We start from the raw sequence: 111,608 nt of genomic DNA on the forward strand, positions 1-111,608 counted from the left end.
CCCGGCCTTAGAACTGTGACATGCATGTCACAGTTTTCAGCCTCAGTCGTTGAGCAAGGTCTCCGCCTCGGCCAGCCTCTCCTTCAGGTCCTTGACGTAGTCCCTGGCCGAGTCCTTGTCGAACTCGGCCAGCTCCTTTAGGAGGCCCAGGTCGATCTTCCCGGCGGCACGCGCCTCCTTCAGGCGATCAGCGACAGGACGGGGCTGGCGCGCACCGATGGCCTTCGGCGCCTGTGCGGCAGCGGCGCTGGCATCCAAGAGGCGGCGCAGACTGCGAACAGCCGAGACGGTCACTGGCCCCTCGGCAGCCATCTCGGTGTACTTCTCCCGAAGGAGCTTCGGGTCGTCCTTGCCTAGCGAGTAGAGCTGCTCGACCACCAGCTGCGCCAGGGGCTTTTCGATCAGACCGTCGAGCGCCGTGTAAACGACGTGATGCCGGATCGCGCGGTAGTAGGTGTGCCGCTCGATGCCGACAGCCTTGGCGAACTTCTCGACCGACTTGTGGCCACCCGCTTTGTAGCTGCCCTTCTCCTGGACCTCCGAGAGCCAGCGTCCCGTGAGAGCCCAGTAGGTGTACTCGACCGAGGCGAACGCTTCGCCTGCGGCGTCTCCGACCTTGCGGAGTTGACGCTCTGCGTGTGCCAGGTGTTGCAGATCGCTGGCGCCTTCCGGTGCTGCCACGTACTCGAAGGGGTTCGTCGACTCGGCAGGGTAGACGGTTCCTTCAAGAGGTTCCCTGGAGCGGTCGGGGGCCTGGTCGGCCTGATGCGGCACCTGGGGAGGCTCGGCCGGAGTGCTGGCTGCAGCCGTGGCGGCCTCGGTCAGCTCCTCGTCCTCGCCGCGCCGGGCGACGGGCTTTCCTGCTGATGCCCCCGCCTTCCGGGCGGCTGCGGCCTTAGCTCCCCTGCCGCCGAATTTGGCGGGGCGTCGCGGGGCGGGATCGACGTCGCTGGTGGTGCTGGGGGTGCTCATGCGGCTTCGTCCTCCTCGATGATGCCCTTCATGGCGTGGCGGATCAGGAGGCCCCACTCCTCCAGGTCACCCCTCTTGGGGATGGCGTTCCAGGACCTGATGTGGTGGGGCGCCTTGCTGATGTCGAAGTAGGGGTGGAGGAACGGGGGCTGGATGAAGTCCTCGTCTTCTTCGCTGAGGTCGAGGGCCATGGCCTCGCGTTCCTCCTCAGCCAGGGTGGAACCGAAGTCGCACTTAACGAAGAAGTTGTAGACGTCGAGTCCGTCCAGGTTGATCCGTGCGGCGCTGGCAGCGGTTTGCAGAGTCGCCTGGATTCGGTCCGTCTCCCAGCCCGACGGGGCGCTGGGCATGAACAGTAGGCGCGCCTTCTCGCACAGGTCGATGAAGGTCTCCTTGTCGCCTCCGCCGAGGTCGACGATGACGACGTCGTACTGCCCCCGGATGGACTTCAGACGCTTCTTCAGGGGGATGGCGTCCTTGCCCTTGGTGGGGTGCTCGATCAGGGTGAAGGGGATCTTGTCACCCATCGCCAGGTGCATGGCGTACCAGCGAGAGAGGGACTGTGAGTTGTCGTCGGTGTCGACGATCGCTACGTCGAGGTTCAGCACCAGGGCGCAGTAGAGGGCGAGGTAGAGCGAGGTGGTGCTCTTTCCAGTGCCACCCTTCAGGATGCCGACTCCGATGATGAAGCCTCTGCGGGTCTTGAGCCACCGGATGACCTGGTTGACGGGTGCGACGAGCTGGTTCAGCTCTCGATCCGTGCGCGGTTTGTGTCGCCAGTTGGACATTTTTTCACTCCTAGGCGGGATGTCGGTCCTCATCTTGCCGCAAGATCTCGTGCCGCAGGGGCACCCCCTCATGTCTCGCTCCTCCGTGGCGTCCTTGAAGGGGCGAGGAGGTGGGGCTGTGAAGACTCTCGCGCTCGTGGGCGGGGACCTGGCGCTGGCGGAGGGCGGCTACCGGCTGCTGACCGGTGCGCCGCGTATCCGCCAGGACCTGGCGCTCGCGCTGGCTGAGCCGTACGGGCACGACTCGTACCACCCGGAGTACGGATCGGTCCTGAGCTCCTACATCGGTGAGCCCTTGACCGCCGAGCTGGAGCTGCTGGTGCGTTCGGAGGTGGTGCGGGTGATGCAGCAGTACGTAGGTGCCCAGCAGGCGAGCATCGCGGCCGACGCGTTGTCGGGGTCCCGGTCGCGCTACAGCCATCAGGACGTCGTGAAGCAGATTCAGTCGATCACCACGGACATCGCGTACGACGTGCTGAAGGTGACGGTCGCGGTGCGCACCGAGTCCGGGGCCACCATCAAGATCCTGAGGACGGTGGACCTGTAATGGGCGTTTCCCGCGAGGACATCGTCACCCAGATGCGTGATGCGCTGATGGTGTCAGAGCCGGAGCTCGACACGTCGATCGGGACGCCGCTCCGCAAGATCCTGGACGCGGTCGGCGGGAGCCTGGCCGATGCGTACGTCGAGAACCACCTGCTCTCCTACGCCTACGACATCGACAGTAAGACGGACGCGGACCTCGACGCGTTCACGCAGCTCTTCGGCATCGCGCGCATCCCGGCGCGTCGGTCAATCGGCCGGGTGACGTTCAGCCGGACCGGCGATCTGAGCCCGAGCGTCTTCATCCCCGTGGGCACGGAGATTGTGTCGTCAACGGACTCCGCGATCGTGGTTCAGACGGTCACCGGCGGGACAATGATGCCCGGGACCGCGTCGGTGACCGTGGCGGTGCAGGCGGTTGTGGCGGGCCCGGAAGGGAACCTGGGCGCCGGTATGGCGACGCAGATCACGTCCCCGATCCAGGGGGTCAATACGGTGGTCAACACGGCCGCGTTGACCGGCGGAACGTCGCGCGAGACCGACACCGAGCTTCGCGAGCGTTGGAAGCGGACGGCCTTTCGGTCTCTCGCCGGAACGGAGCAGATGTACCTGGGGGTCGCCCTGGACGACACCGACTGCTACGCGGCCTCGGTGGTCGGGTCGACGCGTACTCGGTCGGAGATCCTCCAAGTCCCGGTCAGTGGTGACGTGGTCACGCAGATCACCGACGCCCAGTTCATCTACTCCGCGCCGGTGCAGGTAGCGAAGGCGGACGGTTCCCCGCTGGTGAAGGACTACGACTACACCTGGGTTCCGACGAACCCGCCGAAGGTCGTCAAACTGTCGGGGTCCTTCCCGGCGCCGGGCGAGCTCCTGACCGTGGACTACCAGTACCTGCCGACGGTGTCGCGGAATCAGCCGGTGAACGGCATTACGAACCGGGTCGACGTCTTCACCGGAGGTACGCGTACGCAGGCGGCGCAGGCGAGCCTCGTGTTCCGGCAAGCCAAGAAGTGGCAGACGGTCTCTACGATCGATCTGTTCACTGGCCACTGGCTGCGGGCTGACCAGACGCGGCCGGAGGCGCTCAACGTCTTCGTGCCGCTTCCGTTCGGCCCCATCCTCACGGTGCCTGCCACGCTGACCATCGGATCGGTGACATACGGGCTGGCCAGCAAGACGAACCCTCTCGGGACGGTCTCGGGCGGCATCACCTACGCCTACCAGATCGTCCACGAGGACACGGTCGACGGCTGGACGCCCACAAGCCGTTTCGGGCTGGAGTGGCACCGGACATACCTGCCTGCCGACGGCTCGACGTTCAGCGTGGGCAACGCCGGGGACTACACGTTCAACGAGGTTCCCGCGTCGGTCCAGGACGCAGTCAACCGCTGGCGCCTGGTCGGCATTGACGCTCAAGTCCACCAGGCGAAACAGCGGTGGCTCCGGTTCAGTCTGGGCGTGATGTACACGGCCTCGTCAACGGGCTCGGTCAACTCGGTCCAGGACGCGATCCGAACGTCGTTGAGTGACTACCTGAACCGGATGGGCTTCAACTCGAACGTCCAGATCTCGGATGTGCTGGCCGTCATCCACCAGGTTCCGGGCGTGGACAACGTTCGGCTGCTGCACGGTGGCGACGTGGTCGGCTACAGCTCAGCCAACCCGAATGCCTCGATCGTCGGGGTGCAGCAGATCGCACCGAATTCGGCGCCGGACTCGGCTGCGCTGAGTTCGTACGTCGAGGCGGCGTCCGGCCGCGCCCAGGACATCTACTTCAGGGACGACGAGCTACCGGTCCTGGGCGCGGTGGTCTTCAAGACGCTGGCCCGCAACTCCTTCGGGGTGCTCTGATGGCTGACGGGATCCATCAGGGCGAGAGCATCTACAGCGGGGGCGTCATCCCGGGCGGCCTGATGCCGCTGCAGGCCGACATCACGGTGCCTCAGTCTACGTCGCTGGCCTCTGGCACGGGCATGCTCGTTGCCGACACGTCGGTGATGGAGCAGCTGCGGCATTTTCCCGAAGAGGTCTACGACCTGCGGCCGACGTCGCACCTGGTGCGGCTGATGCAGGCGCTGCTGGGTGATGCGGGTGTGGGGCAGCTCCGGAAGCGGCTGCTGCTCTCTCAGCTCCAGTCGTTGTCTGCTTCTGGCGCGAGATTCTTTGACCTTGACCGGTTCTACGGAGCGTTGTTCGGTGCCACCCGGAACGATGCGGAGCAGCTTCCGCTCAACCCGATGGAGACGGCCACAGCAACCGCTGCGGAGTGGGAGTCAATTGAGTCTGCTGACTCCTCTTTCCGGGACAGGATGACTGCCCTTGCTCAGTCAATCGCCCAGGGCGGGACGGTCCCTGGACTCAAGGCGGCAGCGGAGGCGATCACGGGCTGCGAGGTGGATGTCTTCGAGTCGTGGGCTCTGCTGGACGCCGTGGAGGATCCGGAGGAGGCCGGTCACACCTGGGGGTGGATGGAGGGTGGGCTGTGGAGTGAGTACGAGGGACAGATCTGGGGGGCGCTGGAGGGCGGCGCGTTCTTCGGCCGGTCGGGGAGCCTGACTCGCAGCGAGCTGCTGGTGCGGGTGAACCGTGACTACCCGTCCACAGTGGAGGGCCGGGCTCAGCGCACCAGCGATGAATGGGCGCTGGTGCGGGTTCTGGAGCGCCTGCGGCCTGCCCACATCCTCCTCACTCTCGACACGCAGGGGTCCTCTGCGCTCCTGCCGAGAGCTATCTCTGCGGTGCGCGCGGACAGCGAGCACTGGGAGATCGCCAGCCGGGTGACTCCTGGGCAGATTCCTCAGGGGTCAACCTTGTATCCGTTGTCGGTCTCTCAGGAGCGGGAGGGTGTTGCCCAGGGCGATGCGCGCATCCTTCCCCGGCCGCCGCTGGTAACGCGGATCGGAGACGAGTGGTCGTACGACTCCCAGATGCCGACGTGCCGGTCCTATGCGTCCATGCCGACCGACGACGTCGATTTCACCGAGCCTGGACCGGTCAATGACCTGGTCAACGACCAGCTTGACCAGGTCATTGTGTGGCGTGATGGCACCTCCACCTTGTACGGGGCATCGCTCGGGTCCATGGATCCGATGCTGGCGCAGTCGGCGCGCGCGGGCTCTGACGGCGTCCTCGTCGCCAATCCGTACAGCGGCGACCGCCGGACTGTCCTGACCACCGACTGACGTCAGCGAAGGGGATTCGTTCATGGCTGACACCTATCCGAACTATGCGGCGCTGGCCGCAGCTCGTCAGATCGGTGTGGACTACCGGCTGCTCTTGCGGACGCCGCCTGGCTCCCGTCTGGCGCACATCGCAATCCATGGCGGCGACATCGAACCCGGGACGCAGGAGGTCGCCGACTACTTGGCGGCTTCGGCCAGCCGGTACTACGCGTTCGACGGGATGCTGAGCAGCGGGAACGACGTGCTCAGCCTGGGACCGCTGACCTTCGACGAGCCGCAGGCTGTGGCCATCGTGGCCAGCAGCGACTTCGTCCTGTCCTGGCTGGGTACGGCTGGCACCGACCCCATCACGTACGTGGGAGGTCTGGACACCGAGACGCGGGCCCGGGTTCAGAGCGCCCTGGACGCGGCCGGATTCACCGTGGCCGTGGCCGACCCTTCCCTGTCGGGCGACAGTACGGTCAACATCTGCAACGAGGGCGCCCGGTCCAAGGGTGTCCAGCTGCATCTGACCCTGGCACTGCGGCAGTCGTTCTTCGAGGATTTCAGCCGGGTCGGCCGGGACAGCGGTACACGTACGTCTCTGTTCTACGCGTACATGGCGGCCGTCCAGAAGGCCCTCAACGGACTGGATGTGCCAGGCAAGGCGATCGGCTCCGTGGGGCGAGGCAACGTGGCCCGCCCGGTCCAGGGTGTTGGTTCCGCGTCCGGCGACTTCGGAATCCCGGCACTCGCGCCGTTGACTGTCGGCGGCATGCCGATGGACGCGGTCAAAACCGCGCTGCGGATGAAGTCAACGGGGCAAGGCGTCAGTCGCAGTGGTGAGCGGTTCTGGTCAAGCCCGCCGCGTGACAACGGTGACCGACTGCGGGAGGTGTTCGAGTTCTCTCTTGCCTCGGACCGGCCGGTCAACAGGCTCTCGTTCGCGCTGGCGCGCTTCCCTCAGCGGGCCTGGCTTCAGTGGCGTGACCGTGACGGGGTGTGGCATCCCCTGCACCAGGCGGGAACGGGCACGCCGGTCCAGATCAGCGTGATGGACTCGCTGCCTGCGATCATTCCGACGGGGGTCCCCAGCGATCTGAAGGCTCATCCGCAGCACTTTGGGGCGGGTCACTGGATGCAGCAGATGGTGGACGTCGCGCCGGTTACGGCGTCCCGGTTCCGCATCGTGATGACGCGCCTGCCGTCGGGTTCGGCGCCGCGCGGTATCGACGGCCAGCCTGTGCCCTACTCGCTGGGCGTCAAGGACGCGATGGTTTCCTATCGTGCAGCGTCGCTCGGCGACCTGCCGTGGTTGCCGCAGGCCGACAGGGAGCACAGCGTCCCGATCGCCGGGTCTACGGATCTTCTGGGCTCGCAGATCGAGTACGTGCTGCGGACGAACCGCGCCGACAGCTTGGTGCCTCCGGCAAAGGGGGTATGGCGGTGCGCTCCGCAGCCGGTACCGAATGCCGTGGTCAGCTTGTACCTGGATCTGCGGACGTCCAGCGGCCAGCCTCAGGTCATTGACCGGCTGTATGTGGACCCGTTGACGTCCGGCCCTCGGGTCAACCTCTACTACTCCGAGGAGACGGCTCTCCCTGACCGGTTCGCCGCCGCCGATATGGCGCTGTCGCTGCCCTTGGTGCGGGCGGCATCGGAGCTTCCGGTGGCCGACAGTGAGGGGCTCCTCTTCGAGGGTGCACGGGCGTACCTCGACGTCGACAACCGGGCAATCCAGTTCGATCCAGGGCAGCCTTTCCTGCTGTCCATGCTGGTCCACCCCCAGGTTGACTCGGCCGACACGACCCGGTTGACCGTGATTGACAGCGGTGCACTGACCGTCTCCATCCAGGCAGGTTCGATCATTGTCCGGCTCGGTGAGCGCGAGGCGGTCCTGGAGCCGTTCAACTTCGGAGTCAATGCCCAGCTGCCGCTGGCGGTTGCCTACGACGGCGAGTCCTTGACTGTCCGCACCCCGGCCGAGAGCCGTGTGGCCCAGAACGTGCATGTGCAGGACCAGTTGCCTCCTGACACGATCCGGCTCGGTGGTCCGCTGCAGGGCGAGGGTGGTGCGATCCGGATACGGGCGCTGTTCCTGGCTGTGGGGCGGGCTTCCGACGTCGACACGATCGAGGGGCATTGGGAGGATCCGCATGGCTACGCGCTCACGCCGGGCCTCGGGATCGACCCGGCCACGCACACGAGCGCCAGCGCGATCCTGCGGCTGGACACCACGCTCATCACCAGCGGCACGGATTCTGTCTGCCCCTGGGGGCTGATCGGCGGCCCGGCAGTGGCGCACGCCAACGTCGTATGGACGCCGATCAGCGGGGACTTCACCCTGCGGAAGGGGCTAATGAAGTTCCGGCCGGTGAAGGCCCGGCACCTGAAGATGGAGTTCACCAACCTCTCTCCGATCCTGCTGACGCCGTCGGCCACCACCCCTGTCGTTGCTACGAATCTGTTCCCGGCCGACTCCGGGCGGGCTGGCGACAGCACCACGGCCTCGTCGGGGGCGGATGCCTCGGGCGCCGCGCCGACCGGGGCCCGGGTGGCCACGGAGCAGGGGGCGGTCTACCAGTACATCGACGCGAACCGGATTTCTACGAGCCCGGCCAGCCCGGCTCCGTACCTGCCGACGGAGTCGTTGTACGCGCCTGACCCGCTGGAGGCACAGGTGCTGCGGCGGTCGGGGCAGCGGTTCCCGTATATGCCGTTGCCCTCGACGCGGGCGCCCCGGTTCACGAGCACCGGGGTGCATCGCTATCACGTGGCGCACCTGGCGATGGACTCCAAGCTCGGGTACACCGTCGCGCTCAGCGAGGTCCTCGTCTACCTGGCGGATCCGGTGGCCGAGCGGGATACCGAGCAGTACGTCGAGCTGTTCCACGACACGGCGTTCCTGTCCGGGTACACGGGCGACGAGCCGGGCGGGTGGACTCATTCGGGCCGGGCCATGGTGACGACACAACCGCCGCCGTGGACGGGTTCCCGGATCACGTCGAAGACGTTCGTGTCCAAGCGCAGGGTGCTGGCGGTGCAGTTCGCCGCACAGGCGTCGGATCCCCAGCAGCTGGTGGCCGACCCCGACTTCGACGACCCGAGCCTGCACTTCTGGCGGCCTGTCGGTGACGCGACGGTCACGTCTTCCTCGGAGTACGCGGCCACGATCGGCAGGATGGCCGAGGTGGTACGCGGCCATGCGGTGTCCTCTTGGGGGGCTCTGGAGTCTCAGTACCCGACCTGGGGTGACTTCGAGGACTCCAACCCGCTGCCCAACCGGCCGCTGTGGTGGGAGGTCGAGAACTCGACGAGCGCCGCCAGCAACGGCGGTATCGAGTCTCTGCGGCCGGTCACTCCGGCGCCGGGCGGGCGCCTGTACGCGGCGGCGCGGGTCTACACGGAGGGGCCGCTGGCTCAGCCTCTGAGGTTGCAGCTCGTCAACGGGAACGGGCGGATCCTGGCCGAGTCGGTGCAGTCCATCAACGCGGCGCAGGTCGTGGAGTGGTACGCGGATGCGACCGTGCGCACGACGGCGCCGACAGGGCGGCCGACGTGGGACGCCGTGAGCGCGGGTGGAACTCTGACCTGGTCCCAGATGGAGGCCCTCGGGTCGTGGGGGGAGATCGCGCAGGACTGGGACATCGACGATGTTCATGACGTCCGCGTCCGCATCACGCAGGAAGGTGACGCGGGGACGGGGCGGTGGATGGTCGACAGTCTGGCGATCTTCAACGACCCGCTGATCTGGGAGGTGTCCCGGGACGGCGGAGTGTCCTGGCACGAGATGGTCGGCATCCGGAACAACCCGCGTGGCGCGTTCCTCTTCCCTGACCTCCCGCCCGCTGACCGAACTGGTGGGACTCAGCTTCGCTGGCGTGTGACCGGCTACGCGCCCAACCTGTCCGTCTCCTCCATGGTCCTGCGGCCCTGGTACTCCACGCTGTCGGGCGCTGTGCCGTATCTCGACACGCTGCAGGCGTCGGGGGCGGCGACGTCCCTGGCCGACTACTACCCGCCGGTGGATGCCGATCCGCTGTTCCAGGGATGGCAGCACCCCATTCCGCAGGAGTGGTGGCTGGCGTCTCGTCAGTGGGCCCAGCAGAACACGCCGAAGACGGAGCCTCTGCCGTCGATCACGCTGCCTGAGGCCGTGGCCGTCGGAACGGACGAGGGTAATCCGCCGTCGGCGGACCAGCACGTCCTGCCCAACGCGTTCGTCGTCAACCGATAGGAGCCTCTCGTGCGCGCCCACTTCAACCGCCCGATCGCCGATCGTATGGGCAACCAGATCGACACGGCCTCCATCCGGCTCCTCGCCCCGCAGAGTACGGAGCTGATCGCCGAAACCATCTACGCTCAGACCACGGGCGGTCTCACCCGGGCCAACCCCTGGACCACGGTCAACGGCGAGATCGACTTCTACCTCGACAGCCCGTCCAGGGTCCAGATCGGAATCACCGTTGCGGGCGGCGTCGAGGAATTCTGGGACGACGTCGATGTCCTCGCCGTTGCCGCCGACTCCACGCACCAGGGGCTGGGCGCCGACTCCACCCAGGTCGGTACCGGGTCTTCGTCCGCCGGGAACGGGGCCACTGCGCTGGGCACAGGGGCGTCGGCGGCGGCCCCCTTGTCGATCGCTATCGGGCGACAGGCGGCGGCCTCCGCCGATGGTGGCATCTCGATGGGAGCTCAGGCCGCCGCTTCCCAGGTCGGTGCACTCGCCATTGGCGGTTCCTCGGTCGCGGACGGAGCTCAGGCCATCGCTCTGGGGGACGCGGCTCGCTCCTCGTACGACCACAGCACGGCGATCGGCGCTGGAGCGGAGACGACCCGGCCGAACCAGGTCGCGGTAGGCACTGAAGACGACCTGGTTGAGGTGCCCGGGACCGCTGTGCTGCACAGCCCCAACGGCACGCCCTTCATCGTCAAGGTCACCAACGACGGCCTGCTGTACACCCAGCAGCTCGCCGACTACCCGACCCCGCCGGGCTAAGTCGGCCGCCGCGTTGCTGTGAGGGCCTGTCCGCTCGACCTGAAGGGGTGACTGGAGGAGGAGAGCGGTGGCCCGAGCACACGTAATGCGGCCGATCACTGGAGAGAACGGCGACCTGCTGTACGGGGCGCGGGTTCTGGTGCGTGAGGCTGGTTTGTCGGTCAAGCTGAGCCAGCCTCTGTACGCCGGACCGACCGGAAGCGAGCAGCTGCAGAACCCCTACACCACCTCGAACGGTGTGATCGACTTCTGGTTGGACGAGCCGCAGCGGGTTTCGGTACTCGTCCAGAGCCAGCTCCACTCCGACATCCTCGTCTACCTGGATGCGGCGCCTCCGCCCGAGGAGACGGCGCGTACGGATCTGCCGCTGTTGGTCACAGGAGAGCAGACTCCTGGTTATGTCCTGACAGCTGGGGACAAGAGGGGCGAGGCGGTGTGGGCCACGGCGCCCACGTCCCTGGGCCTCACGCCGCAGGTCACGGTCGTTCGCGAATCGTTCTCCCGCGCGACGGATCCGGCAGGCTGGTCGTTCACACAGGCGGCCACGACCACGCGGGACTACAATACGTCGGTGCCGGACGGGCAGGGCCTCGCTGTGTCTGTGCACTCGGTGCATACCGGCAACGCTGGAAGCCTCATCGTCGCCTCTCCCGGCTTCACCCTGCTCGAATCAGGCTACGTGTCCTTGTGGATGCGCAGCGGCATCATCAGCACGGAGAAGATCGTCTTCGTCGCGGTGGCACTCGACGGCACCCGAAACGTGCTGCAGACGCTGACTACGAGCAGGAAGTGGGGCTTCTACCGGTTCCCGCTTGCGGCGGGAACCTACCAGTCGTTCAAGGTCGAGTTCACTGGGGCGGCCGTCTTCTCGGGCAGCACAGGGCACGAGATGTGGATGACGGACGTCCGGATCTCGTACGGCGGGCTGGTTCCCGAGCACACGCACGCGGGTGAGGGCACGGGATCCGTCCGTCTGGGGACGAGCAGCGTGGCCACCGGCGCTGGCGCCATCGCGGTCGGAACCGAAGCCGTCGCATCCGGCACGAACTCGGCCGCCTTCGGTTATCAGAGCACGGCCAACGGTGTTGACGCCCTCGCGGTCGGCTCGCAGGCGTCGGCCCCTTCGGCCAACAGCGTCGCCGTGGGCTCGCACACCTCCGGATCACCGACGAACACCGGCTGGACGGCGATCGGCAGAGATGCCTACGTCGACTCGGCGAACGGCGCGGCGATCGGGAAGGGCGCAAAGACGTACGGAAGTTCCGGCACCGCAATCGGAGCGTCCTCGTACGTCGGTCCTGAGGGAGTGAACGCCGTCGCGGTGGGCAGCGGCGCTCAGGCGCTGAGCTCGGGGAGCCTGGCCATCGGCAACAACGCAATCGTCGCGGCGGCCCACACGAACTCGGTGGCGATCGGGAATGGTGCAGCAACGTCCGCACCGGATCAGATCATGCTCGGCGACCCGACCCAGCCTCAGCGGACCGTGGTTGTGGCCAACACACTGCGCACCCTGTCTGCGGTGACTCTGGGCAGCAGCGCTTCCTCGACGCTCGGGTTCTTCGGATCCACCGGAGGGGCCAAGCCGGTGGTATCCGGGGCCGACGGAGGCGTCCTGGCCCTGCGAAGTCTCATCACAGGGCTGGCCTCGCTCGGCCTCATCACCAACAACACCACGCCGTAGGGGTATTCGATGGAGCGCTGCCACCTGTACCTGCCGCTGGTCGACTCGTCCGGTGCGCCGTACGAGTACGCGGAAATCACGCTGACCGACCCAAGCACTGACCGGCCGATCGACGAGCCGGTCTACCTTGAGCCGTACGGTGGGGCTCCGCAGCGCTGGCCGTTGCTGATCGATCCAGCTGTCGTGAACGTCTGGACGGACCGGCCGCTGCAGGTGACCCTGCAGGCGTCTCTCCCCGGAGGTGCGACGTTTACTCGCGCCGGGGTGGACATCGCTCCGGCACCTTCCGCAGTGATGCGGACTCATGCCCCGTTGCACCTTGGTTCCACCGACGGCCTCGATGGGCTTGCGGTCCTGGCCGTCTCGCCGGGCGGCACGGCGAACTGGCAGCTCCTGGACGGGCTGCTTACGCACCGGCACAGGGGTGACGCTCCGAGTTCGACGTCCATCGGAACGACGGACTACGACGACATCTACCCGCAGCAGACGTGGCTCGGCGTGCGCGCCGGAGGCATCCAGGGCGAGCGTGCCAGCATGCTCGGGTCAGCCGGTCTGCCCAACGGAGTCGATGCCACCCTCATCGGCCGTGCCACCTCTTCGGATCAGGCTGTGGCCATCGGTGCCAGCTCCAGCGCCAGCACGGACACCGTGGCTGTGGGACCGGGCACCATCACGGGGAAAGCCAACCAGGTTGCCCTCGGCAGTGGTGCCAGCGCGACGGCGGGTGCAGCAGGAGCCGTGGTGGCCGGGGCCGCGACGACCGCAGTCGCTTTGGACAGCATCCGCCTGAAGGATTCCCTGCGGCTGACGGATGGCACAGCCGGGCCTGTCGTCATCGGGAAGGGAACGCTGCCCAACCTCAGCTGGCTGCCGTCCCAGAACTACGTCGCTCTGCTCAACGCCCTGACCGCGTCGGGCAATTTCGCCGCTCCGGCGGACAGCGCTGTGATGGCGGGGCCTGTGAGCGCTCTGGGTTTCTTCGGGAACGCTGCAGGAACCGGCCAGCCGATGCTCACGACGAACACGATCCCGGCCGCCGCCCCAGGGCGGTCTGCGCTTCTCTCGCTGTCGGCCGCGCTCGACCGGCTCGGGCTGGTCAAGATCATGGACAGCGCGGTCGACGATGAACTGAACGACTGGACGAAGACGTCCGCGCACAGCGCGAACATGGTCCTGGAGACCGGGGACACTGACGGGTCCAAGGCAGGAGACCTGAGCCGGGCCAAGCGGAACGCCACCGGCCTTGGGACCTTCACGTACAGGATGACCACCGACATCCGGGACTTCACGTTCCGGGCGTTCGTCTTGCTTCCGGCACCGAACCCTCCCACCCACGAGGCCGAAATTACTGCGTTCGTCTCTCCTGACAACGTGACGTGGACCCCAGTACCCCTTGCGTGGCAGCCTCTCCAGGCGACGGCGGCCGACTGGCATCAGACATGGGCCGCAAACGGGCGCGCCGTACCGGCAGGCATGAGGTATGTGCAGTTCCGAATCGATCTGAATGCGCAGGCTGGGACCCCGCAGATCGGTCGCGTGATCGTACGGCAGTGGCCGATCAGGAACCTGGCTCTGAACCCCAGCATGACTGTCGACCTCTCCAACACGCAGCTCTTCGGAGCGTCGGCCACCAGCCTCGTCCGGTCGCGGGTCACCAGCGAGTACGCGTCAGGTGGATCCAGCATCCAGCACGTCGCGAACGTTGCCAACGACCTCGGTGGCACGGCCTGGACGATCGAACCGGTCACGGCGGGGAACCGAGTTCAGGTCAGTGTGCGCATCAAGCTCGCACCCGGCACGGTGATGAACCGTGGCCTGATCGTCTGGCGCACCGAGGACATGGTCACCACCCTGGACTTCAAGGAGCTGCTGCCGCTCGGTGTGCCGGATTCCAACGGGTGGCTTCTCGTCTCGGGGAGCACCGTCGTGCCGGAGGGGTTCGTCTGCGCCCGGGTGGGTCTCAGCTTCAGGTGCACCACCCCCGGGGGAATCTGGTACGCGGACTCGATGATGGTGGAACAGAGCGAGACGTTGCATACCTACACGGACGGAACCATGGCGGGATCCAGCTGGGAAGGCGTTCCCCACGCTTCCGTCTCTCGCCACCCCTGAGGATCAATGGGTCACCATTTCAATGTCAGAAGGTGAAAAAATCTCTCCCTCGGCCTCCGTGTCGGTCGCACCTACGGTGAACGGCATGCGCCAGCCGCTCTTCAGTAGCCCTCACGGCCTCTTCCCATGCCAGCAGGAGGGAACGGCTTTCGCTTACGAGAAGCGGTCGGGCCTCCTGGTGGCAGACACCGGCATCGGCAAGTCTGTTATTGCCATGGCCATGTCAGCTTTGCTGGCAGAGGACGGCGCTGAGGACCTGGTACTCCTGGTGTGCAAGCAGAACAAGACGACCGAATGGGCTGAGGACATCGCCGCCTTCACGCCACTGCCCCATCGGATCCACCACGGTCCCACCCGGCTTCGGCGGCTCGCTGCCGACGGACTCCCGCACGTCCTCATCTCCACGTTCGAGACTCTCCGGGCAGACCTTGCGCACTTCGCCGTCCCGCCGGGCAAGCGCGCCCAGGCGCCGTCGGCCGGACCTCTGCTCACCGCGCTGACAGGTGCTCAGGCCGACGGCCGTCGCGTGCTCGTGGTCTACGACGAGATCTCCGACAAGCTCCGCAACCGCTCCAGCCGCATGTACAAGGCGCACCAGTACGCCCTCCAGCAGCTCCGCAGGGCCCAGCCGGACCTGAGGGTCATTGGGCTCACCGCAACGCCTCTCAGCAGCTCCTGGGAGGACGGCTTCAACCTCCTGCGTCTCCTCGTCCCGGCCGCCATGCCGTCGATCACCGAGTTCGACCGCGCGGTGATCAAGAGCCGTGACGACTTCGGGCGGCCGCGCTACGACGATGACGGTGTCGACCGGTTCGTCGCGCTGGCCCGGCCGCACATGTGGCGCAAGCGGAAAACGGACCCGGACGTGCGCGACATGTTCCCGGCCCGGATCGAGGAGTTCCGCAAGGTCGCTATGCGCAAGGAGCAGGCCGACCTCTACAACGCGGTTGCCGCGCTGCAGGACGACCAGGAAGACCCCGTCCCGGGGCTCTACACGGCCCTGCGGCAGATCGCGGGCCACCCGGCGGCCCTGATTCACTCCGCGCTCCACGGAGAGTCTCAGATCGCGCGCCAGCTCCTCGCCCGGCTCGGGGAGGACTACCTGCGGTCGGTGCCGTCGGCGAAGACCGAAGAGCTCGTCGCGTACATTTCACCGATCGTCCACGGCCAGGGCGACAAGGTCGTCGTCTTCAGCCAGTTCGGCCCGTCCGTCCTGCCGCTGCTGGCCCAGGCCCTGCTCAAGGAGGGCATCCGCAGCTACCTCTACACCGGCGAGATGACCGGGCCGGAGCGCGAACAGGCCCGCCGCAACTTCCGTACGGACACCGACGCCTGCGTGTTCCTCTCCTCGGACGCGGGCAAGGACGGCATCAACCTGCCCGAGGCCACCTACCTGGTCGAGTACGAATCCGCCCTGACCTACGAGACCAGGACACAGCGCCTCGGCCGGATCGACCGGATCACGTCCACCGCGCCCTCGATCACCTGCACCACCCTGGTCCTGGAGCGCACCGTCGAGGACCGCATCGTCGAAACCATGCTGCAGCGCAACGAGATGGCCGACCGCTTCCTGGGAGACACAGGTGCGGTCGGCCACGTTGGTGCTGCTCAGCGCCGGAGCGCGCTCGTTCTTCGGTGATCAGTGCTGGGTGAGCTTGAGGTCCTGCACCAGGGTCCACGTCTTGTCGTCCGACGTCTTGATCAGGCAGCGGTAGTCGTTGCGCACCGACGCTCCGAACGAGTTCTGGCTGTCGACGTACCCGTTGACCAGGTACGTCCAGGGAGCCTTCTCGGTCGTGGGAGTGATCTTGGTTTCCGTGACCCCGGAGAAGTCGGCGCTGCCCGGCGACTTCAGGCGCTCCTTGACGAACTTCTCGCACATGATCGCTGCGCTCTGGTCGAGCGGCTTCCCGTCGCCCCCGCCGCAGGCAGTGAGCGTGAACAGCAGTCCGGCCCCGGTGAACGAAGCCAGCATCGTGCGAATACGCATGATCCCCCCTGGGATGTGTGCGAGATGTGAAGGGACTCATCATCGCGTATCCCTGGACCGGATCTGACTCTTCGGCACTTTCTCAGCAACGACCCACCTCCATGGGGGCGCAGCCTGAGGGGGGCACTTGAATGTGTCATCCCTGAGAAAGCCCAGGTCATCACCGCTATTCGTGGACAAGAGGCAGTAGGGCAGGGCCAACAACACTGCGCAGGAAGCACATCCGATGCCAGGGTTGCAGGCTGGCCTGGCCCTCGATCGTGGCGAGAGGGATGAGGAGCCCCTGATCGCCCACCTGAATGGGTACGGAGCAACCAAGGCAGGGCGTACCCACGGGTGTTCCGGCTACGTCGGCTTCCTCGCACACCGGCGCGTCCCACGGTTCACCGAAGATGATGCTCATGATGGTGTCCTCCACCTGCTGACAGGTAAGAAATAGGACCCTGACCTGGGAAAACAGGGCTACTGTCAACCTGCTGCCAAGGTCAGGCGGCCAGGTACATCATCTGCGACTCGCGAGCCCGGCGGGTGAGCTCGTCGTAGTCCAAATCGTCATCGAGGAGCATGAACCGGCCGTCGTCGGCGACCACCAGCCCGTCGATGATCTCGCCGGTCATCGGGTCGACGACCATGCCGTCCACGACGTAGCCGGGCTTGACCTCGTCCCCACGGATCGGAATGACGTTGGACGCGCGACGCTCCCGCATCCGGGGAATGACCATGCCGCGCCACACCGCGCGCTCGTCCTGGTGACGCTGCTGACGGCGCCAGGACGTTCCGTACGTGCCGACCTCGGCCGCCACCTGGTCCCAGCCTTCCCAGACCCCCTGGAGGGCCGCACGGGTCGTCTGAGTGAGTTCCCAGATGCCGTTGATGCAGAAGGCCAGGCCGTGCTCTGCAAGGCGGTTGAGGTGCCGGTAGGCCGTGGCCTGGCTGACCGTGGCGGCCTCGATCAGCTCGGACACGGACTGCTGGTCACGCAGATGCAGAGCGGCCACGAGCTTCAGGGAGGACGAGCCCAGACCTCGGTGGGCGAACGCGTCAAGGCCCATGAGGCGGCCAACGACAGCACCGTCCAGCTCACCGTTTCTCAGCTCTGACACACTCGATGTGCCCCCCTCAGGCTGCGCCCCCATGGAGGTGGGTCGTTGCTGAGAAGGGCCGTCCAGCAGGATCCAGGTCGAGCCCTTGTCACCGGATCCGACCTCCGTGCACTGCAACCAGCGGGGCAGACGCTTCGTTGCACAGAGGTAAGCGGTGCGCGCGGTGCATCCGGCGATCTCTGCGGCCTCGCGGTGGGAGAGCGTGTACTTGCGGCCTCCGGCGCGGTAGGCGGCGTGCCAGTGGGCCATCATCACCCGCATGGCGCTGGAGCCAGCGGTGCCTTTCCAGTGTGCGGAGGCGATGCGGTCGCGCAGGGCGAGAAGATCGAAGTGGGCGTCGGGCCGGGAGGCGATGATGCGAGTGTCGCCGACGAGGTCCTGGGCGCGTTCCCAGACGCGTTCGAGGTAAGTGACGCCGTGCTGACGGCCCTTGCGGTGGACCATGTTCCGGGCGTTGTTCCCGGCCTTCGCGGGCGTGTCGAGCATCGCTTCCACGAACTGGGACTGGCCCCACCCGAACCGGACGCACGCGGTGGCCACGGCAGCCGTGACGGCGTGACGGTGGTCGGACTTCTTGTGCTTACTGCTGCTGCGGTCGGTGGTTCCGTAGCGCTGTTCCTCGTCACCCTCGATCATCAGCGCGGTCATGCGCTGAGAGAGAGCGGGGAAGCGCCGGAACCAGTGATGCGGGTGCAGTTCAGAGTGTTCGGAGACAGCAGTGGTTCCGAAAACATGGCCGAGATTTGTGTCACAGGTGGCGTGCGGCACGGGGCCGCGACCCGTAAAATGGTCGAGCACGGAAGTTGGTGCCTCTTTCTCAGGGAAGGTCCGACCACCGTGCAAGTGACGGTCAGACCGTAGGTCGCGTTGCTTGGGGGTTCGATCCCTGGCGGGTCAATCGAACTCCTCCACTGGAAGCGGTCTTGGCGGACGTACTTCCGGTGATGAGACCCCTTAGCGGGGTCGGCTTACCGCTTACGCGGCGAGGGGCGTCAGGGAGTGAATCAGACTCCGGGCGCCCCTCCAGCTTTTTCGTCTACGACCCATGCGAGCTCCCTTGGCGGTCGGGCACGCATACGCGCCCGGCAGTGTGGTGGTGGACCGTGAGTGGCGGGTACCGGCCCGAGGCCATTCAACAGCATGGAGACCCCGATTGGGGAGCCGGTGTCCTCAAGAGCCTGGTCGGCGGCCCGTAGCGGCGTGTCCTCAGGCCCGGAATTGGTGAAGATCATTTCGAGCTTTCAGGCAGACGAGCGGGCTAATCTCCAGCTACCGCCAAGACTTCACCCACCGCCAAGGGGTCCCGTTCATGCCCGCGTCAACACCTCCAACGACGTTCGCGTCAGCCCAGACCATCCTTGCCCAGCGCCTGCCGGGCTACCGCCGCCGCCCCCAGCAGGAGGCACTGGCCTCCGCAATCGAGCAGACCTTCAGCACCGGAACGCACCTTCTCGCGGAAGCAGGCACCGGCACCGGCAAGTCCCTCGGCGCGCTGATCCCGGCCATCCTGGCCGTGACGAGCTCGGACGAGAGGCGCCGCTACGTCGTTGCGACATCGACCAACGCGCTCCTCACGCAGTACGCCGGGAACGACCTCCCCTTCCTGGAGAAGGAGCTCGGCGATGCCGGAGTCCACTTCACCTGGGCCCCGCTCAAGGGCATCGGCAACTTCCTGTGCCTGTCGAAGATCAGCGAGAGCCCCCGGGTCGAGAACCTCCGCGAACTGTGCGAGGAGATCGCCCCGGACGACAACGGCCAGCGTTCGCACACCGGCGACCGCAACGATGTGAAGACGCCGCTGCGGCCGGGGGAGTGGAACCTGCTGGCCTCCACGTCCAGCGAATGCCCCGGCGCGTCGAAGTGCGCGATGGCCGCCGAATGCTTCGGCATGCTCCACAAGGCCGCCTCCAAGGAGGCCGACATCGTCATCACGAACACGGCGATCGTCATGACCGACGTCAAGCTCAACAGGCAGATCCGCGAGGGCAGCAAGAGCGGCGAGGGTGCCCACATCCTCCTCGACCAGTACGACGGCCTGATCATCGACGAGGCCCACGAACTGCAGGAGACCGCCACCCGCTTCCTCGGCTTCGAACTGCGCCAGGGCGGCATCACCACCTACCTCGACCAGGCCGCCAGCTTCATTGAGCTCCACAGCGATACCGGCACCACCGCGCCGGACAAGCAGGCAGCAGTCCTCGGCTACCTTGACTCGCTCGGCCAGATCATCACCACCGCCCTCGACGGCGAGAAGACCCTCCTCGTCGACTCGGCCTTCATCGAGGAGCACGCCCAGCTTCTGCTCCGCATCTACAGCGAGGTGGAGGAGGTCGCCCGACTCGTGCAGAAGACGCGGATCGAGCACGGATCGAACAAGAAGCAGAGCGACACCAAGGAACGCCTCGCCAAGGTCGGGCAGAACCTCCTTGCAGAGCTCAAGGAGATCCTGCTCGCCGACCCGGCAGAAATCGTCCGCTGGGCCGAGACCTACACGCTGGAGCGGACGAACACCCGCACCCCCGAGCAGACCCGATGGGTCATCAAGACCGCCCCGATCAACGTCGGCCCGTACCTGCGCGAGGAGCTCTGGGACACCGTCCCGGCCGTCCTCATGTCCGCCACCATGAGCGCGGGCAGCGGACCCAACCGCTTCGACTACATCGCCCGGACCCTCGGCCTCGAAGGCGCCCAGACACTTGACGTCGGCACCCCCTTCGACTACCCGAAGCAGTCCCTGCTCTACGTACCGGACTCCAGCAGCCCTTCCCCCAACAAGGCGACCCGCGAAGCCTGGGCAACCTGGGTCCCCGAGGCCACCATGGAACTGATCCGCGCCGCCGGTGGGGGAGCCATGCTGCTCTACACCAGCCGCACGTCCATGGAGACCGCACACCGCAACCTCGCCCCGCGCCTGGCCGCCAACGGCATCACCTCGTACATCCAGGGCGGCGACCTCACCAACAAGCAGATCGCCGAACGCTTCCGCGACAACGTCGACTCCGTGCTCTTCGGCCTGAAGTCCTTCATGGTCGGCGTCGACTTCCCCGGCCGCACCTGCCGCCTCGTCGTCATCGACAAGCTGCCGTTCGCCGTCCCCACCGACCCGATCAACGCAGCCCGGGTCGACGCCCTGGAAGCCCAGGGCGGCAACTCCTTCGCCGACCTGGCCATCCCCGAGATGACCCTCACCCTGCAGCAGGCATTCGGCCGCCTCATCCGCAGCGTCAACGACTACGGCGTCGTCGCCATCATGGACTCCCGGCTCAACAGCTGGTGGGGAAAGAACATCGTCCGGTCACTGCCCGACGCCCCGGTTCGAAGCTCTTTCGCCGACGTGCAGACCTTCTTCGACCTCCAGGCCGCCATCCCTGCCGCCGCGTAATCCGTTTCGCGGAACGCTGCGAGATTCCCCAACTTCGGGTAATGTGGATTCCACGCCAAGGCAAGACCCGCCAAAAATGCAGGAGAACACCCATGTCTGCTACCGCCGCACTCGTCCCCGTCTACGACGTCGACAAGGCCATCGTCCGTCTCCAGGGTGACCTCAACGGCAGCCTGAGCTCCCTGCTTGCAGAGCTCGCCACCATCCCCGTTCCGGAGACGCAGCCCTCCTCCAAGATGCCCGTCCCGGTCGCGGAGCGTCTCGGCGAGACCCTGATGCGCGCCGTCTCCCAGCTGCCCAAGGTCTTCGGAAGCGTCAAGCCTCCGGCCAGCCGCCGCAAGCTCTTCAAGTCCGAGCTGGCCAAGCTGGAAGCGGAAAAGATGATGATCGATCAGTCGATCAAGGCGCTCGGTGCCCGCAAGGACGAAATCCACGCAATGCTCAGCGTCCACTTCGATGTCGTCGCAGAGGAGGCCAAGATCGTCGACGAAAACGCGCCCAAGGATGCCAAGGGTCACTACCTCATCGCATCCCCCGGCAACCCGGAGAAGGCGCCGATCGATGGATCCTCCCAGGAATTCACCCGCGAGCGTACCGGCGACAAGGTCATCTTCAACGCCGCCCGCCTGGAGGTGCTCTACCGCGACGGTGAGATCAGCCGCGCCGACTACCTCGCCTGCACCCGCCCCAACACCGGCCGCGTCTTCGACGAAGAGAAGCTCAGCGCCATGCTCCTCACGAAGACCAAGCGCGCACGCGGGAAGCGCCTGATCGACCTCATCGGCGACTTCAAGCGGGGAACCAACTCCATCAACCTGCGCGCCGTGAAGTAGTAAGCCCATTCCACGCACACAATATGCACAGCCTCTACCTCCGCCCGGCCCCCCGGACGGAGGTAGAGGCATATGGAGAACCCATGCCGCAGACGATGGAGCCCATCATCATCGACCAGCCACCAGACCACCGGACCGCCAACCCGAGAACCGGCGACTACCTCCTGTACGACGACGACTTCGCGAAGGAGACCGACCCCAAGTACCAGCCCATCGATCCCACCCAGACGCTCTACGTCCCGCACTTCCCGGTCGGAGAGGTCAGCCGCTGGATCCTGGGCAAGAACCTCGACTGGCTGAAGTACCAGCTCAAGAAGACCCCCCTGCGATATGGCAACACCACCCTGGTCTTCCGCATGGTTCCCGGCCGGACGGGAACTGAACGCCGCCTGACCCTTGCCGACATCGAACGGCTCGCCTGGGCCCTCAACGAACGAGGAGCGATCGACGGATTCGAGCTCCGCCAGGCCAGCGACATCCTTGTCGCCGTCGCCCGACAGTACGGCGTCGGATCCCTCGACCCCGAGAAGAGCAACCACTCATGAGACCCGCCCTCCTCATCGACGGCAACAACGTTCTCGTCCGCGCCGTCGAAGCCACCCGCCGCGTCGCCATGCACAGCCCCGGCGGAGTCGACACCAGCGCCCTCGTCTCCACCGTCGCCACCCTCTCCAGGTACATCCGCGAGGAGACCCCCAGCCAGGTCGTCGTCCTGTGGGACACCGGCGTCGGCTGGCGCAACCGCATCTACCCCGAGTACAAGGCCAACCGCCCCCAGACGACCGACGACTACCGCAGCCACTCCCGCAAGCTCGTCACCGAGTTCCTCGACCTCGCAGGCATACCCCAGCAGAGCCTCCCCGACTACGAGGCCGACGACCTCATTGCCGCACACTGGAGAGCCTCCGACAGGCCCCTCATCATCCTGTCCAACGACAAGGACATGCTCCAGCTCACCGGATACACCCCCAAGGGCCAGCCCTGCGGACAGATCCGGCTCTCCAGCTCCGACACCCCCACCGACCGGTGGACCGCAGCCCGCGTCACCGAGCACTACGGCTGCACCCCGGAGCAGCTGCCGGTTGCGATGTCCCTGGCGGGGGACACCAGCGACAACATTCCCGGCGTCCCCCGCATCGGCATGAAAACCGCCGTCAAGCACCTCGCGGCCGCCGGATGGGACCTCGACGCCGTCACCCACCAAGGCATCCAGGATCACCGGGCCGAGATCGCCGTCTACCAACAACTCGTCGACCTCCGCTCCAACGGCATGCAGCCACAAGTCCAGCGCATCCCCTTCTTCATGCCCACCGTCCCCGGCCCCGACAGCGCATGGCGCAAGCTCCATGCCTTCTGCGAGCACCACGGACTGCGCCGGATCGGCGCGCAGCTGGCCTCCCGCCAACTCTGGTAGGCCAACGCTTGCTCTTGCCACACCCGGCCGGATAGCTTCAAGGAGCCCCACCGCCAAGGGGGCCTCACCAGCGGAACTCCGCCAGTTCCGCCCCAGCCACCGCCAGGTTGGAGCTCCTGCATGCTGCTCAACTTCTCCGCCGACGCCGCCTACGGCAAAACCGCCGTCCAGCCGGTCCGGATGCCCATCCCGCCCATGCCCTCCACCCAGCCGGTCCCGATGCCGTCCTACTCGGCGGCCGCCACAGACCTCATGGACACGCCCACCGACTGGACCTGGCGGCAGCTCCGCGACTACGTCATGCGCTCCGTCGCCGAACGCCACGGCCCCCAGCCCACCGGCGACGAGATCAAGACCACCGCGATCTTCCAGTCCTTCCACAAACGCTGGGGCGCCCTCGCCGGACCTATCGCCCGGTTCGCCTTCGAGCAGCAGGACGGCTACTGGCGCTCCGCTCCCGTCACCGCCACCCGCTTCACCAAGGGCTCCGACGAGTACTTTGCGGCGCCGATCGCAGAGAGACTCACCAGTGCCTGACACCCTCGACTTCAGCAAGACGCTCCGGCCGGTCGGAGATCCGACCTGCTGCCCCGACGCCTACCTCTGCGTCACAGAGGCCCGAGCCGAGATCGAATGCCCCCGCCACGGCGGCTTCACCGTCTGCTGCAGCGCACAGAACCACATCGGCCAGAACCGTGACGCCTGGCACAGGGAGATGGACCGCTGGGAGCAGGAACTGCTGAACAAGCACATCCTGCGCTTCAAGATTCTCAAAGCGTTCGAGCTGGAGTCCAGCCCCTTCGCTGAAACGCTCCGCACCAACATCTGACTCTCACGCCCGACCGCCAACGGGCCCTCATCAAGGACCGCCACCTTGACCGCACCACCTCCCCTCCCCACCGCGTGCATGCCGCTGTCCAACGCGGACCTGAACCGGCTCAAGAACGCCCGACCCCGCCTGTGGGACAGCCCCGACACGAGCTGCATCACCTGCCTGAAACAGAACGGCAACACCTACCGCTGGTTCGCCGACGACACCCGCGAGAGCGTCGCCACCTACGAGTGCGACTGCCGCGCGCAGTGGCTCCTGCACATGTGGCTCCTGAACGCGGGCATCGGCACCAACTACCAGAAGCTCAGCTGGAACGACGTCTCCGCCATCCCGGCCGCCGTCATTGGCCAGGTGATGGACTACGCCGAGAACGCCGCCCGCCGCGTCGCCGACGGCCGCAACCTCATCCTCTGGTCCGCGAGCCCCGGCACCGGCAAGACGCTCCTGCTGAGCCTGCTGTGCAAGTTCCTCATGATCCAGGGCATCCAGGTCCACTTCTCCCAGTTCAACGAGATCATCGACCTCTTCACCCAGTCCTGGCGCGACCAGAGCGAACGCGAGCAATGGAACCGGCGCGTACGAAATGTCGACGTCCTCGGCATTGACGACATGGGCAAGGAACACAAGGGCCGCCTGGAGATGGTCGAGGCGATGGTCGATCAGATCATCCGCGCCCGCGTCTCCGACTCCGCCCCCACGATCATCACCACCAACCTCACCCCCGACCAGATGCTGGCGGGCTACGGCGGCTACGTCATGAGCCTGCTCACCGAACAAGCCGACTTCGTCGAGGTCACCGGCAGCGACTTCCGCCCCCGGCGCCGCGAACTCTCCCGCCAGGAAGCCGACCTCGGCCTGGCCCGACCCATTACGGCGGTATGACCATGGATTTTGGCAAGCTGTCTTCTGATTCCCTGCCGATGGCCTGGCAGGCCACAGCTGACAACCAGGTAGATCGCCAGTACCCTTCCGTCCGCTCCTCCGATGAAGAGAAGCTGGCATCCGTCCGTGAGCGTGTGCGCACCGCCAGGACGGTCCTCAACGGTCTCGTTACCGCAGTGGACGAGGTCTCGAAGGTCCTTCAAGCCCCCGAGGCTGAGTTGGCAACAGCTCGGCAGGCGCTCATTGACCTTCAGCGCCGCAACGACGCCCTCATCCTGGAGGCTCGGCGGCAGAAGCAGCGCGCCACCGAGGCCGAGAAGGTCCAGACCCGTCTCGTTGCCGGGCAGAAGCCCGTCGAAGCTCTGCGCTACTCCAAGCGGAAGCTCCTCGGCCTCACGAACAGCGACGGAGAGATCGGCGGCATTGCCATGCTCATCGGCATGGTCGCCGACGACCTGGAACGCCTGGAATCCGACCCCGGCCCGGACCGATCCACCGAGGCGGTATGACGATGAGCAACGGCAACGAAATCAGCCATCTCAGCGACTCCAGCAACGATCTCTTCACCAGCCTGGACGAGACCGCGTCACTGGGAGAGCAGATCCGTGCTCACGGAACCCGCCTCCAGGACGCCTTGCTCGACTCGGTACGAATCGCGGAGACGAGCAGCGCAGCCCTGGATGCCGCCGACAAGCAGCTCAAGGAACTCAAGAGGACGGCCGACAGCCAGGCCCGTGAACTCAGGTCGTACCGAGAGCAGGGGCGCAGGCGGCAGGAGGCCGAGCAGGCGCGCCTCGCGGCCGAACAGGAGCAGGCGACGGCCGGGTTCCTGTCCGCGTACGCCGCAGGGGAGCAGAAACTCGACCCTGTGGCCAAGCCCCCGAGCGCCGTCTTCTCCGAGCGGACCCAAGGCTCATCCATCCGCTACCTCGCCCTCCAGGTAATGAAATACGCCGACGAGAACATCGAGCTCGCTGGCATAGCCATGGCCATGAACATGGTCGCCGAGGACGTCGACCGGCTGCCGCAGGGTGACCATGCACGCTGAGACAGTCCTCTACGCCTCCCTCACCGACGTCGAGGCCCTGGAACAGCTGTCCGACATCGGCCTCGCCCCCGAGTGCATCCCCCTCGCGGGCATGCGCGACGTCGTGGAGTACGCCGTCGGCTACTTCCGCCGCTCCGGCCGGGCCAAAGCACCCTCCCGCGAACTCCTCGTCGAGCAATGGGGCCACCGCCTCGAACAGTGCGGCGTCGAACTACCCGACGAAGACCTCCAGATCGACGAGGTCTACACCGCGATTGAGTACCTGCAGGCCCAGCACGCCCTGGTTGTCTCCCAGGCACTGCTGCGCGAGACCGCCGTCGACATGGCCCAGGCCGAGCCCCATGAACTCGTCGACCGGGTGCACGCCGCCGCCTCGCAATGGCACGGCCTGTCCATGACGCTCCGCGACCGCTCCGCCGAAGTCGAGGGCATCCAAGGACTGACCGACTCCGTCGCCCGCTACGAGCAGCGCGCCGCCGCGCCGAAGGTGCTCTCCGGCATGGCCCTCGGTATCCCCGCCGTCGACCGGCACACTCTCGGCATCCACGAGGGAGAGCTGGCCAGCTACGCGGCCGGAGCCAAGGCCGGGAAGTCCTGGTCAGCCTCGAACGTGGCCCGCGCCGAATGGCAGCGCCAGCGCGAGACCGTCCTCTACACGCTGGAGAACAGCGTCAAGATGACGTACGACCGCCTCGCCTGCCAGACCTGCGGCGTCGACTACCGCCGCTACCAGAAGGGCGAGTGCATCCCCGAAGAGATCGAGCGCGTCAAGGAGTGGCTCCACGAGAACGAAGCCGACCTGCGCGACGGCCTTCACGTCATCTCGCCCTCACCCGGCCGCCGCACCCCTGCCGCCCTCATCAACCAGGCCCACTCCTACAACGCCAAGAGCGTGATCATCGACCAGCTCAGCCACGTCGAGCACCCCGACCCCGGCCGCAAACCCCGCCACGAAGTCGTCCGGGACATCGTCGTCGAGCTCGCCAACCTCATCTCCACCGGCCGCCAGCTTCTGCCGCTCCTGCTCAACGTGCAGGTCAACCGTGAAGGCATCGCGGCCGCCAGCAAGGCCGGACGCCTGGAGATCACGCACCTTGCCGAATCCGCCGAGATCGAGCGCGGCAGCAGCTGGGTCTTCGGTCTCATGCGCTCCGACGCCGAAGTCACGGCCGGAATGGCCACCCTCCAGACCGTCGCCTCCCGCCGCATGGACCTCAAGCACTGGGCCTGCGCCTGGGAGCCCTGGTACGGAGTCCAGGAAGCCCTCCGCGAGGTGACCCTGTGATCTTTCCCTGCGTTGGGTCACCCCGCCTCTTCGACAGCTCCAGCGGACCCGAGGACGAGGACGTCGAGGCGGCGAAGGCGATATGCCACCGGTGCCCCGCCATGGCCAGGTGCCGCATCCAAGGACGCGAGGGCCGCGAATCCGGCGTCTGGGGAGGTGAGAGCGAACCCGAGCGCACGCAGGCTGGCTACGGCCCCCAGGTGCTCGTCGAGGACATCCCCTTCTGCGGCACAGGCGCGGCGATCAACCGGCACAAACTGCTCGGCGAAACCTGCGAAGTGTGCCTGGAAGCGGACCGAGCCCGGGAGCGCCGGTACGACGCGAAGCGCCGGACCAAGGTGAAGCTCAGCAAGCGCCCGCACATCGGCACCGCGCAGGGCTACAAAACACACGTCAAGGAGGGCGAATCCAGCCTGTCCGACGTGTGTGGATGCCGGACCGCGAACGCCGAGGCCCGCGCCGAGGAGCGTGCCAGAGGGCGGAAGAAGAAGGTCCAGAAGACCCGAGAGATGGTGGCAGCATGACAGACGGAACGATCGTGGCATTCGGGACCTTCGGTACCCCCGCTCCCGAGCCCGGTCCCGGTCTCTGGCTCCGGCCGTTCTCGGGACTCCCCAAGGTGTACTGCCCCAAGTGCCTCTCCGAAGCGGTGGCGAGCGAACACCACACCACCACCGTCGTCGGCATGTGCAAGGAGGCCCGAGACGCCGTCCTGGCCCTGACGGACACCCCTGAGCTTGTCCCCGACGAGATGACCGAACACCTCTGCCGAGGCTGCTTCACCTGCCACTTCAACTGGAGCGAACGCGTAGCCGGACCGGCCGAGATGCGACTCCTGAAGGAACTGACCAGTGGCACCAGCGAATGACCTGGACGAACTGACCGCCCTGCCGGACGGCCACAAGGAACAGCTCGCCCGCGACGTCCTCGAAGGACTCGGCGTCACCATCAAGCGCCTCCAGGGCGACGAGCTCATCCACGGCTGCCCCGTCACCGCCTACCACAGCGACCAGGACCGCAACCCGACCGCCGCCCTGAACATCTCCAACCTGCTCTTCCACTGCCTCGGCTGCGGCGCGGGCGGCACCCTGCTCTGGCTCATCGCCACCCTGCGCAACATCACCATCGAGCAGGCTCGGGACTGGCTCCACGGCGAAGCCGGACTCACCCGGGCCATGGAACTGCCCGACCTCCTCGCCTTCTTCGACAGCCTCTACACCGAGAAGAAGAAGGCCCCCATGCCGGTCTACAGCGACCGCATGCTGGACCGCTGGGAAGGCATCCCCGACTACATCCTCAACGAACGGGCCATCCCCATCACCACAGCCGTCCACTCAGGCATCTGCACCGACCCCGATGGCTTCATGGGCCCGCCTGAGGACCGCGTACGCACCGGCCCCCGCGCCGTCATCCCGCACTACTGGGAAGGCAAACTTGTCGGCTGGCAGTCCCGACGCCTCCCCGAAGCCGACCCGGCAGCGCCGAAGTACCTCTCCACCCCGGGCTTCCCCCGCGACGAGACGATCTACGGCCACCGCCCCTACAACACCTGCGCCGTCCCCGTCGAGTCACCCATGAGCGTCCTCCGGCACGAGGAACACCAGCCCCTGGAAGCAACCTTCGGTAACGTCGTCACCGACCTGCAGATCCGCCACCTGGTCCGGGGCCGGAAGAAGCTCATCTGGTGGATGGACAACGACGAGGCCGGATGGCGTACCACCGAAGGCCGTACCCACAACGGCCACTTCTACCCCGGCGCCCCGCAGCGAGCCTCCGCGTACTGCAAGAACTACGCCGTCCAGAGCCCCTTCGCGGCCGACCCCGCTGACCTTTCCGACGAGATCGTCGACATCCTCATTGAGCAGGCCGTGCCCTGGCCGGTCTGGCAACGCCCCGAGACCCTCTACTGCCACCGCTGCTTCAGAACCACTCACTCCGGCCGTTGCGCCGCTGCCGGATGACAGCGACAGGCCAGAACAGCAGGATGGTGAGGTATCCGACAAGCACGACTGACCAGTAGACCGGCGCGAAGGCGCTGTCCGCGAGCAAGCCCCATTCCGAGTCCTGGTCGAACTGCTCTCGCCAGACGGAGGGCCGGAGCTTCAGCCATCGGGTGACCACGGCCCAGCCCAGCACGAGCCAGAAGGAAGCGACTGAAAGGAAGAGAGCAGCATGGTGCCAGTATTCCTGTCGCCTCGGCCGCCGGGTGACGAATAGGTGACCCAGGAGGAGTTTCGTATGCTCAAGTTCGGCACCGGCCAGATCACCGCCCCCAACGACGCACAGGCGGACGGAGGCATCACCATCCAGGCGTCCAGGGCGCTCACCACGGACGAGGCCGCCGCCATCCTCGACGAGGACCCGGAGACCGAGAACGAGGAGTGAACCGTGACAGGGCAGCTGCAGCTCGTCGGCCGTCCCGAGCACGTCACTCTCTCCACGAGCACAGCCCTGCTGCCCTACCGGCGCAGGGCTCTCGTCATCTACGACGTCAACGGTTACTACCGGGCCCTGGGTGCCGACGTACGGGCCACCCGCCGCGAGCTCGCTGACGCCTACCGGGCCACCGGCGGCAACGACCCCTACGCCACCTACGCCTTCCGCCAGCTGCTGAACACCCGGACCCGGGCCGCCTACGACGAAGCCCCACCCGGTGAACTCTTCCCGGACCGCTACGTCTACGACGAAATCCTGCGCCGGGCCGCCCTACGCGCCCAGGTCGAGAACGCCCTCTACGGCACCGAGAAGACCGCGAACGACATTTTTGAATCTCTCGGAATCGGCGCTCAGAAGTCGAACCACGAATTTCTTGATTCCGTCGAGCCGGACGGCTTTGATAAGGGCAGAACGAGGGACCGCCAACCCTCAATCCGCCCCCCGGCCACATGGCTGTACTCCTACCTGCAACTGGCTACGACCTGCGACGACACCGTCAGGCTCACCCAGTGGCAGGAAGGGCTCAGCCGGACCCTGGCCAGCCAGGGAACCTGCCCGCAATTCGCGGTCGGATTCCATGCAGCGTCAGACCAGCCGTTCCTCGTATCGAAAGATCTCGGGATCCCCGTGTTCTTTCTCCATGAGCGCGTCAAGGTGACCGGGGAGCTGATCGCGGCAGCCGCCAATGCCGCGATCACATAGCGCACCTTCCCCGCCATCAACACATCAGGAGCAGTCGTGACCGCCAACACGACCCCCACCCTCGCCTTCCGTAAGGGCGGCAGCGCCGCCGAGGAAGCCGAGAAGGAAGCGAACGCCAACAACGGCGGCCGCAAGGGCCCGGACTACTTCAGCCTCAAGGAAGACAAGGCATCCGCCGTCATCCGCCTCCTCACGGACCACGACGACTGGCTGTACGTCGAGCAGCACAGCTTCGTCCCCACGAAGCCCGCCCCCAAGGGCTCCGAGAACTGGCCCAAGTCGATGACGTCGGTCTGCCGCAAGGATCCGGCGTTCGCCGGACACTACGGCGACTGCTACATCTGCGACAACAAGATCAAGAACAACTTCGGGAAGGTCGCCTCCTCCCGCATCCGCATCTGGGCCCTCGCCATCGAGCGCGAGCTGGTACGCGGCGACGGAACCGAAGCCCTCGGCGGCCCCACCAAGCAGGGAATCGTCATCGGCGTACGCGACAAGGTCGACGAAGTCGACGAGATCGGCCCGGACGACAAGCCCACCGGGAACAAGCTCCGCTACCCCCGCCTGCTCCTCATCAACCAGCCGATGAAGGGCTTCTTCTCCAACCTCAAGGCGCTCCACGGCCTCTACGGCACAGTCTGCGACCGGGACTTCGAGATCACCCGCGACGGCACCGGCACCGACACGAACTACAAGATCGTGCCGATCGACCCCATCCCCGAGATCAAGCCGGGCACCCCTGCATGGGTCAAGTACCTGGAGTCCGTGACCGAGCGAGAGGTCGTGCTCGAAGCGATCGTCGCCGAGAAGGCATCCGACGAGTACTACGCCCGCTTCTTCGACCCGGCCAAGGACGTCGACAAGGACGGCAACGTCGTCGCCGCAGGCACCGTGACCGCCAGCACCACAACCGGCGGCATGGCCAACCTCCCGGCCGCCAGCGCCCCCGACGACATCAGCCCGGACCTGCGCAGCCGCATCGCCGCCCTTGGCGTGCCTGACGCATCCGCCGCCTGACCCAGGCGCCCCCCTAGGACCCCGGTCCGCCCCGAGGTGCCGTCAGATACGGCCCCAGCGCCACGCGCTGAGAACTTCCCTCGGGGCGGCCCGGTCCAACCTCTCTCATCAGCCTCCCTCACGCGCGAGGACCACCACAGTGCTGCGCTTCATCACCTCGTACGCCTCTGAGCGCCTCCCCGGGGACGAACGCCGGGTCGACGGCCTCACCCTCCACCTTCCCGCCCTCGTTGAGCACGAGGGAGACGGCACTCGCTGGTTGGTTGTTCCGGCCGGGGACCCCACCACAACTCCCCTCACCGTCTGGTCCAAAGCTCTCAAGGGCGGCGCTGCCGGAATCATGGGAGCCCTGGGGGACGGCATCTTCGCCGTTCCGCTGCACCGGCTGACTGAACAGGATCTCGGCGACGGCACGATCGCCTTCGCGTACGGCGGCTATTCCGCGATCTTCGGTGACGACGAGGACATTCCCACCTATCACGAGGTTCTCGACCAGCTCGAAGCCAAGCTGAACCCGCCCCGCGCGGCCGCCGGATTCGTTCACCTCCATTCCCACAGTGAGTACAGCCCTCTCGACGGCCTGTCCCGTATGGACGAGATCACCCGCGAAGTCGTCCGCCACGGCCAGAGCGCCATCGGCATCACCGACCACGGCACCTGCGCCGGACACCCCGCCCTCCAGCGCGCCGCCGACGCCGCCGGGATCAAGCCCGTCTTCGGTATCGAAGCCAACCTCACCGACGACCGGCTGATGCGCGGCGAGACGATCCCCGACGACGACCCCCGCTTCTGCGGTCACACCAAGACCATCAGGAACGAAGAAGGGGAAGAGAAGGAAGTCCCGATCCCGCCGTCCCGGATGCTGCAGAACTACTACTGGCACCTCTGCCTCTTCGCAGAAAACGAGACGGGCCTCCGCAACATCTGGGCCGCCTCCACCGAGTCCTTCCGCGACGGCTTCTACGGCCGCGCCCGCATGGACTGGGACACCCTGCAGCGCCACTCCCAGGGCGTCATCGCCTCTACCGGCTGCCTGCGCGGCCCCGTCGCACGCGCGATCCTCGCCGACGACATGGAGCTGGCCCGCCAGCGCCTGACCCGCCTCATGGACATCTACCCCGACCGCCTGTACGTCGAGCTGCAGCCCAACGCCATGGACGACCAACTCCTGGTCAACACCGCGATGGTCCACCTCGCCCGCGAGTTCGACCTGCCACTCCTGGCCACCGTCGACTCCCACTTCCCGACAGCCGACGACGCCGACACCCACGACGTCTGGATCGCCTGCCAGACCCAGAAGGACGTCCAGGACGAAGGCGACCTCTTCAGCGAGCACCTCGACCTCTACATCACCGGAGAAGACCAGGTCCGCGCCGGGCTCATCTACCTCGGCCAGGACGTAGCCGACGAGGCCATCGCCAACACCACGGCGCTCGCCGACCGCTGCAACGCACGCATCGGAGGCGACACCGACCCACCCTCCTTCACCGGAGACCCCGTCGAAGACCGCCAGCGGCTGGAATCCCTGTGCGGCGCGAACTGGAACCGGCTCCCCCTCACCGACAAGAACCGCGAGACCTACGCCCAGCGTTATGCCACCGAGATGAGCCTCCTCATCGAGAAGGGCTTCTGCGGCTACTACCTCATGGTCGCGGACTACGTCGGCTGGGCGAAGGACAACGGCATCCTCGTCGGCCCCGGACGCGGCTCCGGCGGCGGCTCCCTCGTCGCCTACCTCGCCCGCATCACCAGCCTCGACCCGATCAAGCACGACCTGCTCTTCGAGCGCTTCCTGACCCGGGGCCGAGCCGGACTCCCCGACTTCGACGTCGACTTCCCCGCCAGCAAGAAGGCCGACATCCTCGGCTACCTCCGCCAGCGCTGGGGCGCCGAACACGTCGTCACCATCGGCTCCGAAGGCCGCCTGAAGAACAAGGCCGTCCTCGACAACCTCCTCCGGGCCATGAAATCCCGACTCCCCGAGCGCGCCGAAGCCGACCTGAAGCAGGTCAAGGAACTCATCAAGGCCGCCGAGCTCGGCACGGCAGGACTCGGCATGTCCTGGGAGGACCTCTGGGTCGAGCACGGCGACCGGCTCCAGCCCTACGCCGACCGCTACCCCGAACTCTTCGCCATGGCCGAGAAGCTCGTCGGCCGACTCAAGTCCTACGGCCGCCACGCCGCCGGAGTCGTCATCTCCACCGGCGCCCCCCTCACCAGCTGGCTGCCGATGCGAGCCATCGACGGCGAAGAACAGATGGTCACCCAGTGGGCCATGGACGACGTCGAAGCCGTCGGCCTGGTCAAGTTCGACATCCTCACCCTGCGCACCCTCGACACCGTCCAGCAGTGCATCGACCTCGCCCACGAACGCCGTGGCGTACGCATCGACCCCGAGGCGTGGACCGAAGAGTTCGACGACCCCATGATCTGGGAAGAGCTCCAGGCCGCACACACCCTCGGCGTGTTCCAGATCGAAACGTCATCCGGCACCGACCTGTGCAAGCGGATGCAGCCCCGCAACATCGGCGAACTCGCCGACATGATCACCATCGTCCGGCCCGGCCCGGCCAACTCCGGCCTGACCGACCTCTACCTCCGCCGCCGCGCAGGCGAACAAGCCGTCACCTACCCCGACGAGCGCCTGCGCCGCGTCCTGGAGCCGACCTACGGCGCCATGATCTACCAGGAGCAGGTCATGGCCGTCACCCGCCTGCTCGCTGGATACGACGAGTCCGAAGCCGACACGGTCCGCCGCATCCTCGGCAAGAAGAAGGTCTCCGCGATCCAGGCCGCCGGGCAAGAGTTCCTCAGCCGCGTCGACATGCCGCACGAGCAGGCCGAACACCTGTGGAACCAGATGGCCGAGTTCTCCAAGTACGGCTTCAACAAGTCCCACGCCTACGCGTACGCCTTCCTCGGCTACTGGACCGCCTTCCTCAAGGTCCACTACCCCCTGGAATTCCTCGTCGCGGCCATGAGCACCGTCGACAACGACAAGCTCCCCGCTTTCGTGAAGGAAGCCCGCCGCGTCGGTGCCGCCGTCCTCCCGCCCGACATCAATGCCTCCGGCACAGGCTTCAGCGCCGACCCCGCCCTCTACGCCGTCCGCTACGGTCTCGATTCGGTAAAGGGCGTGGGGGCGACAGCGGTCGCCGACCTGCAAGCGGGCCAGCCGTACAACCACTGGGACGACTTCGAGGCCCGCAAGGGCCCCAAGGCCAACGCCGGAGTCGTCGCACTCCTCGCACGTATCGGCGCCTTCGACTCCCTCGTGCCGAACCGGCGCGGCCTGGAAACCAAGCTCCTCGCCCGCAAGAGCGGCCTCGACGCCCGGTGCGTCCACAAGGACGAGAGCCTCGCCCAGGACAACCTCGGCGCACCTCTGCTGCCCTGCTCCTTCGACTGGGCCACCGAACCGGCCCCCGTTAACAAGCGGACCGGGAAGAAGCTCAAGCCCAAGGCGCCGCCCAAGCGCTGCACCAAGGCGTGCCGCCAGTACACCGCCCCTCCACCGCTGCAGATCGACGACGTCACCGGATACACCGACGAGGACATCCGGCAGATCGAATTCGAGATGCTCGGCACCTACCTCACCACCACCCCCTTCGACCGCCTGGAAACCACCCCGCGCGAGCGCTGCCTGGAGCAGGCCAACGCCGCCGATACCGGGCCGACCGGGATCTACGTCATCGCCGGGATCGTCACCCGCGCCCACCCCTACAAGGACATGGGATTCATCGACATAGAGACCGAAGGGCCCACCATCAGCGCGGCCGTCTACCGCGACACCTGGGCCATTGAGCAGCCCCGCCTGATCCCCGGCACCCTCTGCTTCGCCGAGATCCGCAAAACCGACCGGGGCCTCAGCCTCCTCACCTACCAGCCCGTCTAAGGAACCCCATGGACAAGTCGACACGCCGATTCATGCTCAGGTTCATCCCCTGCGCCATCCTCGGCGTCGCCCTCGCCTACGGAGCGGTCTACGCGCTCCTGTGGTTCACCGCCGACGCGCGCGGCGCCGCCGACAAGCGCGAGCAGACCGTGGCCAACGGCGCCTTCCGCCTCGCCACGTACGAGGAGTTCTTCGACCTCTGCGCCGCAGCCCAGACCTCCGAGCAGCAGCTGACAGCACTGCAGACGGAGCTCGACGGCAAGCCCTCAGCGGACCGGGAGGAACGCATCCGAGCCAGCATCACCGCCGTCACCGCATCCCGCGCGGAGTCGATCAACACCTACAACTCCAAGGCCACCCAGGAACACCGCACCGCGTTCCAGGACGCCCGCCTGCCCTACACCCTCGACATCAACGCCAAGGAGACCCAGTGCGCCGCCTGACCCGCCTCGCCGTCACCGCCCTCGCCGTCACCGGCCTCGCGCTCGGCGCGACCGCCTGCTCCGAGGAAGCCGATTCGAGCTCCCGCGCCAAGGAGAACACGGCTCGCCAGAGCAACTACGACAAGCTCGTCGCCCGCCAGCCCAGCCACACCCTCACCTACTCGCCGACCCGCGACACCAAGAACTTCTGGATCGACACCTGGGGCAAGACCCCGAACAAGCTGTCGTACGTCTACATCCAGAACGCCAACGGCGAGTACGGCTACTTCGTCCTCAAGGGCCTGCCCGTCACCTACTGCGTCAGCCTTCTGCCGCCCGAGCAGAAGTCCCGCGTCGATGTCGGCGAGTACGAGGGCGACGCCTACATCCAGGCCCCCTCCATGGACGGCACCTTCAGCAGCAACTCCAACTGCGACGCCTACTACGGCAAGGACGCCTCCACCGGCGCCTACGTCGAGTTCTCCGTCGGCCAGAACCAGTCGTACTTCCTCTACGACAAGCCCCTGGACCTCCCGCAGTTCAAGGACGCCAAGCCGCTCGGCCCCACCACCCTCAAGAAGTAACCGGAGGACGACCCCGTGACACGCATCATCAAGAACACGACGACCGAAGCCCAGCATGACTGGCCGGACGACGTCTTCATCCAGGGCGGCACCCACGGGGTTGCCTTCGGCGGCCCCGACGGCGCCTACCAGACCGCCTTCTTCGAGGCATTCCCCGGAGACACCTTCCTGCGCGGCGAAGGCAAGACCATCGCCGAGGCCGAGGAATCCTGCTGGGGCCAGTACCAGCGCTTCATCGTCTGTGACGGCTCCGGCGAACACGGCCCCTACGAACGTCGCGAGTACCGCAACGGCGCCGGATTCTGCACCAAATGCGGTACCTGGATGAGCAACGTGTTCGAGCCGCTGCCCGAGCAGCCCCGCCGCCGCCCCAGCCTCCTCAACCGCCTCTTCGTCGACCAGGACCCCGAGGCCGTGACCGAGGTCCTCGAAGCCGTCGCCCACGCCGACGAACTCCCCACCCCCTGACCGCCGGAAGGACCCCCCCATGCCCGCCATCGTCAGCAGCTTCACCCACCCCTCCTGGGGCAGCCTTGGTGACCGCGCGCACACCCGCCGCCAGGCACTGCACCTCTCCCAGGCCGCCGTCGCCAAGCACCTCGGCCTCACCGTGCGCGACTACGCCGCCCTGGAGTCCGGCTTCATTCCGCCGGACGTCAACGAGCGCCTCGGCAAGGTCAAGCTGCACCTCCTGGACGAGGTCCTGAACTGGGAGCCCGGCACCTCCCTGAACATGCTCACAGCTGTCCTGGAGCCCTCGCGGGAAGCCGCCAGCATCGCCTTCACCCCCGGCGACCGCTCCGAGTACAACCGGGCCGCCTGGGCACGCCTTGGCGCCGCAGTCCTCAAGGCGCGCCAGGCCCTCAAGATGAGCAAGCCCGTACTCGGCTACGCCATCAAGTCCACCGGCAAGTCCGTCCTGCGGATCGAGAACGGACAGATCTACGGCGACCCCCGCACCGCACCGCCCGGCGACTACAACTCCGAGCGCTACATCCTCAAGCGCCTCCCGCTCCTGGAGATGGCCCTGGAGTGGGAGGCCGGACAAGCCCGTCAGATCCTCGACGGGACGATTGTCAGCCCCACCACGTAAGCTGCATCACAGTTCGAGCCAACCGCCAAGTGGCCTGAACACGCCGACCGCCAACGGCACTCACTCCTACCGCCAGGGAGACCAATGCCCCCCGCCAAGGGCCTCGCAAAACTCCGCGCCAGCATGACCAAGGTCTACGGCGACAACGTCACCCGCCGCGACGCCATGGTCCGCCCCACCTTCATCCCCACCGGCTCCCTCACCCTCGACTACGCCCTCGGCGGCGGCTGGGCCCTCGGCCGTACCCACGAGCTCGTTGGCCCCGAGGGCATGTGCAAGACCTCCCTCGGAATCATGTCCATGGCCCAGGCCCAGCAGATGCTTCCCGACCGGGGCGTCGGCGTCATCGACATGGAGCAGTCCTTCGACTTCGACTGGGCCGCAGACCTCGGCCTCGACCTCAGCGAAGACCGCTTCATCCACGTCTACCCGGACCACTCCGAAGACGTCTCCGACCAGATCAAGATGATGCTGCGCGACGGCGACCTCTCCCTCCTCATCGTCGACTCCGTCGGCGGCATGGAGTCCAAGGCCGCCTTCGAGAAGAAGGCCGACGAATCCGCCATGGGCAAGAACGCCCAGGTCATCAGCCGCATGGTCAAGCAGGTCGCCAAGCTCTGCCGCGAACACCACGCTTCCGTCATCTTCGTGAACCAGTACCGGGCCGACATCGGCAACCCGCGCGGCGGCCAGAAGAGCGCCGGACCCAGCGCCCTGAAGTACTGCACCACCACCAAGGTCAAGCTCTCCCGAACCGGCGAGACCGCACGCAAGCGCGCCCTCGACGACGCCGTCTCCGACGTCGTCAAGGAGATGGAGATCGGCCGCCAGATCCGGGGCAAGGTCGAGCGCAACAAGCTCGCCCCCCAGGGCCGCGCCGCCGACTTCTGGTTCTACAACGAAGCCCAGCCCGATCAGCCCATCGGCATCGACGCCAGCGACGAAGCCATCAACCTCGGCCTGGCCACCGGCGCCATCAAGCGCCTCAACACCTCCACCTACGAACTCCCCAACGGAGTCAAGGTCTCCGGCCGCCCCAAGGCCAAGGCCGCCTGCGCCGCCGACCCCGCCCTCACCGAAATGGTCCGCCAGCGCGCGCTCGCCACCATCTCCGGCGAGATCAAGGCCGAGCACCAGGTCTCCTACGACGACGTCCCCGAAGGCGTCGACCCCACCACCGGCGAAATCACCGAGGACGCGGCATGAACTGGCTCAAGAAGCACCCCCTTCCCGTTCTCATTCTGATCCTTCTCGCAACGCTCGCGTGCGGCTGGCTGGTCATCCCCGGGAAGAACAACGATCTGCTCACAGGGGTATGGATCGGCATCACCTACCTGAGCATCCTGCTGGTTCTCGTGATGCTGCTCGCACACGCCACCGGCAAGCGCCGCGAGGGCGACGCACTTGCCAAGGCCCGCCCGGTCGACCCGGACAACCCGCCGTCCTACCAGACCATGATCTGCGTCCCCGGCGACATCGAAACCCCCTGCACCTGCCACGGCCGCCCCCTCGGCGACGGCGAGACCATCCTGCGCTGGCCCCACCCGGACGACCTGCTCTGCGAAGAAACGCACAAGAACGGCGAGCTGTAAGTGGCAACAGACATCCGCCGTCACCACCTCTGCGAGAACCTGCCCAACCCCGAATACCGGTCGTGGCGCGACATCATCCGCTGCGACGACTGCGACCGGTTCCTCCGGATCGAATCCACCTGGGGTGGCCCTCGCTGGCGCCGCGTCGGACGCTTTACCACCTGGCGCCTGCGCCGCCAGATCCGCCTGGAAGGCGAGAAACCATGAGCTTGAACAAGGACATGGGCGATGCGCACGAGAAGCACGTCGCCGAGAAGCTGAACATGCGCCAGCCCCGGGGGAGTGGCAACCAGTGGCGCGACCCGATGGACGGCCGCCACAACCGCCTCGACACCGAGTGGGCCTTCGCCAACGACGGCAAGTCCACCCTCAAGAAGTCCATCGGCGTCTCCCTGGACATGTGGAACAAAGCCGTCGAGCAGGCCGGGGGAGAGCGCCCCCTGCTCACCCTGCGCTTCTATAAGGACCAGCGGCTCACCGGCGTCCACGCCGACCTCGCCGCCCTCGACCTTGACGACTTCGCCGAGATGCGCGACGCCGCACTGCGATGGGAGCAGGCCCGCCCCCTCCTGGAGAGTCTCATCCGCGCGCGGCCCGCCTCAGCTCGCGAAACCACCATGGGCGCCCTCGCGCGAATCCTTGCCGTCGTTGACGAAATTCAGGACTTCGTCAACAAGGACGAGGGCGCGTCTCGTGCTGCCGGACCCGACCCGACCCTGAACGCGGCCGGACTCTGGGATGAGGCCAAAGCCGTTCTGATGGCGCTGACCGCAGTCCGTCCGCGCTGCGTACCGATCATCGTCGACCAGGCGCAACGCGTCCTCGACCAGGAGGGCGCGGCGTGAATCCGGCCTGGAGCTACGGGCTCACCTTCGTCGGCGTCATCGGCCTCCTCCTGGCCGGACGCAAGCAGCACATCGGCTGGCTCATCGGCCTCCTCGCACAGGGCCTGTGGGCCGCCTACGGCGCCGCCAGCCACCAGCACGGCTTCATCATCAGCGCCGCCTTCTACGGCTACGTCTACGCGACCAACTACTGGAGCTGGCGCCAGGGCGACCACGAGAACATCACCGAGCTTCGCGAGGCCGCCGAGATGTGGAAACAGGCACGCCCGCACATCAAGACCGTCGTCAACGCGCGCCCGGCCTCCCTGGACATCGCCCGCACCCAACTGGCCATCATGCGGTCCAAGAGCGCCCTGCAGGAACTCATCAAAACCCATCAGCGAGAAGAGACGAAGCCGTGAACGACTACTGGAACTACCTCCTCGGCGGCCTCGACATCGTCGGCCTCGTCGCCCTGCGCGCCGTCGGCCAGAAGAAGGCCGTCGGCTGGCTCTGGGCCATGCTCACCCAGGCCGTCTGGATCGTGTACTCCATTGCCACCTTCCAGTGGGGCTTCCTGGCCGTCGCCGTCATCAAGCTCGCCGTCTACAGCTGGAACTGGGTCTCCTGGGTCCGCAGCGACAAGGCGGAAGCCCAGAAGCCGGAGATACCCCTCTGGGACCAGGCCGAGGAGCTCGTCCGCAACAACTGTCCGAACGCCAGCATCGTGGACCGGGCGAAGTACACCGAAGTCATCTTTCGCCTCCTCACCACGGCCGACGTCCTCCACGGACAAGAGAAGGCGAAGCCCATCACATGACAGCCTTCGTCCCGAACTTCACGCGCATCGCCGCCCAGACACAGACCCTCCGCCTTGTCCCGCTCATCGAGAACGCGGTCCAAGCCTGCGCCTTCCCTGACCCGTTCACCGTCACCTTCCGCGCCTACTCCGCGAACCGGAAGCCGGACGGCTGGTTCCACCCCTCCAGCCACCCCACCATGGATGAGCGGAAGCTCTACTACTACCTCGCCGACCCCGACCGCTGGGTCGACAGTACTTTCGAGTACGGCCCCCGCATGTCCGTGCTCATGGGCTCCGCCAGCCACGACCTCATCCAGCACGTCATGACGAAGATGGGCCTGCTCCTCGCCCCCAAGGGCATCTGCGTCTGCTGCGCCCGCCCCCACGGCCACGGCATCGGCCAGTGCAACGAATGGGGCGTCCGCGACGACACCCTGAAACGGCGCGGCCACATCGACGGCTTCATCGACCTCCCCGACTTCGACGGCATCGAGGTCTGGGACCTGAAGACGTGCGCCCCTCCCGTCATCCGGAACATCGAGCACAACGACCTCGAAGCCTTCAAGAAGAAGTGGCCCAAGTACTACGGCCAGGCCCAGGAGTACATGGCCCTCACCGGCAAACTCCAGGCCGTCATCCTCTTCCTCGCCATGTCCGAGGGCTGGGTCATGCGCGAGTTCACCATCCCCCGCGACGACGCCTACATCGCCCGCACCGAAGCGAAGTACCGCACCGTCCTGCGCTACGTCGACCTCGGCACCCCACCGCCCGTCGCCTGCTGCTCCGGCGGAGCCCGCGCGCGCGACTGCGCCGCCGCCTCCTGCCCCGTCAAGATCGGACTCGCCGCATGAGCCGTACCCGCCTCGCCAAGGCTCCGTATGACCGCTACGGCGGCCTTGTCAGCTACATCGTCAGCAACGCCAGCAACGTCCACGAGTGGCGTGAGAACACCCCCTTCCCGGAGATGCTTCTCCTCACCGGCACGACACGCGGCATGTCCGCTGCCCGCTTCACGTGGAGCGCCTCCGGAGGCCGCACGTTCGAGATGTTCATGACGGACGCCGTCGACCTCCTCACCAACGCCACCAACATCTTCAAGGGCAGCGTCGACACCTGGTGGATCGCCCAGAAGCGCGGCAAGAACTACGGCATCCGCCTCGCCACTCAGAAGGACCTGAAGCACGCCGGACACACCAGCGGCCCCTACACCGACTGCCCGGCCTGCCAAGCCGCCCCGAAGCGCTGGTCCACCGGCTGGTGCCCCCTCGATCCCACCGACGATACCGAGCACCAGGCCCAGCCGAGTCCCTACCTGATGGACACCTGCCGCTGCGGCACCAAGGTCCATCACCACATTCACGGCACCGCGCCACGCCCCTCCGAGGAGACTCCGTGACCGTCAGCCAGCTCAGCTTCGACGCCGTCGACAGCCTGATCACCCGCAAGCGCTGGAGCCCGCCCCTCTACAGCGACTTCGCCACGGCCACCGTGCAGGTCTTCGACCAGTCCCTCAGCAACACCGGCGCCGTCCTGCTCCGCTCGTCCGGCACCGGCATCACTCTGCTGGCCACCGCGATGATCCGCCCCCCGGCCGACATCCAGGCCATCAAGAGCTACGAGGGCAACTGCGCCCGCGCCGACAGCCTCTACGCGGGCCTCAAGCGGGCCCGCACCGGCTATGCGGCCGCCGCCGACGTCGTCCTGTACGAGCGCCCGCCCGTGAAGGGGCAGCGCATGGAATCCATCATCATGGCCGGGCGCGAAGTCCACCGCGTCACCAACGGCAGCGCCATCCTCGTCGACAACCGGCATGCCAAGGCCGTCATCGTCGGCCGGGCCGGGAACCGAAGCAACCCGGTCACCAAGGCCCACGTGAAGGAAGCTGTCGAGCGGTACATCACGCCGCCCGAGCAGCAGGGCAAGATCATGCCGTGGAACGAGCACACCCGCGACGCCTGCCTGCTCGCCCTGGCCTGGCTCTACGACGAGAAGCGACGCCAGCTGCAGGAGCAGGTCCTGGAGGCGGCCGCGTGAGCGAAACCACCCTCGACGACCGGCAGGCCGAGGACCAAGCCGCCCGGGTCACCGCCGAGCTCGCACGCGAGGCCGACGAACCCGCAGACGTCGACATCGACCCCGACCGCACCCGCGAGACCGCAACCACCGGCTTCTCCCGCATGCGCACCGACTGGCGCGCGGGCGACGCCGCCGAGATCGACGGAATCGTCCAGCAGGCCCGAGGTGTCATCCACCGCGAGTTCCCCGGCATCTACCTCATCCTCAACGAGCTCTGGGGCCTGGTCCGCCAACCCGTCCTGAAGGACGAGAACACCGGCGAGTACGTCACCGACATATTCGGCTGGCCGGAATGGGTCCGCCTCCCCTCCGGCGCCTACAAGGAGGACTACTCCCGCCTCACCTACCGCGAGAAGGACGACTTCCTCCTCCGCATCACCACCGGCCTCCTGGAGTGGCACCAGGTCGCCACCGAGAAGTGGCTGGAGGCCATGCTCGCCAAGGTCCGCTGGGAGGAGACGATGGCCGAAGGCTTCATCGCCCCCGCAGGCCGGGTCACCGTCGAAGAACGCACCCAGCGCGGCCGCGCACACGCCACCCAGGACCGCTACCACGCCGTGTTCCGCACCGCCCTGTCCCGCTCCGCAGAGCAGCTCGTACGCAGCGTGGAACTCATCGGGCAGCGCCTGAAGGATTCCCTCACGGCCTGACTGCTGTCTCACAGCAATATTGCCGCAACGAAAAAGTGGAGTCGGCACCAGGTTCCGAATTATGCTGTGAAAATTCCAGCGATCTTCCCGCCGCCAAGGGGAGATGCACAGGAAGACGCGACCGCCACGCGTCAGCGTCATAAGGAACCCCGACTGCATGAACATTCCCGTACGCATACTGCGTGAACTGTTCCGCAACTTTCAGGCGTGGAACGCCCTCTACGAAGCCGAGGGCAAGGAAACCCTGAAGGGACCGGACGGAACCGAGTACTGCATCCACGACATCGCCCGCCTCTACAGCGAAGCCGTATCCGGCCGGGGAGAGAAAGGAAAATATCTCCTCTCTCCCCGGCAGCGAGAAGCGATCCAGCTGTTCCTCATCGAGAACCGGCCCGAACGCGAGGTCGCCCGGATCATGGGCGTCAGCGAGGACAACCCCGTGGCCTCCTACGCCACCCAAGGCATGGTGCGCCTCAACGACCTGATCGCCGCAGGCGTCATCCAGGGCATCACCTCAGCCGAAGAGTACGAGGGCGCCGCATGAGCGAGCGCGTACGCCACGGCGTCGACCCAGAGCTCGAAGAGCAGGCCGACGAACTCCTCAAGGCGTCCTTCCTTGACCACCCGGACCCCGAGGCCAAGAGCCTCATCCTCACCAAGTACATGCTCCAGAACCGGCTCAAGCGCGAGGTGTACACCACCGAAGGCACGCCGGACGGCGCCGTACGCCGGGGGAGCTTCCACCGCACCCTCAACCCTAAGCACCTGCACCTCAACGCCATCGAAGGCATCGCCCGCCCCCAGCACCGGGTCCCCCTCAAGGCCACAGACGAGTGAGTACCAACCTCCCCGTCCCGGCAGACGGCAGCACCGGCCCCACGAGCATGGTCCGAGTCCGGGTCGGCGGCCGAACGGTCGCCGCCAAGACCGGCGCCCGCTGCGCAGCATGCCAGTCACCCCACCGCGCGGACATCGACGGCTGGATCCTGCAGGGCTACACCCGCCCCACCATCCTCGGCTACCTCCAGGACCTCCCCGAAGGCCCCCTCGGCCACCCCACCGACAAGTCGCTGCGCCACCACACCGACAAGCACCTCCCCCTGGCCTCCCGCTCCCAGGCCGCGATCCTCGACCGCCGGGCCGAACAGCTCGGCGAAGAGATCGAAAAATATGGCGGCCGCGTCGCAGACCACCTCTCCGCACTCGATATCGTCGTACTACGAGGGTTCGACGCCCTCCAGAACGGTGACATCACGGTCGACTCCGCGACCCTGATGAAAGCCATCGACCTCAAGCACAAAATCGAGATGTCGGCCGACGGGGGAGTGGACGCCAACGTCTGGCGCGACGCGCTCATGGAGTACATGCGCATCGGTCTCAGCTTCATCCCCGCCGACAAGAAGAAAGAATTCGCCGCAGCCCTCACCGAGAGCCCCGTACTCGCCGCCCTCTCGAAGGCGCAGCAACAGACATACTAAAATCCGGCCCCGCCACCGGACCACCACTCCTTACCGCCAAGAGGAGAACAGCCCGTCATGCACCTGAACCCTGCCGACCAGACCCAAACCCTCGACGACATCGTCACCGCGTGGAAGACCCACGAGCGCACCTGGACGTCCGACGCCTGCGTCCCCGAGGTCAGCTTCGAGAACACCCCCAAGACGGAGCCGACCCTCAACCTCGGCGACCACAAGATCACGCTCGACGAAAAGGCCATCACGCAGCTCTGCCTCTTCTACAAGATCCCCAGCGCGTTCTTCGGCCGCCTCACCCCCGCCGAAAAGCACTTCGTCATGAACGCCCGGATCGACCACACCGGCGGCGAAGTCACCATCGCCTACACCCGCACCGGCATCACCGACGTCCGCAAGCCCAGCCAGCCCCGCCTGGACGTCGAAGAGTTCACCAACGTCGCCCGCCAGCTCTACCCGCTCTACTCCACCGTGCTGAACGCCGAACTCACCCCGGACCACCTCGTCCTGGACGTCCTCAGCAACCACGTCCCCATCCCCTCCAAGCGGGGACTCATCCACGGCGGCATCCGGCTCGCACAGAACCGCAAGCAGAACCTCGCACCGACGGTCAGCCCGATCCTCTACCACGAGGACACCACCACCACCGTCGAGATCATCGACCCCTCCCTGAAGATCGACGCACGAGGCGTCGCCCTGGAGAAAGTCGCCGAACGCCTTGCCGCAGAGGCCCTGCGCGCCGACGCCCGCCTCACCCACGACGTCGAAGCGCTCGACGACCTCACTAACGTCACCATCGAAGGCGACCGCATCACCCGCCTGCACCGCGTCGCCGCCGAGCACAACATGCCCGTGCGCCCCCTCGCCGACATCACCGTCGCCATGTCCCGCACCGACGAGCCGACGATGTTCGACCTCGTCATCGCCATCGCCAACTCGGCGAACAACCCCAAGCTCAGAGATCCCGCCAAGCGCACCACCCGCACCCGGCTGCAAACCATCGCCGGAGCCATCGTCAACGACCACGCCGAACGCTGCAGCAACTGCCACGCCCTCGTCGCTGCCTGACCCCGCCACAGGAGAGCCCGTGCCCGCACCCCTGAGGGACGGCGACCAGCCGCTCCCCACCCCCGGCCAGCAATCCGTGCAGGACGCCCTCATCGAGCGCATCCAGGACCGCCGCGCCCTGGGCATCCAGCGCTACGGCTCCCCGCTCATGACGTTCAACGGCCGCAACGCCGTCCAGGACGCCACCGAAGAAGCCCTGGACCTCGCCTCCTACCTCATGCAGATCGAGCTCGAAACCAACGCGACCCGCGACACCATCAGCGCCGCACTGAAGGAGCACCGGGCCGACAAGCACGGCGACTGCTTCACCTGCCAGACCGCAGCCCCCTGTACCACCCGCCAGATCCTCACCCGCCAGACGGCACCCGCCTCCGCCCCCGAGACCTGCGACGGCCTCATCAACGACCTCCGAAGCCTCAGCGCGGAACTGGCCGCCGGGTGCTACTGGACCGGCAGCGAACCCCACATCGGTGGGCGGATCGACGAGCTGCTCAAGAGGCACGCCGTCCGCGCCTTCCTCCCGACACCCGACCCCACCCCGAAGGAGCAGCCTTCCTCATGAGCGTCCCCATCATCGGCCAGAGCCAGAGCCAGCCCGACCGCTTCGACCGCGAGTACGGCGGCGTCCACCTGCGCTCCGAGACCGCCCAGGGCGACGTCCTGGACACCGAGATCCTCGAACTCGAAGCCGTCCTCAAGGACATGCAGGACCGCTACTCCGCCAAGGCATTCGAGCTGACGTCCTTCACCCGCGAGGTCAAGGAGCGCTGCCACACCCTCGGCTTCGCAGTCGACGTTCGCTGGATGACCGTGGCCGACGGCACCGGCCGCATCCTCGAAGGTGTCCGCAGCCCCGAGATCGAGATCGTCGGCCGCGTCGAGAAGAAGGCATTCGACCACGACCAGAAGGTCCACGAGGTCACCCACAACATCCTCGACCTCGATGAGGCCCCGGGCATCATCAAGTCCGAAGGCGCGCGCGGAGGACACCCCCACTGATGAGCTACCTGCGTGCCTACCTCATCAAGGTCGACCGGCTCGACCCCTCTGTGGCCTCCGCCTTTTCCACCAGCCAGCTGTGGCAATGGCACGTGGAGGAAAACCGGTGAGTCGTCTCTACGAGTACGACGAGGACAGCGTCCTGGTCGGCATCGTTCCCCAGAACTGCGCCAACTGCGGCGGCCGCGTCGACCGGGTCCGCATGGGGCTGCAGGCCGTGATCTCCAGCTCGGGCGACTTCATCGGCATCCAGTCCGTGGCCACCACGCCCTGCTGCAACGGCCAGCGCAACGCGAACTACCCGGTTGAGAACCTGGCCCAGCTCCTCGACCACCTGCAGCACTGCTCAAACCACTGAGGCATCGAACCATCAAAACGTCGATACGGTGAGGCCCTTCTCATCCGAGGAGGGCCTCTTGCTGTACCCGGGCCCGTCCGCCACCCCAAGGGGCGAGGAGGACGCCCGCCATGACCAGCCCTACCGAGGACCGCTCACCGCTCGCCACGTTCGACCCCGCCAGCATCCACCAGCTCTACCTGGGGCTCGACGTACCGGACCCGATCACGTTCGTTGTCTCACCCCAGTACCTGAACCGGCCCAACCTCTACCCCCGCCAGGCCACCCTCCTGAAGTGCTTCTTCCTGCGCGAGGACCTGTTCACCGACTACGACTACCAGGTCGTCGCCGAGTGGGACGAGCAGTACCGCACCGCGAAGAACACCAACGAGCAGCGCGCGGCCGCGCGAGCCCTCCTGGAACAGGACGCGACTTTCAGCGCCCTCGAACTGGCCACCGAGCTGGAGCAGAACGAAGACGCCCCGAAGATGCCGATCGGCGGCACCCCCGACCTCCTCGGCCGGATGCGGGCCGCCAAGGCCGCCGGATACCAGTGGTTCCGCGAAATCCTCCTCGTCATGGGCCGCCGCGCAGGCAAGGGCCACATCAGCGGCCTCGCCATGGCCTACGTCCTATGGACGTACATGGCCAAGTCCGACCCCCAGGAGTTCTACGGCGTCGACCGCGACAAGAAACTCGCCTGCCTGATCTTCGCGGGCAAGCGCGACCAGGCCAAGCAGAACCTGTGGCGCGACCTCGTCAACGTCGTCACCGGCAGCCCCTGCTTCGCCCCGTACATCGCCAGCTCCCTCGGGGAACGCCTGACCGTCTACGCACCTCACGACTTCATCCGCATGGACGAAATGGCCAAGCGCGGCATCAAGACCGCCCTCGACATGGCCACCTTCGAGATCCTTCCGAAGGAGTCCACGCTCATGGCAGGCCGTGGCCCGGCCTCCTTCATCATGGGCTTCGACGAGATGGCCCACGTCGTCGCGAGCGGCGCCAACCGCTCCGCCGGTGAGGTCTACGACTCCGCCACCCCCTCCCTCGACCAGTTCGGCAAGGACGGCTTCCTCATCGAGCCCAGCTCACCCTGGGCCATGACCGGCAAGTTCTTCGAGAACTACGAACGCGCCGTCGAACTCGAACCGGACGGCACCCCCGCCTACCCCGCGATCATGATGATCCAGCTCGCCTCCTGGGACATCTACCTCGACTGGCAGATCGCCGACACCCTGCCCCTGTTCCCCGAAAACTTCACCGGCGACAACGGCGAATACGACGACACCCCACCGCCGACGTTCAAGCCCCTGCGCAACGCCATCCAGACCTACGACGACCAGATGCGGAAGCTGGAAAAAGCCGACCCCGACACCTTCGCCGTCGAGCGCCGTGCCCAGTGGGCCACCGTCATGGACGCCTACCTCGACAAGGACAAAGTCGAGGCCGTCTTCTCACCCTGGTACGACCGCCCCGCCCACTACGGCGGCCAGATCATCCTCCCCACCACCCAGGGCATCCTCGCCTACGGCTACAAGGGCCACGCCGACCCCTCCAGCGTCAACTGCCGTTTCGGCATCGCCGTCGCACACACCGAAACCGACGCCCAGGGCCGCCCCCACGTCATCTTCGACAAGATCCACCACTTCGACCCCGCCGACTTCCCCAACCACACCATCGACTACGAAGAGGTCGAGGACTGGATCTGGGACGAGATCATCGCCCCCTACCAGCCCGAAGAATTCACCTTCGACCAGTACCAGAGCGTCGGCAGCATCCAGAAGCTCGTCAAGAAGGTCGCCCGCAACCGCCTCCCGAAGAAGGTCAGCGTCTTCGAGCGCACCGCGACCAACGCTCTCAACTGGAAGTACGCCGAAACGTTCAAGGCAGCAATCAACATGGGCCTCGTCCACGCTCCCGACTACCCCGAAGGGAAACTGGAACTCCAGTTCCTCCAGAAGCCCCCCAACCAGAACCGCGTCGACCACCCCACCATCGGCCCCGTCCAGACCAAGGACATCGCCGACGCCATCATGATCACCACCTGGTCCCTCATCGGCGACTGGATCACCGGCTACATTGACCAGCTCAAACAGGCCGGACCCATCGGAGCCATGCAAGGCGGCATGCACGGCTTCAGCCCCCGCTCCAACGACACAGCTCAGCCCGACTACGACAGCCAGGCACGCATCGACGCGCTCCGCAGCTTCACCCGCACCCGCACCGGCCGAGACACCTGGGACCGAGGCCCCGGACGCGGCCGACCCGGGTACGGGCGCCGCTGACCAGCAATAGCGTCCTTGCCGCACCGGCCCAGACATGGCACGATGGCACCGTCTCGTGTAAGGGCCGCATCACGGTGCGGTTGGCGCGTAGGAGAGCGACAGACCGTACGGTCGGCTCTCTCTCTGGATGGGTCTACCTTGGCGGGGCCCCGCTGCAAAGCGGGGTTAAACACACATCCTGTAGTGACGCACACGAGACACGCGGAGCCCCCCGGGCAGGTACCACCGGGGGGCTCCCCTCATGTTCGGAGCCGCACCCCAGCCCTGAAGGACTGGAGGTGCAGGGATGACGGACATCAGCGCGACAGACTTCTTCCGACGGCAGGCAGGTGCCACCGCCGCACAGGCGGCCGAACCCAGCTTCGAGCACGAAGAGATCGACACCGGCGGCACGAAACGCCCGACAAAGATCCACCTCCATGCCCACGACCCCGCCACCGGCGACCGCATGGGCACCCTTACCTACCACGTCCCCCGCCGCAAGGCCGACAAGATCCTCGTAGAGGAACTCGCCACCAAGGAGACGCACCAGCGCAAGGGCGTCGGCTCAGCCCTCATGGACGAAATGCAGCGCCGCCACCCCGGCACCCCCATCGACCACGGCGACCGCACCCCTGCAGGAAAAGCCTGGTGGAATGGCTACACCAGGGACAAGAAGGTCACCCGAGGCCGCACCATGGCGTCCGCCTCCAAGCCCTGCCCCTGCTGTGGCGGCACCGGTGAACACGGCATTGGCTCCGAGTGCTACCACTGCGACGGCGGCCGCACCGTACCCCCCGACAGCCCTGACGACGCCACCTGCGACGGGACCCTTCCCGACGGTGGCCACAGCAGGACAGCGTTGATCCGGACCGCAGAACTGGGCGTCTACGGCCCGCCCGATCGCTGGTACCACTCCTCCCCCCACAACCTCGAAGAGACCGGCTTCGAGGAAGGCCACACCAAGGCGGGTGCCGACCAGGAGTACGGCAAGCACTGGAACAGCCACCTCGGCATCCACCTCACCTCCCACCACCTCACCGCCATAGAACTGGCCGAAGGCGTCTATGGGACGGTGCACCACGTCTCCTGGAGCGCACAGAACCCGAAGCACTACACCTCCGAACACGACCTGACCCACGAGGCCCACGACTGGGCTGCGACGCACCCCTCGTTCAAACAGGACATGCCGCAGGTGAACGACCCCTACATGGGAGAGACCGAGACCAAAGAAACAGCCCTCCGGCAGCACCCCCGGATAGATCAGGTTGCCCACGGCTTCCGCGACCACCTCAAGGCCCAGGGCCACGACGGCATCACCTACGGCAACGAGCACGAAGGCCCGCGAGGCCACGTCTCCGCCATCGCCTTCAGCCCACACGAAGCCTCGATCGACGGCGCACACACCTGGGACGACGACGACGACGACCACCTCAATCACCTCCCGGCCCGCCAGGCCACCACGACCCCCGTCCCGGACAACACCCAGCCCTACCAGCACCACCACGACTGGCTGCCCCGCGACCACTTCTTCGCCCCCGGGAAGAAGGGGCTCGACCCCCGCCTCTTCGACGGCGACCGCATGCACCCCGCCGTCCGCCAGCACCTGCTCGGCATGCTGCAGGGCTTCTGGTCCCCGAAGTACGGCGACTCCTGGCAGTCCTGGGCCCGGGTCTACCTCGCCGGATCCGAAGCCAGCCACTTCTACGGCAACGACGACCTCGACATCCTCATCGGCATCGACTACGACGCCGCCCGCCACCACGTCGATGCCTTCACCGGCGAACCCGACGGCGCCCTCGACAAGAAGCTCACCGACGAACTTCGCGAGGGCATGAACAACGACCACTGCATGCTCCCGGGCCCCGATGGCGATGCCACCGGTCCGTACGAGAACACCTGGTACGTCAATCCCGGCAGCTACGACATCCGCGCCATCAAGCCGTACGCCGCCTACGACATCACCCGCGACGAATGGGCCGTCCGCCCCGTCGAGGTCCCCGACGACTTCGGTCCCGAGAAACTCCCCGAATCCACCTGGGACGTCTTCGACGCACTGAAGACCCTCATCAAGGCCGTCGGCGAGCTTCCCGCAGGAGTCCGCGAACGCGAGGGCGCGGCGTTGTACGATTACCTCCACACTGACCGCCACAGTGCATTCGGGCCCGACGGAACGGGCCTCTACGACCCCGCCAACGCCACCTGGAAGGCCCTCGACAAGGCCCCCGGTGCACCCCTGCAGCAGCTCATTGACTGGAAGCACGCCCACGACGGCGTGGCCGCCGCCACGGACCAGGAGAACGCAGCATGACCGACCTCAGCGCGACCGCGTTCTTTCGGCAGACTGGAGGAGTGGAGCAGTCCTACTTCCATGGCACTCGGTACCCGTTCAAGCCGGGCGACCTGATCGAGCCTGGACGGAAGTCGAATCAGGGGTACGGCGAGCCGAACGACCGGGTTTTCTTCACCCATCGCTCCGACATCGCCCACCACTTTGCCGAGTCAGCAGACGACCCTGAAGGCCACGAGGGCGCCCGCCCCCGCGTCTACCAGGTGGAACCCACCGGCCCCCACGAGATGGATACGGACGAACTGCCTGAAGATGCCAAGGCTGCCGGGTCCCGCCAGAGTCGACACCCTCTTCGCGTGGTTCAGGAGCACGACTCCACCTACGTTCCCGAGCACGACAACGAATTTGAGCACGACGGGTGCGAGGAGTGCGGCGAGGCCATGACCAAGGAGCCTCACTGTGCGCACTGCGGCTACGGACACCACACCGCCTGCTGCGAGGAAGAGGGCAGCGGACACCGCACTGCCTCCACACGGGGGGTGACCGCGTTCTTCCAGCGTGCGGCAGCCAAGGGCAAGGACTTCGACTGGCCCACGGCTCAGCACTACCTCGCCGAGACCACCTTCACGAAGAACCACAAGCACCAGCCCTACGCCCACATCGGCGAAGCGCAGGACCACGCTGACCGGATCGCGGAGGCCGAGGGGATCTCCTCTCCAAGGATCGTTGACCGGCGAGGCGGCGGCGGAAGCGTGTACTGGCACAGCGGTCAGTACGGCGACAGTGGACCGGAGATCGGCCTCACCCCGGGCCACATGCACGAGGCCGCGCTCATCCACGAGATGACCCACCACTTCCGGCACGAGACCGGACAGTCCGAAGGCCACGACGCCGCCTTCAGCCGGAACTACGGCGCCATGCTCTGGGACCATCACTCCCGTGGAGGCGACGCGCGCGCGGAGTTCAGCCACTACCACCAGGCCGCCGACAAGCACATGCGAGCCAATCCGGAGCACTACCAGGCCCCGCCGGACGCCGGGCCGGACAAGACCACCGCTGCACTCCTCCAGCAGGCGGCCGAGCAGCCGCAGGAGTGGTACCACGGCTCTGGAGCGTCCTTCGACCGCTTTGACCTGGACAAGAACAAGACGGTTCAGGATGACGACGACGCCAAGCATTGGAACAGCCACCTTGGTGCCCACTTCACCAGCGACCACCGTGTTGCTCAGGAGTTCGCGCAGCGCCAGGGCGGAGGCCACGTCTACCACGCTCAGCTCAACCTGAAGAACCCCAAGCACTACGATTCCGAGCACGACCTGGACAAGGAAGCCGTTCACTGGGCCCATGACAATGGCCACGACATGGGCCCGTCCTTCCGCAACCCGGCCTACCGGGCACAGACGGAGCCGGACGAGTGGCAGTTCCACATCAAGTACGGCGACGACGGCAACCCCCGGCCCGATGCCCGCGAGATCGCCCACGGCTTCCGCGACCACCTCAAGAGCCAGGGCCACGACGGCATCACCTACGGCAACGAGTTCGAGGGTGCCCACAACGGCTTCCATGCCGACGAGAAGCACACCAGTGCTATCGCCTTTCATCCCGACCAAGTGAAGATCACGCAGAGGCACGGAGGGAACGATGACCACGGAAGCCCCCGAACCGCAGGACGAGGGAAACCACGGAGTCAGCCCCGAGCTGACCAGGGAGCTGCAGGAGAGGGCAAAGACGCCGACGGAGCAGCACGTGCCGTGGGAGCAGCTGAAGGTGGAACTGGGGCTGTAGCCCCCCGGGCGGTCTCCTTCCATCCGGCCGCGCACAAGGAGATGAGCAAGCTCGACGCCGCGTCCCGCAAGCGCGTGGCCGCAACCGTCGACACCCTCGCTCAGGGCGGCGAGGGACTGCAGACCCACGCCCTGACCGGGCCGCTCAAGGGCTGGCGCTCGACCAAGGCCACGCGCGGCCACCGAGTCCTGCACCGCGACCTTGACGACGGCACCCTCCACATCGGCTACGTCGGCCTCCACAACTACGACAAGGCCATCAACCGCCTCACCGGCTTCTTCCGCCAGGCCGCCGACGGAGACACTCCGCAAGGCACCCTCGTGCGCGGCATGAACGTTTCCCTCGACCCGGCCAAGCACGACTTCATCCACGACACCAGACAGCCTCTGCCCTCCCGCGCACACCTCCTGCTGTCCGAGCTCCACAAGCAGACCCCGGACATCGACAACGAGACGCTGAAGGGCGGCACGGGCGGCCTGGGAGAGTTCTGGACCCGCAACAAGGGCGTCTCCGACGACGCCGCCGCCTACCAGCACGAGAACCGCGCACCGGGCGAGAAGTCCACCACCGTGACGCTCCACGCCCACGAGCCCAGCGGCGAGCACTTCTGGCACGAGATGGCCGAAGGCCCCGACTACCCCGGCAACTACCGCGTACCGCTCCGCCCCGGCGCCCCCGTCGGCGTCCATGCCATCACCTGGGGCGAGCCCGGCGGCCACCAGCACCACTACGACTTCTCCCACACCGTCGACAAGCACGCGGCCCTCAGTGCCACGGCGCACTTCCGGAACCCGGTCCCCAAGCGCGCCGCCTTTCAGCAGGCACTCTTCGCTGAGGCGGCGGCCGTCGACAACTCCTCCGGCGTGATGGTGGCCCTCTCACCGCCGCCGGAGATTGCCGCACAGCTTGTTTACGAGGGTGGCCAGAGCGCCGACGACCTCCACGTCACGCTTGCCTACCTCGGCAAGAAGTCCGACTACACCAAGGAGCAGCTGGCCGCGCTGCCCGAGATCGTCAGCTCGTGGGCGGCCCGCCAGAAGCCCGTCACCGTCCGTACGGGTGGTGTTCTGAAGTTCTCCAACGCAGCCGAGGACCAGCACGTGCTCTGTGCGTCCATCGACATGCCCGGCGGCGCACAGTTGCACTCCGATCTCGCCCGCTACCTGGAGGGACACGGCTACAACCTCCCCTCCGAGCACGGGTGGAACCCCCACATGACGCTCAAGTACGTGGACAAGCACTTCCGTTTCATGCCGCATGTACCTGAACTTCAGTGGCAGGCTGTGATGGTGGAAACCCACATCGGAGGAACCTGCCACCAGACACGCCTTGGCACCATCCCTAACGGCAGGACCTCCTTCTAGCACCTGCCGACCACCACACAGCCAGGAGACATCACCACATGGTCACCACCACACCGAAGGCCGCGCCGGAGATTCCCGAGCACATCCAGGAGGCTCTGGCCTCGGCAGAGAAGGCGGGATGGGACGTCGAGCGCCGGTCCCTGAGCGTCGTCATTATCCCGCCGAAGGGCAGCAGGCAGACGTTCTCGCTGACGACGCCGATGGCCCCGCCGCAGCTGAAGAAGAAGCTGGCCGATATGGGGCTGCTCAGCGCGGTGAAGAAGCAGGACGAGGCCGCCTCGGACGCCCCCGACACCGACCAGAAGGAACCGGCCGGGCTCGTTTGTCCCGAGTGCCAGAAACCGTTCCGCAATGGTGCCGGGCTGGGGTCTCACCGCCGCAAGTCGCATGGTGTCCTCGGAACGAAGCGCAACAGGCCGACCGGGCGCCCTGCCGCCAAAGTGCCTACTCAGCGTAAGAAGGCTGCCCCCGTCGCCAATGCAGCCACCGCGCCGGTCGAGTCCGCCACCGAGCCCGGAATCGGGGCACTGGCCACCAGGCTCATCACAGAGATCCAGACGGCGGCCAGGGCCGAGTTTTCCGCCGAGCTGAAGGCGAAGGGTGATGAGATCGCCCTTCTGAAGGCGAAGGTCGAGGAGTTGCAGAAGTTCAAGGACGCCGTGATGGTGGCCGCTCAGGCTGCGTAAGCGAACTCGACACCCCCACCCACTGGCCAGTGCACTCGTGCGTGCGCTAAGGTGGGGGTCGTTCGCTACCGCCAAGGAGGCCGCGCCATGCCCGCCACCCGCAAAACCGCCCCGGCCAGCAGGGTCGCCGATCTGTCGAGCGTGCAGATGACCCCCGTCATGACGCAGATGCACGAGGTCAGCGACACTCTCCGCGACCTCGCCGCCGCAGCCGCCGGACTCGACACCATCAACATGGACCTCACCGAGGCCGCCTGGGTCGAACGCCACCGCGCAGGAGACATCCTCACCGCCCAAGGCCGCCCCTACAGCGGCCGGGGCCACCTCTACAAGAGGCTCAAGGAGCGAGACATCGACGCCACCGGCGGATGGAACACCTCCCGGCTCCGCCCCGAGATCGACGAACAGCCGCTCCCGGACTACATCGACGAAGACGAGATCAAGGCCATCCGGGAACAGGCCGACGCCCTCCTCGCCCGCATCACGCGCATCCAGAACAACCGCGACCAGCAGTACCCCGCCGACCACGAGAACCGCCTGAGCGCCATCGAGACCTGGCACGTCACCCAGGCCAGCTGAAAAAACCAACGCCCCCAGCGCGACCCATTGCCCGGGTCGAATCACTGAGGGCGTTGCCAGAGCCGAACCTCTTAGCCATCCCGCCAAAGGATTACCAAGACATGAGTTCAGTGGCCCACACTCAGGGTACCCGCCCCGCCCGCCTGGTGTCCGCACCCCCGACCTGGAGAACCAAGCTCTCCACGGTCAACTGGGACAAGACCCTCACCGACACCATGATCTACCTCCTGGCCCTCGGCGGGTTCTACGTCGGCTACCAGACCCTCTACACCCTCGCCCTGTACGTCGACTTCCCCCAGGACCAGGCCGTCGTCGTCGCTGCCCTCGCCGACCTCGCGATCCTCGCCTACTCCCGCAAGGCCGTCCAGGAAGTCAACGCAGGCCGCTCCGCATGGGGCATCCGCGCCATCGTCACCACCTTCTCCCTCGGCACCTTCGCCCTGCAGATCCGCGCCGCCTGGCCCGACCCCGTCGCCGTCGGCTTCCACGCCCTGCCCCCGGCCGTCTGGATCATCGGCCACGAAATGATGCTCCGAGGCAAGCTCCGCAACGCCAAGAAGATGCGCCGCGACCACGAAATCATCCAGGGCCTGCGCCCCGCCCCCCTCCCGGCCATCCGTAAGATCCACTGGATCCTCTCCCCGTTCCGCACCTTCCAGGCGTGGCGCCTCACCAAGCTCTGGGAAGTCAGCCAGGACACCGTGATCAAGCAGCTCGCCAGCGCCTGGCAGAACGACTCGAAGAAGAAGAACAAGCCCCTCCCCGCCGCCTGGCGCCGCGTCCTGATCGCCACCCCGGCCCCGGCCGCCACGCTCGACCGCATCACCATCACCGCCACCCCCACCTTCAAGGCGCAGCCCCAGCCCCAGCCCAAGGCCATCATCACCCCCACCCCTGCCGCCCCCGCGCCGCGCCTTCAGCTCCTCACCGGCGGCAAGACCAACGCATCCCCCGCCGCCCAGGCCGCATTCCTCGCCGACCTCCCGGCCCCGCCCCCCAAGGGCAGCCGGACCGGCGACGACATCGCCGACTACGTCACTATCGTCGATCAGCTCAGCCAGAAGCACGGCATCACCCTCACCGAGAAGGCCGTCGCCCAGCTCGCCGACTGCGACACCGGCCAGCTTTCCCGTCTTCGCGCCAAGGCCCGCGCCCCCAAGCCTCAGCAACTGACCGCCGTGCCCGCAGTGACCGCAGCAAGACCCTGACGCCAATACCCTCATTGGGTCGGGTCGCTTCCCGCCGCCGGACGCCGCCGCTACCGTCTCTCCCATGACACATGGGGGAGTACCGGCCAGCGGCGGCGTCCTGTCCGACGTCTGGATCAAGATCGACGGCATCTACTACTACTGCCGAGGCGAAGCCCCCGACGGCTCACCACGCCTCGCCCCACTCAACCACCCGCCCTACGGCAAGACCGTCTACGGCCTGAACAGCAAAAACGGCCTGACCGTCGAGAAACTGCCCTACCGCCTGCGCACCGCCACCACCGTCATCCTGGCGGCCGCCGCCCTCGCGCTCGTTCTGATTCCGCTCGCCCTCGCCGGGAGCGACCCCATCCTGGCCTGGACCGCCACCCCCGTTGCCGTCGGCGCACTCCTCCTGCTTGCCGTCATCACGCAGACCGCGCACCTGCGCCCCCACGACGCCATCTCTGCCGCCGAAGCACAACAGGCCGCCGACCAGGCGTACATCAATTCGGAGTACGACGCAGCCGAACGCCGCGCACGCCAGCAGGCCGCCAGCGCCCACAACACCCAGCAGTGGCAGGCCGCAGTCTGGGCCCAGACCGCCCAGATCAACCAGACACTCAACCCGGGCACCGACACCTACCGCCCTTACGGCCAGTCCCCGCCCCTGTAACGGCCACCGCTCCGCCGCAGCTGCTCGGCCTCGTAGTCATCCAACTCGTTCTGCAGCCTGGCCTCACGGCACTCCACTTCGGACTGCGGCGACCACGGCCGCGCCGGAATCCGCTCCTGCTCCTCCGGCGCCCCACCGTGGACCATCAGCATCCGCTGCTGCCGGTAATCCTTGTCCGTGTACGGCCGCACAACCCGGATCCGGCGCGACGGGGACGGCTCCTTGCGCACATACATGCGCCACAGTGTGCCCTCCCACCGCTGCGAATTCTCAGTCATGGGGATTTACCCCATGAACAGCCCAACAGCAGCACAGAGCAGGAACAGGACGACAGGGCCCCAGAAGACGGCCAGGAGCACACTGAACGCCCTGACGTACGGGGAAGTTTGGCGGGTCACACCCCACATTGTGGGGCCTGTAGAAGCGGGCGGGGTACGGCCTCGGAACGGCCGCACCAGAGCCACAGGAATCCCCGCCCGCTACCCGTACGATATCCGCTAGCTGATCCGCGACACGTCGTCCTGCCGAACGGACAGCTCGACGTTGTTGTCGAAGATGACGACGTACGGGAACGGGGCCACGTACTGGCGGACCTTCAAGATGCGCCCCTTGGCGCCTGCGGGCACGTCGAACCGCACTGTGGCGTCCTCCCCCTCGTCCTCCAGGTCCTCATCGATGAAGGATCCCTGGAGCCGACGTGCGGCACAGATCCGGTCCCCTTCGCGGAAGACCAGCGAGCCGAGGTGCAACTCTTTCGCCAGCTGCATCTTCTGTTCGAAGGTCAGGTCAGCCGTGATCGTCTCAATCAGCGTAGCTTCCTCCTCCTCGACCGCCTCCGCGAACCGAGGAGGGAACAGGTCTTCCTCCACCGGGGGAGCGGCCCGGGGAGGAAATAGGTCCTCCTCCACCGGGGGAGCGACCTGCAGGGGCTCGGCCTCCTCGACCGGCTCCGCGAATTCGTACTCGTACTCCTCGTCCTCGTCTTCGTCCCACTCTCCGTGCTCGTCCTCGAACGGGTCACCGTCGCCGAAGTCGTCATCCTCGCTGCCGTGCTCACGATGACGCCAGCCGGTGCAGTCCGTGGAGCAGCCGCACCCCTGGGAGCACTCGGGGCAGATCATGGACAGAGACCAGCCGCACGTCTCGCACAGCGTCCGGAACCGGGGGTCGGTGTCCAGGATGTGCACGGCCTCGGCATGGGTGGTGACCTCACCCCCGAAGAACTCCATGAGGCCGACGAGCTCCAGGCACCGCTGGTCGGCGAGGAGCTTCAGGAGCTCGGTGTGCTTGACGCGGACAGGCTGCAGCAGGTCGCGCAGCTCACGGGCGGCGCGGGAACGGGCATGATTCTTCGGCACGGCAGACCCTTCGGGCGCGCACGATCCCATGACTCGCCGCGCAAGGCGTCAGCGGTGTGGTGGAGCGAAGAGTGGCGGGGCTCTGTGCGGGGCACCTGCGGAATGCGACTGCCGGTCATGGGCCGGTACGTCTCCGGGCCTTGAGCCGGGCCCACGGCCCGGGGGCCGCGTCCACATGGTAGCGCGCGCAAGCGGGGCCGGTGGGCCTATCGGGCCTGCTGGATCCAGTTCGTACGGCGGCGCTCTGCGGCCCCTTCGCGGTCGCTGCGGTCGGCGGCCTTGCAGCCGGAGTCGTAGTAGGCGGCGTCGGCGCGCCGCAGAAGCCGACGGTGCGGGCCGCCGCTGGTGGCGCACGGGGTGTCGGGCGTGCAGTCGGGGCACCAGTTGACGGGGTCGATGAAGTCGCCGCACCAGGCGCAGTGGCGGGCGCCGTCGTCGTCGATGACGGCTGTGGCGGGGCGTCGGCGGGTGTGGTGGCTTCTCACTGGGGCTCCTGGGGTGTGTCCCATAGTCCGGTGTGGGCGATCGTGTCGGCGGTGACGGCGGGGTGGCGCTGGGCGAGGAGGGGGTGGGTGTCGGCGATGGCGCGGATGAGTTCGTTGGGGAAGCGGGAGTAGAGGGGGCGGCCGGTGCGGGACAGGAGCAGGGTGTGCTCGCCGTCCTTGGGGGTGGGGCGGTGGGGGAGGTAGGCGTGGACGGCGGCGCCGGTGAGGGGGTCGAGGGTGAGGTTGCGGCCGGGGCCGTCGGCGGCGTCGGGGAGCTGGATGTCGTAGCTGAAGTCGGGTTGCTGGGTCATGAGGCGGATGTCGAGGCGGACGGCCTGGGCGGGGCGCAGGCCGTCGAGCAGGAGGTAGGCCAGGAGCTGGTCGCGGTGGTGGTGCTGGCTGTCGGCGGGGCCCCAGGCTCCGACGGCGCCGAGGAAGGCGGCGCGCTCGCGGGGGTCGAGGCGGCTGGGGGTGTGGGTGGCGCGGGAGAGGCCGGAGCGCAGGTCGTGCAGGTGCGGGGGTGTGAGGACGAGGTGCCGGTCGCGGGCGGCGGTGTAGTACATGACGAGGGCGGTGATGCGCCGGTCGTGGCTGCGGGCGGCCTCGGGGTGTTCGGCGGCGATGACGGCGAGTGCGGGCGGTCCGTCGAAGGGGAGTTCGCCGAGGTAGGGGCGCAGGTACTCCTCGTCGCACCAGCGGGCCACGTGCTCGGGCCTGATGGAGTAGGGGTCCACGGACGGGTTGCGCTGGGCGGCGCACCAGGTGAGCCACGAGGTCACCTCCCGCCGGTATTCGGCACGGGTCGAGGGGCGCAGGGCTGAGGTCTCCAGCCAGGTGTCGAGCAGGGCGTACGGATTCACGAGGCCCATCCTGCCTGGTCGTGCTGACAGGACGGGCCTTGTACCCGGAGACCGTTGCGAACGGCCCCCGGGGCGGAGACGGTATTCCGTTGTCGGGCGCCTGGCCCGGTCTGGCCTTTGTGGCGCCCAGGAGCATCCGAGTCCTGGTCGGTGGTCCCGCATGACCAGCGCACCACTAGCTAGGAAGGTGCGGCGCCAGGGACTGTGCTCCCGGACGGGAGCTTACCCCCACCGGGCTCAACCTTACAAAACCTCACAAGCCCCACCCACTCAGGTGAAGGGCGCGAAGGCCCCGCCCCGCACCTCGCTCTCCGAGCCAAGCCACCGGTAGACGGTGGGGCCTTGCGAGGTTTTGTAAGATTCAGCCGGTGGGTCTACACCCTGTACTGAGCCAGGACGGCTGCGTACTTCTCGCACTGTGCGGTGTACTTCTCCACGTACTTCGCGTTGCCGATCCGCGCCCAGGTGTCGATCTCCTCCTGCGCGTGCTCCATGGCCAGGACGCACGCGTCGGCCAGAGCCGCCGGGGTCGCCCAGACGTCATCCGTCAGCAGCGCCGTACCGTTGTGGACGTGGCTCCAGAGATAGCCGACCACCGTCTCGGGCCGGATGAACGCTTCCCGGTCGTAGAACGCGGCCTTGTAGAAGATCGAGGCCCGGCGGCGGCCCTGCCCGTCGACCAGGTAGGACCACATGTCGTGATCGGAGGCTTCACGCCTCCACCCCTCGGGCAGCGTGGCCGGGCAGAACATGGGGTCGGCGGCGTCCGGCTCACCGAAGACGACGCCGAACCCCTCCAGAACCTCCCGGCCCCGGATGTCGGCAGGCAGCCGGTCGGAGTTGACGAGCTGGGCCTGGCCCGCCTTCTCCTGCTCCGCGATGGCCTGGTCGGCTCCGCCGCTTCCAGAAGCGGCGTCGATGAAGACCAGCGGATTCTGTCGCACGGCAGCAGTGGTGTTCTTGATCATCGGTTCTCCCTTGGCGGTGCCCCACCGGACAGCACTGACCCAGGCGAAGGCACAGGCGTCACAAGGCGGAAAAGCGGCGGATGAACTTGGCGGAGCACCGAGTCTGCCACGAACACCACGGCGCACACCAACCACCGCGCGCACAAAAAGACCCCGCCCGCGCGCCACGGGGGCAGCACACGGACGGGGCCGGTCATCGGGAACTACGCCTGGCAGTCAGAGCCCCCGTTGCACGGGAACAGCTGCCGGGAGACATACCGGCCGGAGACGGACCAGTAGCCGTAGACGACCTGGCTGGCCGCCGCCTGCTGCAACTGGGCCCGGGAGTACTCCAGCCGGGTCGCCACCGGGAAGGAAGCCGCGTCGACCGGTACGTGGCCGCTCAGTTCCTTGTCCAGCCATGCCACTGCTTCGTCAAGGCTGTCCAGCAGGGCTGTCGGGTTCTTCCGGTCAACGATCTCGATCGGGGGATAGTTACTGGGAGCTTCGCCCCGGCGGATCTGAGCGTCGGAGAACGCTTTCCCTGTGTACGAGTAGGCGTGGTAGTGCTCGTAGTGCAAGGCGGCCTCCGGCGGACGCGTCGGGAGGGGAAGACGGTAACGCAGGAGCGGAGCCGTCCGGGCGTTCAGGTGGTGCGCGCCTTCGTCCGGGCCGACTCAATGGTGGCCTCGGAGTTCACCGCCATGACGGCTCCGATCAGATACTGGCGGGCCCACCGCATGACCTTGGTCGAATCACCCAGAAGGTCGACGGGAGGGATCGTCTGGCGGGCGTCGAGGTCGGCGTGAGCGTGTTCGACGATGATGCCCGTGATGTGCTCGATGAGCCACGCCTGGGTCCGCTCCTTGAGCGCGAACGTCAGGTGCAGCGAGGGCACGTCACCGGCGGTCTCGACGGAGTGCACCCAGCCCCGGGGCAGCCAGAAGACGTCGCCGGGCTCCAGGACCACATCCCTGGGCGGCGTGGTCGCCAGGAAACGGCGCTCCTCGTCCGTCCAGCCGCGCAGACGGTAGTTGTCGTGCTCCTCGGTGGGACTGGCGACCATCGGCGGGTGCAGGTGCCAGGTCTTGCGGCCGTGGAGCTGGACGATGAGCGTCACGTACGGGTCGTAGTGGTAGCGCAGGCCCTGCTGGTTGCCCGGGGTGAGGTAGGCATTGACGTGCGTCCTGCAGCCCGTCTGTCCCTGGATCTCGTCCTTGAGATGGGCCAGGGCCGGGTAGAGGGTGTGCAGTTCCCGCAGGGAGATCGAGCCGCCCTGGTCGAGGTGGGCACGGATGGAGCCCTTGCGCGGCATGCTGCCGTCGCTGCTGTACTCGAAGGCTTCCACCACGCCACCGTCGCGCAGGAGGACGACGTTGCGGTTGGCGATGCAGCCGCTGTCGATGAGCTCGTCGACCGTCTCCATAGTGAGGAGCTCGCGGAGGTCGGCGGGGTTGTGCCTGTAGGTCTGCGGCCGGTCGGGCCAGTCTTCGAGGATGCCGTTGATGGGGCCGACCAGATTGTCCAGCTTCATTTTTTGGCGCTCCCTCTGATGAGAGGATGGCGGAGCGGGTGCAGCAGGACCATGGACCGGTCCTGCTGCACCCGCGTTTCGCGAGGTGGTGCTACGCGGTGGCCGACGGGCCGACCTTGTCGATGACGTGCTGGGCAAAGCTCAGCAGCTCGGAGCTCGTGCCGCGCAGCTCGCGCCCGGCGCCCTCCGCCTTGGTGTCACGGATGGCGTAGCCACCGCCGTTCAGCTGGGCCAGGGAGAGGCAGCTCTCCATGCTCTCCTCGGTGCCGTTGCCGTTGCAGAGGTAGGAGAAGTCTCCCTCGACCGAGCGGTCGTAGAGGTTGGTGCTGGGCTCCTGTGCCTTCATGGCGTTCTCCTTGAGCTCGATGAGCGGGGCTGATCATGTGCATGCAGTGATCAGTTGGTAGCAGTGCGTGCTCCCCTGGCTCAGAAGGTATGACAGTTTCGCAAGCTTGAGAAGTCGCAGCCGAGAGACTGGCATATGACGCTTTTTTCGATCTAGGGAGCGTTCAGACGTGGTTCCTGTCGCCGAACGGCTGCGCGGCAGTAAGGGGCGGACGAAGAGGAGACCGCCATGCCCCGCCGCAAAACCCCCGCCGCCCCGCCCGCGATGCGCACCCCCGTCTGGCCCGAGCGCGCCTGCCGCGACCTGGTCAACGGCGAGACCGCCCTCTACAGCTGCGACGTCGTCGAGTCCCACCACGGCCCGCACGCCTCCCTGTCGGTGCCAGCCTCCGTCGAACAGCGCCTCGTGTGGGAGAAGCGCAACCCCGACCGGCGCGAGCCGACCGCCAACGACCCGTTCGTCACGTCATGGTGAGCACCTCACCCCGGCCGTCTGCGGGCGCCTCCCGGCCTGCCGGGTCCTTCCCGGCCCCACCGGCCTCCGACCCCGGCCAGGCCCTCCACAGCCTCGCCGTGGCCGACCTGATGCGCCTGCACAACTACCTCGCCGTGCACCGGCCGCGCGCGCTGGCGACCGCCACCGAGGGAGAGAGCGCGGCCGCTGTCGCCATCCGCCTCCTGCAACAGCTCCCGCCCGAGCGCTGAACCAAGTCCGGCACAGCCACCCCAAGTTGGCACATGCCATGCGCACGTACCGATTCACGCTGACAGAACACCATTCCTGTGAAACTGTCACCGCCCCCGTACCGGCCGGGGCAGACTGAACCCACTCCGGCCTCACGGTCGAAGCCACCCCTTACACGGCGGGCACGGCATGAACTCTGAGTCTGCTGTGCCCGCCGAGCCCCCGCCTCACCTCCGGAGCCCTCATGATCAGAACCCAGGACCGACCGCGCCGCCGCCCCCGCCTCTCCGAGATCGACAGCCGCACCCCGAAGGCGCGTGAACTCCTCGCGCGCGGCGGTGTTGCCTCCGAGAACACCCGTCCGGCCGCCGGAACGTTCAACTCCAGCCTGTAGAACAGCGAGAGGCCCCCGCCGGTCCTGCCTGGCGGGGGCCTCTCGCGTGCGGCGCTGCGTCACTCGTCGAAGAGTGAACCGGAGTGCTCTTCCTGCATGATCTTCCGCTCTTCGGCTACCTTGCGATAGAGCGGGCCCACGGTGAGCCGAGCAGGAACCCCCGTCCTCGCCTGCTCCTCGCGGGCCCGCTCCAACTGCGCCTGCTCCTCGCGGATCAGCACGCGCCACAGAGCAAGCGTGGTCTTCGTGAACGGCTTCATGCCGCCGTGACGGGCGAGAAAACCGGTGAGGTGGGCGTCCATGACGCTATCGACCTTGACCGTCTTCTGCCGGGACGGCGGATTGCTCGCGGCCCCCTCCGCCGTCAGCATCCCGCCAGGCATCAGAAGGAAGTTGACTCCCTCCTCGTCGAATCCCTCCTCGTCCTCGACGAGGAGGGGCGAGGGCAGCGCTGTATCAACCTTGGCAGCCTCGGCAGCACGCTTCTTCTTCAGACGCTCCTCCTCGGCCTTGCGCTTCTGCCTGGCTCTGCTGTCGCCCATGCCCACATCCCTCGGTGTCGTGGTAGGAGACCAGCTTATCGGCTCTTTGATGCCCTTCCATTGACACTGGTCAACGTTTCAGTCTCGTTTTCTACTCCATCGCTTCGAGCTTGTTGAACAGCCTGGTCACAGCCTTGCCGCTGGGGCGCGCGTAGCGGCGGTGGAGGGTCGCGGGGTTGGTATGGCCAGAGATGGCCATGAGCATCGGTGTGTCGACGCCCTCGCCCGCGAGGTAGGCGAGCCGGGAGTGCCGCAGGATATGCAGCGTGATCCCGGCGTACGCCTTCAGGATGTGTTCGGCGCGGTCGTAGGAGAGGCGGCAGCGACGGCCGTCGGGGGCGAAGTCCTCGCGCGGGCGGGTACGCCAGTCACGAGGGCGCCGGTTGGTCAGGAACAGCGGCCCCCGGGCGCGGTCGCCGATGTACTTGCGCAGCAGCTCGGCGCCACGGCGCTGGAAGTAGACCCAGATGGTCCGGCCGCCCTTGATGACGGCGCGGGCCTTACGGGCCTTCAGGTCGACGTTCTCGATGTTCAGCGCCAGGACGGCCTCGGCGCGCGAGGACGACTCGTACAGCAGCCGCCACAGCGCCCGCTCCCGCAGCCCGACCGCGTCCGGGTCCCACAGATGCTGCAGTTCCTCGGGGTCGATGGCCTTCGTCTCGTCGATGACGACCTTCCGCGCCCGGCACAGCGCGGGCAGCTTCACCGTGGCGACCTCGGCGTCGCCGAGCCAGCCCAGGAACGTCTTGACGGCCGCGCGGTTGCGGTTCCATGTGTTCGCCGACCGCTGGCCCCACAGCTCGATCAGGACGTCGTGCCAGTCCTCGCCGGTGACGTCGGCCGCCGGGCGGTCCCGCCCCAGCGTCTTCGCACACCGGCGCAGAGTAAGGGCGTAGGACGCCTCGGTGGTGTCAGCCTCGGGGTAGTCGCGCACGAACGACTCGACGGCCTTGGACAGAGTCGTCACAGAGTCCTCCTGAGAGATTTTTTTTATGCCACTGAATACTCTATTCACTGGCACACCGCTGAGGGAGCGGTCGCCTCCCCGGTACATTGGTCCGTACGGGCGGAAGCTCTGCGACAGCAGGGCGGGCGGGTGAGCCCCGGTTCCGGAGCGGGAGGGTACCCCGCAGTCCGGCCCCAGGTGTCCTGAACACCGTGGGGCCGTTTCTGTGTGCGTCCCCGCACTTCGTGCGCACGAAGTCCGCACAGGGTGGTCACCGTCGAGGCCATGTCCACGGTCGTTCATCGTTCGTTTACCTAGGTGGAGCGTGGCGGCCTGCCGCGCCCCCCGTTTCGAACGCAGGTTCGATAACGTGTGTCCTGGCGGTCCAGAAGGCGGTGGAGGGGATTGATCGGAGGGGCACTCTGGGGGAAGCGTGCGGTGTACACCTGTGTAAGGGCACCCTGGCGTTGCTCCCTCCCTGAAGATGGGGTAGCTTTTCGCTCTTGGAGCCTTTTGTATTCGGTTCCAGGAAAATCACCCAATATCGGTCAGATATCCCGCCCCCTGACTGTTTCCCCCCACGCAATTTCCCGAGCACTACCCGTTTGTCAGCACTTGGAAAGGCAGGTAAATGAGTGGGGAGCAGCCAACCGGAGATCCGGATTTCGAGAACGGGTCAGGGCGGGACGATGTCCCTCCGCACGCCAGGATGCCGCGCCGTGCGTGGGTGATTGCGGCCGGAGCGCTCTTCGCTGGGCTCTTCGCGGGGTTCAGTCTCGCGTCGGAGTCCGTCCCCCCAGCGCCGTACCCGAACAGCGAGAACGGCCCGGACGCGGCGCGGCCGCCCGCCAGTTCGACGATCCCGGGCACGGGAACGTTCCTGGTCGGGGCCGACGTGAAGCCGGGCCTGTACCACTCGGACGAGAACGCCTCGTGCTCCTGGAAGCGGACCAAGGACGCCACCGGCGAGTCGGACTCGGTCATCGCTCGGAACGTGACGGCAGGGGATACGTACGTCGATCTCAAGGGCGGAGAGTTCTTCGACACCAGCGAGTGCCATGCGTGGCAGCTCGTTGACCGGGGAACGGCCAGAGGAACGATAGGACAGGGTTGAGCATTGGCCGCTGGTGGTCGACTCTGGTCACGTGAAAGGCCCTCGGCAGCTTGGATGCCGAGGGCCTTTCTGGTGCAGTGAGCTGCTTAGCTCTTGGTGCTGCTCACGTCGGCAACGAACGCCGTCCAGGCGCTGGGGCTGAACGTCAGGATCGGGCTGGCCGCACCCTGCTTGGAGTCCTCGACACCGACCTCGTTGGTCGTGGCCTCAAGGCCCTGGACGAGGCAGTTCTCGCCAGCGCCGCCGCTGTACGAGGACTTGTGCTTGTTGATGAGGGTCTTCGTCATTCTGGTCTCTTCCTTGGCGGTGTTACGGATGGTCCTTCACCCCTTGGCAAGGGAGTTGAAGGTTTCAAGCAGCAGCTGCCGTGTATCGAGGACAGACAGTGCCTGGCTCTGGAGGCGCTCGTATCGGGCCTGGTACGAGCGGACCCGTACCTCTTCGTCAACGAACGAGCCGTCGCCGTACCCTTCACGGAAAACCATATCGGCGTCGTCAAACGAAAGGATGCTGAACGACCCCGAGAGGCCGACGTGTAGGCCGGAGTCCGTGGTCAGAACCTGAATCGTAGCCTTGGTCTCGCCCAGGTTGAGCAGGTGCTGAATCTGCTCCCTGTGCGACTTGGGGTCCCTGGGGTCGGGCGGTGTCATCACTGCTGGTTGCCCTATGACGGCCCAGATCCTGGGGGCGGTTTCGCTGTCGAGGATCTGCTTGCGGGACTCACGCAGACCGACCAGGGCCTCGACTTCGCCCTCCTCGGAGGGCAGCTGACCGGGCCGCACCGTGGCGGCCGCCCGGATCACGGCCTCCGAATACTGCTTCGTCTGGAGCAGGCCCGGAATGGCGCCCAGTTCCCAGGTGCGCAGCTCCAGGCAGAGCGATTCGGCGTCCGCGTAGTCCTGGTATGAGGGGCCAACCAGGCTCCCCGAGGTGGCCCATGTCCCGCGCTGTTTGGCCTTCTTGGCCCACGCGGTCCATCGCTCGATCTCCTCCTTGTCGTCGATGCCGTACAGATTGGCATAGAAGGGGATCATGCTGGCCTGCACGGCCGTATGCCCGGATTCCTGACGGTAGATCGCCGCGCCGGACTTGCCTGCGTGTTCCGCGACTTGCTCCACGCTGAGGTTCGCGGCCTCCCGCGCTGCGCTGAGCTTGCGGCCAAGGATCTTGCGTCTGATCGTCGGTCTTGCGCCGTACGCCAAGGTGCTCTCCCCAGGTCGACTCTGTCGAAGCACAGTCTGCACCCCAGCGGGCCAAGCTGACCACCAAACAACCATGCAAATTCTCAGTCTCTAGGACTTGCAGAACTGAGAATCATGCGGAACCTTGGTTACACGCTGCTTACGCCAGCTCCTTGATGCGTGAGCGCCTCCCACTCGCCACTCCACAACGGGAGTTAACGCCATGCACTCCCCGTTCACCAATCCGCCCAGGCGTCTGGGCTCACTGAGGAACGTCCAGTACCGGCGCGTCTACCCGGGGATCGCCGAGAGCGTCTCTGCCGCCAGGCGACACCTGGAAGAAGCCGCCCGGGGCAGCGGACTCAGCGCCGACGTCATCGACACGGCCCTGGTGTGCTTATCCGAACTGGCAACGAACGCCGTCACCCATGCGATTGGTGACAGGCCCCGCCCCCGCTTCGTCGTGGTCGTCGCTGTGCGAGGCACTCGTCAGCGCTGGCTCAGGGTAGAAGTCCACGACCCCGACGCCAGCGTCCGCCCCGCGTTCCCCTCCAAAGAGAAAGCGGCGGACCTACTCCTCGACATCGACCCCGACAACCTGTCAGGCCGGGGCATGGCCATGGTGGCCACGATGGCCGACAGGACCGGCGTCGAAGCCCTCGACCACGTATGGGGAAAGATCGTCTGGCTCGAACTGAAGTTGCACGAACACGAATACGGCGGCCGTCGTCCTGGAGTTCAGGAAGAGGCCGCCGTCGTCGTTCGCGGAGTCTCCGCTACGTGAGTTCCTTACCCACCCATGCCAGGGCGCTCCGCCGCTCGTAGACGGCTTCCCTGGCCCCGCCCTCCACGTCGACAGGTTCAGGGGCGCCCTTGCGTCCCATGAGCGTGCGCACCCACGAGGTGGTGACGCCGTACCGGGCCGCGAGCCCGCCGTGGGTGATGAGCTCCGGAGGCTTCCATCCGGAACGCTCGCCGCTGGCGCACTCGATGAGCACCGGCTGCACGCCGACCGCCACGGCCGCGTTCTCGCAGCCGTGGCGGAACGCAGCCGTGGCGTACAGCGCGGCCAAGTGCGGCTCCGTGTAGTCAGGAACGACCAGCGACAGAGCCAGCGGGTCCAGGGCCAGCCGGTAGTCGTGGTCCCGCAGAACCTCACCCACGGCCGTCCTCAGCCGTGCCTCGTCCGGCGCCGTGACATCGCCGTCGTACTCGACGTACACCGTCCACGTCACTGCCCGGCCTCCTTGGCCTTCTGGTCCTTGCGCCACTGCTTCAGCTCGGCCGTCATCCGGTCCTTAACGTCCTTCGGCATCCACGAGTTGGAGAACCCCGTGGGCACCCACTCCTCGACCCCCAGGCCGCGCCGCTCGGCCCACTCAACGGCCGCCGCCAGGAACGCATCACGCCGCGCCTTCACCCCGCTGGGGGCGCCCGGCAGCCGGATCGTCTTCTCCTTCCACTTCCCCTCATGCAGGAGCTGGACCACGACTCGGTAGTCCCAGTAACCGGAGGCGTGCGGGTGGCGGGTGTGGTACCAGATCATCGGGCACTCGTAGTGTCGGCTTACGTCGTGCGCGTTGACAAGGCCCGTGGCCGCGTGCAGGTCCTCGGTGAACTTGCTCATCACCAACGCTCCTTGGGGATCTCGGCCAGCACCCTGCCCATGGAGTCCAGGGGCAGCATCACGTACGGCTCGGGGTGGAAACCGTCGCCCTCGTGGACGACGAACGGACCACGGTCGGACACCGCGTGACCAGTGAGCAGGTAGCTGAGCGCGCCCGCCACGTCCATGGGCGTCGGCGGCTCCTCGTCGGCGGCCAGCGCCGTTTCCGTCGGCTCCTCGCCGGGCGCCGGTCGCTCGTCACCCTGGAGGCTGGCGATGTACGCCTTGGCGACCTCCTGGGCGGCCCTCTGGCTGTTGTCGGCCGCTGCGATGGCCTCGCGCAGGCCCACCACCTCGGGGCTCTGCCAGTCGGCCCAGGGGTCGACCTCAGGGCGCAGCACTGCGTCAGGGTCGCCGCCGTCACCGAGGGGGCTCGGGTCGCCGAGCGGGTGGATCACGGCTCGGCTGCGGCTGATGCCCGTGGCGAGAAGGGCGTCAGCGTTCCTCTTGTGGAACGCCCGCATGCGCTCCTCCTCGGCCAGCAGCAGCTTGTCGGCGTAGGTGCGCAGTCGCTGCCCGATGGGGCTGTTCCACAGCTCCTCGTCGGTCACGCCGTCGGTGACGGCCGTCGCCGGAGCGTCGTCAGCACGGTAGGGCGCAGCCTTCTCGTTGACGTCCACCGGTGCCTCTTCCTCGTCCTGGGGGTAGTTAGGTGGTACGGCCTTGTCGGCGGGGGTACCGTCCGGCACGTCGCGGTCGAGGGTCCGGATGTTGCGCACGGTGAGGCCCTCGATCGGCTCGGGGGCGCCGTGGTGCTTGCGGTACCAGAGGATGATGTCGTCGGGCATGTAGATCATGGTGAACTCGGGGTCGTCGTCGAACGCGGCGACGTTGTCCGGCGTGTAGACGAACATGCGCAGGAATGCCTTGTCCTTGGTCAGATAGAGCATCTCGACCGTGGCGCCGTAGCGGGCGCTCTCGCGTCCGGCGTGGTCGGCCTCGCTGAGGCTGACGTAGGAGTTGACGACCCTGGAGCCCTCGGGGGCGCGGTCGCTGGGCGGGAAGTTGATGCAGACCCTGTAGGGCTGGCGCTGGCCCCTCTTGCTGGTCATGGTCCGGGTCTCCTCCGTTGGCGGGTGGTGGAATGACTTTCCCAGAGGTGTTGCGTTAACGCAAGTCTTCTGGGAAAGTCGTCCCCGTCGAGTTCTTTTCATCTCAACGCCCGCCCCGCCAATTCAGCGGGCGTATGGTGAGGGACCCGCCAGGAACACCCGCAAGAGACCCGCCACTCTTATGCGAGGAGTCCGTCATGGACCCTGTGACCCTTGAGCAGCTTTTCTACGAGCTGCGCTCCCCGAACGCCGCGACGGTGGAAATCACCGCCGACGACCTGACCCCGGGCTGCGTCATCGCGACGTCCGAGTGGACGCGCCACGTCGTGACCGCCCTGCCGAACCTGCTGAGCGCCAGGACGCTGTCCGTCCCGGTCCGGCACCTGCACGGCGGCCACACGGTAACCCGCCGGTTCCGCCGCTCCGCGACCGTCACCGTCTACGCCGCCACGCTGGCCGCCCGCTACGTCCGCGACGTCCCCGAGGTCCCGCGCTGCTTCGTCCCGGACGACCCCGAGGTCGGTGACCGCGTCTATCACGACATGCACGACGCGCTGACGCTGGGTACGAACCGGTACTTCGAGTACGACGGCAGTCAGTGGCGTTCCATCGTCACCACGGCGAGCCGTGACGGCCGCCGCGCACGGGACATCGTCACGTACTACGACGGCATCCATCACCTCGTCGGCTCGGACAGCCAGTCGTCGCCGTACGGCTACTTCACCTACCAGCACGCCGGTCACGGCCGGTACCTGTACGTGGACGGCCGCCCGATGCCCGCCCGCCGGGCCGACGAGCTCGTCGTCGGCGACGAGCTGCGCCTGCCGGGCGGCGGCCGCCTCACCGTCCGCCGCATCGTCAGCACCGGCGACGGCATTGCCCTGTCCCTGGAGCTGACCGGCCGGTCCGTCCACACGCTGCGCCATGTCACCTGGGCGAGCGGTCTGGGTGAAATGATCGAGCACCACGACTCGGGCCGGACCGGAGCCCTCTACGCCACGCAGCCGCGCCCCTCCGAACTCCTCACGGCCGCAGAGCTGTTGTCCGGGGACACCGTGATCACGTCGTGGGGAACGCGGGCCAGCGCGGTCGCCACCGTCTGCGACGTTTGGCGCCAGCCGGTGCGCGCGGTTATGCATCTGCACTGCATCGCGGACGACGGCCGGATGCTGCGCGTGCAGGGGTACATCGAGCCCCGCCACCTCCTGTTGTGCCGCCCGCAGCGCCCCGCCGTGCTCGCCACCGCGTGAGCGGCGCCGAGGACGGGCTGAGCGCAACCATGCGGCTCGTCCTGGACAACGCGCCGCGTCTGGAGGGGATGCGGCCAGGCCCGCGCGAACGCATCATCCGCGAGGAGCTCGGCATGAGCCCCGTCCGGTTCTTCCAGTTCCTGAACGCCGCCATCGATTCCCCAGCGGCGCAGGCGTACGCACCCGTGCTCATGAACCGGCGCCGCCGGATCAGGGCGCATCGCCGCTCCGTCCGTCTGGGGGGTCCGTCGTGGCCCGACGCATGACGGACAGCCGGGGCCGCCGCGTGGTCGGCGGCCCCGCCCTTCCTGTCAGTTTCGGCCGACAGGGTTGGGGGCTCTACGTCAGTGACGTGCTCGACGACGGCACCGTCTACGGGCTGGAGTTCCTCGGCCGCAACCTCACCGAGGACCGCTTTGAGGCGGGCTGGTACCTCACCGGCGACGACCAGCACCACGAGTGGTGCGCCGCCCGCCTCCTGTCCGCCGTCACCGCCGCGAACATCCTGATCACCGGTCACCACATCGAGGAGAACGACCATGCCTGACGCCGGAGCCCGCCGCCTGCCGCCGCCGATCAAGCCCCGCGTCCTCAAGCGCCGCAGGAACCCGATCTTCGGGTTCGACTACTACACCAGCGACGGCCGTTACCAGGTCACCCCGAGGTACGCCGACACCCCCAACGGCGGCCGGACGGCCCGCGTCGACCGCTACCAGGTCACCGATCTGCGGGTGGCCGATCCCGCCCGTAGCACCCGTGACCACCACTCGCTCGACGACGTCCGGGAGTCGTACTGCTCCCGGTACGTGCCGTGGCTGGTGTGCGACATGGACATGGGCGTTCTGCGGGTGGCTTCGTCGCGAAAGGAGGCCGTCGGCTGGGCCTCCATCTACGCCGGATCACCCGTCACGACCCGGCACCCGTTCGTGCCGGGCAGCAACTGCTACGAGTACGACTTTGACGGAACCGGCCTGTTCATCATGGCCGCCGACGTCGCCCACAGGCACGGCCTGGACCCCGTACAGCAGCCGCTATTCCCCTACCCGAACGACCCGTACGAGGAGGTTGACCGCCCGGTTACCCTCACGATGGAGAATGCGTAAATGCCTGCCTACATGAGCCGGGGCGCCGGAGTCGTGACCGTCGTTCGCACCGAGCATCGCGTCGACCTGCGGATGATGACGCTCGCTCTGTACCACTCCAACGAGGAACTCGGCGCGGACCTGGCGGTGTCCGCCGTCCGTACGGCCATCTCCTCCGTCCTGGGGGAGAGCGGCACGAACGTGCTCCTTCGGGTGAGTGACTACATCCGCGAGGGACTCGAATCGGATGAGGACGGGTCCCTCGTCGGCAGCACCACCGGGGAACGCCTGGACTGGGCGCGCCATATGGTGCTCAAGGCGTACCGCAGGGACTTTGCCGCCTTCCCGGACGAGCTCGCTCGGTTCGCGGCCGCGCCCGTCGAAGAGCTCGTGTGAGTACGGAGACTTGCGGGGCACCCCACCCGGGCCGCCCGGGAGTGGTCTGTGACCGCCCCGGGCACCGGATGGCGGGCTTCCACCGCAGTCTCGCCGACGGGGCCGTGTGGGAGGCTGAGCCCCTTCCCACGGGCCGCCGGGCCGGTAGGGCTGGCCTGGCGGCGCTGGCCGCCCATACAGCCCGGGGTCACCGCACCGGACCGCCGACGCCGGACAAAGATCGATAGGCGAAAGACATTCACAGCGCACTCGCGAGTGCGCTAAGGTGGGGCCATGCCCGCCAAGGAGGACACCGTGACCGACACCACCAGCACCCGTCTGAAGCTGATTTTCGAAACGCAGCCCTGCGGCCGGTGCAACGGAACCGGCCGGTACTCCTTCAACGGCGAACACTCCCGCTGCTACCAGTGCAACGGCACCACGGTCTACCTCTCCCGCCGGGGGCGCAGCGCGCAGCGGGCGTACGAGGCGGCTCTTAACGCCTCGCCCGCCGTGGCCAGGACCCAGGACCTGGCCACCGGTATGAACATCTGGTCACAGGCTCACGCCTCCGGCCTCTCCGGCGCCATGGGCGCCAACCTGGGAGCCGCGTGGCGCGTCGTGGCCAAGGTCGAGTTCACTGAGTCCGTCGTAACGCGCGGCGGCCGCGACACCGAGAACACCCCTGTCGATGTCGCATACACCACTGCCTCGATCACCTTCGAGGACGGGAAGACGTGGCGGGCCGAAACCTCCGAGGACCCGGCTTTCTGGCGCAAGGGCGCTTTCCGCACCATCTATACGCAGTCGCACTTCGACGTCACGGGGGAGGCCGCCCGCCAGGCCCGCCGGGAAATCATCCAGGACATTGCCCGCCGTTTCACGGGCGCATGGCTGGAGGGCGAGCAGCCCCCGGTCCCGGCGTCCGCTACGCCCCGCATCCGGAAGGTGAAGGAGGTTGAGGAGGCGAAGGAGACCCCCGAGCCCCGCACCTTCCCCAACCGCTACGCCGGGGAATGCGCCAAGTGCGGTGGGACGGTCGAGGAGGAGGCGGGGGAGTGCTACAAGGACGGCAGTCGCTGGATTGTCGAGCACGTCGCCGGTGAGTGCCCCCAGGCCGAACAGGCTGCCCCCGAGGCCGCTCCGGCGCCCGTTGGCACCGAGTCCGCTCCCGTCGTCCTGATCACGCGTGCGAAGCTCTACCCGGAGGTCGCCCGGCCCGGCCCGGCATGGCGGTGGAGCTACAACTACATCGTCAACGCGGGCCCGGTCTGCCAGTACGGGACCGGCCTGGACGCCCTGCGCGGCATGCTGCGGCGCACGTTCGGGCGAGACGTGCAGATCATCGAGGAGTGGAAGGTGCAGCGCCCCGCCCCGGCGACCGGAACGGCCCCGGCCATCCCCAAGGCGGCCGCCCCGGTCACCGAGGAGGGCATGTACCGCGACGCGGACGGCAGCATCTTCCGCGTGCAGACCTCCGAGACCGGGCACCTGTACGCCAAGCGTTTCACCCCGGCCGCCGACGGCAAGGGCGCCAAGCTGGAGTACGCGGCCGGAGCGATCCGCACCCTGCGCGGCGCCGACCGTCTGAACGCCGACGAGGCCGCCGAAATCGGCCGCTCCTTCGGCATCTGCATTGTCTGCGCGAAGGCCCTGAGCCACCCCAAATCGCTCGCCCTGGGCATCGGGCCCGACTGCCGGAAAAACATCGAGGTGTCAGACCCGGCGCCTACAGTGACCACCGATGATGACGCGCCCGCAAGCGAGATGGCAAGCAAGGACTCCCAGCGCACTCGCGAGTGCGCTAAGGTGGTCTCCATGCCCGCCAAGGAGGACACCATGACCACCGCCCCCACCCTCGCCAACGCGGCTGCTGTCACCCCCGAGCAGCTCACCGCCATGACGCCGCCGCAGGCCGACACCATCGCCGCCGTGCTCCACAAGCGCATCGCCGAGCTGGCCGACACCGAGCGCCGCACCCTGGACTCCCTGCACCGCCGGATCGGCGAGCGGCCCGTGAAGCACGGCCGCAACACCTCCTGGCCGACCACCGACGAGACCGCCGAGCAGACGGCCGCCGAGCAGGCCGCCAGCGGCAAGCTCCGGTCGTACGACGCGCACGGAATCGCTACCGCCCTGGAGAACCTCACCGCGAACCGCGAGGAGGCCCAGCAGCTGCGGACCGCGAGCGGCGCAGTGGATGGCGAGTGGCTCCGCCGGGGCATGTGGAGCCGGTTCTATCTGGTGAACAACGCGGACGGACACATTCACTCCTCCGACTCGTGCAAGACCCTGCGGTGGAACACCTCCATCGGATGGCTGCCCGCCCTGTCTGGCCTCACCGAGGCCGACGCGGTCAAGGCGCACGGCCCCCGGCTGTGCACGGTGTGCTTCCCCAGCGCCCCGCTTGAGTGGACCGTGGGCATCGCCAAGGAGAGCAAGCCGGAGTGCTCCGGCTCCCGGCAGTCCGTGGAGTTGGACGCCAGCATGGCGCGCCGGATCTCCAAGTACGCCACGTGTCCGGTGTGCGAGGAGAGGGTTTCCGTCACGTCCACGTGGAAGCTGAAGACACACCCGCCCAAGGCCGCTCCCGCGCCCGAGGAGGCACCGGCGGCCGCCGAGCCCGCTCCGGCCCCCGAGGAGCCGCAGGAGGCCCCCGAGGCACCGAAGAAGGGTAAGGCGCCCGCCGCGCCGACCGCGCTGCACGTCTCCCGCTTCCTGGCCAACGCCGGATTCCAGCGTTCCTCGGACTCCACCCGGAGCACCACGGAGGGCTTCAAGCTCAGCGAGATGAAGGGAACCAGGGGCGAACCCACGAAGGTGTCTGTCCGCTGGGTGGAAAGCAGCCATGAAGGTGAGCAGCGCATCCGGGCGCTGGGGCTGGCCGACTTCAGCAGGCTGCCGGACAACCCCAAGGGGCTGGAGATGGCGGCCGCATACGCTGACGCGCTCTCTGCCCGCTACCGGGTGGAGATCAAGGGTGCGCACGTCTGGGTGCACCGGCTGGACGCCCCCCGCCGGGCCGCCAAGGGCCGCCCCCTGGCCAAGCGCATCGATGAGCTGCTCAGGGAGAACGCGCTCCCCCGCCACAAGGGGGTACGCGGATACTCGGACGTCACTGGCAGCGCGGTCGTCCAGGAGGCCGATCACGTACGTATCCAGGTGCGCCCCTGGGAGTTCGTGCACGGCTGGACCACCAAGGAGCTGAATGAGGCCGCATCCCAGGTGACGGCCGCCCTTGACGCCGCCGGGTACACCTACACCCGGGCCGACGACGTGTACAGCGCCGTGATCAAGGTGACCGGCAAGAAGTAGCGGGCGCTCGTGAACGGGCCCGCCCCGGTTCGGGGCGGGCCCGAAGCATTTCCCCAACCCCCTATTCAGCGCACTTGCGAGTGCGCTAAGGTGGGGCCACGCCCGCCAAGGAGGACACCATGACCGTCAAGACCCCCAACGCTGCCCAGGTCAGCAAGATCCTGAAGGCCGCCGGATTTACCAAGGCCGAGAAGTACGGCACCCCCGGTTTCAAGGTCACCCGCGAGAGCGGCGGCCGGATCGACTTCAACCTGAACCAGTCCATGGGTGCCCGCTTCCCCGTCGCCCTGGTGAACCTGCCCGCCGAGGACGCCGACCGTGCCGTGGAGACCCTGACCAGCGCCGGGTACCACGCGGAGAAGATCGACACCCCGACCCGCCACGGCGGCCGCGTCCACCGCGTTGCCGTTGTCGTCCGCTCGCAGGAGGACATCGACGACCGCGCCGCCCGCGAGGAGCGCGCCGCCAACGCCGAGGCCGAGGCCGAGAAGCTCGTACCCCGCACCGCCCGCGTTACCTGCCGCCTCACCCGGTACCCCTCGCATGAGGTGATCGTGAAGGAGGGCACCCGCGCGCAGGTCTTGGAGGCCGTCGCCAGCAACCTTCGCAAGGTATCAACGAACGTCCTCGACGCCGACGAGGTGACCCGCGCAGCCCTGGCCGCCGACTGGACCACTCCGCAGGCCCAGCGCGACCGCATGAGCGGCCTCTACCTGCGCACCGACCGGGGCGGCTGCACCCTGCTGCTCATCCCCGTTGGCGACGAGGAGCAGCCCGCCCCGGCCGAGCCGGACACCGAGGGGGGACCGGTCCCGGCCGAGGAGTTCACGCCGGAGCAGGTCAAGGAGGCCCGCGAAATGGCCCGCGAGGAGTTCGCCAAGGTCGACACCGTTCGGCGGGCGCCCACTGACGAGCCGTACGCCGTCGGTACCCGCATCTGCCACGCCGCCCAGCAGTGGGCCACGCCGACCGTCGCACCTAAGGGCACGGCCGTGGTGGTCGGTGTCGGCCGCGAGTACAACGATGGCACCCGCGAGTACACGGTGATGATCGGCGAGGACTTCTCCCGCCGCCTGGGCCCGGACAACCCGATGACCCACCGCACGGAATGGAACTCCGACCGCATCCGCTTCGTGGCGCCGCCCCGCTTCACCGTGAAGCGGCTCGGGGACCTGCATGGAGTGTGGGACGCCGACACCGAACAGTGGTGCCGGACGGGGGCCGAGCAGGCGTGCCAGGAGGGCACTGACGGTCTGAACGCGGGTCTCCTGACCCTGGACACCCTCGGCCGCATCGCGGGCCCGCAGGGGCCGTTCGAGGTCAAGGTGTTCTCCCAGGCCCCCGAGTGCAAGCCGAGCGGGGGCGTGGCCTGCATCTTCAAGGTGCGGACGTACGAGGAGGCGACCAGGCTGCGGGACCAGGAGAACGCCAAGCCGAACCAGTACGCCGGTATCTATGACCCGGTCACCGGGCACCCCGTGCGCCCTAACAGCACCCACTGACCAGCGAGTTCATGACTTCCGGGGCTCATCTTCCGCACCCGCTACCCAGCGCACTCGCGAGTGCGCTAAGGTGGGCCCCACGCCAAGACGCAGTAGTCATCAGCCCGCCGAATCACCCCTTCAGGAGAACCCCATGCGTACGTACAAGATCAACAGCAACTCCGGATCGCTCGGCTTCCTGACCCCTCCCGGCCACTACAACCACACCCACAGCCTGGACGAGTACAGCAGCCCCCGGGGGCGCACGGTCGTGGGTACGTACTCGCTCGACCACATCGACGACGAGCACGCCGACGCCTCTGAGCACATCACCAGGGCCGTCAACAAGATCCGCGAGGAGTCCCGTAAGAACTGGGTCTGTTCCGAGGCGTGGATCAGGAACGTGTACGGGTACTTCCGCGACAGCTACGCCCCCGAGAGCGGAACCCGCAACGTCTCCGAGGCTGTCAACCACAACCCCGCCGCCATCGCCGCCGGAGCCGCCCGCAAGGTGCTCGCCGAGGCGTTCGAGACGCCCGGCAAGCTGTACACCGTGGAGATTCGCCCTCTCCCGTGGCTTAAGCAGGGCGGCCAGGGTGAGGCCGACGCCAACAGCTACCGCGACGGCTCCGCGAAGGCGATGCGCGGCGCCCGCCGTGGATACGAGGTGACGGCCAAGGCGGACGGCTCCCGGGTGTACGTGTATGCCCTCGCCGACGACGGCGCTCGCTACGGTGCCCTGCCCATCCTCCAGCACTACGCCGACGCACTCACCGAAGCGGGCTTTACCAACGTGGAGATCGAGGAACCGCGCGACACCCCCACCGGCTTCGTGCCGGAGCGCGTGACGGCTGACAACCCCGTCCCGGTCGAGCGCATCGACCCCGCCCGGCACCTGGCCGTGATGTGCATCCGCGAGTACTTCCCTGACCACGAGCCCCGCACCGACTTGATCGAAAACCCCGGCAAGGGGTACGGCGCCTACTCGTGCGCGAAGTGCGGCCAGAAGGTCCAGTACGAAGCCAAGCTCGACGCTCACTGTGCCGTGACCACCCGCGTGGACGGTACGGGTATGACGCACTGGACCTACGGCACCGAGTGCCCCAAGGGCGGGTCCCACACCGTCGAGGACTGAGCACCACCGCCCCGGCCCCGCCCACCCGGGCGGGGCTGGCCGCAGGACCGGTTCGACTCCGGCTCGGGGCACTCCATCACCATCCCGCCATCACCACGAGAAGAGAGACCAAACCATGAGCACCTTCGACTACCTGACGCCCGCCGAAGCCGTCACCGCCACCCAGGCCACCGCCCCGGAATACCAGCGCATCACCGGCCTGAAGGGCGTTGACGCGGACCGCATCCCCAACGTGATCCCCGAGGAGCCGTGGCGGGCGCACGGCCACCTGGACAAGTTCAAGGAGATCGCGCGGGTGGAGTGGGCCAAGGACGCCGATCCCGGTACGGCAGAGGTGTTCTACACCGACGGAAGCGCCGATCTGATCAAGCGTGACGGCCTGCTGTGCATCGAGCGGCCGATCAACAACTAGCACCACCGCCCCGGCCCCGCCCACCCGGGCGGGGCTGGCCGCAGGACCGGTTCGACTCCGGCCCGGGGCACTCCACAAATCAGTCTCATGAAGGAAGAGTCATATGGCCAGCACTGACGCACAGAGGCTCGCAGAGGAAGACCGTATGCGCCGGGAAACGCTTCTGACTGCGTGGGAGGGGCGGGACCTTGGTCCGGAGATCACGGCCGTCGCCAGAATCGCCAAGGGTCTCGTGCAGGAGGTCTTGCATGCCCGCCGGATCAAGAACCAGGCGGCGAAGATCCGCGCGGGGAAGGCGAAGGCGGAATCGATTGGGGGGAATCTGGTCTATTCCTCCTACTTTGACTATGAAGCCGTCTACCAGGCGAGCATCTACGTGTATTCGGGCGCACGCAGCGCCCTGAAAGCGGCGCTCATGGCCCAGCACCAGGAACTGACCGAACTGGAAGCGGAGTCGCTCGCCGACCACCTGAGCGGCCGCCCCGCGCCGCCGGAAACGCTGTAGCTACCACCGCCCCGGCCCCGCCCACCACGGCGGGGCTGGCCGCAGGACCGGTTCGATTCCGGCCCGGGGCACTCCACCACCATCCCGCCACCACCACGAGGGGAACACCACCGCATGAGTACCCACATTGCCCGTGACCGCGCCGCCGAACTCGCCCGCCGCATCTGGGAAGAGATTTGGCCCCATGACGAGAACCTGCCCGCCCATCCGCGTCCTCGCGCACGCGTGGGCAAGCAGCGCCCCGCCGACGCGTACCGGCTGAGCCCGATCGACTCCACCGCCGATGTGAAGCCGGGTGACCTGCTGTGGGTCATCGACTTCAACGGCAACGACTTCCGCGACGCGCACAAGCTGGAGGCGCTCACCGCCCGGGAGGTGGTGCGCTCCGCCGGGTACCTCGCCCGTGTGCTGTCGACGACCGCCAAGTTCCTCAAGGTCCACGACGCGCTCCAGCGCCCGCAGGGCGGGTTCGGCGGAACCAACCTTGACGCCCTCGGCGAGCCCGCTGTCAGGAACCCCGAGACGACGAACCTGCGGATGGGAGTCTCCACCCGCCTGTACGCCCGCCTGGGGACCGTGGAGGAGATCCGGGGACGCCTGGCCGCCCACCCCGCCTACGGGGAGTGGAGAGAGGCGTACGCGGATGCAGTCCGGGAGCGGGACGAGGCCGACGCCGCCCACCGCGCCGCCGAGGCCGAGGCCGAGGCCGTGCGCGCCCAGCTTCAGGCCCCCATCGACACCGTCAACAGCATTGCGGGGGAAACGCTTCTCAAGCGCACCAGGGGACTCTACTTCGACAGCGTGGGAGAGGTGAAGATCGTCAACGAGTGGTTGGCGGAGGGCGACCGGCTGCACGTCTACCTGTCCGGCCTGGCCCACTCGGGGCGCTTCAGCGCCGAGGGCGCGCTGAAGATCGAAAACGCGTTCAAGGCCCTGGAGGAGGGCAAGGCGCGCGCCGCCGCCTACACCGAGAAGCGCGAGGCCATCCACGTGGCGGAGAAGGCCGCCGCCGAGCAGGCCAAGCGCGACGCCCGCGCCCAGAGTCATGCTGACGCCGTGTGGTCCGATCTGTGCAGCTCCGAGCCCGGCGCCGCGCTGCGCGTGGCCCCCGTCACGGAGGGGGATGTCAGTGTCTACCGCGACCCGGTCGCGTACGTCTTCCACCACGCGGGCCGTGACGTGAGAGTCCGTCTCACCGATGACAAGCTCTACCGGGTCACCATCGAGACCGGCCCGAACGCGGGTGACTCCTGGGCCGGAGAGAACGCGGAGACCGCCGTCAAGGACATGCTGCGTGCCCTGTACGGCACCCGGTGCCCCGACGAGTACACCACCGGTCAGGACTCGTGCCCCGGCTGTGACGCCAGCGCCGAGGAGTTCGACACTCGGTACCGCGTCCGGGGCGCCATGCCCGGCCCCCGCCCGCTGCACAGCCAGCACTGAACAACGCCCCGACCCAGCACTCTGAAGGGGGGTGACTACATGACCGCACCGCGCCGCCCGAGACGGCCGAAGCGTCCGCGCCGCACGTGGCCGCCGACGGACTGAGAGAGCATCACCACCGCCTCGGCGCGGGCAGGGAGCAACTCGGCTTCCTGCCCGCGCCGTTCGCATGCCCGGGAACTGATTCCCCGAAAGGGTTCCAGCGCACTTACGAGTGCGCTAAGGTGGCGACCACGCCAAGGTAAGACCCCGCCACACCCCAGGGAGAACCACATGACCGCCAAGCTCTCGGACTCGATGATCGCCACCATCCTCGAAGCGCTCATCCGCCCGTCCCGGACCGAGGACGGCACCACCGTCTACCAGGTCCAGGGCAACGCAGGCACGCTCAAGGCGCTGACCGCCCGGGGCAAGGTCGAGAACGTTGCCCGCACCATCATCACCCCTGGTATCAACGACGGGTGCCCCCACTGGGCCACCGCCACGTGGCTCACCGCCGACTGCGTCGCCTGGCTCCGCGAAGCCCTGGAGTACGTGCTCAACACCCGCACGGACGAGGGCCGTGACCCGGCGTACCAGGGCTTCATCGCCGCGAGCCGCCGCAACTCCGAGGCCGTCGCCGCGTTCCTCCTCGGCTACCTCCGCAGCGACACCACCGAGGTCAAGACCCTCAGCACCGCCCTGGGCAGCCGCCCGTACCGCGAGACCCTCACCGGTGAGGCTGCAATCGAGCAGCTCGGCAACATCCTCAGCAACGGCCAGCGCATCACCTTCGCCGACGACGGCAAGATCATGGCCCAGTTCAAGACCGGCTCCACCACCTTCACCCCCGACCGCCCGGCGGTCGAGGAGCAGCACGACCGCCCCGCCGAGCAGCAGGCCCCGGTTGCCGTGGTCACCGTCGAGGACGTCGACCACCACATGTACGTGGGCATCCTGCGCGAGGAGGCCAAGGACATGGGCACGGTCGGCCCGGACAACGTGCGCGCCGCGATCACCAGCTCCAACACGGACGGCTGGCCCGTGGAGCGCTTTGAAGACGGCACGATCAAGGTGGGTTACTCGTTCTTCGAGCCGATCCGCCCGGCGGCCGCCCCCGCGCCGCGCCCGGCCACCGAGGTGCTCGCCGCCGACCCCATCCCCGCCGACACGTCGGTTCTCAACGGCATGCCGGGCAAGCCGGTCGGCCGTGACGGAATGCCCGCCCGCAACGCGGTGACGCACACGGACTACGTGACGCAGCTCCGCAGCGGTGGCACGTGGGTGCTGCCCAACCACGACGACCAGGCCGACATCACGGGCGCCCAGGTCATCAGTGCCATGGCCAGTGTCCGCCAGTACGCCCCCGACCACACGCGCGCCTCCATCGACACCGACGGCACTATCTACCTGTCCAACGGCCGCCTGGCCGCCCGCTACATCCCCGCCGCGCTCATCGAGGGATACTCCACCACCGTGTGCCCCGGCTGTGACACCTCGTACGCCGTGAACGGCGACGGCCCGTGCACCGGCGGCCGCTCCACCCCCGCCCCCGACTACGCCCAGGCGGCGGCCGAGCTCCTCGGCGAGATGGACACCACCACCTACGCCGTGCGCTTCGTGAACACGGACAGCGTGCTGCGGGACCTGCCGACCGCCTCCAAGGAGGAGGCCGCCGACATGCTCGCCTCCGTGCTGCGGATGGACGGTAAGGCGCGGTGGACGTCCGCCACCGAGCTGGTGACGTCGTTCGGCGACGCGGTTCTGACGATCACGGCCCCCGAGGCGCCCGCCGACGACGACGAGTCGGCCGAGGAGGCAGTGAACCTGAACGCCCGCTTCATCCCCCAGGCCCCCAACGACGCCGAAGGGGACACCCGCCCGTGCCTGGAGGTGGGCTCGGCCCAGGTGTACGCCTACTACCTCGATGGGGTGCTCCAGATCGGCATCGAAGCATCCGGCGACGAGAAGATCCCCATGCTGATCACCGTGGGCGGGAACACCGTCTTCACCGCGTAGCCACACCCGCCCGCAAGGGCCGCAGGACCGCCCCGGGGGGCGCTGTCAGTGCCGAGAGGTGCAACGGTGCCCCCGGGGCCCGCAGGAAGGCGCCCAGCGCCACGGAGAGCACGACAGGAGAGACGCCACCATGACGACGGCCGCGAGCGCTTACCGCCAGCACGTGACCCCGGACAACGTCGAGCAGGCACGGCACCGCAAGGCGATGCGCGGCCCGGCACGGTGCGTCATGCACGCGCTCGCCCCGGGGGCGCCGCTCGAAGAAGTCGCGGCGTACCTGGAGGCACAGCAGACCGAACGCGACTACATGGCGACGTACCGGGAGACGTACGCCATGCACCCGCTCGTCACGGCGCTGAGTGAGTACCGGGCCGTAACGCAGGCGCTCCACGGGCGCATGGAGTACACCCGGCTGCACGGTGACAGCAGCCTGTACGCCGACGACGACAGCTAGACCGCAGCAGCCGCACAGATCATCGAGAGAGCACGACGAGACCAAGGAGCATCACACATGACGACCGCCGCACCCGTCCAGGCCACCATCACGGAGCTGCTGAGCGTCCCCGGGAAAGCGCCCGTTCCCATGCGGGCCGTCGTGGCCCTGGCTCACGCCATCGACACCGACCGCCACGCAATGAGCCTGCACAGCATGCCCGACCCGTACACCTCGCCCGTGACGCTCCTGCCCGTCCGCAACGACGGCTCCAGCGAATGGGCGTTCGGCCCGCTGCGGTACGTCATTGATCACGACTCGCCGACCGTCTACCGACTGTGCACCGCCCCGGGGTGCAAGGGCGAGGCGGTGAGCACCACCTCGCTTACGCGGGTGTGTCTGGAGCACCTCGGCGTTCTCGTCCCCGGCATCCTGCCGAACGCGGGGGACGACACCAACGACGCCGACCGTGCGGCCGCCGCCAAGGAGTCCAGGACCATGCGCCTGAACTCGTGGATGGAACAGATCACCGAGGCCCGCGCCGAACTCGACGGAGACGAGAGAGTGCTCAACTCCCTTCGCGGAGACTCCGCCGACGCTGACGAGAGTTGAGACGTCATGCAGAACGAGGTACTGAACGCGCTCCGCTCGCAGCTCGATGACGCGGTGGAGCGACTCGAAACGGTCCGGCTGCGTCTGTCCGGCAACCCGGGAGACCCGCTCTTCGTGACCATGGAGGGGAAGTTGCTCACCCTCGTCGCCGACTGGCAGCGGGTGGTGGAGTTCGCCGAGAGCGCCGACCCCGCCGAGCCGGTGCGCCGACGCAAGCCCCGCGAGGGACAGTGGCCCATCCTCGGTGATGTGGTTCTGGTGCAGGATCTCCCCACCACCGACGCGCAGCGTGAGCTGTGGGCGAACCGTCAGCCGCCGACGCGTAAGGGCGAGGTGGTCGAGACGCCCGCCGACGGAATCAGTCACCTCACCATCGACGTGGGCGGGGAGTACGGGGGAGTGACGTACCCGGCCCGTGAGTTCGGCTACCGCTACGCGTGGAAGCCCGCCGGGGAGAGCCGGGGAACGTGGGACGGTACCAGCACCAGGGACGCCCTGGCCGCGAACGGCCACATGATGACGTACCGCATCACCGGATACCGGGAGGACGGCTCGCCCCGACTCTCGCAGCACGACGCGGTGCACAGTGACCTCTGCGCGTGCATGGACGACAACAGCTAGGCAGGAGAGCCCCCAGGAGGCCGCAGGAGAGCCGTTGAGCCCCTGAGGGGTACCAGGGGCGGTGTGGAGCGTTGAGAGGGGCGGAGAGAGGTTCTCTGCCCCTTCTGCGTAGGCCCGTACTGATGGGGTTTATGTCCGTTTGCGGTAGTCCGGATTCCCCATGACCGGGGCAACCCCCGGCCGCGCCCGTCGCAAGAAAATCTCCCCAAGGCGTTCCAGCGCACTTGTGAGTGCGCTAAGGTGGGCCACTCACCGCCAAGACGACCCGCCAGCAACGAGGAGCACACGATGCCGGAGATCACCCGCAAGCCGACCCCCCGCCAGGTCGAGGCGCTGCGTACCGCGCTCACGAACGCGCAGGGGGTCATTGAGCCCAGCGCTGACAAGCGCACTCACGAGGGCCTCGTCGGCCGCGACCTGGCCGCCTGGGAGACCGCAGAGCGGTTGTTCGGCCGTACGGGGCGCTCCCTGTCGACCTACTGCGTGATTACGAAGGAGGGCCGGGAGTTCCTGGCCGCCCTGGACGCCCCGGCCGCGCCGGTGGTCGAGGAGAAGCCCGTGGAGCCCGCGCCGGTCCCGGTGGAGGTTCCGGCGCTGTCGAAGGCGCAGAGGGCGTTGCTGCGGTCTGTGGCGAACACGCATGAGCTGGCGCCGGGGAAGGGCTGGGGGTTGCCGAGGCACATCACGACGGCGCAGGGTGCGGCGTTGGTGCGGCGGGGGCTGGCGGTGGCGGCGTCGTCGGTGTCGTGGGTGCTGACGGAGACGGGTATCGCGGTGGCTGAGGAGGTGGCGGGTATCCCGGCGCGGCGTGCGGCTGCTGCGGCGTTCCGTGGGGGCATGGACGCGGTTGTGGCGGCTGTGGGGGTTCCGGCCCGTGTGGAGGCGCTGCGGGCGGCTGAGGGGCTGCTGCTGGCGTTGGACGAGAGCGGTGCGGAGGACGATGTGCCGCGTGGGGTGCGCGCGGTGCTGGAGCAGCTCGGCCGGGCCCGGGGGGAGTGGCTGGCGGAGCTGGCTGAGCATGCGGTGGCGGCGTGGTCGGCGGAGCACCCCCAGGAGTCCGCCAGTGCCTCTGTGAGCGCCGAGGAGGCCCCGGCGGCTCCCGTGGCCCCTGTGGTGGCTGCCGAGGGCGTGGAGGGGCCGTACGACGCCGTGGGGGAGTGGGCGGTGACGGATGCTCCGCATGTGGTGTACGTGGGTGGTGTGCGGCGGGGGGTGCTGTCTGTGGAGCAGATGCGGCGCCAGGTGTCGTTGTGGCGGGCGGGGGGTGTGGTGCTGGGGGCGGAGACGGCCCGGGGTGTGGTGGTGCGGCGTGAGGAGGGCGGGGTCTGGGGGTGGGCGGCGGCTGACACCCGGTTCGTGCCCGAGGTGGCGGGGGACGGGTGGGAGGGCGGCTCGGTGCTGGAGGCGAAGCCGCTGAATGTGGACGCGGGGTTCGCGGTGGGGGTGCGGGCGCGGCTGGCGGAGATCATGAGCGTGGGTCCGGCCGGGGCGGACGAGGAGGCGTTGATCGCTTTGGTGGATGACGTGGCGGACGCGCTGCACGTGGGGCGGGTGGACTTTGAGGAGCATGACGCGTTGCTGGAAGAGATCCGGGCGGAGCGCATGCGCATTGTCTGAGTGGCTGGCGACGGAATCCGTTGTTTCCCCCTAGGGGGCGAGCAACGGATTCCGTTGTCGAGTGGTGCTAGGGGTGCGGTTTTCGTTGCCTGGTGATGGTTCCGGGGGCAACCCGTAGTCAGCGCACTCGCGAGTGCGCTAAGGTGGCCTCCCCGCCACGTTGAAGGAGCCCACCATGATCGCCAAGTCCGCCCGAGCCGCCACCGTCTCCCGCTACCTGACCACGGCACTCACCGGAACCGGCATCACCCGGGGCTCCCACGGCTACACCGTCCGCCAGGCCGACCACGACACCGTCGAAATCGAGTGGAACGGCTCCACCGGCGACGAGGGACTCGACACCATCGCCGAGGTCCTGAACAGCCGCTACGACGCCACCCGCACCACCGCCACGCGAGGCAGGAACTCCACCTACACCATCGCCGTCGTCCGCGTCACCCCCGGCACCCCCGTCGCGGACGTCACGGGCACCACGGTCACCCCCGCCGACGTCACCGGCCCCTACACCGTCACCGCCCCCTGGGAGACCGTCGGCCGCCCCGAGGTTCTCACCGCTGCCGAGGTCATCGACATGATCACCGAGCAGCGGGCGCAGCACGGAGAAGCGACCATCAACCGCACCACAGGCGTCATCAGCCTGTACGTGGGCAAGGACCGCCGGGAGTGCCACACCGTCGCCCCCGCCACCCCGGAGCAGATCGCGGCACAGCGCACCGAGTACGAGCGTTCCGTGAAGCACTGGGCCGACATGGCCGAGAGGCACCAGAACACCGCCGACGCCCACCGCCGCGCCCTGAAGACCGCCACCACCGAGCGCGCCCACTTCATCAACGTCAAGATCAACACCGAGCAGAACCACGCCGACGGCTGCCGCAAGAACGCCGCCGAGGCCGAGGCCAAAAGCGCCGCACTGACCCCCCAGGAGCCCACCATGCCCACCCCCGCCCCCGCCGCCGACACGGTGACCGTCAACCTCCCCGGCGCATTCTGCAACTGGTTCGGCGGCACCAGCATCGCCAGCGGTGACGACGACTCCGACGCCACGTGCAAGGCCGCCCGCATCGCCTACGAAAGCGGCCGCACCATCAAGGCGGGCAGCGGCTACTACACCCGCATTACCGCCACCGCCCCCGTGCTGCGCCTGCTCGCCGAATACGCCGGGTACTGCCTGGAAGCCAACGGCGACGAGTCGAACTCCGCTGAGATCGCCGCCGCCACCAAGGTCATCGAGCGCACCCGCACCGCGCTGGCCACCCTCCGTGAGGCCGCCGCCCGCACCGCCTGACAGCCCCCAGGAGCGCCCCGCACGCCCGGGGCGCTCCCCAGCCCCACCCAACCGCCCACAGAACGCCACGGGGCCACCAGGCCCCACCTGACCCGCCACAGGGAGACCACCATGACCACCACGCCCCGCACTCAGCGCCTGCTCGGCAAGCTCGTCACCATCACCGCCACCGGCGAATGGGCCCGCGCCCGGCTCGCGTTCACCTCCGGCGAGCACGCCGGAATGATCGAGCTCGGCATGACCGACGGCACCACCCGACTCGTCACCGCCGCCGACGTCCTGCCCATCGCCGACCCGCCCCAGGAAGCCCGCGCCATCCCGGTCTACCCGGACGCCGCCGACGGCACCAGCCGCCCCATGGGCACCTGCGAGAACGATCACTGCGGCATCACCGCGAACGTGATCACCATCGTCACCGGCAAGGCCACCCGCAACCGCCACGGCAAGACCGTACCGGCGCCCACCAAGACCATCTGCACCGACTGCTACGCCAAGATCGGCCGCTGACAGCCCCTGTACGCCCCGCTGCGCCCAACACCCGCCAGCAGCCCCCTGGAGCAGCCCATGCCCACCAGCACCGCAACCGTGCTCTGCTACCGCAAGAGCGTCGACCGTTGGACGCAGCCCGTCGACCCGTTCAACGGCGGCGGGGAGTGGTCCCCCGACCCCGGCCCGTACACCGTCGGCGAGAGCGTCGAATGCCCCTGCGGCGCCACCGCCACCGTGATCGAGGCCGTGACCAACAACCGAAGCGCGGGCAGGCAGTACGTCGCCCTCACCGAGCCCCACCCCGCCCCGGCCAGCCCCCAGGACGTCACCCGCGCGACGGTCTACAGCGCCCTGCTGGCGCTGAAGCACGGCACCATGACCGCCGAGGAGGCCGAGGCCGCGATCATGAACGCCATCGCCTGACCCCTCAGCCCCGGGACCGTTCAGCGGTACGGCCGTCGCAGGCCGCCCGGGAGCACCCAGCCCGCCACACCTGACAGTCCGTCACACACACCAGGAAGGCACGACCATGGACGTTCCCCGCCCGCCCCGCCTCACCGGCCACCAGGAGCACACCCTCCGCGCCCTCGACCCGGCCAAGCACCCCGACATTGCCGCACTCCTTGGCAAGATCGACGGACAGCGCACGAAGATCAAGAACCAGGAAGCCAAGATCGAACGGCAGCGGGTGCAGCTCAAGCGCGCCTACGACCAGGTGAAGGAGCGGAACCAGGAGATCAAGCGACTCCGCGAGCACACCCCCGACGACACCGAGTGCATCGACGCCCAGGGCGACGTCCACCCCGAGCACGACTGCCACGGGCCCGAGTGCCGCCACTGCGGCGCCGAGCCGGACGACGAGTGAGCACCGCCCGTAAGCCCCGGCCGCCGCTCGCCACGCCGTGCAGCGGCTGCGGCCATACGTACAACTGGCACGTGCCCGGCGGTGTGTGCCGGACCCTCCGCTGCACCTGCAAGCAGCACACGACCGAGGAGCGCCCCACGCCGGAGGACGGCACGGCGGCCGGGTCGGCGTACGGACAGCTCCTCTCCCGGCTGCTGGGCGGCGGAGGAGACTTCTGGGACCGGCCGGACGGTAACTGGGGCAAGCGCGCGGCGGGGGTGCTCGACGACGCGGAGGCGGAGCGGCGGGCCGACGCGAACAGCGCCTACGTGATCGGGAGTCGGGCGCTGCGCCGCAACGAACTCGACGGGGCATGTGCGTGGTTCGCTGTCGCCGCCGACGAGGAGCACCCGGGGGCAGCCTTCCGCAGCGCCCTGGCGGCCGCCCGGGGGCACCAGGGCGAGCAGGTGCGGCGGTGGCTGCGTGTCGCCGCGAGCTGGGGGCACGGCGACGCGCAGCACCTCATCAGCCACCTGACCAACGACGTGATCCCCGGCAGGCCGCAGGCCGAGGACCCCGAGTTCTACGCCGAAATCGCCACCTCCCTCCGCACCGAGACCCAGGAGTGCCCCATGACGTCCGCAACCCACTGGGTGCAGGTTGAGCCCCGCCGCCGCTACCGCACCCGGATCGGCAGCAGCACCTATGACCTGATCTACCAGGGGCGCGGCGCCGTCGGCCCTGACCTCGACCCCGGCTGGTACCTGGAGGGCGGTATCGACAGGCGGGGGCACGAGTTCATGGCGCGGCGCCTCCAGGACGCTGCCGACGCCGCCGCCCGCCGCATTTCCGACACCGCCCAGGAGCGTCCCCATGGGTAAGGGCAAGCCCCGCACCAGCCACACCGCCGCCGAGGCCCGTAAGGACGTCCTGGATGCCCTCCAGGCGGGTGCGGTGCTCCCCGAGGAGGAGGCGCGCGCCCTCGTCGACAAGCTGATCGAGGAGGCCCGCCAGAGCGGCTGGGACGCGGGTTACGACGATGGTCTTTTCGACGGCACCATGAGCCAGGCATGAGAGGGATATCACCGATGATGACACTGCCGCCCGCCCCGCGCCCGTGCGCTTCCTGCCCGTACCGGCAGGACGTGCCTTCGGGTGTCTGGTCGGAAGAGGAGTACGCCAAGCTGCCCGCCTTCGACGGTCCGACGTACGCGCAGCCCGCCAGGTTGTTCGTGTGTCACCAGCACGACCGGGGCGAGGAGCGGGCGCGGGTGTGTGCGGGCTGGGCCGGGTGCCACGACATGGGGGAGAGCCTGGGTGTGCGCGTCGCGCTGGCGTCCGGGCGGATCACCGAGGAGACAGCCGAGGCGCTTGTCGACTACGTGTCGCCGGTGCCGTTGTTCGCCTCGGGTGCGGAGGCGGCCGCGCACGGCATGCGGGAGGTGGAGGCGCCGGGGGTGGAGGCGGCCGAGGCAATCGGCAAGATCCGCCGGGTGCGGAGTGATCTGACGTAGGGGCGGGTTCCGCCCAATCGCTGTCAGCGCACTTGACGGTGCGCTAAGGTGGCGCCACCACCTCGACCCGCCACGAGGAGCACCCCATGATCAATAAGTCGGCCCCCGCCGCCAAGGACGCCACCATGCCGAAGACCACCCCCGCTCAGCAGCGCGCCCTTGACCTGATGCGCACCCGCCACACCGGCGCCATCGAGTCCGGGGAGGGCACCGCGCTCCCCACCGTCCTCGCCCTGGCCAAGGCCAGACTGTGCACCGTTGAGATCCGGCACGCCGCCGATGGCATTCTCCGCTCCACCCGCCACCGCGTGTTCACCGCGACCCTCACCGAGGCGGGCTGGGCCGGACACGAGCGCCCGGCCGCCCCCGAGCTGCCCGCCGCGACCCCTGAGGCGGAGCTGCACCAGGGCGACATCGTGCGCAACATCCACACCGCCACGCTCGGGAAGTGGCACGGGCCGAGCGCATACGACCCCAAGGGGTTCACCGTCCACGTCAGCGGCTCCACCCTGAACACCGGCCCGGGATGCTGGCAGCTCGTCTCCCGGGCCCAGGAGCAGCCGGAGCGGCCCGAGCCCGCCCCCACCCCCGACGGGCCGCAGACGACCGCGTACAGCGCCCAGGGGGCCGTCTACCGGATTGGCCAGCGCGTCGCCCTGCGCACCACCGACGGCTTCCTGTACTCCGGCCCCGTCCGCGAGTTCACCCGCGACGCGACCGGCCGCACCCTGCTCACCTTCGACGCCGACACCCGACAGATCGCCCCCGCCCGCCGACCCCCGCTCGGCGCGATCAAACGGCCCTTCCGCCGTATCAGCGTCACCCCGCCCGAACCCTGGACCGTCCCCCTCGACGCCACCAACCTCACCACCGACGCCTGACCCGACCAAGGGAATGATCATGAATGTTCTGAGGCAGCACGCTGCCAACCTCAAGGCCACCGCCGCAGCAGGCACCGCACAGACCGAACTGATGCACCTGACGCTCAGCACGGGCCAGAAGGTCCGCAGCGAGGTCGAGAAGCGCCCCGGCCTGCTGGCGGCACTGCCGACCCAGTACCGAGTCCTGATCAACACAGCGGGACAGATGGAACGAGAAGTCCAGGAACTGGCGGGAGAAACCCCCAGGGCAGCCGAATCCTTCGACCTTGCCGACGTCACCAGGACGTCGATCATCATGTCCGAAGCCGTGGCCGGTTTCTGCGAGAAGTACGACGCAGCACACCCGCAGCCGAACATCTGACCGCAGGCGCCCCGGGCAACCGGCCCGGGGCGCCCCTCGACCCGCCACGAGGAGCACCACATGCCCGACACCACACCCACCACCCAACTCCGCCGCACCCTCGACCGCGTCACCGACCTGCACGAGGTGGACGGAGGCGCCTGCGGAACCTGCGCGGATGCTGACGGGCAGGCCGCTGCCTGGCCGTGCGAAACCGCGCAGCAGATGGCGGTGGCTGAGCAGCTGCTGAGGAACGTGGAGGAGCAGACCCCGGCCCGGCTGGTGCTCGGCACCATCGACCAGCAGCCCGCGCACAGGTGCGGCAACTGCGAGGGCATCGACCCGGACACCTGCGTCAACAACCCGCACCGGCCGTCCGAGCTGCGCAACCGCCTCACCCGGGCGCTCGACGAGTGCCGGACGATGATCCCGGCCTCGCAGTCCGACGTGGTTCTGTCCGTTCTCCGGAAGGCGGGCGTCCTGCCCGCACCCACCGACCGGGCCGTCGCCGACCAGCCTGCCGACCGCCGGGCCCGGTACGCCGCCGCGATCCGCGCAGCAGGCGTCTACAACCTGGACGCGCACACCGCTGCGGCCATGGCCGTCGCGGACACCGAGCAGGCCGACCTGCGGGCCGAGGTGGAGCGGCTGCGCAAGCGGGCAGAACGCGCCGAGGCTGAGCGTGACTGCCTCGCCATGGCCGTGATGTTCGCGCGCCAGTGGAAGCCGGACGCACCGATGAGCCTGCGCAACGGAGTCGACGAGATCCTCGCGGCGATGCCGAGCCGCACGGCCGACGAGGCGCAGCAGCCCGACACCGGGCCGACCGTGGGCGACGTACAGGCGATGCTCACCCGCATGCAGGCTGCCGCTGCCGACAGCTCGCTGACCACCCTGCTCGGCCTCATCGCCGCCTGGTACCGCAGCCCTGAAGGCCGCGACGTCCTGATCGAGGGCCTGGAGCAGGCCGGGTTCCGCCTGCCCGCCGACGAGGCGCAGCAGCCCGAGGCCGCCGCCTGCCCTCACGTCTGGGTGACCGCGCTGGACGAGAACGACCGGCCCGCCCTGGACGAGACGGGCAGCACGTGGACCCACTGCGGTGTGTGCGGCGGCCTTCCCGGGGACGGCCGGTCATGAACATCGCCCGTACCCCGTCCGGCGAGGTGATCACCTGCGACGGCTGTAAGGCCCCTGTCGAGGACGTCACCCCGGACATGGAGCACCCGACACCGCCGGGCCTGTACGCCGGTCAGAACGTCCGCTACATCGTCTGTGCCCCGCTCCCCGACGGCTCGCAGCCCTGTCTCATCCTGGCCCGCCTCAACGACGAACTCCACCTCCGCCGCTGCACCCCCTGCCGCCGCACACTCGGGCGCCTGCTCGATGATGTGCTGGCCGAGCTCACCCAGGAGAACTGACCCATGGAACTCATCCACAACGACACCCGGCACCAGATCACGCGGAGCGTGAACGTGGCCGACGGCCCGGTTCTCCCGCACCCTCACAGCAGCACCAAGAGGTTCCGCCTGACGAACCTCGTGATCACCTTCGCACTGGTGGGCAAGGAGTGGCGGCCCCAGAGTGTCGAGGCGTCCGGCCCGGTACTCAAGGCGGACGGCACCGACAGCAAGACCACCTGGGGAGCTCACATCCACGGATGGAAAGCCAACTCCGATTGGGCGTTCATACACAAGATCATTGAGGGGCTTCGGCCTACCGGCTCCGCCACCCTCCCCTTCGGCCCCTTCGACCTGGAGAACTGACCGTGACCGACGAGCAGAACGAGCGGCGTATCTACCGCCTCGACAACGATCACGACTTCGAGTGGGCGGATCTGGAGGAGTTCGTCCCTGACGAGCCCAAGGTTCCGGAGGAGCTGCGCCCGCTGTTCCCCACCGGCAAGACGGTCGACGAGGTGGGCGAGCTCAGAATCCGCGCCTACGACGACGAGCCGCCCCGCTTTTCGGAGGGTGAGGCGTCCGTCGAGGCGACGGCTCAGGAGATGGCTGAGTGGCGTGCTGCGTGGGCCAGGATGGAGGAGGAGCAGCAGGCGCTGCGGGCCCGGCTGAGGGGTGCGCAGGAGGCGTACGAGGCGACCGTGCGGGAGGCGCTGGCGGACCTTGCCGAGGCGATGAAGCCGTGGGGTGCCGTCGAGGCCGTGCTGAAGGAGCGCGCTGCGGAGCTGGCCGAGAAGCTGCACATCCACCGGACGGCGGCCGAGGAGTGGAAGGCGGCCCGCGAGGCGAAGGAGCAGGAGCACCTCGACACCATCGACGGGCCCCGGGTGATTGTGCTGTACAAGCCGAACTCCCTGGGCAGCGGGAAGCAGGCCGACCACATCGCGAAGGTGCACCTGGTGGCCTGCAAGCGGCGTAACACGAAGGGCCAGTGGTTCGGCGCCAGCAGGATGGACGACGACGAGGGCCTGCGGGCCGGTGAAGCCTGGTATCGGCTGACCCATCCCGCCGAGTGGATCCGGTCGGCGTTCTGGGGCAACACGAAGGCGATGCGGGTCAAGTTCTGCTCGGCCTGCAAGCCGTGGACCGTGTTCCAGGAGCACATCGAGGACTTCCCCACCCCCTGCTACAGCAATCAGGGGATGACCCTGGGCGGGATCCGGCTGACCGACATCCCCGAAGGGTGGACCTCGTGAGCATCGCCAGCGGCTCATACTTTGAGAACCCGGGTGTTCCGACGGATGCGGAGCGTGGGACGTACTGCCCGGACGGCGTCATGATCATGGGGCCGGTCAGCCCCAGCGTGTTCATGGTCGTGGACCCGTGGCCGTGTACCGCGCCCGGGTGTACACCGGAGCGGTTCGCCCGGGTGCAGGCCGAGGTGGAAGCCGAGCTGGCCGAGGCCGAGGCCGCGTGGGGCGACCGGCCGTGAGTTCGGTGAGGGCAAGCCACCTCGTCCAGGGTGACGTCATCCGGCTTCGGGACGGCCGCCGCGTCGAGGTGATGGCGCACTCGCACCGGCCGCATTCGCCGGTGGCGAATGTGCGGCTGTGGGAGATCGGGACGGACGCTCCGAACTTCTCGTTTACGCTCCGCGCGGACAGCCTGTATGACGTCGAGCCGGAGGGGTGAGCAATGTCTGAGAGAACGTATGCGCTGAGGCTGGGCACGGCCTCCACTGTCCGGGGTGTGCTCGGCCAGGACGTCGTCCTGCGGGAGGTGGAGCGCAAGCCGCACCAGGGGCTCGGCCGGTCGGATCTTGTCCGCTGCCACGCCTTCATCGGCTCCGCCTACATCGGGGAGGTCGATTCGTTCTGGGTGCTGCGGGAGGACCAGACCCGGTCCAAGGAGAAGGAGTTCGCGGGGACCTATCCGGGGGCGAAGGACTGGGGGCCATCCGGCCGCCGTGCTGACGTCATCGAAGACCTCGTCCGGCACCACCTCGACGCCGAACGGCAGGCGCTCGACCGCGAGCTGGCGAACCTGGAGCAGGAGAAGGAGGCCGCCTTGCGGCAGGTCTTCGCCGTCCAGAAGGAGATCGACGCCGCCGCCGCCCGGCGCAATGCCGTCGCTGCCGCACTGAACTGCACCACCTGACCGCGCTTTCGGGGCGTGGCATCCCGCCATTGCCACGCCCCGGGAGCGGCTACGAGCCCGACCACCAGACCATCCCTCGACCCGCCACGAGGAGAGTGCATCCCGATGCCTCCTGCCGATTCCCGTCCCAGTGCCTCCGACCGGCTGCGCGCCGTTGTGCTCGCCACCTTGACGACGGTGCTCGCCAACCACGACCGCGTGGTGCCGCTCGGTGTCCGGATCGCCATGGCGAAAGCTGTGACGGACGCGTTCATCGAGACGGCCCTGCCGAACCTCCAGGAGGCCGCCCAGGAGCCGCTCAGGCTCAGTCTGGAAGTCCTGGCCGACGACGCCGAGTTCGACGCCCAGATGGAGGCCAGCAGCCTCGGCGCTCCCCGGGTACGTGCTTTCCTCGCGAGCATCACCGACGCCGACCGGGCCGCGCTCGCCCGCGTCGGCCGGGAACACGCCCTGCGTATCCGGATCGCCGACGTGCTGCGCAAGGCCGCGTACTCCTGTGACGGCGACTGCGGTACGAGCGAAGTCGAGTGCGACGCGGCGCACCCCATCCAGGTCGGCATGTGGACCCATGGGCAGGTCACCGACATCAGCGCCTCCATCGACGCCATCGCGTCGGTGCTCGCCGCCGAGCTGACCGGGCGGGCCGCCGCCGCCCCCGCGCCGCCCGTGCCCGTTGACCTCGAAGGCGGCCCCGGAGGCGGTATCGAGGGCATGCTGAGCCGGGCTCTCCTGGCGCCCCGCCGCCCTGTCGCCGACCACCTGCCTCCGGCTGTGAAGCGGGACCCGGACTCGGTCACTGTGACGATCCCCCGGCGCGTCGCGGCGGAGATCGCCGAGAGCGTCCGTCACTGCATCGACATGTACCCCGTGGACCGCTACTGGGATGCTGTCAATGCGGTTCGGGCCCTCGACGAGGACACCGGGGCCCGGCTCTACCGGGAGTGCCGCTACGCGGTCGGCAGCGACACGGAGGAGAACAGCTACTACGTCCGGGACCTCAAGGCCAACCCCCACGGGCACGGAATCGACTCGTGTGAGAAGCCGCTGAAGACGTTCCCGACGATCGGTGCTGCTCTGGCCTGGCGAGACAGCCACACGCCGACGAGCGACGCCGAGCACGACGCGATGTTCCCGCCGCCGCGTGCGTGCTGCCCGTCCTGCAACACCCCGTGCACCGACTCGGCTGGGGCCTGCCCCGACCATCCGAAGGAGTGCGACGCGGACGATCACATGGAGCCGCCGACGGTGAACGGCGAGGTGCTGTGACGGTGCGCGCGTCCGTGGCGGAACGGCTGCTGGCCCGGCTGCGGGCGGCCGGAGTCGAGCTGCCGAAGGGTACCCGGCTGGTGCGGGTGTATCCGTCGGAGTCCATGCGGAATGTCGGGGCGTGGTCGTGGACGGCTGCGAATGCCGACGGGGTGCCGCTGTACCGGGATGAGTCGGGGCGGACCATGGCGGTCGGCTCGCAGTATCCGATGGGGATGCTGCTGCGCCTCGGATTCGAGGTGAACCGGCCTGGGTTCGGCGATTTCGGGGACATCACCGTTGATCCGCCTCTGGCGGCGCTCCGCAGTAGGTGATCTTGGTGGGAGAGGTCGCTTCGACGAACCCACATACAGCGCACCACCAAGTGCGCTAAGGTGGCCTCTCCCGCCAAGGATGCACACCGAGGAGTCCGATGAATCCGCCCGAGTGCTTCACCGAGGAATTCGCCTTCCACGAGCGCAACGGGACCCTGGGCCCGTGCGGCCCGGTCCGCGACGCCCGCGAGGACCCCGACCACTACGACGAGATCCCTGCGCCGGGCCCGGAGATCCTGATCCCCGGCGCTTTCCTGGACCAGCACGCCGCCGCCCCCGGCGACTGTCCCGAGGAACTGGCCGCGTTCCTGGACGCCGCCCGGCCGCTGCTCCGGGGCCAGGTCCCGGTTGCCCGGGTCGACATCCCCGTGGACCTGCTGGAGCCGCTCTCGGCGTACGCCGACGACCGGCTGATGACGTGGGGGCTCGCGCAGGACCGCATGGCCATGAAGGCCGCGCACATCCTGGCCACCCACGCCCGAGCGCTCAAGCGGCGCGAGGACGAACGCAACCGCCCGCCCGCCGAGCCGGAACCGCGCCCCGGCCACCTCAGCCCGTTCTGCGTCGTCGACCACCCCGGCGTCCCCTACTGCCCGCCGTTCTAGTACCGGCCAAGGAGAACTGATCATGCCGACCATCACTGATCCGAGGGTTACCCAGGCCGCCGAGGTAATCCGGGAGGCTGCCGTTGCCGCTGCCCCTGGGCTGCCGACGTTTGCCGATGTCGTGGACCGGCTCACCGACGCCGCCGACGTCAGCTCCACCACCGCACGCAAGCGCATCCGGCAGGCGATCGAGCAGTCCGGAGGCACACTGCATGAGCTGCGGCTGACGGTGGACTCGATGCGGGCATGGCGCGTCACGCTGCCGGACACCGCATCGACCAGTGCCGAGCCGGGCGTGCGTACTTGGCTCAGCAGGTTCTTTGCGACCGGCGCGGACGGCCGGTCCTACTACGAGGTGACGTACGACAGCGCGAAGGGGACGCACGCCCACGGCGCGGGCCAGACGAGCTGGGTGATCACCTCCGAGCGCATCGACGCGATCCGGCAGGCGCGGGCCGCAGTCGAGGAGGCGCGCCAGGCCGAGGAGGCCGCCGCGTCCCGAACGGAGCGCGACACCCAGCAGGCGGAAATCGAGCGCCGCCACCCGGGCCTGGAGAAGCTCTTGCACCGCTTCGGGTGCTTCCTGGATCCCGACGCCGGATTCGACGCGATCACCGACGCCCATCTGACCCGGGCGAAGGACGGCATGCCGACCGAGGAGCGGCGGGCAGTCGTTAACGTCACGGTCCGGTCCCCCGAGGCCATCGCCCGGCTGGAGAAGGTGCTCAGCGCCGGGCTGGCCGCCGTCGAGGCGCAGGAGGTCGCCGCCAAGCAGACCGCCTCATGCAAGGCCCCGGACTCCCCGTCGTGCTCCTGCAACAACGCTGAGTACCGGTTCTGCGGTGCGACCCTCGACCGCACCGAGCCCCCGTTCACGTGCAACCGGCGCGTCGCCCACAACGACCCGTGCAGCCCCGACCTCGACAAGGAGAGCTGCTGATGTTCCTCTTGCCGGTGCCTGAGGGCTGGGAGGCGGCCGCGCATGACTGGGAGCCGGTCGTTTCGGAGCTTCCGGAGGGCTCGGAGTGTTTCCTGCGCGGGGAGGCCGGAACGCCTTCGTGCAGTGTGCTGACGATCATGAGGAGTCCGGGGTCGGGGCAGCGGCTGGCGTGGTTCGGTCCGGCCGACCGGCTCGGGGTGGTGGAGCCGGTGCCACAGGGGGAGCTCCACGCCATGGTGGGAGTTGTTCCGGGGGACTGGGGGCCTGAGGATCTTCCGCCGGGGGAGCGTCCGGCCTAGTTTGGTCCGCCCTCCCATGTGAGGGCTTGGGGGTCGCACCCCGGGGCGGGCGCCATGCGCACATAATCATGCGCGCAGTCGTGGGCACCACAATTCCCGTGGGGGGAATCATGCGCAATGTCGCGCGTACCACTGTTCTGGCCGCTGTCGTGGCCTGTTCTGCCGTGCTGCTGACGGCTTGTGAGGGGGTGGAGTCGGCTGCGCCGTCGGCTCCGGTGACGGTGACGGCCTCTCCGTCGGTCGCGGCCACACCGTCGCCGTCGCCGTCGGAGCAGTCGCCCAACGAGGCGATGGACGAGGCGCAGAAGGAGAACGAGAAGGCCCGTAAGGAGCTGCAGGACAAGATCGATGCGGCTGCGTCGGCCGGTGCCATGAAGGCGAAGCTGCCGGACTTCACGGGGCAGATTCTGCAGACGGCTCAGGACGGGGCGCAGGCGGCCGGGTTCTACATCCTGGGCAGTGATGATGCGACGGGGGCGGGCCGGATGCAGGTGTGGGACCGGAACTGGGTCGTGTGCTCGCAGACGCCGGGTGCGGGGTCGTACGACGTGGAGACCCGGGTGGTGTTCCACACGGTGAAGGACTCCGAGTCCTGCTGATCTGTCGGTGATGTGCCCGGGGCGGCAATCGGCCGCCCCGGGGTTCGAGAAGGAGGAGATCGTGAAGGATGACATGCCGGTTCGTCAGGATGCGGCGCAGCTGCTGCGGGATGCTGGGATGCGGGCGGCCGAAATGGTCCATGAGGAGGAGGGGGCGATAGTGGTGCGGTCGGGGTTCATGGTGATGCCGGACGGGGGTCGGGCGGTGTCGGTCCTGCTGTTGTCGGCGGAGGGTGCGCAGGCCGGGGAGCGGGATGAGCTGTTCCAGCAGGCTCGTGCCGCGCTGTATGCGGCGAATTGGCGGGTGTCGCAGAACGAGTACGGGACGCTGCGCGCGGTGAGGCCCGCAATCGCCTAGATCGAACCATCAAAACGTTGAACCATCGACATGGTGGAGTGGATTGGTTAGCATCCATGAGCAATAACGCCCCGCGCACCGGACGCCAAGCGGTGCTGGGGCCCTCTTGACCCGCCACGAGAGGTATCACCATGACTACGCGGCAGATTGCCCCTGCTCCGCAGCTCATCGTCCTGGGCGGCACGGTCCGCCTCACCCATAAGCGCAGCGACGGCGGTCAGACGCAGTTGTCCCTGACCCGGGGTCGCGAGCGCACCACCGCCCTGTACTCGGTCACCGACCGCGAGGGCGTTCTGCGGGCCCTGACCGCCCGCTCCTGGGCGAACACCGCGCCGGAACCTGCCATGGGCCAGGAGATCGGCGCCGCTCTGCGGCAGGCCAGGGAGCTCACAGACCCCAGTTAGCGCACTTGCTTGTGCGCTAAGGTGGGCCGGTGCGCATATCCCGCCCGCACCGGCCCGCCGACGAGGAGACCCCGCCATGCGCAGAAGCCAGCTCAAGGCACACACCCTGTACGCAGTCCAGGCCGCCGAACGCAGCACGAGGATCGTGCCCGCGCTCGTCCTGGAAACTGACCTGTGGGACCGCATTCCCGGCCCTCCGGTCTCCCTCACCCCGGCCCCGGACGACGGCCGGAGCCCGAACCAGGTCTACGACCCGGACACCGGCGCCCGCCGGGGCATCCTCGTCGTCGTCCCCCGCCCCGGCGCCTCTGTCAGCGACCAGCTCCTCCAGGACCTCACCTGGGCCGACGGATACACCGCCGCCCTCGGCCAGTTCCATGAAGGCGACGGAGTCGCGCGCTTGAACAGCGCCCTGGCCGAGAAGTCCCTCATCCTTGACATCATCCGCGACGCCCGCATCACCAGCACCTGGGCCGATCACACCGCCGACGGTGGCCTGACGTGCCCCGGTTGCGGGCGGAAGCCCATCCTGCTGGACTCCGCCAGCCGGATTCGTGGCCACTTCACCCCGCAGGGCCCCCGTTGCGACCGCTCGCGAACGCCCCTCAGGAAGGAAGAACGATGACCGACGATCCGCTCGTCACCCGGCACATCAACAGCCAACGGGACCGAGAGGTCAACCAGCTCGCCAAGGCGGCCTCCCGGCTCGCCACCCGCTCCAGGGAGTTCGCCGCCTCCATCATCCGGTCCGACACCTTCGCCGGTGAAGCCCGGCAGCTGGCCATCGACGCCCTGGACATGGCGGTCCTGGCCGCACAGGTCGACGGTGCGAAGAGCATCACCGACATCATCGGAGAGACGCCATGACCGACCGCAGGCCGAAGGACGCCGACTACCTCGACAGCCGGGTCGCGGAAGCCGCCAGCGAGGCTGTGTACGCGCTGCGCGAGCGTATCGGCGCCTACACCCGCATCCTGCTGCCCGGGGCACGCATCATCCACCTGCAGCTGAACGAGCACTCGGGAAGCTGGGAGGTCCTCAAGGTGAGCGGACCGAAGGGGGTGCCGCTGTACAGAATGGGCGACGTCGGACCGCTGGAGCTGCTTCACGGGCCCGGCGCGGCCAACGGATGGCGTCTGAGCGAGGACATTGCACTCCTCGGTCCGCTGATCGGCCTGCTGCGGAAGGAGGACCGGAAGCTGTACGTACGCGAACTGCTCCAGCCGAACGCCTGGTCGCTGACCCTGCCGCCGCTGCCCGACGAGGTAGGAAATCCGTCATGGGTGTGATCGAGACGACCGGTGGGCCGCGCCGTACCGTGTCCGCCGGGGCTGTGACGGCCGCGCTGAAGAAGGCCGGGCACGTCAAGGCGGAGAACCAGCCGACGGACTACCCCGGCCAGCAGGCGACGGTGACGCCGGGCTTCAGGAGCTTTCAGGTGGCGCCGTGGGAGGTGCACGCATGGGTGTACGACGCGGCTGACAGCCGGATGGCCCAGGCCCTGGAGCTGCAGAAGATGAGCGAGACGCTGGCAGCGCGCGGGTACCTGTGCGGTGTCGTACTGCCGCCGGGCGACCGCCGCCCTTACCTGTCGGTGACGAAGGCGCTGCCCGCCGCGCGCCGACCCACCAATTCCTGAGCTCAGCTGCCAACTCGGCACCACGTAGGGTAAGTTGCAAATATGTCACCCGGGGCCGCCCGCCAACGGTCCCGTAACAACCCGCCAAGGACGTTCCTCGCACCACCACGAGTGAACCACTGCCCGTACGGGCGAGGAGCACCACGCTCTCCAGGAGAATCCTGTGAACATCGCCGTCCAGATCGAGGAAGTCACCCTCGCCACCGTCGTTGCCGAGGCTCTGACCTACGACTCGGATGAGGGTGAGATGGTGCCGACCGGTGAGGACATCACCGTCGGCTGCCTCGTTGCCCAGGAGATCGTCAAGAGGGTCGTCAAGGACGACCAGTACCCCCGCCTTCGCGAGCAAGTCACGCAGCTGCGGGCCGGGCTGATCCGCGAGAAGCTCGGCCCGATGATCGACGAGGCGCTGCAGGGCAAGCTTCGCAAGACGAACAACTACGGCGAGGCAGTGGGACCGGAAATCACCTTCCGGGAGATGGTCGTCGAGGAGGTCCGCAAGGCCCTCAACGAGTCGCCGAACAACTACGGCAGCCAGAAGGGCACCACCCTGCAGATCGCGGTGCGGGCCGAGGTGAAGAAGGCCGCAGCCTCCGCCGTCGCCGAGCAACTCGCCAGCATGGGCGATCTGATTCGCCAGCAGGTGAACGAGGCAATGAGCGAGGAGGCCATCGCGGCCGCCATCGCCAGCGTGTCCCGTCAGCCGTAGCCGCTGCAGGCCGGGCGGCCGGATTGCCCCCGGCCGCCCGGCTTCCGTTCTTTGACCCGCCACGAAGGAAATCACCGTGAACGCTGCTGCATCCTCCCGCCCTGCCCTGATCGCCGCGCTCGGCGCCGTCACGGCCTCCCTGGTCCTGGGCGCCGCCAGCCCGGCCGAGGCCGCCACGCTCAAGCAGAAGGCCCTGAACGTCGCGAAGGCGCAGAAGGGCGACCGCTACCAGAGGGGCGCTGCGGGCCCGAGCCGCTTCGACTGCTCTGGCCTGACGTTCTACTCGTTCGGCAAGGCGGGGAAGAAGATCCCCCGCACCGCGCAGGGCCAGTACAACAAGTCCAAACACGTCAGCCCCAGCCGCCGCAAGGCGGGGGACCTGGTGTTCATCGGCCGCACGTCCGGAAAGATCTACCACGTCGGGATCTACGCCGGGTACTGGTCCGGCAAGGGCTGGATGTGGGACTCGCCCAAGCCCGGCCGGACGGTCGGCCTGCACCCGATCAAGAACTACACCGACGGCAGCCCCCGCGCCTTCTACGGCGAGGTGAAGTGATGCCTGCCCTCAAGGCGGCGCGGCCGCTGGAGCGCCGGGCGCTGGCGACGGCCGACGCGTACCTGAGGCTGAACACCACCACAGGGGCCGCCGACGCCGTCAACGGCCAGCAGGTCGACTTCGCGCTCGTCGACCTCCACCGCGACGACGACGTGCGCCCTGGCCGGGGCGGCCGCTACCAGGTCGTCACCGCCGAAGGCCACATGGTGCGCTACGCGCCGATCGCTCAGGGCCGGACCGAGTACGTGGGCTGGTACGAGCACGCCACGCACCCCGACGGCCGCACCACGCGCAAGCACGCTCCGGTGACGGGCAAGCAGCTCCACAAGGCCGTCGTGCGCGGTGACGGTATCCATCTCCTGGCGGACGGCACGATTGTCCGCCTGGCCCGGGGCCGGTGCGCGGAGACGTGGACTCCGCTGCCGGACACCCCTTCCGAGAGCTACTGAACGAGCAGCTGACCGGGAGTGGTAGACCGGGGCAGGCGCGGAGTTGCCGCGCCTGCCCCGGTTCGTTGTCGAGACGCAAGGAGTGGGAGAGAAGCTGATGAGTGCGGTTGATCTGTATCTGGTGACGTACGGGAACGGACACACGGTCGTGATGGACGGGGCGGACGCCCGAGAGCGCGCGGAGTTCAGCGTGAGTCGCGGCCTGAGCACGCGCGAGGACCGTGAGGGCGGAGTGTTCGTCGTGACGCCGGTGGATGACCCGAGGCCGATCATGTATGAGCCGGTCACGCTGGAGGCGCCGAAGGTGCTGAAGTTCCGTGAGCGGCTGACACTCAACGGGACGGACTGGGAGGCAACCGGGACGGTGTCGTCGAGCCAGGCCGCGCGGATGTGCGCCCGGACGGTGAACCGGGGCGGACGGCTGGTGTATCTGGCCAGCGGTGCGATGACGGTGATACAGGAGCGTCGGCAGTACCTGCGCTACGAGCCTGTTCAGGAAGCGCGCAGGCGATGACGTTGCCGAGCGCGCCGTAGAGTCGGTGACCTGGATCGAGGGAGAGCAGGACCAAGTGCAGGACCGTATGGATGCGTGGATGAATGAGAACCGGCCGCTTCGGGACCCGGACTATGCGCGGATCGCTGAGGCGACGAAACTTCTCGATTCCGAGCTGGCGGCGGGCGGGACGCCGGAGCAGTCGTACGACCGGCGCGTCGTCATGGACGTGCTGACGGTGTACGCGGCGCGGCGCGCGGAGCAGACGTCGGCCGAGAACCCCAAGGAGACTCCCGGCGCCTTGGACCTGTTCACACTGCTGCTCAATGTTGCGTTCGAGGGGTTCGCCTACGGGGTGCTGTTCGTCCAGAGCCGCGCCAAGGTGCGTGAGGCGCTGCTGGACAGGCTGACGCTGGCCGATGTCGGGCATGCACTGCAGACGCATCTGTCCGACCAGCAGGCCATGGAAGGCTTCTACGCGTCTCTGGTGTCGCTGAAGTCCTTGCAGTTCGTTTCGTTCGTGCGGGCGCAGAACTATGCCGTCCGGCTGAGGGTGAAGGCTCTGCCGCATCAGCGGGTGAAGGAGAGCCAGGCGGCGCTGTGGATGGACATGTTTCTCCTGGGTGCGGTGTTCGAGGAGCTCGGCGGGCACCGGGAGGGGCCGGAGTCTGTGTAGCGGCGCGGATCATGCTGCGCCCTGTGACCTTTCGGTTACGGGGCGCAGCTGCGTTTCCCCTGGTGACACGCCGTGTCACTTTTTTGCATATGCCTGGGCAGGGGGTCCGCCAGGTGTAGAGTGAGGCGCGCAGAACCCGCCAAGTCTGCTGAAACACCCACCACTTGCTGTCTCCACCCGCCAGGAGATCCTCATGCCCTCGCACGTCGTGCTGTCCTGCGAGAAAGACCGCCCCATCCAGCCTCTGGACGACTCGTACACCGTCGACTTCGCGCTGGCGGCGGAGCTTCTCGGGTACACGCAGGAGCAGGTCCGAAAGCTGGCGAAGGTCTCTCAGAAGCACGCGCAGCAGGGCGTGTTCTGGCCGCTGAAGGTCATTTCGAACGGGCACGGCCTCACGCTGCAGTCCGTCCTCGCCTACCGCCGTGAGACGCGGCTGAAGGCCCTCCCCGCCGCCTGACTGAAAGGGGGGCAGCCCGCCATGCCCCAAGCAAATCTGCACGCCGTCCGAGACAACCTGGCCCTGAAGAAGAGCCAGGAAGCCCGGCTCGTGACGTTCCTCGCTCTGGACGACATCCTGGGCCGCAACCGCCCGCGCTGGCAGTGGACCCACCCGCAGCTGGCCGAGCAGCTGGACACCGACCCGGTGTACGTGCGACTCCTTCAGAGCTACCTGGAGTACCGCCGGACGCGGAAGACCAGCTCCGTGCGCGGTATTCGTCTGCACGAGTACGGCGCCCAGATCTACGACGTCAAGAGCGGCATGCCGTTGGACCTGGTCGCCTTCGCCGACGTCAGGAACCTGAGCAACGCCGCGAAGCACGCCGCGCTGCTGCGTGAAGCCGCCGACCGTACGATCCTCGCCGATCCGGACGTCGCCGCCGAGGCCGAGGCGGCCATCGCCCGCGCCTGTATGACCTCCTCGTGGGAGGCCCTGTCCCAGATCTACTTCGACCAGCGCGCCGCCCGCACCCAGCGTCGCAATAAGGGGATTGCCGCATGACTTTCGACCAGACGCCACTGCAGCGGGTCACCCTGACGTTCCTGCCGCACGGGGGGTACCCGCAGGAGCGGACCTTCGATCACATCACCCCCGACGACCTGGTGTTCGTGGTGGCGGCACTCCACGCCCGCAAGCGCCGGGCGCTGACCGGGCGTGGCGAGGTGCAGGAGATGCTGGCCACCGCGTCCCGGAGCCAGCTCGAATGGCATGAGGAGCAGCTGCGGACCGCGCTGGACGAGGGAATGGGCGCCTGGAGGCACTTCGTGCCCCGCTGGATCCGGCTGCGGATCCTGGAGCGGCTCGTCGAGCAGTACTACGTGTCGACGGCCGCGTGGGGGGCCGAGATGGGCGACCTGTACGAGCGGGTCGACGCGCTTCAGAGGACCGTCACGCGCGGCCGGGTCAGCAAGCGGGTGGCCGAGCCCATGGTGCTGTGCGCGGGCCCGGAGTGCAGCTCCAGCATCCCCTTGAGGGATCTGGGTAATCCGCCCGAGGGGTGGGCCAAGGACGCTTCGGGGAACCCGCGCTGCGCGGATCACCCCGTGACCTCCGCCTCGTCTGCGGTGTTGGTGAAGGTGGCTTCGTGATAGCCAAGTTCCTGCTCGGGGCGGCCATAGGCGTGTTCGCGGGGGTCGCAACGCACACCGGGTGGCACGATGCCGCACTGTCGGTGTTCATCGGCTCCTTCGTCACCATATCGGTGTGGTTCATCCACCGGATCGACCGCGCTCTGAACTTCATTTTCGGAGTGTTCGATGACTAAGCCCAAGCCTTCAGACAAGGGGACCTGCCAGGTCTGCGGGACCGAGAAGCAGGTGAATAAGGACGGCACCTTGCGCCATCACAACGGGCCCTCGAAGAATTACGGGATCAAGCGGTGTGACGGCGCTGGGGAGCTGCCGCTGGAGACGCTCCCGGTGACTGCCGACACGCTGGAGACCATCGTGCGCGGTGTCGCCCGGCAGGCCGTGGAACTGCAAAAGCACCAGCAGGTCACGTTCCTCGCCAGCCAGCTCGTGCGACGGCTTGCACCGCGCTTGCGTGAGCTGCAGGGCGAGAACGCGATGCTCCGGGACGCCGTGATCGGTGCAAAGGAGCTCGTGTTCGAAGAAGAACCCAACGACCGCAGACGGCAGTACGCAGAGGAAGCTCTCCACGGCCTGGCCGAGGACCTGCTTCGGCGGCACCCGCATCTGCGCAGGCCGTCAGCGTGACTGTCTGGGGGCCGGTCGCGGGCGGCAAGAGGTGGAGAAGGGAGCCACCTCATGCTGCTGGCCGACCACCAGATCGTCGATCGGGTCGAGTCCGGAGATTTGACGATCTCGCCGTTCGACCCCGTACGAGTACAGCCCGCCTCGGTGGACCTGCTGCTCGATCACTACCTGCGTATCCCAGCCCGTCCGGGCGCCGAGATCGACGTCGCGCGGGTCTGGGCCGGGCACACCACGCTCACGGAGATCGACGAGGGCGGCTGGTTGATGCAGCCCGGCGACTTCGTGCTTGCGAGCACCGTCGAGCGGATCGCGCTGCCGGACGATCTCGCCGGGCGGGTCGAGGGGAAGTCGTCCCTGGGGCGGTTGGGCCTGGCCGTGCACGTGACGGCCGGGTTCATCGATCCGGGGTTCGCCGGTCAGATCACGCTGGAGATCGCGAACCTGTCGCCGTGGCCGATCCGGTTGCGGCGACAGATGCCGATTGCCCAGCTCGGACTCATCCCGATGGCTTCAGTTCCACACCGCCTGTATGGGCGGGCGGGCAACCACTACCAGGGCCAGTTCGGCCCTACCGAATCCCGCTACGAATTGCGGTGATTCCCCGACTTTGGCGGTGGTTGTCAGTGCCCCTCGACACAATGCAATCACCGCCACAGCACAGGAGAACACCATGGCGAAGCGTAAGAACATCTTCCTGCCCCGCCCGAACACGATCTGGCATACCTCCGGCCGGTCCCCGGAGTCAGATCTCTCCGAACTCGTCGGGGAACACCTGGCGCAACTCGCGAAAACGGGGGTCATCCAGACCCACCGGCGTCACGCAGGGGACGTGCGTGAGGGTTTGAGGGTCAGCTCCTTCGACGCCGGGTGGCGTACGGATGACGGTGCGAGGGTCTCAGCGCGGTTGAACCTGTTCCGCGAGACGCCGCCGGTGGAGCTTCTTTCTGTTCTGCAGGGGCGGGGCCGAAGTTCATGGACGGTCACGGCCGAGGCGGACCGCCCCTGGAACATGGCCTGGGAGTCACCCGCCCGGATGTTCTTCCCTGCCGACAGGGAACAGTTGTGGGCTCGGGACTATTTCGCTGGCGCGCTGCGGCTGGGCATGGCGTCGGCGCTGGTGAATGATCTGGTCCACGCACTGCCAGAGATACTGTCTTGCCTTGCCGTTGAGGGGCCCTGGTACACGGTGGTCATCACCCATGACAAGCACGCACGGGTGGACCATAAGGGGCTGGACCTGGTGCCGATGCTCCCGGACAGCTTCTACGGAAGCGTGGTGGAGATCAGGGCACAGGGCAGCCAGGACCGGATCTTCAACGATGTGCTGGCCGCACACAACGTGTCGCTGCCCTCCGGGGGCGCCGTCATTCTGCCGACCAACCCCCGTAAAGAGGGGTGGCGGCGCGAGGACTACGTGGTGTATCCGCGTGGCGGGGACTTCGAGTCCACGCTGAAGAAGACCGCGCAGCTGGTAGAGCGGTATGCGCAGGAGCCGTCGCACTTCAACGGCTTGATGCGGGACTGCGTCGATGACCTTCACTACGACTGGGTTCTGCCGCAGGTCGAACTGGCCCCCGATCAGATCCTGGCCCAGAAGGCGGAGGTCGAGGAGAGCGCGGCCCGGCTGCGTCAGGAGCTGGAGGATGCGCGCCGGAAGCTGCATGCGGAGGCCGAGGCCCGCAAGGAGGCGGAGAAGAGCGCTACCGTATTGCGGAACTCGGTTGCCAGGCTGGAGCGGGAGATGCGTGAGCACCCTCTCGCAGATCAGGCACGGGCAGCGGAGGAGCGCCTGGCGGAGATTTCCGCCCACTGGGAGGAAGGGCAGCTCCTCCTCGACGATCAGACATCTCAGATCGCGTGGCTGCGACGTCAGCTCGCCCAGGTTCCCGGCCGTACGTACGACGAGCCGGTGCCGGAACCGGCGGCCGGACCCGAGTCGTGGGACGAGCTCGTCGAGTTCACCGAGGAGCTGATGCCGCATGTGCGGATCGGAGACGTGTCGAAGCCGCTGAGGGAGCTGCGTGGCCACAAAAAGGAGAAGCAGTGGCTGCGCAAGACGTGGGAGTCCCTGGAGGCCCTGGAGGCGTACGCGGAGGCGAAAAAGAAGCTCGGGGCGGACGTGCTGCCGCACTTCACGCAGTACCTGAACTGGCCGGAGGCACCGGTACTGGTGTCCAAGCAGCTCTACTGTGCGTCGGATTTGCGGAGCGATGGGAGTGACTCGAAGGTCCGCAAGACGCGCCTCTTCCACGTGCCTGGGCAGGGACAGGTATTCATGGGTGAGCACTTCCGGATCGGTGGGGTAGTTCCACCCGCGCCCCGGATGCATGTCCATGACGACACAGCCGGGCCGAGCGGTCTGATCCACGTCGGGTACATCGGCCCGCACCTCCCCAACAAATTGGGCCGCTGACCGGCTGCAGCCCGGTTGCTGTCTCACCCCTCCTGACGCCCTGACAAGGGGCGGAAGGAGGGGTTTTTTGTGAGCGATCAGCGTACTGACGATCTGTGGGCCGAGGACGAGCCCGTCCGCGAGCCGATGCGCCCCCAGACCAGATCGCCCCGCAACCCCTCCCGCGACGACAAGCGGATACGCCGCCGGATGCGCCGGTCGGGCGCGCAGGAGGAGAACAGCATGGCCAATCCTGACCGCTCCCAGCTGCTGCAGCAGATCGCGAGCGCCACAACCGTCCAGGAGCAGATGCAGTACGTGGCCCGGCTCGACGAGGTGGAGCGAGCCGAGCGCCTGCAGGCTGCTCAGGAGCGTGAGCTCGACCTGGCGCAGACGTCGATCGGTGCGGCGATGACCCCGCTGGTCTCCCGGACGGCGCGGGGCACGATGAACTCGGACTGGCTGCTGGGGCTGGCCGACCAGGAGGTCGACCACAGCGCCCTGATCGCGCAGGCCGCGTTCTGGTTCTCTGGTGTTCCCGGCGGGGTCCGTGCGGACGTCGAGGAGTTCGAGGAGCAGGCGCGCGGCCGGGCCCGGCACGTCACGGCCAGCATGGGGGAGCAGGCTCCGGCGGCCCAGAAGACGTTCCTGGACTACGCGACGTTCCTGCGTACCCAGTCGGCGTCCGGCCTGGACCAGGTGCAGCAGACCACCGCGCCGGACGGTGTCAGCTCGAAGCCGACTCCGCTGCCCCCGGATGTGTTCGACAACTTCGCCCCGCCGGTCGCCGACATCAACGCCGGTGTCACCGGCACGGAGAACTCCAACCAGGCTCCGGCAATCCAGCAGGCCGTGAACGGCGGCGGGAACTCGGCACCGGAGGTCCCCGGCGGGCACGACAGCGGCGGCCAGATGACCGGTCCGGCCCCGGAACCGTCCCTGGGCGGCGGGGGCGGGGGCTCGGCGCCGGAGGAGCCCGGCGGGCACTCCGAGACGGGCGAGATGGGACAGAGCGCCGAGGCTCCGGGACCGGCGGCCCCGCCCGGACAGGGTCCGGCCGCCGGATCGGGCGGCGCCCAGCCCTACGGCGACCCGCGCAAGCAGGCCGCGTCCGGGCTGCCGCAGATCCAGCAGACCACCGACGTGCACGACGCCCCGGCCGCGCAGCAGCTGCCGACCACAGTGGCGTTCCCCTGGACGCTCGACGAAGGCGTCCAGGCCGACGGCATGACCGGTGACGCCCAGTACGACCAGGGCGGGCAAGTGCCCTCCGGGCACCAGTCCCACGCCAGCCTGCGCACCCGCGCCGACCAGTGGACCCAGCCGCACCCTGCGGTGCAGCCGAACATCGCGAACAGTCCGGCCAGCACCCCGCCGCGCAACGTCGGCGAGGCCGGATCCGGTGCGGCCGACGCCGCCGACCACAACGCGCAGCCGTCGTTCGGTGACGCGCACGCGGCGCCCGGCTACACCGGCCCGTACACCTCGGCGTCCCCGGCCGCCCCGGCGCAGAACGTGCCGGTCTCGATGGGCGGGGACAACGGGACTTCGGCCAAGCACCCCACC

133 protein-coding genes (1 of these 133 running past the window's edge) are annotated in these 111,608 nt (G+C 67.9%); 113 read left to right on the plus strand and 20 right to left on the minus strand.

The features are described from left to right. Nucleotides 1-42: 42 nt before the first annotated feature. Nucleotides 43-972, minus strand: coding sequence for a hypothetical protein (locus E6R60_RS26190; protein WP_136329126.1), 930 nt, complete (start codon nt 970-972; stop codon nt 43-45). Further along, nucleotides 969-1,760: a ParA family protein gene (locus tag E6R60_RS26195; protein ID WP_168713674.1), complete on the minus strand. Its 792-nt coding sequence runs from the start codon at nt 1,758-1,760 to the stop codon at nt 969-971. Before E6R60_RS26195 ends, E6R60_RS26190 begins: the two co-directional genes overlap by 4 nt. Nucleotides 1,761-1,878: 118 nt before the next feature. Here E6R60_RS26195 and E6R60_RS26200 point away from each other — a divergent pair, with 118 nt between their 5' ends. The 8 genes from E6R60_RS26200 to E6R60_RS26235 all read left to right on the plus strand — a co-directional run bounded on the left by E6R60_RS26200 (nt 1,879) and on the right by E6R60_RS26235 (nt 15,898). Next, nucleotides 1,879-2,307, plus strand: coding sequence for a hypothetical protein (locus E6R60_RS26200; protein ID WP_136329128.1), 429 nt, complete (start codon nt 1,879-1,881; stop codon nt 2,305-2,307). After that, on the plus strand, nt 2,307-4,157 hold the full coding sequence (locus tag E6R60_RS26205) for a baseplate J/gp47 family protein (protein WP_136329129.1): 1,851 nt from the start codon (nt 2,307-2,309) through the stop codon (nt 4,155-4,157). The genes E6R60_RS26200 and E6R60_RS26205 overlap by 1 nt, the downstream gene beginning before the upstream one ends. After that, nucleotides 4,157-5,488 (plus strand): hypothetical protein, encoded by a 1,332-nt coding sequence (locus E6R60_RS26210; protein ID WP_136329130.1) that lies wholly within the window; start codon nt 4,157-4,159, stop codon nt 5,486-5,488. Before E6R60_RS26205 ends, E6R60_RS26210 begins: the two co-directional genes overlap by 1 nt. A 22-nt stretch (nt 5,489-5,510) precedes the next feature. Continuing rightward, on the plus strand, nt 5,511-9,704 hold the full coding sequence (locus E6R60_RS26215) for a poly-gamma-glutamate hydrolase family protein (RefSeq protein WP_136329131.1): 4,194 nt from the start codon (nt 5,511-5,513) through the stop codon (nt 9,702-9,704). A gap of 9 nt (nt 9,705-9,713) precedes the next feature. Then, nucleotides 9,714-10,466 carry a hypothetical protein gene (locus tag E6R60_RS26220; protein WP_136329132.1) on the plus strand — a complete coding sequence of 251 codons (753 nt, stop codon included), beginning with the start codon at nt 9,714-9,716 and terminating at the stop codon, nt 10,464-10,466. 67 nt (nt 10,467-10,533) lie between these two features. After that, nucleotides 10,534-12,147 carry a hypothetical protein gene (locus E6R60_RS26225; protein WP_136329133.1) on the plus strand — a complete coding sequence of 538 codons (1,614 nt, stop codon included), beginning with the start codon at nt 10,534-10,536 and terminating at the stop codon, nt 12,145-12,147. A gap of 9 nt (nt 12,148-12,156) precedes the next feature. Continuing rightward, nucleotides 12,157-14,259 (plus strand): hypothetical protein, encoded by a 2,103-nt coding sequence (locus tag E6R60_RS26230; RefSeq protein WP_136329134.1) that lies wholly within the window; start codon nt 12,157-12,159, stop codon nt 14,257-14,259. An 85-nt stretch (nt 14,260-14,344) separates the two neighbouring features. After that, on the plus strand, nt 14,345-15,898 hold the full coding sequence (locus E6R60_RS26235) for a DEAD/DEAH box helicase (RefSeq protein WP_168713675.1): 1,554 nt from the start codon (nt 14,345-14,347) through the stop codon (nt 15,896-15,898). Here E6R60_RS26235 and E6R60_RS26240 read toward each other — a convergent pair whose 3' ends face one another. From E6R60_RS26240 to E6R60_RS26250, 3 genes are all read right to left on the minus strand, one after another. Continuing rightward, nucleotides 15,899-16,249, minus strand: coding sequence for a hypothetical protein (locus E6R60_RS26240; protein ID WP_206309519.1), 351 nt, complete (start codon nt 16,247-16,249; stop codon nt 15,899-15,901). A gap of 166 nt (nt 16,250-16,415) precedes the next feature. Beyond that, nucleotides 16,416-16,652 (minus strand): hypothetical protein, encoded by a 237-nt coding sequence (locus E6R60_RS26245; protein WP_136329136.1) that lies wholly within the window; start codon nt 16,650-16,652, stop codon nt 16,416-16,418. Nucleotides 16,653-16,734: 82 nt separating this feature from the next. Then, nucleotides 16,735-18,000, minus strand: coding sequence for a helix-turn-helix domain-containing protein (locus tag E6R60_RS26250; protein ID WP_136329137.1), 1,266 nt, complete (start codon nt 17,998-18,000; stop codon nt 16,735-16,737). A 661-nt stretch (nt 18,001-18,661) separates the two neighbouring features. On the opposite strand from E6R60_RS26250, the gene E6R60_RS26255 reads away from it, so the two are divergent. The 45 genes from E6R60_RS26255 (at nt 18,662) to E6R60_RS26465 (ending at nt 57,831) form a co-directional block, all read left to right on the plus strand. Continuing rightward, on the plus strand, nt 18,662-20,734 hold the full coding sequence (locus E6R60_RS26255) for an ATP-dependent DNA helicase (RefSeq protein WP_136329138.1): 2,073 nt from the start codon (nt 18,662-18,664) through the stop codon (nt 20,732-20,734). 92 nt (nt 20,735-20,826) lie between these two features. Then, nucleotides 20,827-21,567 carry a hypothetical protein gene (locus E6R60_RS26260; protein ID WP_136329139.1) on the plus strand — a complete coding sequence of 247 codons (741 nt, stop codon included), beginning with the start codon at nt 20,827-20,829 and terminating at the stop codon, nt 21,565-21,567. Nucleotides 21,568-21,650: 83 nt separating this feature from the next. After that, nucleotides 21,651-22,112 carry a hypothetical protein gene (locus tag E6R60_RS26265; RefSeq protein WP_136329140.1) on the plus strand — a complete coding sequence of 154 codons (462 nt, stop codon included), beginning with the start codon at nt 21,651-21,653 and terminating at the stop codon, nt 22,110-22,112. Further along, nucleotides 22,109-22,981 (plus strand): 5'-3' exonuclease H3TH domain-containing protein, encoded by an 873-nt coding sequence (locus E6R60_RS26270; RefSeq protein ID WP_136329141.1) that lies wholly within the window; start codon nt 22,109-22,111, stop codon nt 22,979-22,981. The genes E6R60_RS26265 and E6R60_RS26270 overlap by 4 nt, the downstream gene beginning before the upstream one ends. Before the next feature lie 120 nt (nt 22,982-23,101). Further along, nucleotides 23,102-23,518, plus strand: a complete 417-nt coding sequence (locus tag E6R60_RS26275) for a hypothetical protein (protein ID WP_136329142.1) — start codon at nt 23,102-23,104, stop codon at nt 23,516-23,518. Then, nucleotides 23,511-23,810: a hypothetical protein gene (locus E6R60_RS26280; RefSeq protein ID WP_136329143.1), complete on the plus strand. Its 300-nt coding sequence runs from the start codon at nt 23,511-23,513 to the stop codon at nt 23,808-23,810. The genes E6R60_RS26275 and E6R60_RS26280 overlap by 8 nt, the downstream gene beginning before the upstream one ends. Nucleotides 23,811-23,855: 45 nt before the next feature. Beyond that, nucleotides 23,856-24,695: an ATP-binding protein gene (locus E6R60_RS26285; RefSeq protein WP_136329144.1), complete on the plus strand. Its 840-nt coding sequence runs from the start codon at nt 23,856-23,858 to the stop codon at nt 24,693-24,695. Further along, nucleotides 24,692-25,204 (plus strand): hypothetical protein, encoded by a 513-nt coding sequence (locus tag E6R60_RS26290; protein ID WP_136329145.1) that lies wholly within the window; start codon nt 24,692-24,694, stop codon nt 25,202-25,204. The genes E6R60_RS26285 and E6R60_RS26290 overlap by 4 nt, the downstream gene beginning before the upstream one ends. Continuing rightward, nucleotides 25,201-25,743, plus strand: coding sequence for a hypothetical protein (locus E6R60_RS26295; RefSeq protein WP_136329146.1), 543 nt, complete (start codon nt 25,201-25,203; stop codon nt 25,741-25,743). Before E6R60_RS26290 ends, E6R60_RS26295 begins: the two co-directional genes overlap by 4 nt. Further along, nucleotides 25,733-27,028: a DnaB-like helicase C-terminal domain-containing protein gene (locus E6R60_RS26300; RefSeq protein ID WP_136329147.1), complete on the plus strand. Its 1,296-nt coding sequence runs from the start codon at nt 25,733-25,735 to the stop codon at nt 27,026-27,028. The genes E6R60_RS26295 and E6R60_RS26300 overlap by 11 nt, the downstream gene beginning before the upstream one ends. A 200-nt stretch (nt 27,029-27,228) precedes the next feature. After that, nucleotides 27,229-27,552: a hypothetical protein gene (locus tag E6R60_RS37540; RefSeq protein WP_240802691.1), complete on the plus strand. Its 324-nt coding sequence runs from the start codon at nt 27,229-27,231 to the stop codon at nt 27,550-27,552. Beyond that, nucleotides 27,549-27,896 (plus strand): hypothetical protein, encoded by a 348-nt coding sequence (locus tag E6R60_RS26310; protein WP_136329148.1) that lies wholly within the window; start codon nt 27,549-27,551, stop codon nt 27,894-27,896. Before E6R60_RS37540 ends, E6R60_RS26310 begins: the two co-directional genes overlap by 4 nt. Continuing rightward, nucleotides 27,880-28,989, plus strand: coding sequence for a hypothetical protein (locus E6R60_RS26315; RefSeq protein WP_136329149.1), 1,110 nt, complete (start codon nt 27,880-27,882; stop codon nt 28,987-28,989). Before E6R60_RS26310 ends, E6R60_RS26315 begins: the two co-directional genes overlap by 17 nt. Before the next feature lie 277 nt (nt 28,990-29,266). After that, nucleotides 29,267-29,413, plus strand: a complete 147-nt coding sequence (locus tag E6R60_RS36805; protein WP_168713677.1) for a hypothetical protein — start codon at nt 29,267-29,269, stop codon at nt 29,411-29,413. A 3-nt stretch (nt 29,414-29,416) separates the two neighbouring features. Beyond that, the gene (locus E6R60_RS26320) at nt 29,417-30,166 is read left to right on the plus strand and encodes a hypothetical protein (protein ID WP_136329150.1); all 750 of its coding nucleotides are present in this window, start codon (nt 29,417-29,419) and stop codon (nt 30,164-30,166) included. Between the two features lie 36 nt (nt 30,167-30,202). Further along, on the plus strand, nt 30,203-31,183 hold the full coding sequence (locus E6R60_RS26325; RefSeq protein WP_136329151.1) for a hypothetical protein: 981 nt from the start codon (nt 30,203-30,205) through the stop codon (nt 31,181-31,183). A gap of 139 nt (nt 31,184-31,322) precedes the next feature. Continuing rightward, entirely contained in the window at nt 31,323-35,078 is a 3,756-nt protein-coding gene (locus E6R60_RS26330; protein ID WP_136329152.1) for a DNA polymerase III subunit alpha, read from the plus strand. Nucleotides 35,079-35,086: 8 nt separating this feature from the next. Then, the gene (locus E6R60_RS26335; RefSeq protein ID WP_240802692.1) at nt 35,087-35,521 is read left to right on the plus strand and encodes a hypothetical protein; all 435 of its coding nucleotides are present in this window, start codon (nt 35,087-35,089) and stop codon (nt 35,519-35,521) included. Next, nucleotides 35,509-36,084, plus strand: a complete 576-nt coding sequence (locus E6R60_RS26340; protein WP_136329153.1) for a hypothetical protein — start codon at nt 35,509-35,511, stop codon at nt 36,082-36,084. Before E6R60_RS26335 ends, E6R60_RS26340 begins: the two co-directional genes overlap by 13 nt. A 15-nt stretch (nt 36,085-36,099) precedes the next feature. Continuing rightward, the gene (locus E6R60_RS26345; protein ID WP_136329154.1) at nt 36,100-36,552 is read left to right on the plus strand and encodes a hypothetical protein; all 453 of its coding nucleotides are present in this window, start codon (nt 36,100-36,102) and stop codon (nt 36,550-36,552) included. A gap of 19 nt (nt 36,553-36,571) precedes the next feature. Next, a complete protein-coding gene (locus E6R60_RS26350) occupies nt 36,572-37,177 on the plus strand; it encodes a helix-turn-helix transcriptional regulator (protein WP_136329155.1) in 606 nt (201 codons plus the stop codon). 84 nt (nt 37,178-37,261) lie between these two features. Further along, complete coding sequence (locus E6R60_RS26355; RefSeq protein WP_136329156.1) at nt 37,262-38,383, plus strand: hypothetical protein; 1,122 nt, start codon at nt 37,262-37,264, stop codon at nt 38,381-38,383. After that, nucleotides 38,380-38,769 (plus strand): hypothetical protein, encoded by a 390-nt coding sequence (locus E6R60_RS26360; protein ID WP_136329157.1) that lies wholly within the window; start codon nt 38,380-38,382, stop codon nt 38,767-38,769. Before E6R60_RS26355 ends, E6R60_RS26360 begins: the two co-directional genes overlap by 4 nt. Beyond that, nucleotides 38,770-38,976: a hypothetical protein gene (locus tag E6R60_RS26365; RefSeq protein ID WP_136329158.1), complete on the plus strand. Its 207-nt coding sequence runs from the start codon at nt 38,770-38,772 to the stop codon at nt 38,974-38,976. Next, nucleotides 38,973-39,614 carry a hypothetical protein gene (locus E6R60_RS26370; protein ID WP_136329159.1) on the plus strand — a complete coding sequence of 214 codons (642 nt, stop codon included), beginning with the start codon at nt 38,973-38,975 and terminating at the stop codon, nt 39,612-39,614. Before E6R60_RS26365 ends, E6R60_RS26370 begins: the two co-directional genes overlap by 4 nt. Beyond that, nucleotides 39,611-40,015, plus strand: a complete 405-nt coding sequence (locus E6R60_RS37045) for a hypothetical protein (protein WP_206309520.1) — start codon at nt 39,611-39,613, stop codon at nt 40,013-40,015. Before E6R60_RS26370 ends, E6R60_RS37045 begins: the two co-directional genes overlap by 4 nt. Beyond that, nucleotides 40,012-40,413: a hypothetical protein gene (locus E6R60_RS26380; protein WP_136329160.1), complete on the plus strand. Its 402-nt coding sequence runs from the start codon at nt 40,012-40,014 to the stop codon at nt 40,411-40,413. The genes E6R60_RS37045 and E6R60_RS26380 overlap by 4 nt, the downstream gene beginning before the upstream one ends. Next, entirely contained in the window at nt 40,410-41,246 is an 837-nt protein-coding gene (locus tag E6R60_RS26385; RefSeq protein WP_136329161.1) for a hypothetical protein, read from the plus strand. The genes E6R60_RS26380 and E6R60_RS26385 overlap by 4 nt, the downstream gene beginning before the upstream one ends. Next, nucleotides 41,243-41,791, plus strand: coding sequence for a hypothetical protein (locus E6R60_RS26390; protein WP_136329162.1), 549 nt, complete (start codon nt 41,243-41,245; stop codon nt 41,789-41,791). Before E6R60_RS26385 ends, E6R60_RS26390 begins: the two co-directional genes overlap by 4 nt. Further along, nucleotides 41,788-42,429 carry a hypothetical protein gene (locus E6R60_RS26395; protein WP_136329163.1) on the plus strand — a complete coding sequence of 214 codons (642 nt, stop codon included), beginning with the start codon at nt 41,788-41,790 and terminating at the stop codon, nt 42,427-42,429. The genes E6R60_RS26390 and E6R60_RS26395 overlap by 4 nt, the downstream gene beginning before the upstream one ends. Further along, a complete protein-coding gene (locus E6R60_RS26400) occupies nt 42,426-43,121 on the plus strand; it encodes a hypothetical protein (protein WP_136329164.1) in 696 nt (231 codons plus the stop codon). The genes E6R60_RS26395 and E6R60_RS26400 overlap by 4 nt, the downstream gene beginning before the upstream one ends. Before the next feature lie 157 nt (nt 43,122-43,278). Beyond that, entirely contained in the window at nt 43,279-43,665 is a 387-nt protein-coding gene (locus E6R60_RS26405) for a sigma-70 region 4 domain-containing protein (RefSeq protein ID WP_136329165.1), read from the plus strand. Next, a complete protein-coding gene (locus tag E6R60_RS26410; protein ID WP_136329166.1) occupies nt 43,662-43,958 on the plus strand; it encodes a hypothetical protein in 297 nt (98 codons plus the stop codon). Before E6R60_RS26405 ends, E6R60_RS26410 begins: the two co-directional genes overlap by 4 nt. Beyond that, the gene (locus tag E6R60_RS26415; RefSeq protein ID WP_136329167.1) at nt 43,955-44,599 is read left to right on the plus strand and encodes a hypothetical protein; all 645 of its coding nucleotides are present in this window, start codon (nt 43,955-43,957) and stop codon (nt 44,597-44,599) included. The genes E6R60_RS26410 and E6R60_RS26415 overlap by 4 nt, the downstream gene beginning before the upstream one ends. Nucleotides 44,600-44,656: 57 nt before the next feature. After that, entirely contained in the window at nt 44,657-45,661 is a 1,005-nt protein-coding gene (locus E6R60_RS36810) for a hypothetical protein (protein ID WP_168713678.1), read from the plus strand. A 19-nt stretch (nt 45,662-45,680) separates the two neighbouring features. Further along, nucleotides 45,681-46,223: a hypothetical protein gene (locus E6R60_RS26425; protein ID WP_136329168.1), complete on the plus strand. Its 543-nt coding sequence runs from the start codon at nt 45,681-45,683 to the stop codon at nt 46,221-46,223. Next, nucleotides 46,220-46,660: a hypothetical protein gene (locus E6R60_RS26430; protein WP_136329169.1), complete on the plus strand. Its 441-nt coding sequence runs from the start codon at nt 46,220-46,222 to the stop codon at nt 46,658-46,660. The genes E6R60_RS26425 and E6R60_RS26430 overlap by 4 nt, the downstream gene beginning before the upstream one ends. A gap of 106 nt (nt 46,661-46,766) precedes the next feature. After that, nucleotides 46,767-47,018, plus strand: a complete 252-nt coding sequence (locus E6R60_RS26435) for a hypothetical protein (RefSeq protein WP_136329170.1) — start codon at nt 46,767-46,769, stop codon at nt 47,016-47,018. 110 nt (nt 47,019-47,128) lie between these two features. Beyond that, on the plus strand, nt 47,129-49,285 hold the full coding sequence (locus tag E6R60_RS26440; protein WP_136329171.1) for a hypothetical protein: 2,157 nt from the start codon (nt 47,129-47,131) through the stop codon (nt 49,283-49,285). 286 nt (nt 49,286-49,571) lie between these two features. Next, on the plus strand, nt 49,572-51,575 hold the full coding sequence (locus tag E6R60_RS26445; RefSeq protein ID WP_136329172.1) for a GNAT family N-acetyltransferase: 2,004 nt from the start codon (nt 49,572-49,574) through the stop codon (nt 51,573-51,575). After that, complete coding sequence (locus E6R60_RS26450) at nt 51,572-54,703, plus strand: NAD(+)--rifampin ADP-ribosyltransferase (RefSeq protein WP_136329173.1); 3,132 nt, start codon at nt 51,572-51,574, stop codon at nt 54,701-54,703. Before E6R60_RS26445 ends, E6R60_RS26450 begins: the two co-directional genes overlap by 4 nt. A gap of 38 nt (nt 54,704-54,741) precedes the next feature. Beyond that, nucleotides 54,742-55,389, plus strand: a complete 648-nt coding sequence (locus E6R60_RS26455) for a hypothetical protein (protein ID WP_136329174.1) — start codon at nt 54,742-54,744, stop codon at nt 55,387-55,389. Nucleotides 55,390-55,476: 87 nt separating this feature from the next. Beyond that, nucleotides 55,477-55,968 carry a hypothetical protein gene (locus tag E6R60_RS36815; RefSeq protein WP_168713679.1) on the plus strand — a complete coding sequence of 164 codons (492 nt, stop codon included), beginning with the start codon at nt 55,477-55,479 and terminating at the stop codon, nt 55,966-55,968. A gap of 101 nt (nt 55,969-56,069) precedes the next feature. Further along, complete coding sequence (locus E6R60_RS26460) at nt 56,070-57,176, plus strand: DUF2637 domain-containing protein (RefSeq protein ID WP_168713680.1); 1,107 nt, start codon at nt 56,070-56,072, stop codon at nt 57,174-57,176. Between the two features lie 64 nt (nt 57,177-57,240). Then, nucleotides 57,241-57,831, plus strand: a complete 591-nt coding sequence (locus tag E6R60_RS26465) for a hypothetical protein (protein ID WP_136329176.1) — start codon at nt 57,241-57,243, stop codon at nt 57,829-57,831. On the opposite strand, the gene E6R60_RS26470 is transcribed toward E6R60_RS26465, so the two are convergent. From E6R60_RS26470 to E6R60_RS26505, 8 genes are all read right to left on the minus strand, one after another. Continuing rightward, nucleotides 57,807-58,109, minus strand: a complete 303-nt coding sequence (locus E6R60_RS26470; RefSeq protein ID WP_136329177.1) for a hypothetical protein — start codon at nt 58,107-58,109, stop codon at nt 57,807-57,809. The two genes, E6R60_RS26465 and E6R60_RS26470, sit on opposite strands and share 25 nt — an antisense overlap. Nucleotides 58,110-58,328: 219 nt before the next feature. Beyond that, complete coding sequence (locus E6R60_RS26475; protein ID WP_136329178.1) at nt 58,329-59,189, minus strand: hypothetical protein; 861 nt, start codon at nt 59,187-59,189, stop codon at nt 58,329-58,331. Between the two features lie 206 nt (nt 59,190-59,395). Further along, a complete protein-coding gene (locus E6R60_RS26480; RefSeq protein WP_136329179.1) occupies nt 59,396-59,674 on the minus strand; it encodes a hypothetical protein in 279 nt (92 codons plus the stop codon). Further along, nucleotides 59,671-60,534: a hypothetical protein gene (locus E6R60_RS26485; RefSeq protein ID WP_136329180.1), complete on the minus strand. Its 864-nt coding sequence runs from the start codon at nt 60,532-60,534 to the stop codon at nt 59,671-59,673. The genes E6R60_RS26480 and E6R60_RS26485 overlap by 4 nt, the downstream gene beginning before the upstream one ends. A gap of 374 nt (nt 60,535-60,908) precedes the next feature. Further along, nucleotides 60,909-61,502: a hypothetical protein gene (locus E6R60_RS26490; protein WP_136329181.1), complete on the minus strand. Its 594-nt coding sequence runs from the start codon at nt 61,500-61,502 to the stop codon at nt 60,909-60,911. Nucleotides 61,503-61,705: 203 nt separating this feature from the next. Beyond that, the gene (locus tag E6R60_RS26495) at nt 61,706-62,062 is read right to left on the minus strand and encodes a hypothetical protein (protein ID WP_136329182.1); all 357 of its coding nucleotides are present in this window, start codon (nt 62,060-62,062) and stop codon (nt 61,706-61,708) included. Between the two features lie 65 nt (nt 62,063-62,127). Further along, the gene (locus tag E6R60_RS26500) at nt 62,128-63,015 is read right to left on the minus strand and encodes a cupin domain-containing protein (protein ID WP_136329183.1); all 888 of its coding nucleotides are present in this window, start codon (nt 63,013-63,015) and stop codon (nt 62,128-62,130) included. Nucleotides 63,016-63,106: 91 nt separating this feature from the next. Then, nucleotides 63,107-63,361, minus strand: a complete 255-nt coding sequence (locus E6R60_RS26505; protein ID WP_136329184.1) for a DUF397 domain-containing protein — start codon at nt 63,359-63,361, stop codon at nt 63,107-63,109. Between the two features lie 228 nt (nt 63,362-63,589). On the opposite strand from E6R60_RS26505, the gene E6R60_RS26510 reads away from it, so the two are divergent. The 3 genes from E6R60_RS26510 (at nt 63,590) to E6R60_RS36825 (ending at nt 64,439) form a co-directional block, all read left to right on the plus strand. Further along, nucleotides 63,590-63,835 carry a hypothetical protein gene (locus E6R60_RS26510; RefSeq protein ID WP_136329185.1) on the plus strand — a complete coding sequence of 82 codons (246 nt, stop codon included), beginning with the start codon at nt 63,590-63,592 and terminating at the stop codon, nt 63,833-63,835. Beyond that, nucleotides 63,829-64,065 (plus strand): hypothetical protein, encoded by a 237-nt coding sequence (locus tag E6R60_RS36820; RefSeq protein ID WP_168713673.1) that lies wholly within the window; start codon nt 63,829-63,831, stop codon nt 64,063-64,065. Before E6R60_RS26510 ends, E6R60_RS36820 begins: the two co-directional genes overlap by 7 nt. A 224-nt stretch (nt 64,066-64,289) precedes the next feature. Beyond that, nucleotides 64,290-64,439 (plus strand): hypothetical protein, encoded by a 150-nt coding sequence (locus E6R60_RS36825; protein ID WP_168713681.1) that lies wholly within the window; start codon nt 64,290-64,292, stop codon nt 64,437-64,439. A 59-nt stretch (nt 64,440-64,498) separates the two neighbouring features. Here E6R60_RS36825 and E6R60_RS26520 read toward each other — a convergent pair whose 3' ends face one another. Beyond that, nucleotides 64,499-64,981 carry a hypothetical protein gene (locus E6R60_RS26520; protein ID WP_136329187.1) on the minus strand — a complete coding sequence of 161 codons (483 nt, stop codon included), beginning with the start codon at nt 64,979-64,981 and terminating at the stop codon, nt 64,499-64,501. A gap of 91 nt (nt 64,982-65,072) precedes the next feature. Further along, the gene (locus tag E6R60_RS26525; RefSeq protein ID WP_168713682.1) at nt 65,073-65,948 is read right to left on the minus strand and encodes a site-specific integrase; all 876 of its coding nucleotides are present in this window, start codon (nt 65,946-65,948) and stop codon (nt 65,073-65,075) included. Between the two features lie 706 nt (nt 65,949-66,654). On the opposite strand from E6R60_RS26525, the gene E6R60_RS26530 reads away from it, so the two are divergent. Then, entirely contained in the window at nt 66,655-67,041 is a 387-nt protein-coding gene (locus E6R60_RS26530; RefSeq protein ID WP_136329189.1) for a hypothetical protein, read from the plus strand. An 86-nt stretch (nt 67,042-67,127) separates the two neighbouring features. Here E6R60_RS26530 and E6R60_RS26535 read toward each other — a convergent pair whose 3' ends face one another. Both E6R60_RS26535 and E6R60_RS26540 read right to left on the minus strand, forming a co-directional pair. Next, nucleotides 67,128-67,328, minus strand: a complete 201-nt coding sequence (locus E6R60_RS26535) for a DUF397 domain-containing protein (RefSeq protein ID WP_136329190.1) — start codon at nt 67,326-67,328, stop codon at nt 67,128-67,130. Nucleotides 67,329-67,364: 36 nt separating this feature from the next. Then, on the minus strand, nt 67,365-68,243 hold the full coding sequence (locus E6R60_RS26540; RefSeq protein ID WP_168713683.1) for a Scr1 family TA system antitoxin-like transcriptional regulator: 879 nt from the start codon (nt 68,241-68,243) through the stop codon (nt 67,365-67,367). Between the two features lie 202 nt (nt 68,244-68,445). On the opposite strand from E6R60_RS26540, the gene E6R60_RS26545 reads away from it, so the two are divergent. Next, nucleotides 68,446-69,006, plus strand: a complete 561-nt coding sequence (locus tag E6R60_RS26545) for an ATP-binding protein (RefSeq protein WP_136329192.1) — start codon at nt 68,446-68,448, stop codon at nt 69,004-69,006. On the opposite strand, the gene E6R60_RS26550 is transcribed toward E6R60_RS26545, so the two are convergent. Genes E6R60_RS26550 through E6R60_RS26560 form a run of 3 tightly spaced genes read right to left on the minus strand, consistent with a single transcriptional unit; the run spans nt 68,999 to nt 70,940 of the window. Next, a complete protein-coding gene (locus E6R60_RS26550) occupies nt 68,999-69,457 on the minus strand; it encodes a hypothetical protein (protein ID WP_136329193.1) in 459 nt (152 codons plus the stop codon). The two genes, E6R60_RS26545 and E6R60_RS26550, sit on opposite strands and share 8 nt — an antisense overlap. Further along, complete coding sequence (locus tag E6R60_RS26555) at nt 69,454-69,849, minus strand: hypothetical protein (RefSeq protein WP_136329194.1); 396 nt, start codon at nt 69,847-69,849, stop codon at nt 69,454-69,456. Before E6R60_RS26555 ends, E6R60_RS26550 begins: the two co-directional genes overlap by 4 nt. After that, entirely contained in the window at nt 69,849-70,940 is a 1,092-nt protein-coding gene (locus E6R60_RS26560; RefSeq protein WP_136329195.1) for a hypothetical protein, read from the minus strand. The genes E6R60_RS26555 and E6R60_RS26560 overlap by 1 nt, the downstream gene beginning before the upstream one ends. Nucleotides 70,941-71,137: 197 nt before the next feature. On the opposite strand from E6R60_RS26560, the gene E6R60_RS26565 reads away from it, so the two are divergent. The 55 genes from E6R60_RS26565 to E6R60_RS26835 all read left to right on the plus strand — a co-directional run. Further along, on the plus strand, nt 71,138-72,190 hold the full coding sequence (locus E6R60_RS26565) for a hypothetical protein (protein WP_136329196.1): 1,053 nt from the start codon (nt 71,138-71,140) through the stop codon (nt 72,188-72,190). Continuing rightward, nucleotides 72,187-72,456 carry a DUF3263 domain-containing protein gene (locus E6R60_RS26570; protein ID WP_240802693.1) on the plus strand — a complete coding sequence of 90 codons (270 nt, stop codon included), beginning with the start codon at nt 72,187-72,189 and terminating at the stop codon, nt 72,454-72,456. Before E6R60_RS26565 ends, E6R60_RS26570 begins: the two co-directional genes overlap by 4 nt. Next, the gene (locus E6R60_RS26575; protein WP_136329197.1) at nt 72,441-72,737 is read left to right on the plus strand and encodes a hypothetical protein; all 297 of its coding nucleotides are present in this window, start codon (nt 72,441-72,443) and stop codon (nt 72,735-72,737) included. The genes E6R60_RS26570 and E6R60_RS26575 overlap by 16 nt, the downstream gene beginning before the upstream one ends. Beyond that, on the plus strand, nt 72,730-73,293 hold the full coding sequence (locus E6R60_RS26580) for a hypothetical protein (RefSeq protein WP_136329198.1): 564 nt from the start codon (nt 72,730-72,732) through the stop codon (nt 73,291-73,293). The genes E6R60_RS26575 and E6R60_RS26580 overlap by 8 nt, the downstream gene beginning before the upstream one ends. Next, entirely contained in the window at nt 73,294-73,668 is a 375-nt protein-coding gene (locus E6R60_RS26585) for a hypothetical protein (protein ID WP_136329199.1), read from the plus strand. 273 nt (nt 73,669-73,941) lie between these two features. Beyond that, a complete protein-coding gene (locus E6R60_RS26590; RefSeq protein WP_136329200.1) occupies nt 73,942-76,962 on the plus strand; it encodes a DUF6011 domain-containing protein in 3,021 nt (1,006 codons plus the stop codon). 119 nt (nt 76,963-77,081) lie between these two features. After that, complete coding sequence (locus tag E6R60_RS26595) at nt 77,082-78,464, plus strand: hypothetical protein (protein ID WP_136329201.1); 1,383 nt, start codon at nt 77,082-77,084, stop codon at nt 78,462-78,464. A gap of 133 nt (nt 78,465-78,597) precedes the next feature. Continuing rightward, nucleotides 78,598-79,578, plus strand: a complete 981-nt coding sequence (locus E6R60_RS26600; RefSeq protein ID WP_136329202.1) for a hypothetical protein — start codon at nt 78,598-78,600, stop codon at nt 79,576-79,578. A 115-nt stretch (nt 79,579-79,693) separates the two neighbouring features. Beyond that, the gene (locus E6R60_RS26605; RefSeq protein ID WP_136329203.1) at nt 79,694-79,990 is read left to right on the plus strand and encodes a hypothetical protein; all 297 of its coding nucleotides are present in this window, start codon (nt 79,694-79,696) and stop codon (nt 79,988-79,990) included. A gap of 103 nt (nt 79,991-80,093) precedes the next feature. Further along, complete coding sequence (locus tag E6R60_RS26610; protein ID WP_136329204.1) at nt 80,094-80,495, plus strand: hypothetical protein; 402 nt, start codon at nt 80,094-80,096, stop codon at nt 80,493-80,495. Between the two features lie 114 nt (nt 80,496-80,609). Beyond that, nucleotides 80,610-81,938, plus strand: a complete 1,329-nt coding sequence (locus E6R60_RS26615) for a hypothetical protein (RefSeq protein ID WP_136329205.1) — start codon at nt 80,610-80,612, stop codon at nt 81,936-81,938. A 273-nt stretch (nt 81,939-82,211) separates the two neighbouring features. Next, nucleotides 82,212-83,936, plus strand: a complete 1,725-nt coding sequence (locus E6R60_RS26620; protein WP_136329206.1) for a hypothetical protein — start codon at nt 82,212-82,214, stop codon at nt 83,934-83,936. 130 nt (nt 83,937-84,066) lie between these two features. Beyond that, nucleotides 84,067-84,390, plus strand: coding sequence for a hypothetical protein (locus tag E6R60_RS26625; protein ID WP_136329207.1), 324 nt, complete (start codon nt 84,067-84,069; stop codon nt 84,388-84,390). A 57-nt stretch (nt 84,391-84,447) separates the two neighbouring features. Then, the gene (locus E6R60_RS26630) at nt 84,448-84,981 is read left to right on the plus strand and encodes a hypothetical protein (RefSeq protein WP_136329208.1); all 534 of its coding nucleotides are present in this window, start codon (nt 84,448-84,450) and stop codon (nt 84,979-84,981) included. A gap of 6 nt (nt 84,982-84,987) precedes the next feature. Next, complete coding sequence (locus E6R60_RS26635) at nt 84,988-85,602, plus strand: hypothetical protein (RefSeq protein ID WP_136329209.1); 615 nt, start codon at nt 84,988-84,990, stop codon at nt 85,600-85,602. A gap of 288 nt (nt 85,603-85,890) precedes the next feature. Further along, a complete protein-coding gene (locus tag E6R60_RS37850; protein ID WP_136329210.1) occupies nt 85,891-87,219 on the plus strand; it encodes a hypothetical protein in 1,329 nt (442 codons plus the stop codon). Between the two features lie 175 nt (nt 87,220-87,394). Continuing rightward, nucleotides 87,395-88,504, plus strand: coding sequence for a hypothetical protein (locus E6R60_RS26645; RefSeq protein ID WP_136329211.1), 1,110 nt, complete (start codon nt 87,395-87,397; stop codon nt 88,502-88,504). 111 nt (nt 88,505-88,615) lie between these two features. Further along, nucleotides 88,616-89,011, plus strand: a complete 396-nt coding sequence (locus E6R60_RS26650) for a hypothetical protein (protein ID WP_136329212.1) — start codon at nt 88,616-88,618, stop codon at nt 89,009-89,011. A gap of 57 nt (nt 89,012-89,068) precedes the next feature. After that, nucleotides 89,069-89,416: a hypothetical protein gene (locus tag E6R60_RS26655; RefSeq protein ID WP_136329213.1), complete on the plus strand. Its 348-nt coding sequence runs from the start codon at nt 89,069-89,071 to the stop codon at nt 89,414-89,416. A 106-nt stretch (nt 89,417-89,522) separates the two neighbouring features. Beyond that, entirely contained in the window at nt 89,523-89,858 is a 336-nt protein-coding gene (locus E6R60_RS26660) for a hypothetical protein (protein WP_136329214.1), read from the plus strand. After that, nucleotides 89,855-90,718 carry a hypothetical protein gene (locus E6R60_RS26665; protein ID WP_136329215.1) on the plus strand — a complete coding sequence of 288 codons (864 nt, stop codon included), beginning with the start codon at nt 89,855-89,857 and terminating at the stop codon, nt 90,716-90,718. Before E6R60_RS26660 ends, E6R60_RS26665 begins: the two co-directional genes overlap by 4 nt. Beyond that, nucleotides 90,711-90,911, plus strand: a complete 201-nt coding sequence (locus E6R60_RS26670; protein WP_136329216.1) for a hypothetical protein — start codon at nt 90,711-90,713, stop codon at nt 90,909-90,911. The genes E6R60_RS26665 and E6R60_RS26670 overlap by 8 nt, the downstream gene beginning before the upstream one ends. Before the next feature lie 17 nt (nt 90,912-90,928). Continuing rightward, nucleotides 90,929-91,351, plus strand: coding sequence for a DUF6283 family protein (locus tag E6R60_RS26675; RefSeq protein ID WP_276614048.1), 423 nt, complete (start codon nt 90,929-90,931; stop codon nt 91,349-91,351). Nucleotides 91,352-91,437: 86 nt separating this feature from the next. Continuing rightward, a complete protein-coding gene (locus tag E6R60_RS26680; protein ID WP_136329217.1) occupies nt 91,438-92,232 on the plus strand; it encodes a hypothetical protein in 795 nt (264 codons plus the stop codon). 19 nt (nt 92,233-92,251) lie between these two features. Further along, complete coding sequence (locus tag E6R60_RS26685) at nt 92,252-92,593, plus strand: hypothetical protein (protein ID WP_136329218.1); 342 nt, start codon at nt 92,252-92,254, stop codon at nt 92,591-92,593. Nucleotides 92,594-92,653: 60 nt separating this feature from the next. After that, a complete protein-coding gene (locus E6R60_RS26690; protein ID WP_136329219.1) occupies nt 92,654-93,709 on the plus strand; it encodes a hypothetical protein in 1,056 nt (351 codons plus the stop codon). Beyond that, nucleotides 93,706-93,990: a hypothetical protein gene (locus E6R60_RS26695; protein ID WP_136329220.1), complete on the plus strand. Its 285-nt coding sequence runs from the start codon at nt 93,706-93,708 to the stop codon at nt 93,988-93,990. The genes E6R60_RS26690 and E6R60_RS26695 overlap by 4 nt, the downstream gene beginning before the upstream one ends. A gap of 3 nt (nt 93,991-93,993) precedes the next feature. Further along, nucleotides 93,994-94,335: a hypothetical protein gene (locus tag E6R60_RS26700; protein ID WP_136329221.1), complete on the plus strand. Its 342-nt coding sequence runs from the start codon at nt 93,994-93,996 to the stop codon at nt 94,333-94,335. Between the two features lie 2 nt (nt 94,336-94,337). Further along, a complete protein-coding gene (locus E6R60_RS36830) occupies nt 94,338-95,225 on the plus strand; it encodes a hypothetical protein (protein WP_168713684.1) in 888 nt (295 codons plus the stop codon). Beyond that, a complete protein-coding gene (locus E6R60_RS26710) occupies nt 95,222-95,461 on the plus strand; it encodes a hypothetical protein (RefSeq protein ID WP_136329222.1) in 240 nt (79 codons plus the stop codon). The genes E6R60_RS36830 and E6R60_RS26710 overlap by 4 nt, the downstream gene beginning before the upstream one ends. A gap of 203 nt (nt 95,462-95,664) precedes the next feature. After that, the gene (locus tag E6R60_RS26715; protein WP_136329223.1) at nt 95,665-96,126 is read left to right on the plus strand and encodes a hypothetical protein; all 462 of its coding nucleotides are present in this window, start codon (nt 95,665-95,667) and stop codon (nt 96,124-96,126) included. A 105-nt stretch (nt 96,127-96,231) separates the two neighbouring features. Next, a complete protein-coding gene (locus tag E6R60_RS26720) occupies nt 96,232-97,392 on the plus strand; it encodes a hypothetical protein (RefSeq protein WP_136329224.1) in 1,161 nt (386 codons plus the stop codon). Between the two features lie 2 nt (nt 97,393-97,394). After that, complete coding sequence (locus tag E6R60_RS26725; protein WP_136329225.1) at nt 97,395-97,706, plus strand: hypothetical protein; 312 nt, start codon at nt 97,395-97,397, stop codon at nt 97,704-97,706. Between the two features lie 98 nt (nt 97,707-97,804). Next, a complete protein-coding gene (locus E6R60_RS36835; protein WP_168713685.1) occupies nt 97,805-98,311 on the plus strand; it encodes a hypothetical protein in 507 nt (168 codons plus the stop codon). Nucleotides 98,312-98,333: 22 nt separating this feature from the next. Next, nucleotides 98,334-99,251: a hypothetical protein gene (locus E6R60_RS26735; RefSeq protein WP_136329226.1), complete on the plus strand. Its 918-nt coding sequence runs from the start codon at nt 98,334-98,336 to the stop codon at nt 99,249-99,251. A 409-nt stretch (nt 99,252-99,660) separates the two neighbouring features. Then, nucleotides 99,661-100,149 (plus strand): hypothetical protein, encoded by a 489-nt coding sequence (locus E6R60_RS26740; RefSeq protein ID WP_136329227.1) that lies wholly within the window; start codon nt 99,661-99,663, stop codon nt 100,147-100,149. Nucleotides 100,150-100,210: 61 nt separating this feature from the next. Beyond that, on the plus strand, nt 100,211-100,507 hold the full coding sequence (locus E6R60_RS26745) for a hypothetical protein (protein ID WP_136329228.1): 297 nt from the start codon (nt 100,211-100,213) through the stop codon (nt 100,505-100,507). Between the two features lie 131 nt (nt 100,508-100,638). Beyond that, entirely contained in the window at nt 100,639-100,911 is a 273-nt protein-coding gene (locus E6R60_RS26750; protein ID WP_136329229.1) for a hypothetical protein, read from the plus strand. A 76-nt stretch (nt 100,912-100,987) separates the two neighbouring features. Then, nucleotides 100,988-101,536 carry a hypothetical protein gene (locus tag E6R60_RS26755; RefSeq protein WP_136329230.1) on the plus strand — a complete coding sequence of 183 codons (549 nt, stop codon included), beginning with the start codon at nt 100,988-100,990 and terminating at the stop codon, nt 101,534-101,536. After that, nucleotides 101,533-101,778 (plus strand): hypothetical protein, encoded by a 246-nt coding sequence (locus tag E6R60_RS26760; RefSeq protein ID WP_136329231.1) that lies wholly within the window; start codon nt 101,533-101,535, stop codon nt 101,776-101,778. Before E6R60_RS26755 ends, E6R60_RS26760 begins: the two co-directional genes overlap by 4 nt. Beyond that, complete coding sequence (locus E6R60_RS26765) at nt 101,775-102,200, plus strand: hypothetical protein (RefSeq protein WP_136329232.1); 426 nt, start codon at nt 101,775-101,777, stop codon at nt 102,198-102,200. The genes E6R60_RS26760 and E6R60_RS26765 overlap by 4 nt, the downstream gene beginning before the upstream one ends. Further along, a complete protein-coding gene (locus tag E6R60_RS26770; protein WP_136329233.1) occupies nt 102,191-102,550 on the plus strand; it encodes a hypothetical protein in 360 nt (119 codons plus the stop codon). The genes E6R60_RS26765 and E6R60_RS26770 overlap by 10 nt, the downstream gene beginning before the upstream one ends. A gap of 163 nt (nt 102,551-102,713) precedes the next feature. Beyond that, nucleotides 102,714-103,259, plus strand: a complete 546-nt coding sequence (locus E6R60_RS26775; protein WP_136329234.1) for a hypothetical protein — start codon at nt 102,714-102,716, stop codon at nt 103,257-103,259. A gap of 106 nt (nt 103,260-103,365) precedes the next feature. Next, nucleotides 103,366-103,815, plus strand: coding sequence for an NlpC/P60 family protein (locus E6R60_RS26780; protein ID WP_240802694.1), 450 nt, complete (start codon nt 103,366-103,368; stop codon nt 103,813-103,815). After that, nucleotides 103,815-104,264, plus strand: coding sequence for a hypothetical protein (locus E6R60_RS26785; protein ID WP_136329236.1), 450 nt, complete (start codon nt 103,815-103,817; stop codon nt 104,262-104,264). Before E6R60_RS26780 ends, E6R60_RS26785 begins: the two co-directional genes overlap by 1 nt. Nucleotides 104,265-104,346: 82 nt before the next feature. Further along, nucleotides 104,347-104,778: a hypothetical protein gene (locus tag E6R60_RS26790; RefSeq protein ID WP_136329237.1), complete on the plus strand. Its 432-nt coding sequence runs from the start codon at nt 104,347-104,349 to the stop codon at nt 104,776-104,778. 25 nt (nt 104,779-104,803) lie between these two features. Then, a complete protein-coding gene (locus E6R60_RS26795; protein WP_136329238.1) occupies nt 104,804-105,433 on the plus strand; it encodes a hypothetical protein in 630 nt (209 codons plus the stop codon). A 193-nt stretch (nt 105,434-105,626) separates the two neighbouring features. Next, a complete protein-coding gene (locus E6R60_RS26800; RefSeq protein WP_136329239.1) occupies nt 105,627-105,893 on the plus strand; it encodes a hypothetical protein in 267 nt (88 codons plus the stop codon). A gap of 21 nt (nt 105,894-105,914) precedes the next feature. Continuing rightward, complete coding sequence (locus tag E6R60_RS26805) at nt 105,915-106,436, plus strand: hypothetical protein (protein WP_136329240.1); 522 nt, start codon at nt 105,915-105,917, stop codon at nt 106,434-106,436. Next, nucleotides 106,433-107,023, plus strand: a complete 591-nt coding sequence (locus E6R60_RS26810) for a hypothetical protein (RefSeq protein WP_136329241.1) — start codon at nt 106,433-106,435, stop codon at nt 107,021-107,023. The genes E6R60_RS26805 and E6R60_RS26810 overlap by 4 nt, the downstream gene beginning before the upstream one ends. Next, a complete protein-coding gene (locus E6R60_RS26815; protein ID WP_136329242.1) occupies nt 107,020-107,199 on the plus strand; it encodes a hypothetical protein in 180 nt (59 codons plus the stop codon). Before E6R60_RS26810 ends, E6R60_RS26815 begins: the two co-directional genes overlap by 4 nt. Beyond that, a complete protein-coding gene (locus E6R60_RS26820; protein ID WP_136329243.1) occupies nt 107,192-107,650 on the plus strand; it encodes a hypothetical protein in 459 nt (152 codons plus the stop codon). The genes E6R60_RS26815 and E6R60_RS26820 overlap by 8 nt, the downstream gene beginning before the upstream one ends. Nucleotides 107,651-107,701: 51 nt before the next feature. Continuing rightward, entirely contained in the window at nt 107,702-108,247 is a 546-nt protein-coding gene (gene dcd / locus E6R60_RS26825; RefSeq protein WP_136329244.1) for a dCTP deaminase, read from the plus strand. 73 nt (nt 108,248-108,320) lie between these two features. Beyond that, nucleotides 108,321-110,063 (plus strand): hypothetical protein, encoded by a 1,743-nt coding sequence (locus tag E6R60_RS26830; RefSeq protein WP_136329245.1) that lies wholly within the window; start codon nt 108,321-108,323, stop codon nt 110,061-110,063. A gap of 69 nt (nt 110,064-110,132) precedes the next feature. Then, nucleotides 110,133-111,608: the 5' portion of a hypothetical protein gene (locus E6R60_RS26835; RefSeq protein WP_136329246.1), read on the plus strand. 645 nt of this gene lie beyond the right edge of the window; 1,476 of the gene's 2,121 nt are visible here — the first part of the coding sequence; the start codon lies at nt 110,133-110,135; the stop codon falls past the right edge of the window.

The organism is Streptomyces sp. A0642 (assembly GCF_004795105.1).
Lineage (GTDB): Bacteria > Actinomycetota > Actinomycetes > Streptomycetales > Streptomycetaceae > Streptomyces.

Bases quoted from the DNA above. Each gene is read 5' to 3' on its own strand.
- E6R60_RS36825 (WP_168713681.1), top strand. From the start codon at position 64,290: ATGATCAGAACCCAGGACCGACCGCGCCGCCGCCCCCGCCTCTCCGAG.
- E6R60_RS26440 (WP_136329171.1), top strand. From the start codon at position 47,129: ATGACCAGCCCTACCGAGGACCGCTCACCGCTCGCCACGTTCGACCCC.
- E6R60_RS26210 (WP_136329130.1), top strand. From the start codon at position 4,157: ATGGCTGACGGGATCCATCAGGGCGAGAGCATCTACAGCGGGGGCGTC.
- E6R60_RS26350 (WP_136329155.1), top strand. From the start codon at position 36,572: ATGCCCGCCATCGTCAGCAGCTTCACCCACCCCTCCTGGGGCAGCCTT.
- E6R60_RS26625 (WP_136329207.1), top strand. From the start codon at position 84,067: ATGACGACGGCCGCGAGCGCTTACCGCCAGCACGTGACCCCGGACAAC.
- E6R60_RS36820 (WP_168713673.1), top strand. From the start codon at position 63,829: ATGGTGAGCACCTCACCCCGGCCGTCTGCGGGCGCCTCCCGGCCTGCC.
- E6R60_RS26455 (WP_136329174.1), top strand. From the start codon at position 54,742: ATGGTCACCACCACACCGAAGGCCGCGCCGGAGATTCCCGAGCACATC.
- E6R60_RS26260 (WP_136329139.1), top strand. From the start codon at position 20,827: ATGTCTGCTACCGCCGCACTCGTCCCCGTCTACGACGTCGACAAGGCC.
- E6R60_RS26445 (WP_136329172.1), top strand. From the start codon at position 49,572: ATGACGGACATCAGCGCGACAGACTTCTTCCGACGGCAGGCAGGTGCC.
- E6R60_RS26610 (WP_136329204.1), top strand. From the start codon at position 80,094: ATGGCCAGCACTGACGCACAGAGGCTCGCAGAGGAAGACCGTATGCGC.
- E6R60_RS26650 (WP_136329212.1), top strand. From the start codon at position 88,616: ATGACCACCACGCCCCGCACTCAGCGCCTGCTCGGCAAGCTCGTCACC.
- E6R60_RS26355 (WP_136329156.1), top strand. From the start codon at position 37,262: ATGCCCCCCGCCAAGGGCCTCGCAAAACTCCGCGCCAGCATGACCAAG.
- E6R60_RS26720 (WP_136329224.1), top strand. From the start codon at position 96,232: ATGCCTCCTGCCGATTCCCGTCCCAGTGCCTCCGACCGGCTGCGCGCC.
- E6R60_RS26290 (WP_136329145.1), top strand. From the start codon at position 24,692: ATGACCATGGATTTTGGCAAGCTGTCTTCTGATTCCCTGCCGATGGCC.
- E6R60_RS26245 (WP_136329136.1), bottom strand. From the start codon at position 16,652: ATGAGCATCATCTTCGGTGAACCGTGGGACGCGCCGGTGTGCGAGGAA.
- E6R60_RS36805 (WP_168713677.1), top strand. From the start codon at position 29,267: ATGCTCAAGTTCGGCACCGGCCAGATCACCGCCCCCAACGACGCACAG.
- E6R60_RS26275 (WP_136329142.1), top strand. From the start codon at position 23,102: ATGCTGCTCAACTTCTCCGCCGACGCCGCCTACGGCAAAACCGCCGTC.
- E6R60_RS26520 (WP_136329187.1), bottom strand. From the start codon at position 64,981: ATGGGCGACAGCAGAGCCAGGCAGAAGCGCAAGGCCGAGGAGGAGCGT.
- E6R60_RS26270 (WP_136329141.1), top strand. From the start codon at position 22,109: ATGAGACCCGCCCTCCTCATCGACGGCAACAACGTTCTCGTCCGCGCC.
- E6R60_RS26430 (WP_136329169.1), top strand. From the start codon at position 46,220: ATGAGCGTCCCCATCATCGGCCAGAGCCAGAGCCAGCCCGACCGCTTC.
- E6R60_RS26635 (WP_136329209.1), top strand. From the start codon at position 84,988: ATGCAGAACGAGGTACTGAACGCGCTCCGCTCGCAGCTCGATGACGCG.
- E6R60_RS26385 (WP_136329161.1), top strand. From the start codon at position 40,410: ATGACAGCCTTCGTCCCGAACTTCACGCGCATCGCCGCCCAGACACAG.
- E6R60_RS26785 (WP_136329236.1), top strand. From the start codon at position 103,815: ATGCCTGCCCTCAAGGCGGCGCGGCCGCTGGAGCGCCGGGCGCTGGCG.
- E6R60_RS26765 (WP_136329232.1), top strand. From the start codon at position 101,775: ATGACCGACCGCAGGCCGAAGGACGCCGACTACCTCGACAGCCGGGTC.
- E6R60_RS26390 (WP_136329162.1), top strand. From the start codon at position 41,243: ATGAGCCGTACCCGCCTCGCCAAGGCTCCGTATGACCGCTACGGCGGC.
- E6R60_RS26600 (WP_136329202.1), top strand. From the start codon at position 78,598: ATGCGTACGTACAAGATCAACAGCAACTCCGGATCGCTCGGCTTCCTG.
- E6R60_RS26670 (WP_136329216.1), top strand. From the start codon at position 90,711: ATGGGTAAGGGCAAGCCCCGCACCAGCCACACCGCCGCCGAGGCCCGT.
- E6R60_RS26590 (WP_136329200.1), top strand. From the start codon at position 73,942: ATGCCCGCCAAGGAGGACACCGTGACCGACACCACCAGCACCCGTCTG.
- E6R60_RS26470 (WP_136329177.1), bottom strand. From the start codon at position 58,109: ATGACTGAGAATTCGCAGCGGTGGGAGGGCACACTGTGGCGCATGTAT.
- E6R60_RS36835 (WP_168713685.1), top strand. From the start codon at position 97,805: ATGAATCCGCCCGAGTGCTTCACCGAGGAATTCGCCTTCCACGAGCGC.
- E6R60_RS26820 (WP_136329243.1), top strand. From the start codon at position 107,192: ATGACTAAGCCCAAGCCTTCAGACAAGGGGACCTGCCAGGTCTGCGGG.
- E6R60_RS26500 (WP_136329183.1), bottom strand. From the start codon at position 63,015: ATGAAGCTGGACAATCTGGTCGGCCCCATCAACGGCATCCTCGAAGAC.
- E6R60_RS26565 (WP_136329196.1), top strand. From the start codon at position 71,138: ATGGACCCTGTGACCCTTGAGCAGCTTTTCTACGAGCTGCGCTCCCCG.
- dcd (WP_136329244.1), top strand. From the start codon at position 107,702: ATGCTGCTGGCCGACCACCAGATCGTCGATCGGGTCGAGTCCGGAGAT.
- E6R60_RS26800 (WP_136329239.1), top strand. From the start codon at position 105,627: ATGCCCTCGCACGTCGTGCTGTCCTGCGAGAAAGACCGCCCCATCCAG.
- E6R60_RS26465 (WP_136329176.1), top strand. From the start codon at position 57,241: ATGACACATGGGGGAGTACCGGCCAGCGGCGGCGTCCTGTCCGACGTC.
- E6R60_RS26690 (WP_136329219.1), top strand. From the start codon at position 92,654: ATGCCCGACACCACACCCACCACCCAACTCCGCCGCACCCTCGACCGC.
- E6R60_RS26740 (WP_136329227.1), top strand. From the start codon at position 99,661: ATGCGCAATGTCGCGCGTACCACTGTTCTGGCCGCTGTCGTGGCCTGT.
- E6R60_RS36815 (WP_168713679.1), top strand. From the start codon at position 55,477: ATGCCCGCCACCCGCAAAACCGCCCCGGCCAGCAGGGTCGCCGATCTG.
- E6R60_RS26255 (WP_136329138.1), top strand. From the start codon at position 18,662: ATGCCCGCGTCAACACCTCCAACGACGTTCGCGTCAGCCCAGACCATC.
- E6R60_RS26555 (WP_136329194.1), bottom strand. From the start codon at position 69,849: ATGAGCAAGTTCACCGAGGACCTGCACGCGGCCACGGGCCTTGTCAAC.
- E6R60_RS26660 (WP_136329214.1), top strand. From the start codon at position 89,523: ATGGACGTTCCCCGCCCGCCCCGCCTCACCGGCCACCAGGAGCACACC.
- E6R60_RS26735 (WP_136329226.1), top strand. From the start codon at position 98,334: ATGCCGACCATCACTGATCCGAGGGTTACCCAGGCCGCCGAGGTAATC.
- E6R60_RS26770 (WP_136329233.1), top strand. From the start codon at position 102,191: ATGGGTGTGATCGAGACGACCGGTGGGCCGCGCCGTACCGTGTCCGCC.
- E6R60_RS26535 (WP_136329190.1), bottom strand. From the start codon at position 67,328: ATGACGAAGACCCTCATCAACAAGCACAAGTCCTCGTACAGCGGCGGC.
- E6R60_RS26505 (WP_136329184.1), bottom strand. From the start codon at position 63,361: ATGAAGGCACAGGAGCCCAGCACCAACCTCTACGACCGCTCGGTCGAG.
- E6R60_RS36810 (WP_168713678.1), top strand. From the start codon at position 44,657: ATGCACCTGAACCCTGCCGACCAGACCCAAACCCTCGACGACATCGTC.
- E6R60_RS26695 (WP_136329220.1), top strand. From the start codon at position 93,706: ATGAACATCGCCCGTACCCCGTCCGGCGAGGTGATCACCTGCGACGGC.
- E6R60_RS26715 (WP_136329223.1), top strand. From the start codon at position 95,665: ATGTCTGAGAGAACGTATGCGCTGAGGCTGGGCACGGCCTCCACTGTC.
- E6R60_RS26680 (WP_136329217.1), top strand. From the start codon at position 91,438: ATGATCAATAAGTCGGCCCCCGCCGCCAAGGACGCCACCATGCCGAAG.
- E6R60_RS26605 (WP_136329203.1), top strand. From the start codon at position 79,694: ATGAGCACCTTCGACTACCTGACGCCCGCCGAAGCCGTCACCGCCACC.
- E6R60_RS26595 (WP_136329201.1), top strand. From the start codon at position 77,082: ATGACCGTCAAGACCCCCAACGCTGCCCAGGTCAGCAAGATCCTGAAG.
- E6R60_RS26630 (WP_136329208.1), top strand. From the start codon at position 84,448: ATGACGACCGCCGCACCCGTCCAGGCCACCATCACGGAGCTGCTGAGC.
- E6R60_RS26805 (WP_136329240.1), top strand. From the start codon at position 105,915: ATGCCCCAAGCAAATCTGCACGCCGTCCGAGACAACCTGGCCCTGAAG.
- E6R60_RS26265 (WP_136329140.1), top strand. From the start codon at position 21,651: ATGCCGCAGACGATGGAGCCCATCATCATCGACCAGCCACCAGACCAC.
- E6R60_RS26335 (WP_240802692.1), top strand. From the start codon at position 35,087: ATGGACAAGTCGACACGCCGATTCATGCTCAGGTTCATCCCCTGCGCC.
- E6R60_RS26240 (WP_206309519.1), bottom strand. From the start codon at position 16,249: ATGCGTATTCGCACGATGCTGGCTTCGTTCACCGGGGCCGGACTGCTG.
- E6R60_RS26760 (WP_136329231.1), top strand. From the start codon at position 101,533: ATGACCGACGATCCGCTCGTCACCCGGCACATCAACAGCCAACGGGAC.
- E6R60_RS26560 (WP_136329195.1), bottom strand. From the start codon at position 70,940: ATGACCAGCAAGAGGGGCCAGCGCCAGCCCTACAGGGTCTGCATCAAC.
- E6R60_RS26310 (WP_136329148.1), top strand. From the start codon at position 27,549: ATGACAGACGGAACGATCGTGGCATTCGGGACCTTCGGTACCCCCGCT.
- E6R60_RS26510 (WP_136329185.1), top strand. From the start codon at position 63,590: ATGCCCCGCCGCAAAACCCCCGCCGCCCCGCCCGCGATGCGCACCCCC.
- E6R60_RS26545 (WP_136329192.1), top strand. From the start codon at position 68,446: ATGCACTCCCCGTTCACCAATCCGCCCAGGCGTCTGGGCTCACTGAGG.
- E6R60_RS26405 (WP_136329165.1), top strand. From the start codon at position 43,279: ATGAACATTCCCGTACGCATACTGCGTGAACTGTTCCGCAACTTTCAG.
- E6R60_RS26450 (WP_136329173.1), top strand. From the start codon at position 51,572: ATGACCGACCTCAGCGCGACCGCGTTCTTTCGGCAGACTGGAGGAGTG.
- E6R60_RS26830 (WP_136329245.1), top strand. From the start codon at position 108,321: ATGGCGAAGCGTAAGAACATCTTCCTGCCCCGCCCGAACACGATCTGG.
- E6R60_RS26615 (WP_136329205.1), top strand. From the start codon at position 80,610: ATGAGTACCCACATTGCCCGTGACCGCGCCGCCGAACTCGCCCGCCGC.
- E6R60_RS26655 (WP_136329213.1), top strand. From the start codon at position 89,069: ATGCCCACCAGCACCGCAACCGTGCTCTGCTACCGCAAGAGCGTCGAC.
- E6R60_RS26685 (WP_136329218.1), top strand. From the start codon at position 92,252: ATGAATGTTCTGAGGCAGCACGCTGCCAACCTCAAGGCCACCGCCGCA.
- E6R60_RS26675 (WP_276614048.1), top strand. From the start codon at position 90,929: ATGACACTGCCGCCCGCCCCGCGCCCGTGCGCTTCCTGCCCGTACCGG.
- E6R60_RS26620 (WP_136329206.1), top strand. From the start codon at position 82,212: ATGACCGCCAAGCTCTCGGACTCGATGATCGCCACCATCCTCGAAGCG.
- E6R60_RS26215 (WP_136329131.1), top strand. From the start codon at position 5,511: ATGGCTGACACCTATCCGAACTATGCGGCGCTGGCCGCAGCTCGTCAG.
- E6R60_RS26300 (WP_136329147.1), top strand. From the start codon at position 25,733: ATGCACGCTGAGACAGTCCTCTACGCCTCCCTCACCGACGTCGAGGCC.
- E6R60_RS26295 (WP_136329146.1), top strand. From the start codon at position 25,201: ATGACGATGAGCAACGGCAACGAAATCAGCCATCTCAGCGACTCCAGC.
- E6R60_RS26410 (WP_136329166.1), top strand. From the start codon at position 43,662: ATGAGCGAGCGCGTACGCCACGGCGTCGACCCAGAGCTCGAAGAGCAG.
- E6R60_RS26190 (WP_136329126.1), bottom strand. From the start codon at position 972: ATGAGCACCCCCAGCACCACCAGCGACGTCGATCCCGCCCCGCGACGC.
- E6R60_RS26810 (WP_136329241.1), top strand. From the start codon at position 106,433: ATGACTTTCGACCAGACGCCACTGCAGCGGGTCACCCTGACGTTCCTG.
- E6R60_RS26755 (WP_136329230.1), top strand. From the start codon at position 100,988: ATGCGCAGAAGCCAGCTCAAGGCACACACCCTGTACGCAGTCCAGGCC.
- E6R60_RS26750 (WP_136329229.1), top strand. From the start codon at position 100,639: ATGACTACGCGGCAGATTGCCCCTGCTCCGCAGCTCATCGTCCTGGGC.
- E6R60_RS26250 (WP_136329137.1), bottom strand. From the start codon at position 18,000: ATGACCGCGCTGATGATCGAGGGTGACGAGGAACAGCGCTACGGAACC.
- E6R60_RS26585 (WP_136329199.1), top strand. From the start codon at position 73,294: ATGCCTGCCTACATGAGCCGGGGCGCCGGAGTCGTGACCGTCGTTCGC.
- E6R60_RS26700 (WP_136329221.1), top strand. From the start codon at position 93,994: ATGGAACTCATCCACAACGACACCCGGCACCAGATCACGCGGAGCGTG.
- E6R60_RS26460 (WP_168713680.1), top strand. From the start codon at position 56,070: ATGAGTTCAGTGGCCCACACTCAGGGTACCCGCCCCGCCCGCCTGGTG.
- E6R60_RS26195 (WP_168713674.1), bottom strand. From the start codon at position 1,760: ATGTCCAACTGGCGACACAAACCGCGCACGGATCGAGAGCTGAACCAG.
- E6R60_RS26645 (WP_136329211.1), top strand. From the start codon at position 87,395: ATGATCGCCAAGTCCGCCCGAGCCGCCACCGTCTCCCGCTACCTGACC.
- E6R60_RS26360 (WP_136329157.1), top strand. From the start codon at position 38,380: ATGAACTGGCTCAAGAAGCACCCCCTTCCCGTTCTCATTCTGATCCTT.
- E6R60_RS26230 (WP_136329134.1), top strand. From the start codon at position 12,157: ATGGAGCGCTGCCACCTGTACCTGCCGCTGGTCGACTCGTCCGGTGCG.
- E6R60_RS26235 (WP_168713675.1), top strand. From the start codon at position 14,345: ATGCGCCAGCCGCTCTTCAGTAGCCCTCACGGCCTCTTCCCATGCCAG.
- E6R60_RS26580 (WP_136329198.1), top strand. From the start codon at position 72,730: ATGCCTGACGCCGGAGCCCGCCGCCTGCCGCCGCCGATCAAGCCCCGC.
- E6R60_RS26490 (WP_136329181.1), bottom strand. From the start codon at position 61,502: ATGATCAAGAACACCACTGCTGCCGTGCGACAGAATCCGCTGGTCTTC.
- E6R60_RS26370 (WP_136329159.1), top strand. From the start codon at position 38,973: ATGAGCTTGAACAAGGACATGGGCGATGCGCACGAGAAGCACGTCGCC.
- E6R60_RS37850 (WP_136329210.1), top strand. From the start codon at position 85,891: ATGCCGGAGATCACCCGCAAGCCGACCCCCCGCCAGGTCGAGGCGCTG.
- E6R60_RS26205 (WP_136329129.1), top strand. From the start codon at position 2,307: ATGGGCGTTTCCCGCGAGGACATCGTCACCCAGATGCGTGATGCGCTG.